The 96,070-nt window shown below is 46.8% G+C and carries 92 protein-coding genes and 3 pseudogenes; 57 read left to right on the top strand and 38 right to left on the bottom strand.

Annotation, left to right across the window (positions count from 1 at the left end):
• Positions 1-69: 69 nt before the first annotated feature.
• From ACPEPR_RS10140 to ACPEPR_RS10130, 3 genes are all read right to left on the bottom strand, one after another.
• Positions 70-1,458, bottom strand: a complete 1,389-nt coding sequence (locus ACPEPR_RS10140; RefSeq protein WP_423562384.1) for a dihydrolipoyl dehydrogenase — start codon at positions 1,456-1,458, stop codon at positions 70-72.
• 246 nt (positions 1,459-1,704) lie between these two features.
• A complete protein-coding gene (locus tag ACPEPR_RS10135) occupies positions 1,705-2,127 on the bottom strand; it encodes a beta-lactamase hydrolase domain-containing protein (RefSeq protein WP_045796347.1) in 423 nt (140 codons plus the stop codon).
• Entirely contained in the window at positions 2,120-2,455 is a 336-nt protein-coding gene (locus ACPEPR_RS10130; protein WP_005182227.1) for a TIGR01244 family sulfur transferase, read from the bottom strand. The genes ACPEPR_RS10135 and ACPEPR_RS10130 overlap by 8 nt, the downstream gene beginning before the upstream one ends.
• A 124-nt stretch (positions 2,456-2,579) precedes the next feature.
• Here ACPEPR_RS10130 and ACPEPR_RS10125 point away from each other — a divergent pair, with 124 nt between their 5' ends.
• The 3 genes from ACPEPR_RS10125 (at position 2,580) to ACPEPR_RS10115 (ending at position 4,339) form a co-directional block, all read left to right on the top strand.
• Positions 2,580-3,476 carry an alpha/beta hydrolase gene (locus tag ACPEPR_RS10125; RefSeq protein WP_005182237.1) on the top strand — a complete coding sequence of 299 codons (897 nt, stop codon included), beginning with the start codon at positions 2,580-2,582 and terminating at the stop codon, positions 3,474-3,476.
• Positions 3,477-3,908, top strand: a complete 432-nt coding sequence (gene trxC / locus ACPEPR_RS10120; protein WP_016659552.1) for a thioredoxin TrxC — start codon at positions 3,477-3,479, stop codon at positions 3,906-3,908.
• Positions 3,909-3,979: 71 nt separating this feature from the next.
• Positions 3,980-4,339: an acyl-CoA thioesterase gene (locus ACPEPR_RS10115; RefSeq protein WP_423562386.1), complete on the top strand. Its 360-nt coding sequence runs from the start codon at positions 3,980-3,982 to the stop codon at positions 4,337-4,339.
• Positions 4,340-4,413: 74 nt separating this feature from the next.
• On the opposite strand, the gene ACPEPR_RS10110 is transcribed toward ACPEPR_RS10115, so the two are convergent.
• The gene (locus tag ACPEPR_RS10110) at positions 4,414-4,920 is read right to left on the bottom strand and encodes a DUF4442 domain-containing protein (RefSeq protein ID WP_016659551.1); all 507 of its coding nucleotides are present in this window, start codon (positions 4,918-4,920) and stop codon (positions 4,414-4,416) included.
• 28 nt (positions 4,921-4,948) lie between these two features.
• Entirely contained in the window at positions 4,949-5,437 is a 489-nt protein-coding gene (locus ACPEPR_RS10105; RefSeq protein WP_005182257.1) for a YajQ family cyclic di-GMP-binding protein, read from the bottom strand.
• Positions 5,438-5,528: 91 nt separating this feature from the next.
• Here ACPEPR_RS10105 and ACPEPR_RS10100 point away from each other — a divergent pair, with 91 nt between their 5' ends.
• Entirely contained in the window at positions 5,529-5,843 is a 315-nt protein-coding gene (locus ACPEPR_RS10100) for a rhodanese-like domain-containing protein (protein ID WP_005182260.1), read from the top strand.
• Positions 5,844-6,030: 187 nt separating this feature from the next.
• Here ACPEPR_RS10100 and mnmC read toward each other — a convergent pair whose 3' ends face one another.
• Genes mnmC through ACPEPR_RS10080 form a run of 4 tightly spaced genes read right to left on the bottom strand, consistent with a single transcriptional unit; the run spans position 6,031 to position 9,372 of the window.
• Entirely contained in the window at positions 6,031-7,908 is a 1,878-nt protein-coding gene (mnmC, locus tag ACPEPR_RS10095; protein WP_423562383.1) for an FAD-dependent 5-carboxymethylaminomethyl-2-thiouridine(34) oxidoreductase MnmC, read from the bottom strand.
• 30 nt (positions 7,909-7,938) lie between these two features.
• Entirely contained in the window at positions 7,939-8,421 is a 483-nt protein-coding gene (locus tag ACPEPR_RS10090; RefSeq protein WP_005182267.1) for a hypothetical protein, read from the bottom strand.
• A 5-nt stretch (positions 8,422-8,426) separates the two neighbouring features.
• Positions 8,427-8,729 (bottom strand): YciI family protein, encoded by a 303-nt coding sequence (locus ACPEPR_RS10085; protein WP_016659549.1) that lies wholly within the window; start codon positions 8,727-8,729, stop codon positions 8,427-8,429.
• 31 nt (positions 8,730-8,760) lie between these two features.
• On the bottom strand, positions 8,761-9,372 hold the full coding sequence (locus tag ACPEPR_RS10080; protein ID WP_005182273.1) for a septation protein IspZ: 612 nt from the start codon (positions 9,370-9,372) through the stop codon (positions 8,761-8,763).
• Between the two features lie 44 nt (positions 9,373-9,416).
• Here ACPEPR_RS10080 and ACPEPR_RS10075 point away from each other — a divergent pair, with 44 nt between their 5' ends.
• Entirely contained in the window at positions 9,417-10,292 is an 876-nt protein-coding gene (locus tag ACPEPR_RS10075) for a PHP domain-containing protein (RefSeq protein WP_286423445.1), read from the top strand.
• Between the two features lie 49 nt (positions 10,293-10,341).
• Here the strand turns inward: ACPEPR_RS10075 and ACPEPR_RS10070 are convergent, their stop codons facing one another.
• Both ACPEPR_RS10070 and radC read right to left on the bottom strand, forming a co-directional pair.
• Positions 10,342-11,253, bottom strand: a complete 912-nt coding sequence (locus tag ACPEPR_RS10070) for a bestrophin family protein (RefSeq protein ID WP_005182277.1) — start codon at positions 11,251-11,253, stop codon at positions 10,342-10,344.
• A 70-nt stretch (positions 11,254-11,323) separates the two neighbouring features.
• Positions 11,324-12,019, bottom strand: coding sequence for a RadC family protein (gene radC / locus ACPEPR_RS10065; protein ID WP_423562382.1), 696 nt, complete (start codon positions 12,017-12,019; stop codon positions 11,324-11,326).
• 113 nt (positions 12,020-12,132) lie between these two features.
• On the opposite strand from radC, the gene coaBC reads away from it, so the two are divergent.
• Positions 12,133-13,407, top strand: coding sequence for a bifunctional phosphopantothenoylcysteine decarboxylase/phosphopantothenate--cysteine ligase CoaBC (coaBC, locus tag ACPEPR_RS10060; RefSeq protein WP_005182280.1), 1,275 nt, complete (start codon positions 12,133-12,135; stop codon positions 13,405-13,407).
• A 73-nt stretch (positions 13,408-13,480) separates the two neighbouring features.
• Here the strand turns inward: coaBC and secB are convergent, their stop codons facing one another.
• The 4 genes from secB to rsgA all read right to left on the bottom strand — a co-directional run bounded on the left by secB (position 13,481) and on the right by rsgA (position 15,820).
• Positions 13,481-13,939, bottom strand: a complete 459-nt coding sequence (gene secB / locus ACPEPR_RS10055; RefSeq protein WP_005182282.1) for a protein-export chaperone SecB — start codon at positions 13,937-13,939, stop codon at positions 13,481-13,483.
• Positions 13,940-13,979: 40 nt separating this feature from the next.
• Entirely contained in the window at positions 13,980-14,237 is a 258-nt protein-coding gene (gene grxC / locus ACPEPR_RS10050; protein WP_005182284.1) for a glutaredoxin 3, read from the bottom strand.
• A gap of 20 nt (positions 14,238-14,257) precedes the next feature.
• Positions 14,258-14,665, bottom strand: coding sequence for a rhodanese-like domain-containing protein (locus ACPEPR_RS10045; RefSeq protein WP_423562381.1), 408 nt, complete (start codon positions 14,663-14,665; stop codon positions 14,258-14,260).
• 96 nt (positions 14,666-14,761) lie between these two features.
• On the bottom strand, positions 14,762-15,820 hold the full coding sequence (gene rsgA, locus ACPEPR_RS10040) for a small ribosomal subunit biogenesis GTPase RsgA (protein ID WP_104472792.1): 1,059 nt from the start codon (positions 15,818-15,820) through the stop codon (positions 14,762-14,764).
• Positions 15,821-15,944: 124 nt separating this feature from the next.
• On the opposite strand from rsgA, the gene orn reads away from it, so the two are divergent.
• The 4 genes and pseudogenes from orn to ACPEPR_RS10020 all read left to right on the top strand — a co-directional run.
• Positions 15,945-16,499 (top strand): oligoribonuclease, encoded by a 555-nt coding sequence (gene orn, locus ACPEPR_RS10035; RefSeq protein ID WP_423562380.1) that lies wholly within the window; start codon positions 15,945-15,947, stop codon positions 16,497-16,499.
• Between the two features lie 255 nt (positions 16,500-16,754).
• Positions 16,755-17,489, top strand: a complete 735-nt coding sequence (locus tag ACPEPR_RS10030) for a Bax inhibitor-1/YccA family protein (RefSeq protein WP_423562379.1) — start codon at positions 16,755-16,757, stop codon at positions 17,487-17,489.
• 148 nt (positions 17,490-17,637) lie between these two features.
• On the top strand, positions 17,638-18,441 hold the full coding sequence (locus ACPEPR_RS10025; RefSeq protein WP_005182307.1) for an enoyl-ACP reductase FabI: 804 nt from the start codon (positions 17,638-17,640) through the stop codon (positions 18,439-18,441).
• Positions 18,442-18,580: 139 nt separating this feature from the next.
• Positions 18,581-19,711 (top strand): annotated as a pseudogene (locus tag ACPEPR_RS10020) (phage late control D family protein); the annotation flags it as partial.
• A gap of 52 nt (positions 19,712-19,763) precedes the next feature.
• Here the strand turns inward: ACPEPR_RS10020 and ACPEPR_RS10015 are convergent.
• A complete protein-coding gene (locus ACPEPR_RS10015) occupies positions 19,764-20,696 on the bottom strand; it encodes an IS5-like element ISAba12 family transposase (protein ID WP_104489470.1) in 933 nt (310 codons plus the stop codon).
• 55 nt (positions 20,697-20,751) lie between these two features.
• On the opposite strand from ACPEPR_RS10015, the pseudogene ACPEPR_RS10010 reads away from it, so the two are divergent.
• Positions 20,752-22,002: pseudogene (locus ACPEPR_RS10010) on the top strand (RHS repeat-associated core domain-containing protein); the annotation flags it as partial.
• A gap of 2 nt (positions 22,003-22,004) precedes the next feature.
• Positions 22,005-22,442 (top strand): hypothetical protein, encoded by a 438-nt coding sequence (locus ACPEPR_RS10005; RefSeq protein WP_000777412.1) that lies wholly within the window; start codon positions 22,005-22,007, stop codon positions 22,440-22,442.
• 197 nt (positions 22,443-22,639) lie between these two features.
• On the opposite strand, the gene ACPEPR_RS10000 is transcribed toward ACPEPR_RS10005, so the two are convergent.
• The 7 genes from ACPEPR_RS10000 to ACPEPR_RS09970 all read right to left on the bottom strand — a co-directional run bounded on the left by ACPEPR_RS10000 (position 22,640) and on the right by ACPEPR_RS09970 (position 32,507).
• Positions 22,640-24,058: an efflux transporter outer membrane subunit gene (locus tag ACPEPR_RS10000; RefSeq protein WP_423562378.1), complete on the bottom strand. Its 1,419-nt coding sequence runs from the start codon at positions 24,056-24,058 to the stop codon at positions 22,640-22,642.
• A gap of 10 nt (positions 24,059-24,068) precedes the next feature.
• Complete coding sequence (locus ACPEPR_RS09995; RefSeq protein ID WP_005182346.1) at positions 24,069-26,048, bottom strand: MacB family efflux pump subunit; 1,980 nt, start codon at positions 26,046-26,048, stop codon at positions 24,069-24,071.
• A gap of 2 nt (positions 26,049-26,050) precedes the next feature.
• Entirely contained in the window at positions 26,051-27,394 is a 1,344-nt protein-coding gene (locus ACPEPR_RS09990) for a MacA family efflux pump subunit (RefSeq protein ID WP_168407482.1), read from the bottom strand.
• Between the two features lie 118 nt (positions 27,395-27,512).
• Positions 27,513-28,502, bottom strand: coding sequence for a DNA polymerase III subunit delta (gene holA, locus ACPEPR_RS09985; protein WP_005182351.1), 990 nt, complete (start codon positions 28,500-28,502; stop codon positions 27,513-27,515).
• Positions 28,499-29,026, bottom strand: a complete 528-nt coding sequence (gene lptE / locus ACPEPR_RS09980; protein ID WP_005182353.1) for an LPS assembly lipoprotein LptE — start codon at positions 29,024-29,026, stop codon at positions 28,499-28,501. Before lptE ends, holA begins: the two co-directional genes overlap by 4 nt.
• Before the next feature lie 378 nt (positions 29,027-29,404).
• Entirely contained in the window at positions 29,405-32,026 is a 2,622-nt protein-coding gene (gene leuS / locus ACPEPR_RS09975; RefSeq protein ID WP_423562377.1) for a leucine--tRNA ligase, read from the bottom strand.
• Between the two features lie 127 nt (positions 32,027-32,153).
• Positions 32,154-32,507: a DUF4124 domain-containing protein gene (locus tag ACPEPR_RS09970; protein WP_005182363.1), complete on the bottom strand. Its 354-nt coding sequence runs from the start codon at positions 32,505-32,507 to the stop codon at positions 32,154-32,156.
• Between the two features lie 707 nt (positions 32,508-33,214).
• On the opposite strand from ACPEPR_RS09970, the gene ACPEPR_RS09965 reads away from it, so the two are divergent.
• The 19 genes from ACPEPR_RS09965 (at position 33,215) to der (ending at position 53,601) form a co-directional block, all read left to right on the top strand.
• Positions 33,215-34,942, top strand: a complete 1,728-nt coding sequence (locus ACPEPR_RS09965) for an acetolactate synthase 3 large subunit (RefSeq protein WP_035363671.1) — start codon at positions 33,215-33,217, stop codon at positions 34,940-34,942.
• Positions 34,939-35,430, top strand: a complete 492-nt coding sequence (gene ilvN / locus ACPEPR_RS09960) for an acetolactate synthase small subunit (protein WP_005182370.1) — start codon at positions 34,939-34,941, stop codon at positions 35,428-35,430. The genes ACPEPR_RS09965 and ilvN overlap by 4 nt, the downstream gene beginning before the upstream one ends.
• 104 nt (positions 35,431-35,534) lie before the next feature.
• Positions 35,535-36,551: a ketol-acid reductoisomerase gene (ilvC, locus tag ACPEPR_RS09955; protein WP_005182373.1), complete on the top strand. Its 1,017-nt coding sequence runs from the start codon at positions 35,535-35,537 to the stop codon at positions 36,549-36,551.
• 1,142 nt (positions 36,552-37,693) lie between these two features.
• Positions 37,694-38,224: a hypothetical protein gene (locus tag ACPEPR_RS09950; RefSeq protein WP_423562376.1), complete on the top strand. Its 531-nt coding sequence runs from the start codon at positions 37,694-37,696 to the stop codon at positions 38,222-38,224.
• Between the two features lie 98 nt (positions 38,225-38,322).
• Entirely contained in the window at positions 38,323-39,039 is a 717-nt protein-coding gene (locus tag ACPEPR_RS09945) for a fimbrial biogenesis chaperone (protein ID WP_168399175.1), read from the top strand.
• Positions 39,040-39,042: 3 nt separating this feature from the next.
• The gene (locus ACPEPR_RS09940; protein ID WP_423562375.1) at positions 39,043-41,352 is read left to right on the top strand and encodes a fimbria/pilus outer membrane usher protein; all 2,310 of its coding nucleotides are present in this window, start codon (positions 39,043-39,045) and stop codon (positions 41,350-41,352) included.
• A gap of 32 nt (positions 41,353-41,384) precedes the next feature.
• Positions 41,385-41,810 (top strand): hypothetical protein, encoded by a 426-nt coding sequence (locus ACPEPR_RS09935; RefSeq protein WP_104470588.1) that lies wholly within the window; start codon positions 41,385-41,387, stop codon positions 41,808-41,810.
• A 220-nt stretch (positions 41,811-42,030) separates the two neighbouring features.
• Positions 42,031-43,314, top strand: a complete 1,284-nt coding sequence (locus ACPEPR_RS09930; RefSeq protein WP_168414780.1) for a glycosyltransferase family 4 protein — start codon at positions 42,031-42,033, stop codon at positions 43,312-43,314.
• Positions 43,315-43,346: 32 nt separating this feature from the next.
• A complete protein-coding gene (locus tag ACPEPR_RS09925; protein WP_005182381.1) occupies positions 43,347-43,898 on the top strand; it encodes a phosphatase PAP2 family protein in 552 nt (183 codons plus the stop codon).
• 94 nt (positions 43,899-43,992) lie between these two features.
• Positions 43,993-44,193: a Fe-S cluster assembly protein IscX gene (gene iscX, locus ACPEPR_RS09920; RefSeq protein WP_005182385.1), complete on the top strand. Its 201-nt coding sequence runs from the start codon at positions 43,993-43,995 to the stop codon at positions 44,191-44,193.
• A 108-nt stretch (positions 44,194-44,301) separates the two neighbouring features.
• Positions 44,302-44,733 carry a nucleoside-diphosphate kinase gene (gene ndk, locus ACPEPR_RS09915; RefSeq protein ID WP_005182388.1) on the top strand — a complete coding sequence of 144 codons (432 nt, stop codon included), beginning with the start codon at positions 44,302-44,304 and terminating at the stop codon, positions 44,731-44,733.
• Positions 44,734-44,855: 122 nt separating this feature from the next.
• Positions 44,856-46,091, top strand: a complete 1,236-nt coding sequence (rlmN, locus tag ACPEPR_RS09910) for a 23S rRNA (adenine(2503)-C(2))-methyltransferase RlmN (protein WP_423562374.1) — start codon at positions 44,856-44,858, stop codon at positions 46,089-46,091.
• Between the two features lie 20 nt (positions 46,092-46,111).
• Positions 46,112-46,912 carry a type IV pilus biogenesis/stability protein PilW gene (pilW, locus tag ACPEPR_RS09905; RefSeq protein ID WP_104489142.1) on the top strand — a complete coding sequence of 267 codons (801 nt, stop codon included), beginning with the start codon at positions 46,112-46,114 and terminating at the stop codon, positions 46,910-46,912.
• Positions 46,903-47,691 carry a helix-turn-helix domain-containing protein gene (locus tag ACPEPR_RS09900; RefSeq protein WP_423562373.1) on the top strand — a complete coding sequence of 263 codons (789 nt, stop codon included), beginning with the start codon at positions 46,903-46,905 and terminating at the stop codon, positions 47,689-47,691. The genes pilW and ACPEPR_RS09900 overlap by 10 nt, the downstream gene beginning before the upstream one ends.
• A gap of 22 nt (positions 47,692-47,713) precedes the next feature.
• A complete protein-coding gene (gene ispG, locus ACPEPR_RS09895; protein ID WP_005182396.1) occupies positions 47,714-48,835 on the top strand; it encodes a flavodoxin-dependent (E)-4-hydroxy-3-methylbut-2-enyl-diphosphate synthase in 1,122 nt (373 codons plus the stop codon).
• 3 nt (positions 48,836-48,838) lie between these two features.
• Positions 48,839-50,134, top strand: a complete 1,296-nt coding sequence (hisS, locus tag ACPEPR_RS09890; RefSeq protein WP_168397902.1) for a histidine--tRNA ligase — start codon at positions 48,839-48,841, stop codon at positions 50,132-50,134.
• Between the two features lie 30 nt (positions 50,135-50,164).
• On the top strand, positions 50,165-50,869 hold the full coding sequence (locus ACPEPR_RS09885; RefSeq protein ID WP_005182401.1) for a YfgM family protein: 705 nt from the start codon (positions 50,165-50,167) through the stop codon (positions 50,867-50,869).
• On the top strand, positions 50,866-52,014 hold the full coding sequence (bamB, locus tag ACPEPR_RS09880; protein WP_005182405.1) for an outer membrane protein assembly factor BamB: 1,149 nt from the start codon (positions 50,866-50,868) through the stop codon (positions 52,012-52,014). Before ACPEPR_RS09885 ends, bamB begins: the two co-directional genes overlap by 4 nt.
• 174 nt (positions 52,015-52,188) lie before the next feature.
• Positions 52,189-53,601: a ribosome biogenesis GTPase Der gene (gene der, locus ACPEPR_RS09875; protein ID WP_005182406.1), complete on the top strand. Its 1,413-nt coding sequence runs from the start codon at positions 52,189-52,191 to the stop codon at positions 53,599-53,601.
• A gap of 65 nt (positions 53,602-53,666) precedes the next feature.
• Here der and ACPEPR_RS09870 read toward each other — a convergent pair whose 3' ends face one another.
• Positions 53,667-54,443 (bottom strand): SDR family oxidoreductase, encoded by a 777-nt coding sequence (locus tag ACPEPR_RS09870; protein WP_005182407.1) that lies wholly within the window; start codon positions 54,441-54,443, stop codon positions 53,667-53,669.
• 100 nt (positions 54,444-54,543) lie between these two features.
• On the opposite strand from ACPEPR_RS09870, the gene mazG reads away from it, so the two are divergent.
• The 9 genes from mazG to yjgA all read left to right on the top strand — a co-directional run bounded on the left by mazG (position 54,544) and on the right by yjgA (position 61,208).
• On the top strand, positions 54,544-55,305 hold the full coding sequence (gene mazG / locus ACPEPR_RS09865; RefSeq protein ID WP_168393972.1) for a nucleoside triphosphate pyrophosphohydrolase: 762 nt from the start codon (positions 54,544-54,546) through the stop codon (positions 55,303-55,305).
• Between the two features lie 10 nt (positions 55,306-55,315).
• Complete coding sequence (locus ACPEPR_RS09860) at positions 55,316-55,729, top strand: ComEA family DNA-binding protein (protein ID WP_005182409.1); 414 nt, start codon at positions 55,316-55,318, stop codon at positions 55,727-55,729.
• Between the two features lie 136 nt (positions 55,730-55,865).
• Positions 55,866-57,338 (top strand): polynucleotide adenylyltransferase PcnB, encoded by a 1,473-nt coding sequence (gene pcnB / locus ACPEPR_RS09855; protein ID WP_423562372.1) that lies wholly within the window; start codon positions 55,866-55,868, stop codon positions 57,336-57,338.
• Positions 57,335-57,823 (top strand): 2-amino-4-hydroxy-6-hydroxymethyldihydropteridine diphosphokinase, encoded by a 489-nt coding sequence (gene folK, locus ACPEPR_RS09850; protein ID WP_005182411.1) that lies wholly within the window; start codon positions 57,335-57,337, stop codon positions 57,821-57,823. Before pcnB ends, folK begins: the two co-directional genes overlap by 4 nt.
• Positions 57,824-57,868: 45 nt before the next feature.
• Entirely contained in the window at positions 57,869-58,678 is an 810-nt protein-coding gene (gene panB / locus ACPEPR_RS09845; protein WP_104484274.1) for a 3-methyl-2-oxobutanoate hydroxymethyltransferase, read from the top strand.
• A gap of 3 nt (positions 58,679-58,681) precedes the next feature.
• Positions 58,682-59,527, top strand: a complete 846-nt coding sequence (gene panC, locus ACPEPR_RS09840; protein ID WP_423562371.1) for a pantoate--beta-alanine ligase — start codon at positions 58,682-58,684, stop codon at positions 59,525-59,527.
• A gap of 27 nt (positions 59,528-59,554) precedes the next feature.
• The gene (rapZ, locus tag ACPEPR_RS09835; RefSeq protein WP_016659525.1) at positions 59,555-60,406 is read left to right on the top strand and encodes an RNase adapter RapZ; all 852 of its coding nucleotides are present in this window, start codon (positions 59,555-59,557) and stop codon (positions 60,404-60,406) included.
• Positions 60,403-60,672, top strand: coding sequence for an HPr family phosphocarrier protein (locus tag ACPEPR_RS09830; protein ID WP_034598158.1), 270 nt, complete (start codon positions 60,403-60,405; stop codon positions 60,670-60,672). Before rapZ ends, ACPEPR_RS09830 begins: the two co-directional genes overlap by 4 nt.
• Before the next feature lie 2 nt (positions 60,673-60,674).
• A complete protein-coding gene (gene yjgA, locus ACPEPR_RS09825; RefSeq protein WP_168395666.1) occupies positions 60,675-61,208 on the top strand; it encodes a ribosome biogenesis factor YjgA in 534 nt (177 codons plus the stop codon).
• 130 nt (positions 61,209-61,338) lie between these two features.
• On the opposite strand, the gene ACPEPR_RS09820 is transcribed toward yjgA, so the two are convergent.
• The gene (locus tag ACPEPR_RS09820; protein WP_423562370.1) at positions 61,339-62,982 is read right to left on the bottom strand and encodes an acyl-CoA synthetase; all 1,644 of its coding nucleotides are present in this window, start codon (positions 62,980-62,982) and stop codon (positions 61,339-61,341) included.
• 497 nt (positions 62,983-63,479) lie between these two features.
• On the opposite strand from ACPEPR_RS09820, the gene thrS reads away from it, so the two are divergent.
• The 4 genes from thrS (at position 63,480) to ACPEPR_RS09800 (ending at position 67,359) form a co-directional block, all read left to right on the top strand.
• Entirely contained in the window at positions 63,480-65,402 is a 1,923-nt protein-coding gene (gene thrS, locus ACPEPR_RS09815; protein WP_016659522.1) for a threonine--tRNA ligase, read from the top strand.
• Positions 65,403-65,407: 5 nt separating this feature from the next.
• A complete protein-coding gene (infC, locus tag ACPEPR_RS09810) occupies positions 65,408-65,959 on the top strand; it encodes a translation initiation factor IF-3 (protein ID WP_075167371.1) in 552 nt (183 codons plus the stop codon).
• 270 nt (positions 65,960-66,229) lie between these two features.
• Positions 66,230-66,847, top strand: a complete 618-nt coding sequence (locus ACPEPR_RS09805; protein WP_045795980.1) for a glutathione S-transferase N-terminal domain-containing protein — start codon at positions 66,230-66,232, stop codon at positions 66,845-66,847.
• A gap of 89 nt (positions 66,848-66,936) precedes the next feature.
• On the top strand, positions 66,937-67,359 hold the full coding sequence (locus tag ACPEPR_RS09800) for a YqaA family protein (RefSeq protein ID WP_005182435.1): 423 nt from the start codon (positions 66,937-66,939) through the stop codon (positions 67,357-67,359).
• A 1-nt stretch (position 67,360) separates the two neighbouring features.
• Here ACPEPR_RS09800 and ACPEPR_RS09795 read toward each other — a convergent pair.
• A pseudogene (locus tag ACPEPR_RS09795) lies at positions 67,361-68,088 on the bottom strand (energy transducer TonB).
• A 296-nt stretch (positions 68,089-68,384) separates the two neighbouring features.
• Between ACPEPR_RS09795 and rpmI the strand changes: the two are divergent.
• The 3 genes from rpmI (at position 68,385) to ACPEPR_RS09780 (ending at position 69,567) form a co-directional block, all read left to right on the top strand.
• Entirely contained in the window at positions 68,385-68,579 is a 195-nt protein-coding gene (gene rpmI, locus ACPEPR_RS09790) for a 50S ribosomal protein L35 (protein ID WP_001096359.1), read from the top strand.
• A 12-nt stretch (positions 68,580-68,591) separates the two neighbouring features.
• Positions 68,592-68,951 (top strand): 50S ribosomal protein L20, encoded by a 360-nt coding sequence (gene rplT / locus ACPEPR_RS09785; RefSeq protein WP_005182440.1) that lies wholly within the window; start codon positions 68,592-68,594, stop codon positions 68,949-68,951.
• A gap of 85 nt (positions 68,952-69,036) precedes the next feature.
• On the top strand, positions 69,037-69,567 hold the full coding sequence (locus ACPEPR_RS09780; protein WP_163146106.1) for an AAA family ATPase: 531 nt from the start codon (positions 69,037-69,039) through the stop codon (positions 69,565-69,567).
• On the opposite strand, the gene ACPEPR_RS09775 is transcribed toward ACPEPR_RS09780, so the two are convergent.
• Positions 69,564-70,592: a hypothetical protein gene (locus ACPEPR_RS09775; protein ID WP_423562369.1), complete on the bottom strand. Its 1,029-nt coding sequence runs from the start codon at positions 70,590-70,592 to the stop codon at positions 69,564-69,566. The genes ACPEPR_RS09780 and ACPEPR_RS09775 overlap by 4 nt on opposite strands.
• A gap of 158 nt (positions 70,593-70,750) precedes the next feature.
• Here ACPEPR_RS09775 and pheS point away from each other — a divergent pair, with 158 nt between their 5' ends.
• The 3 genes from pheS to ACPEPR_RS09760 all read left to right on the top strand — a co-directional run bounded on the left by pheS (position 70,751) and on the right by ACPEPR_RS09760 (position 74,539).
• Positions 70,751-71,731 carry a phenylalanine--tRNA ligase subunit alpha gene (gene pheS, locus ACPEPR_RS09770; protein WP_016659518.1) on the top strand — a complete coding sequence of 327 codons (981 nt, stop codon included), beginning with the start codon at positions 70,751-70,753 and terminating at the stop codon, positions 71,729-71,731.
• A 133-nt stretch (positions 71,732-71,864) separates the two neighbouring features.
• Positions 71,865-74,246, top strand: coding sequence for a phenylalanine--tRNA ligase subunit beta (pheT, locus tag ACPEPR_RS09765; protein WP_423562368.1), 2,382 nt, complete (start codon positions 71,865-71,867; stop codon positions 74,244-74,246).
• Positions 74,243-74,539, top strand: coding sequence for an integration host factor subunit alpha (locus ACPEPR_RS09760; protein ID WP_004649746.1), 297 nt, complete (start codon positions 74,243-74,245; stop codon positions 74,537-74,539). Before pheT ends, ACPEPR_RS09760 begins: the two co-directional genes overlap by 4 nt.
• A 151-nt stretch (positions 74,540-74,690) precedes the next feature.
• Here ACPEPR_RS09760 and ACPEPR_RS09755 read toward each other — a convergent pair whose 3' ends face one another.
• From ACPEPR_RS09755 to trxA, 3 genes are all read right to left on the bottom strand, one after another.
• On the bottom strand, positions 74,691-74,999 hold the full coding sequence (locus ACPEPR_RS09755; protein WP_180083990.1) for a hypothetical protein: 309 nt from the start codon (positions 74,997-74,999) through the stop codon (positions 74,691-74,693).
• Between the two features lie 412 nt (positions 75,000-75,411).
• The gene (rho, locus tag ACPEPR_RS09750; protein ID WP_005182456.1) at positions 75,412-76,680 is read right to left on the bottom strand and encodes a transcription termination factor Rho; all 1,269 of its coding nucleotides are present in this window, start codon (positions 76,678-76,680) and stop codon (positions 75,412-75,414) included.
• 327 nt (positions 76,681-77,007) lie between these two features.
• Positions 77,008-77,334 (bottom strand): thioredoxin, encoded by a 327-nt coding sequence (trxA, locus tag ACPEPR_RS09745; RefSeq protein ID WP_016659515.1) that lies wholly within the window; start codon positions 77,332-77,334, stop codon positions 77,008-77,010.
• 265 nt (positions 77,335-77,599) lie between these two features.
• On the opposite strand from trxA, the gene ppx reads away from it, so the two are divergent.
• The 5 genes from ppx to ACPEPR_RS09720 are packed head-to-tail and all read left to right on the top strand — an operon-like array spanning position 77,600 to position 82,722.
• The gene (gene ppx / locus ACPEPR_RS09740) at positions 77,600-79,120 is read left to right on the top strand and encodes an exopolyphosphatase (RefSeq protein WP_005182484.1); all 1,521 of its coding nucleotides are present in this window, start codon (positions 77,600-77,602) and stop codon (positions 79,118-79,120) included.
• Between the two features lie 33 nt (positions 79,121-79,153).
• Positions 79,154-79,978 (top strand): acetyl-CoA carboxylase carboxyltransferase subunit alpha, encoded by an 825-nt coding sequence (locus ACPEPR_RS09735; protein WP_045795976.1) that lies wholly within the window; start codon positions 79,154-79,156, stop codon positions 79,976-79,978.
• Positions 79,915-81,264: a tRNA lysidine(34) synthetase TilS gene (tilS, locus tag ACPEPR_RS09730; protein WP_423562367.1), complete on the top strand. Its 1,350-nt coding sequence runs from the start codon at positions 79,915-79,917 to the stop codon at positions 81,262-81,264. The genes ACPEPR_RS09735 and tilS overlap by 64 nt, the downstream gene beginning before the upstream one ends.
• A 30-nt stretch (positions 81,265-81,294) precedes the next feature.
• Positions 81,295-82,125 carry a pyrroline-5-carboxylate reductase gene (gene proC / locus ACPEPR_RS09725; protein WP_005182498.1) on the top strand — a complete coding sequence of 277 codons (831 nt, stop codon included), beginning with the start codon at positions 81,295-81,297 and terminating at the stop codon, positions 82,123-82,125.
• A gap of 27 nt (positions 82,126-82,152) precedes the next feature.
• On the top strand, positions 82,153-82,722 hold the full coding sequence (locus ACPEPR_RS09720) for a YggT family protein (protein WP_005182501.1): 570 nt from the start codon (positions 82,153-82,155) through the stop codon (positions 82,720-82,722).
• 139 nt (positions 82,723-82,861) lie between these two features.
• Here the strand turns inward: ACPEPR_RS09720 and polA are convergent, their stop codons facing one another.
• On the bottom strand, positions 82,862-85,624 hold the full coding sequence (gene polA / locus ACPEPR_RS09715) for a DNA polymerase I (protein ID WP_075167378.1): 2,763 nt from the start codon (positions 85,622-85,624) through the stop codon (positions 82,862-82,864).
• A gap of 162 nt (positions 85,625-85,786) precedes the next feature.
• On the opposite strand from polA, the gene ACPEPR_RS09710 reads away from it, so the two are divergent.
• Positions 85,787-88,507 (top strand): DUF2339 domain-containing protein, encoded by a 2,721-nt coding sequence (locus tag ACPEPR_RS09710; protein ID WP_423562366.1) that lies wholly within the window; start codon positions 85,787-85,789, stop codon positions 88,505-88,507.
• Positions 88,508-88,549: 42 nt separating this feature from the next.
• On the opposite strand, the gene ACPEPR_RS09705 is transcribed toward ACPEPR_RS09710, so the two are convergent.
• Together ACPEPR_RS09705 and ACPEPR_RS09700 are read right to left on the bottom strand one after the other, a co-directional pair.
• Positions 88,550-89,473: a mechanosensitive ion channel family protein gene (locus tag ACPEPR_RS09705; protein WP_016659510.1), complete on the bottom strand. Its 924-nt coding sequence runs from the start codon at positions 89,471-89,473 to the stop codon at positions 88,550-88,552.
• Positions 89,474-89,482: 9 nt separating this feature from the next.
• Positions 89,483-90,286: a hypothetical protein gene (locus ACPEPR_RS09700; protein ID WP_423562385.1), complete on the bottom strand. Its 804-nt coding sequence runs from the start codon at positions 90,284-90,286 to the stop codon at positions 89,483-89,485.
• Between the two features lie 123 nt (positions 90,287-90,409).
• Here ACPEPR_RS09700 and gspE point away from each other — a divergent pair, with 123 nt between their 5' ends.
• Positions 90,410-91,897: a type II secretion system ATPase GspE gene (gene gspE, locus ACPEPR_RS09695; RefSeq protein ID WP_075167381.1), complete on the top strand. Its 1,488-nt coding sequence runs from the start codon at positions 90,410-90,412 to the stop codon at positions 91,895-91,897.
• Positions 91,898-91,934: 37 nt separating this feature from the next.
• On the opposite strand, the gene ACPEPR_RS09690 is transcribed toward gspE, so the two are convergent.
• The 5 genes from ACPEPR_RS09690 to ACPEPR_RS09670 all read right to left on the bottom strand — a co-directional run bounded on the left by ACPEPR_RS09690 (position 91,935) and on the right by ACPEPR_RS09670 (position 95,892).
• A complete protein-coding gene (locus ACPEPR_RS09690) occupies positions 91,935-92,324 on the bottom strand; it encodes a DUF4951 domain-containing protein (RefSeq protein ID WP_104470612.1) in 390 nt (129 codons plus the stop codon).
• 92 nt (positions 92,325-92,416) lie between these two features.
• Complete coding sequence (locus ACPEPR_RS09685; RefSeq protein WP_005182522.1) at positions 92,417-93,241, bottom strand: carbon-nitrogen hydrolase family protein; 825 nt, start codon at positions 93,239-93,241, stop codon at positions 92,417-92,419.
• 24 nt (positions 93,242-93,265) lie between these two features.
• Positions 93,266-93,787 carry an anti-anti-sigma factor GigB gene (gene gigB / locus ACPEPR_RS09680; RefSeq protein WP_005182525.1) on the bottom strand — a complete coding sequence of 174 codons (522 nt, stop codon included), beginning with the start codon at positions 93,785-93,787 and terminating at the stop codon, positions 93,266-93,268.
• Positions 93,788-93,901: 114 nt separating this feature from the next.
• The gene (gene gigA / locus ACPEPR_RS09675; protein ID WP_005182527.1) at positions 93,902-94,870 is read right to left on the bottom strand and encodes an RsbU family protein phosphatase GigA; all 969 of its coding nucleotides are present in this window, start codon (positions 94,868-94,870) and stop codon (positions 93,902-93,904) included.
• Positions 94,871-94,974: 104 nt separating this feature from the next.
• Positions 94,975-95,892, bottom strand: coding sequence for an MlaA family lipoprotein (locus ACPEPR_RS09670; RefSeq protein ID WP_005182530.1), 918 nt, complete (start codon positions 95,890-95,892; stop codon positions 94,975-94,977).
• Between the last annotated feature and the right edge of the window lie 178 nt (positions 95,893-96,070).

Here is a 96,070-nt window from a genome sequence, read left to right as displayed (position 1 = left end):
GGGAAATTTGTGTGAGAAATAAAGATAAGTAGAATCAAAATGACAGTGAAATGAGAAAAATAGAGAAGATTAACCTTCCTCTTGATTTCTCAACTGTCGGCGAGCATGTTTTAAAGCCGTTCTTAAACCTTCTTCAAGCGTCGGATGATAGAAAGGCTTAGCAAGAAGTTCATCTAACGTTACCCCTTCATCAATCAGCCAAGCAAAAGTATGGGCAAAATGTTCGGCAGATTTTACAAAGAGTTCTGCGCCTAATAACTGGCGTGTACGTTTATCAATATAAATTTCGACAGCGCCTTTATTTTTAGCCAGAACCATCGCCCGACCTTGGCGCTCATAAGAAACCTTTCCAATCACAAAGTCGCTGTTCTTGTTTTTAAGCTGTTTATAGCTTTGGCCAGCAATTGCCATTTCCGGTTGACTAAACACAATACTCAGCGGTGTTAAGTCTTTTAAACTCTTCAGTTTTGGATAATTAAGGCAGTTATGCACTGCACCTCGGCCTTCATGGGCTGCTTCATGCTGAATGGGGGTAGAGGTATGTGCATCACCAACCACAAAAATTGGATAATTGCCTAGCTGTTTGGTTTGTGGATCAATCGGTAGCTCTTTAAGATTATCGAACTGAGAGTCAATCTGTTGTAGATTCAGCGAATCTAAATGACTACGACGGCCGGTGGCCACCAGTACATAATCAACCATAAGGTGCTGCGTTTGACCTTGCTCGCTAAACTCAAGCTTGACCTGATTGCCTACCTTTTCCACGTTTTGCGGTAAGACTTCAAACTTAATCTTTAATTCATTACTGAGAATATCTTGGGCGAGTTGTTGCAGATCAGGGCTGGTCAGGGCACCAACACGACGGCTTCGTGCGAATATTGTCGTATCACAGCCCAACCTTTGCATGGCTTGAGCCAGCTCCAGTGCAATGACACCACTGCCAATCACGGCTAAAGATTTAGGGATGGCGTCTAGTTCAAAGATTTGATCTGAGGTAATCAGTCGTTCACCGAGCTGCTGCTTCCATTCAGCGTCATAGGTTGGGGTAGAGCCGACAGCCAGAATAAAGGCTTTGGCCTGATATTGCTGTTGGTTCACCTGTACGGTTTGAGCATCAATAAACTCTGCCTTGCCTTGAATTTTGTGTTGTGCATCCCAGCTTTCAACTTCTTTTAAAGTGGCCTGGGTGAAATGGTCACGTAAAGCGCGGACATGCGGCATCACCTGTGTGGTATCGACCTGGGCTTTGATGTTGAGACCAACTTTATCTGCTTCTTGCAAATCGTGTAGGCGATGTGCAGCAGAAATTAGCACTTTACTGGGCATACAACCGACTCGGGCACAGGTCGTATCCCAGGAACCGTCATTAATAATAAGAATATTTTGTGTGTGCTTGATGGCTTCTTGAAAAGCAGTGATTCCTGCTGTGCCTGCACCAATAATAATAATGTCGTACATAGGAGCAATTTAAATAAAGAGAGATACTATCGAATATATAAAAAAACCCTTTATTTAGAGGGTTTTTTATCAAATAGTTACACTTCAATTCATTAACGAGCTGAGTACTTCAAATATCTATTGTACATTCACGTTTTTTAAATTTGATATTAAAGTGTGGTCCCCACACTCACCCCCACCGTTGGGCGGACATCCATGGAGCTACAACCTGCCAATACACATGCACAAATCAGCATGATCCAGATTTTATTCATGCAATAACCCCTGATTTTTTGCCTGATTAAATAAGGCTGCCGAACGTGAACCACTACGACAGACCATTAAAATCGGTTTCGGTAGTTCATTATAGTATTTCGCAAACTCTTGCACATCGGCCTGGGAAATTGCACCGCTGCTGACCGGTTGATAAATCACGCTAACCCGTGATTTCTCGGCGATGTCACGCAATTGGTTCACTTTGACTGTGTTGCCTGCTTCCTGATCGGGACGGTTCACAATCACCGATTTAAACCCATCTTGCAGCAAGGTCTTAAATTTCTCAGGTGTCATTTGCCCAGAAACACTAAGATTGGCATTTAACGCACGGCTAAAATCACTGGCAGCAACGCATAGGGAGGTCGTGGTCATTGAGAGTGCCAAAACCATCCCCATCCACAACGACTTAGTCATCTAGCAGGTCCATTTGTTTGGCCAGTTGATATAAGTTATTTGAGCGGTTGCCAGTCCGGCAGAACATCAGAACCGGTTTTGGCAATTCATTAAAGTGATTGGCAAAGGTGCGGACGTCTAATTCGGTGATTTGCCCAGCCACCACCGGTTGATAGACATAATCTAACCCTGCATTACGCGCTGCATCTTCAATTTGTGCGCTGGTCGGTTGTTCCGGGCCACCTTCCATGTCTGGACGGTTGTTAATAATTGATTTAAAGCCTTTTTCAACTACCTGGGTTACGTGTTCCGGGCCAATTTGACCTGCAAAGCCAACATGCTCACTCATAATGCCACTCCATCATCCATATCTGAATATTATGCTCTATAATACCACTAGCCAGATTTTCGCGCAGATTGTTCTGAAATATTTATAAACGATTACAACCATAAAACAACGCACTGGAGCAGCCATGCATGCCTATACTGTCGAGCCTCTCTATGTCAAAAGCGGTCAGGAGGTCATTGCTGCCGATTTTTACCTGCCAAAAACTTCCACTAAACCAGCCGTGATTTTAATGGCGCATGGTCTGGCCGGCCTGCGTCAGTTCAAGCTGGTGCAATATGCCAAACGCTTTGCCCGCGCCGGTTATGCGGTGGTGCTGTTTGATTATCGCTATTGGGGCGGCAGTACCGGGCGTCCGCGGGAGCTGGTGTCGTTGTCGCGGCAGCTGGATGACTGGCGTACCATGATTTCACATGTACAGGAACGGCAATCGGTGGATGGGCGGCGGATTATCCTGTGGGGTACAGCGCTAAGTGGCGGCTATGTTTTAACTTTGGCTTCGCAGTTAAACCATTTAAAAGCGGTGATGGTGCAGGTGCCATTTGTGGATGGTGCGGCCAGTGCCAAGCTGTATCCGATTCAGCAGCTGCCACGTGCCTTAAAAATTTCCAGTCAGGATTATATGGGCGCTAAAGTCGGCTTAATGCCAAAAACCTTGCCGGTAGTTGATCCGAAAGGGCTGTGTTTCTTACCGACGGCGGATAGTTATGAAGGTTATCTGTCGATTTTACATCCAGATTTTTACTGGAGTGGCGAGATTCCGGCACGGGCGCTGTTTCATCTGATCCGTTATCGGCCGATTCAGGATGTGCGCCAGATTAATATTCCGGTGCTGTTTATTGCCGCCAAACGCGACAGCCTGATCCCGATTGAATCGAGTCGTGAAACAGCCACCAATATTGCGCCTTATGTGCAATATCATGAATGGGATATGCAGCATTTTGATGTTTATCATGGCCAATATTTTGAAAAAGCCGTCAAGACTCAATTAGAATTTCTACATCAGCATATTGGAGTAAGCTAAATGATTGTTGTCTGTCCAGCCTGTAGTGCCAAAAACCGTGTTCCGGAGGATAAGCTAACTGCCCATCCAACATGCGGACAATGTCATCAGGCTTTAATTCCACTGGCACCGATTGACCTGAATGAGCAGAATTTTAGCCAGTTTATCCAGCACAGTGATTTGCCAATCCTGATCGACCTGTGGGCAGAGTGGTGTGGACCCTGCAAGATGATGGCGCCGCATTTTGCCCAGGTTGCGGCGCAATATCCGCAAGTAATTTTTGCCAAAATTAATACTGAAGAAAATCCGCGTTTAAGCAGTGCTTTTAATGTGCGCAGTATTCCCACGCTGGTGTTGATGAATAAGACCACCGAAATTGCTAGAATAAGCGGCGCATTAAGATCGACCGAACTGAAACAGTGGTTAGATCAGCACTTAACTTCAAACCCTTAATCACGCCCGGAGCGAATGTGTCAGATTCTCAACTAAAACCGGAAGGGACGCTCTCTCTTCAAACCATTGCTATGCCTGCCGATACCAACTGGAGTGGAGATGTGTTCGGGGGCTGGATTGTTTCGCAGATGGATTTGGCCGGGGCAATTCATGCCGAGCGTTTTACCCAAGGTCGCTGTGCCACCATTGCCATTAACCAGATGACCTTTCTGGTGCCTGTGAAAGTGGGTGATGTGATCAGCTGCTATACCAAAATCCTGAAACTGGGCAATACCTCAATTCAGATGCAGATTGAAGTCTGGGACAGCCATGACAGTTCACGTGCAGCAAAACGCGTTACCGAAGGCGTCTTTACCTTTGTCGCGGTAGATGTCAAAGGCAACAAGCGTCAGATTTCCGAGGAAGTGAAGCAGAAGTATCTGGAATCGTAAGCTGTATAATTTGTGCACTCAAAGATCAAAAATCCCAGTTCTGAAACTGGGGTTTTTTTATGGTTTAAAGCGGGTTAACGGGCTTTTTTAAGCTGATCTTTACTGACCCAGGCCCAGAGCATTTCACATTGAATTGGTGCTTCACCCGATTCATCGGTCACTTCGACCGCAACCAGCGTTTCACCTTTTTCGGTGTGTTGCATCAAGTGCTGCTGTTCTGCTGTCAGCGTTGCGACTGCGGTCATGGCGCCTTGCGTCGGGCGTTTAAAATCAACTTTAAAGCTTTTAATTAACACAATCGAGTGATCGGGCACATTCATGCCGGTCACAAAGCCGGTGGCAGTTTCTGCAATTAGCGCCATAGCACAGGCATGTACCTGGCCAATATGGTTTTGCATGGCTTTATGATTGTCAATTTTCACCACCACTTTGGCCGAACTGACTTCGAGATATTTTAATTTGGCTGTCCCCACCATAGGCACGATCCGGCCAAAGGCTTTGCTCCACAAAGTGGTGCGAATCACCTGTGGAAATTTTGCTGTCGCTTTGACTAATTTTGCTAAACGATTCGCTTGTGCCATGATCGATTCCTATGCGGGAGCAAAGAGCTTAATCTTTGAAGTTGTTAAATTGCAGTGGCAGGCCAAATTGCTGTTCTTTTAAAAACGCCATCACTTGCTGTAAGGTGTCGCGTTTTTTATCCGTCACACGGATTTTGTCGCCCTGAATAGAAGATTGCACTTTAATGCCGCTTTCTTTAATGGCTTTATTAATTTTTTTCGCGGTATCAGAGTCAAGACCATCTTTGAGCTTCACCGTCTGAATCACGTTTTTACCTGAGGCCGTGGCTTTTTGCGGGTCTAGCGCCTGCACATCAATCTTACGTTTATAAAAATGATTCTCCAGCATGGTATATACTTGCTCACATTGGAAATCACTTTCGGTTTTGATTTTGATCTCTTTGGCTTTCTCATTCAGTTCGATAGAAACATCTTGACCACGGAAATCGAAACGTGTTGCGATTTCTTTTTGAGTATTCTGAACTGCATGATTTACTTCAAAAATTTCTAATTCTGAAACAATATCGAAAGATGGCATAGTTTAGACCTTTACAAATGGAAAGAATATCTGAGATGCTAGGGATGTTTTCTTCATTTGCCAAGTGTTGTTTACATCAAAGGAGTGCACAATGATCCGTAAGCAAGAAATTACAACATTTGAGTTCCCAGAAAATGCAATCATCTGGGATGTCCGTGATGCAAGTGCTTATGCTGAAGCGCATATTCAAGGCGCAGTCAATCAGCCAATTGCCAACTTGTCAGCAGATAGCTTGACTCAGGTGTCAGCGGATCAACCGATTTACATCTTATGTGGCGGTGGCAGCAAAGCGCCGCGTGCGGCTGAATTGTTAGAAGAGCTGGACAGCTCACGTGAATATGTGGTGCTGATGGGCGGTACCCGTGCTGCACGTGATGCTGGTTTGCCTTTGGTTCAAGGGCAATAATCAAAAAGCGCCGTCAGGCGCTTTTTTATGAACACTGTTTATCATTGACTAAAAAAGATCAGAATACTCTCTCACATGATCAAGCATTTAAAATGAAGAAAATAAATGCTCTCCTCGACTTCCACACTAAGCCTGATCTTTCAAACTAAACCGGGCCATCATTCTCGATCTATACAACGTTTTTAGCTTAGGCCTTAAAATACGGTTTCTTGGCTTTGGCTTTCTTTTGAAAACGGCGGATGTTGAGTTTTTCCAGTACCTGCATCGGCACCGGGCAGGCCTCGTTTAAAATCTGCGCGGCCAGAATTTCACTACATAGCGGTGCAAACAGAAAACCTTTGGAACCGAGTCCAGTCAGGCTATAGACTTGCTGTCCGGGTTCAAGCGCCCCGAGCAGCGGGAAATAATCCTGACTTTGCGCACGGATCGACGCGCGGCCTTGCCAGTTGTGTGGATCGGGCAGGGTGTCCGCATAGTCGGGGAAGACGCTACGGATCAGCGCCAGATTATGTTCATGATCTTCTCGTAAGACTTCGGCATCATCCCGACCCGGATAAAAAGACGCGCCTAAAATCAACTGCTCTGCATCGAGCTGCATACAGTAACCGCCATAACTATAGGCGCTATCTAAACGCAGCGGCTGCTGGGTATTCTTCAGCCAGCTGACCTGACCCCGAATCGGTTTTAACAGCGGATAATGTTCAAAAAACTGGCCGGATTCACGGGCTGTGCAGACAAAGACATGATCAAACTGGCCCAGAGATTGGTTGTCACTGAACAGTTCCGGTCGATCTGTCGGGTGAATCTGAGTGATTTTGGCCTGCTGATATTGAATCCGCTCATGCGCCAGAATCTCCGCACACAGTTGATGTGGCGACACCGCGCCAGCCTGTAGCAGACGCAGGGCAGGAAATTCTGATCGCAGCTGTGCGTCTAAATCTTTTTCCAGAATACCTGGCGGATATTGATCGGCCAGTGCCAGCAGCTGTTCCGGATTTTTTAGCCCAAGCTGATTGACCTGAATCGGGCGGAAGGCCTGAAACTTTGCATAATGATTTAAGGCATGTTGCCAGGCCAGGGTCATTAAATGGGTATGGCTCTGTTCAATAGCACAGAGCTTCGGATTGAGCAGGGCCAGTGGATTGCCCGAGCCACCCGCCAGTGGCGCGCTTTGATCATACAGAGAAACTTGATGCCCACGCTGAGCAAAAGCCCAAGCCAGACTTAAACCGGCAATACCGGCACCAATAATGGCAATATGCCGTTGCTGTACAGAGGTCGAAGGAACTGAGGTTGCTGGTTCAGTTTCCCGTTCTGGGCTAAGCGGTTCTTCTGGCGCTAACCAGATGCCTTTTAGCATTTCGCGTTTATGGCCAAACCCGCGCGGCCGGGAAATATGAATCCCGTGCTGTCTTAAACCTCGCTTTAACACCCCGGCTACACTAAAGGAAGCGAAGGTAGTGCCGACATCTGACAGGCGAATAATATGATTGAGCACCTGTTCTTCCCACATATCCGGATTGCAGGAGGGCGCAAAGCCATCTAAAAACCAGGCATTGACCTGTGTGGTTTTGGCCATCATCGGAAAGACATCGTGCGCATCACCGAGCCAAAGGTCGATAGAAAAACGCTGCTCCGGAAACGACAGGCGATGACAGCCGGCCAGTGGTAATGGGTACTGGGCAATCAGCTGATCGGCCAGAGGTTTTAATTCTGGCCAGGCATTTAAGGCGCGAATTAAATCGGCTTTGGAAAGCGGAAATTTCTCCACCGAAATGGCATGTAAATGGCTGTGATTCTCAGGACGCACCTGTTGCCACAATTGCCATAAGGCCAGAATATTCAGGCCGGTGCCGAAGCCGGTTTCTCCGACACAGAAATATTCATAATCTTGCAGGTCTGCCAGACGCTCGGACAGGTCATTACCGTTTAAAAACACATGCCGGGTTTCCAGCAGGCCATTGTCCTTGGAAAAGTAGACATCCCCAAACTGTTTCGATACCGGGACATCAATGCCCTCAATATGTTGCCAATCGAGATCGGCGGTTTGAATGCGATTAGACAAAACCCAGATTACCTTTAATGAAGCAGAACATTACCACTGACGGCGACGTTTGGTATACACATAGCTGGCCACCAAAAAGCCCAGCAATACGCCGACAGCCAGCGTGGCAGCGCCGTAAAGAAACATCTGTGCGCTACGTTCACTTTGTAAGACCTGAACCTGTACACCCAGATTGTCATTTTTCAGCTGCAGTTCCTGGTTTTGCGCCAGTGCTTCCAGATTGGCTTTTTCCAGCTGTTGCAGGCGGCTTTCCTGATCTTTGACCAGCGCCTTGATTTTAGCTTCCTGTGCCGCTTTATTCTTGGCTAGCTGCTCAGCGGTCAGCGGCTGGTTGGCCGTTGCCGGCGCTGTGGTGGTGGCCACAGCCGGTATAATCGCCGGTTTGGCTGGCGTTGCGACCGCTGGCGTGACTTGAGCCGTGGTATTTACAGCAGCGGGTGCAGCCGGTTCAACGGCCCACAGTGCAGAACAGAAGAAGGATAGACCCAGTAGACTCGGGACAACAACGCGCATGCAGCTTATCCTTTAGGAAATGCTTTATTAAAAGGTTTGACTTCAATCTGGCCATAGACGCCTGCTTTCAGGAATGGCTCATCTTGTAGCCAAGCATCAAGGGCTTCACGAGACTCAAAATCGACAATAATGGTACTGCCATAAAAGCCCGCTTGCGGATTGGTCGGATCTTTCGGCATCGCACCGGCGACAATCAGACGGCCTTCATCATCCAGCTGTTGCAGACGTTCAAGATGTTGCGGACGAATGGCCAGACGTTTTTCGACGGTTCCTTCGTTATCGGTACAGGTCACCACAAATAAAGGCATAAGGTATTCTCGCTCAAGCGGACTGAAGGATTTATTCGGCAGTTTTAAAGTATTTACGCAATACAATAAACTGAATAATGATAAAGGAAAACATCACAATCATGTCACCAAAAGCAGTGAATTCTCCCCAGTATTTTCCACCCATAAAGATATAGGCAAAGAAGCCGTGCAGGAAGGACATTAGCAGAAACATCCCGACCCAGGCATAGTTCAGTTTCATCCAGCCTTTGTCGCTTAAATTGAACACTGGTCCAAACAGACGCTGGATTAACGGCTTGCGATCTTTGCTGAACCATGGTGACAGCAGGAAGGCGCCAGCAAAGACCAGATTCAGCAAGACAGCTTTTAGGCGAATATAGAAGTCATCGCTCAGCATTAGGGTAATACCACCAAAAATCACGGTCATAAACAGCACAATCCACTGCTGTTTGTCCAAACGGAATTTTTGAGAGACAAATAATGCGCCATACACCACTAACATGGAAATGATCAGACCAGTGGTGGCCACAAGAATGTTATTGTTATCCACACCACCGGCAGAGCCGATCATTTGCAGCAAAGGATGGTGGGTATCTTTTGGATCTACAGTTTTATATAAATAAAAGAAAATAATGAGTGGCACAAAGTCTAAAAGTGCTTTCATGTTAGAGTATCTAAATCTGATCAAATAAATGTCATAGTATAGAGATGCACGGCGTAGATTTACATACACATAGCAATATTTCTGATGGAACTTTAAGTCCGCAGCAATTGATTGCTGCAGCAGCTGAACTGTCGATCCATACGCTGGCATTGACTGATCATGACAGCATGGATGGAATTGCACTGGCTCAGGAAGCGGCGAAAAATCACGGGATTAAGCTCATATCTGGCGTAGAAATTTCCAGCCAGTGGTCACGTCCGGCGACCAAAAAAAGCTATGCTGTGCATATTGTGGCCTTGAATATGCAAAATCCGGCGCCGATGGCGGCACTACTGGCCCAGCAAAAAAATATTCGTGCTGCGCGCTCCAAACAGATTTGCGAGCTGCTGATTCCGCTGATTGGTGAAGATATTTATGCCGATGTGATTGCCAAGGTCGATAATGTGCCGGATCGGGTGACCCGTACCCATATTGCCAAAACCCTGGTGGAAAAAGGCTATGTCAGCCGGCCGCAGCAGGCCTTTGATAAATACATTAAAGAAGGCAAAAAAGCCTATGTGAAATTTGAAGGCTTGGGCTTGGAAGATACTATCCAGGTGATTCATGCCAGTGGCGGTTTTGCGGTGCTGGCGCATCCGACCCGTTATGACCTGTCGGCGACCAATATCCGTTACCTAATTGAAATTTTCGCCAAATTTGGTGGAGATGCCGTCGAGTTACCGCCGGCGATTGATCCAAGCTCCACCCGGCAGATGGTGGACCGGATGATTGCCGAGCATGGCTTAAAAGTCTCGGTCGGTAGCGATTTTCATGGTGAAAATATGCCATGGATGAAGCTGGGCAATATTCCCAGCCTGAAACCGGGGCAGGTCGGGATTTGGGAAAGTTTTGCCGATCCATCACCGGCGCTGACTGCGTAAACGTATTTCAGCATCAAAAAAAACCTCAGCTGGGCTGAGGTTTTTTGCTTTAGAGCAGGTTATTGTCCTGTGCCTGAATTGGTGGTGGTGTCGGTTTCCCCAAAGTCGAGAGTAATTCGATTTCAATGGTGCGCACCATCGCATCTAAAGGCAAGTCATTACTTTGCGTACCAAATGGCTCTTCAATTTCCGAGCTTAGGGCGTCCAACCCCAAGAAGGTATAAGCCAGAATCCCGACCAATAGTGGTGTCGCCAGCCCCAGCGTCGAGCCCAAGCTAAACGGCAGCATAAAGCAGAAAAAGTACACGGTACGGTTCAGCAATACCGAATAGGCAAACGGCAGCGGGGTGGTGGCAATCCGGTCACAACCGGTTTGCACCAGGCTGAGTTCCATCACATGCTGGTTCATCTGGCTGTAAATAATATCGGAAATTTCACCTTCTTTTAGGGCCTGCATCAGTTCCCATTGAATCAGGCTGAGGGTATATTGCGGCGCATTGGCCTGTTGATACAGCTGGGTTACGGCCTGCTGGCTCATACCGCTGGTTTCTACCAGTTCAGTCGGATTGGCAGTTTGATGGCGCAGACGGTCACGCAACACATTGGCAAACACAATCACATGCTGAATCACCCGTTCCCGGCGGCCTTGGGCCAGCATCCGGCAGTCGCGGTCAAAATGGCGCGCATTGGCAATTAACATGCCCCACAGTTTGCGGGCTTCCCACCAGCGGTCATAACAGGCCGAATTTTTAAAGCCAAGGAAAATCGACAGCACCACCCCAATTAAGGTAAAGCCGATCAGGGGGAAATCAGAGAAGTGAAAATACCCGACATAGGACAGGCCGCCGACAATCGCCGACAGCAACATGACCACGCCCAAAGGTGGTAACACCTTCGGTAAGATGGTACCTCGCCAGGAAAATAACAGCCTAAATACGCTCGGTTGGTCACGTACAATCATGTCTGGGAATCAGCTTAAGTTTTTCATGATCTTCTGTGCTGGCCGGGTTTTTGTCAATATGTTGCGCTGCTTAAAATGTCGACTTGATGAGTTGATGTTCAGCAAAGGAAAAACTGCCTTCGGGAGCAATAATACAATGATCAATCAGGCGGATATCGACCAGCTGGCAGGCCTGCTGGATGCGCTGGGTCAATTGCAAATCGGTCGGTGAGGGCTGTGCCTGTCCCTGAGGATGGTTATGACTGATCACCAGTGCCGTAGTGTTTTTCTGGATGGCAAAGCGTAACAGCTGGTTGATCGAAATTTCACATGAATTGAGTGCGCCAAAAAACAGTTTCTTAAAACAGATTTTGCGCAGCTGCGCATCCAGGCACAATACTGCAAATACTTCCTGAGTTTCACCGAGCAGTTCAAAGCGTAAATAGTCCAGTAGCAGCCGGGAGGAGCTGAGTTCCAGTTTGTCCTGCTGCAAATGCTGGGCGGTATAGCGCCGGCCCAATTCCTTGACCGCCATCAGCTGGCTGTATTTACTTGGACCCATGCCATGAAACTGGCTTAAATCGGGCAGGGCGGCATCGAGTACCGCATTCAGGCTGCCAAAGGCCTGTAATAAATGACGGGCCAGTTCAACGGCAGAGTACTGCTGGGAGCCGGAGCGCAGGAAAATAGCCAGCAGTTCGGCATCGGAAAGACTGTGCGCGCCGTACTGGATCAGGCGTTCACGCGGACGCTCCTGTTCCGGCCAATGTTTAATACTGAAGTTCATTGTTATTAGACTTATTGGTGATGAATTGTTATGGATTTCGCCCAGACATGTCTTGGGAATGACAATATTTAATGCTATTGTGAGCCCCACTGCAACAGAAAGGTAAGCTGTTCGTGAGTTTTGATTTAAGTGTCATTCCTAATAAAAATATTATTGTGGGTATTACTGGCGGTATTGCCGCCTACAAAAGTGCCATTCTGGTTCGCCGTTTAAAGGACGCTGGCTTTAACGTCCGGGTGGTGATGACCGAAGGGGCACAAGCCTTTATTACACCGCTGACCTTTCAGGCGTTGTCGGGCAATCCGGTGCATACCCAGTTGCTGGACCCGGAAGCCGAGGCCGGCATGGGGCATATTGAACTGGCACGCTGGGCCGATCTGGTGCTGATTGCACCGGCCAGCTGTGACACCCTGGCCAAATTTGCCGCCGGTCTGGCAGATGACTTGTTATCGACTTTATATCTGGCCACCAGTGCCCCGGTCTGGGTGGCACCGGCCATGAATCAGCAGATGTGGGCGGCCAAAGCTACGCAGCGCAATCTGGCGACGCTGGTAGACGATGGCGTGCATGTGATTATGCCGGAATCCGGCTCACAAGCCTGTGGTGATGTCGGTCTGGGCCGTATGCCTGAGCCGGAAGAGCTAGCGCGTCAGGTCACCGATTATTTCCATAAAGCGCAGCGTGCGATTGCTGAAAAATTTGGCTTACTGGCCAGCAAGCATGTGGTGATTACCGCCGGGCCAACCCGTGAAGCAATTGATCCGGTACGTTATATTTCCAATCATAGTACCGGGAAAATGGGCTTTGCCCTGGCAGCAGCCTGCTATGCAGCTGGCGCCAAAGTTACGCTGATTGCCGGGCCAGTCAGTCTGGATACACCAAACGGGGTCCGCCGTATTAATGTCTCTTCAGCCGTGCAGATGCTGGACACCAGTATGCAGTTGCTGGATGAAGGCTGTGATGTGTTTATTGCCACCGCGGCGGTTGCCGATTATCGCGTGGCTGAAGTTGCAGAACACAAAATCAAAAAATCCGGAGATGAACTGGATATCGCCTTAATCAAGAATCCGGATATTGTGGCGACTATCGCGCAGCAGGACAAACGTCCGTTTATGGTCGGCTTTGCCGCTGAAACGCGCAATGTGGAAGAATATGCGGCCGGCAAACTGGTGGCGAAAAAGCTGGATATGATTGCCTGCAATGATGTGTCCCGTGCAGATATCGGCTTTGCCTCTGATGAAAATGCCATGACGGTGTTCTTTGCTGAAGGCTATCATCTGCCAAAACGCGATCTGGAAAAAGCCTCCAAGCAGGAAATTGCCCAGCAGCTGGTCGAAGCCATTCATGATGCCTTGCACCATGATCCGGCGCAGGATGAAGCCTTCTGATCTTGTCAGAACAAATAAAAAAGCCCTGCAAGTGCAGGGCTTTTTCGTGTTGGACTTAAATGCCTGAATACAATTAAGCCTGACCTTCTGCAGCAGCGGCTTGTGCGCGTTGCATATTGGCTTCAAATTCAGCATCGAAGTTGATTGGCGTTAACAGCAATTGCGGGAAGCTGCCTTTGGTAACCATATCATTCACTGCTTCACGCAAGAATGGGAACAGGATGTTCGGGCAGTAGGCACCCAGAATATATGGCAGACGTTCTTCTTCTACGCCATCAATCAGGAAAATACCTGCTTGAGTGACATCTACAATAAATGCTGTATCACCGGCATTGTTGGCTTGAACAACAACTTTTAAAGACACTTCAAAGTGGGTTGGATCAATCTTTTCTGCAGAAGACGACAGATTGATATTCAGTTCAGGCTGCCATTCTTTGGTAAATACTTGTGCCCCTGGAACTTCAAAAGAAATATCTTTTGTATAAATACGCTCTAATGCCAATTGTGGTTGAGCTTGTTGTTGTTCACTCATTATTTATTCCTTAAAAATATGAACAGAAAATTAACTGAAATTATGACGCCAGTAAGTCATCGAGTTTGCCTTCACGCTCAAGGGCGTAAAGCTGGTCGAAACCACCAATGAACTGCTCATTAATAAAAATTTGTGGAACAGTACGATGGTTGGTGCGCTGCATCAGTTCAGTGCGGACTTCTGGTGCTTCGTTGGATAAATTGATTTCTTTATAGACAACGCCTTTACGCTCAAGAAGCTGTTTTGCACGTACGCAATATGGACATACAGTTGTTGAATAAATCGTTACTTCAGCCATTGCTAATCTCCTCAAGCGGATTATTTGCTTTTTACTAAAGGTAAGCCTTGTGCTTTCCAGTTACTGATCCCACCATCCAGACGATAGCTATCTGCGTGGCCTACCTGTTGCAGGGCAGTGCCGGCAATTTGACCTAAATTGCAGATAAACACCAATGGACGGTCAGCGGTTTTTAACTCTTCAATATGGCTTGAAATTTTGCTGTAAGGAATGTTGCGGCTGCCGCTGATATGGCCTTCACGGAAGTCTTTGGCATCACGTAAATCAATCAGCATGGCATTTTTGGCTTTCAACAGAATCCCTAAAGATTGTGGGGAAATTTTACGCCCGTTACGTTGGCCTTCCAAAATGAAGAATAAAACCACCAAAACTGCCAGTGTTCCAAACAAGAAGGGGTGATTCCCCATAAACTCGAACCAACGTTCCACAAGTCACCTAAATTACAATTTCAAAAATTGTCACAGAGTATAGCCTATAAATATGGTGATCAAAATCACCGCTTCAAGGGTCGGGCTGCAATTAAACTAATTTTTTTGCTGGGCTTCGTTGACTTCATCAATCAGACGTAAATAACTGTCGAGCCGGCGCGTTAAAATCTCACCCGCTGCCGCCGCCTGACGCAAGGCACATTGCTTTTCGTGCTTATGGGTACAGTTACGGAATTGACAGTGACCGAGCAGATTTTCAATTTCCGGAAAACCCTGCTGGATTTTTTCAGTCGTCAAATGCCACAGGCCAAATTCGCGGATGCCCGGTGAGTCAATGAGCGCCGAACCTTCACCAAACGGAATTAAGCGGGTGGAGGTGGTGGTGTGCTGACCCAGGGCCGAGTTTTCTGAAATGATATTGGTTTTCTGCGCCGCTTCCGGCACGATGGCATTAATCAGGGTACTTTTACCCACGCCAGACTGACCGACAAAGGCCACAGTTTCATTTTTTAAACGGTTGGACAGTTCGGTCAGATCTGCATCAGACTGGGTCTGCATCACTTCATAACCCAAATTGCGGTATTCTTGCAGTAAATCCAGAATCGGATCATTTTCGGTAAGTAGGTCGGATTTGTTCAGGATCAGCAGCGCCGGAATATTGGCATCGGCACAGGCCACCAGATAGCGGTCAATCAGACCCGGTGCCGGTTCTGGCAGCGGTGCAAACACAATCACAATCAGCGAGATATTGGCCGCCACCGGTTTGACTTTGTGGTAACGGTCCGGGCGCGTGAGCAAAGACTGGCGCGGATGGATGGCGCTAATAATGCCCAGACCGGTATTTGGATCGGCCTGCCATTTAACCCGGTCACCGGTAACCAGTAATTCCAGATTGGTACGGGTATGACAGCGCCAGATGCTGCCCAGTTCAATCGGTTTCCAGAACGGTTCAGGTTCACCTTCGGCCACCACGGGTTTTTCAGGATGCTGCTCCGGCACGGAGAGGGCTTGTACTTCCAGCTGGCGTCCATAATGCTGCACCACCAGACCTTCCAGATCATTGGAGCTGTCTATATCTTCCTGCCGGGTTTGCTGCTGTTTCTGAATGCGGCGTTGTTGCTGTTCAGTCAGGCGACGCTTACGAATTAAAGCCATTCATATCCTAAAAAACCATGAAATCTGGAGTGCAAAAATAGCATGAAGCACGGGCAGAATGACACCCAAGAACACAGAAATTTGCTACTATAGCCGTTTTTAAGACGAATAAGATTGCACATTTATGAGCAGCACGCCTGATACCCGCTTAATTTGGATTGACCTGGAAATGACAGGTTTAGATACCGATAATGATCAGATTATTGAAATTGCCACCATTGTGACAGACGATCATTTAAATATTCTGGCGGAAGGTCCGGTACTGGCCGTGCATCAATCAGATCGTCTTTTAAATGCCATGGATGAATGGAACACGCGTCAGCATGGTCAGTCGGGGCTAATTGAGCGTGTACGTCGCAGTAAACTGAGCGCGCAGGATGCCGAGCAGCAAACCTTGGAATTCCTGAAAAAATGGGTCAATCCAAAAACTTCGCCGATGTGCGGTAACTCGATCTGTCAGGACCGACGCTTTTTACACCGGTTAATGCCGGAGCTGGAGCAGTTCTTCCATTACCGTAATCTGGATGTATCTTCTGTTAAAGAACTGGCCAAACGCTGGCGTCCGGAAATCATGAGCGGCTTAAAGAAAAATGCCTCTCACCTGGCCATGGATGATATCCGTGACTCGATTGCCGAGCTGAAATACTATCGTGAATATTTCTTTATTATGAATAAATAAGTATCTGTTCATCATCCATCTATTTGCACTGTGGGGACGAGCGTATCCACAGCGCTTAAGAAGAGGCTTTGGGCCTCTTTTTTTATCTCTATCGTTTTTCATTTGCTGTTATTCGGATGTGATCCAGAGATATTACCCGTTATAAAGATGTAATCTTTTTGGTGATTATTTAGACAGGATGCAGCTGCGCGCTTATGATAGGAGCAATGAGTATTTCAAAACCCATTTGCCGCAATGATCGGAGTACCTTAAATCATGCAAAGTAATAACCCGATCCTGACACGCGTTGAGGTGTCGAGTGATTATGCCCAGCCGATGAGCGTGCGGGGAGCAATCCAAAAATCTGTCCTGCTGACTTTAATTGCCGCCGTGGTGGGCATCGGCCTGTTTTTCTACAGTTTCCTGACCGCCAATCTTTCTATTGCCTATGCCGGCGCAATTGTCGGTGCCATTGGCGGACTGATTCTGGCTTTGGTGGCCACCTTTAAGCCGAATACAGCGCGCACGCTGGCTATTCCCTATGCACTGTTTGAAGGGGCCTTTCTGGGCGGGATTTCAGTGATCTTCCAGTTGCAGTTTCCGGGTGTGCCATTACAGGCCTTGCTGGCTACTTTTGTGACCACACTAGTGATGTTTGTGCTGTATCGCACGCGCGTGATTCGCGCCACTGAAAAGTTTAAGGCGGTGGTGATGTCGGCCTCAATTGCGATTGCGATGGTGTTTGTGGTGCAAATCTTTCTGAGTCTGGCCTTGGAGTCGAGTATTCCTTATCTGTTTGAAAGCAACTGGCTTGGAATTGGCTTTGCAGCATTTGTGGCCGTGATTGCCTCTTTAAACTTGATTTTAGACTTTGATCTGATTGAAACCGGCGCGGCACAAGGCGCACCGAAAAGCATGGAATGGCTGAGTGCCATTGCCTTATTGGCCACCTTGGTCTGGATGTATTATTCCTTCCTGCGTTTGCTGGGCTTATTGCAAAGCAATGATTAACTTCCCTGCATTTATCGACATTAACATCGCGCAACCTTTGCGCGATTTTTATTTTCTTCGGAGGAATTGAAAAAAAGGCGCATTATGCAATTTCCGAATTGGCTCAGAATTGGCATGATACTGCAAAATCAATATGAGTGAGATTCACATGGCACAAGGACTATTAGCGGGTAAACGCTTTTTAATCGCGGGTATTGCGAGTAAATTATCCATTGCATTTGGTGTTGCTCAGGCTTTACATCGTGAAGGTGCAGAGCTGGCTTTTACCTATCCGAATGAAAAATTGAAAAAACGTGTGGATGAATTTGCAGAACAGTTTGGTTCTAAAATTGTTCTTCCTTGTGATGTTGCGGTAGATGCTGAAATTGAACAGGTCTTTGTTGATCTTGCTCAACATTGGGATGGTCTGGATGGCGTGGTGCATTCAATTGGTTTCGCACCAGCCCATACCTTAGATGGTGACTTTACTGATGTGACCGACCGTGAAGGTTTTAAAATTGCGCATGACATCAGCGCCTACAGCTTTGTTGCGATGGCGCGTGCTGCCAAACCATTATTACAGGCACGTCAAGGCTGTTTATTGACTCTGACTTATCAGGGTTCTGAGCGTGTAATGCCAAACTACAATGTAATGGGTATGGCCAAAGCTTCGCTTGAAGCAGGGGTGCGTTATTTAGCCTCTAGCCTGGGTGCTGAAGGCATTCGTGTTAATGCCATTTCTGCCGGTCCAATCCGCACACTGGCTGCGTCAGGAATTAAATCATTCCGTAAGATGTTAGATGCCAATGAAAAAATTGCTCCATTAAAACGTAATGTCACCATTGAAGAAGTGGGCAATGCCGCATTATTCCTGTGCTCACCGTGGGCCAACGGGATTACCGGTGAAATTCTATATGTAGATGCTGGCTTTAATACTGTGGGTATGAGCGCCGCCATGATGGACGCAGAATAAGTCGGAACGTTTTAACCTGCGCCGGCTTTTTATCGGATAGTTACATATTGATAAACAAGCGGCCGGGTTGAAGCGATGTTTTATGTGGTTATTTTATATAAAATAGCCACACTTTTTTTTAGCTATTTATTACAGAACAATGATGCCAAGCAATATATTTGCAGCACTAGAAAAATTAGGCCTCAGCCCACAAAAACGTGCCCTCCATATTCAATTTTCTCAGCCTGCCTTAAATGCCGATGTTTTTTTACAGCGCATCGACGGTGAACACCAGCTCAATGACGGTTTACATGCCGAACTGATCTGTCTTTCGACCAACGCCCAGATTCCGTTAAAACAGTTTATCGGCGCGCAGGTTGCCGTCGATCAGGTCACTGACCAGGGCCAGCTATTTCGCAGCAGCGGTATTATCACCGCAGCCGCGCAAGGCCAGAGTGATGGCTCTCTCACCCTCTATAAACTCACCTTGGAAGATCCCACAGCACTCTGGCATAAACGCCGTAACAGCCGTGTGTTTATGAATAAAAGCGTGCGCGAAGTCAGCGAGATTCTGTTTAAAGAATGGCAAAACAAAAGCCCACTCTTTGCCGCCAGCCTGACCCTGGACTTAACCGGACTGACCCAGGAACTGGATGTGCGTCCTTTTATCATGCAGTCCAATGAAACCGACTATGACTTTTTGACCCGGCTCTGGCGCAGTGAAGGCATTAACTGGCTGATTGATGAAGCCCAGTTACAGGTCTTACATTCCAGTAGCCCGATACAGGCCCAGAAACTACGTCTGATTGATGACAACAGCCAGTACAGTGCCTTAAACCGCCGCAGCATTCGTTTTCATCGCTCCAGTGCCACCGAACAATTAGATAGCATCACCCAGTTGATTGCCCAGCGCAGCCTGCAACCCACTGCCGTACATCTGCAACGCTGGCAGTCAGATAGCCTCAGCCAGGAAGAAGGCGCCGGTTCAGTGCAAAGCAAACACCAGCACAGCCATAATCAGGACAATGCCAGCTTGAGCCTGGAACAAGCCTGGCAGATCAGCCCGGCCTGGATGCAGGATTTAAATGGCGAAGACCAGGCCACAGCCTCTTCCAACAACCAGCTGGATAAACTGAACCAGAACCTCAGCCACTACAACGACCTGCAATCCAAATACTTCAGCGCGCATTCCACCGTCCGTGATGCTCAGGTCGGCTACTGGTTTGAACTGAATGAACACCCGGAAATTGACCAGCACAGCGCAGCCGACAAAGAATTCTTAATTACCGGCGGCTTTGTTGCACAAAGATTTGAAATGCAAAGCGCCCCTAATTGAGCCAAATTTAAGGCGTAACTTGGGTAAGTGGGCGACCTAATTCCGTAAATCTGTTAAGGACTGCTACACGTGCATGGATCTCATTCACTTGGCTATCAAAACTCCTTGCACTGAGTTTATCTCCTAATAATTTGATGCAATGCATCTTAGTTTCAACCAAACTTCGCCGATGATAGCCTGACCATTTTTTCCATAGTATCCTACCTAAACGTTTAATTGCTCGAAGTAATTCATTTCGCTCTAGCGAGCTACTCTTTGTATCTTTCCATGGTTTCGCATTTTTTCTAGGTGGAATCACCGCATGCGCTTGCCGATCTGCAATGACCTGACGGCATTGCTTGGTGTCATAAGCTCCATCGGTATAAACAGAGTTAATCTGCTCATCTTGTGGAATCTGATTAAGTAAATCACCAAGCACCTGTGAATCACTCACATTATTGGTTGTAAGCTGAACTGCTCGTATTTGTAGGGTTTTAGCATCTATACCAATATGAAGTTTACGCCATTGGCGACGATATTCAGGTCCATGTTTCTTGCGTTTCCATTCGCCCTCACCTAGAAACTTCATGCCTGTAGAGTCCATGAGTAGATGCAGCCCATCACTACTTTTTTGGTAGCTGATTACAATATCAATATGCTTTTGTCTTCTACAAAGCGTGGTGTAATCTGGAGCTATCCAATTTAATCCGCAAAGTTTAATCAGACTTTGCACAAAGCCAGTGACCATACGTAAAGACAGACGGAATAAGGATTTAATCATTAAGCAGCATTGGATGGCTGCGTCGGAGTAGGTTTGATTTCGCCCTTGTTTGCCTTTTGATGGCGCATACCATTGCGTAGCAGGATCAAACCAAATGGCAATATTTCCGCGACTCATGAGTGCTCGGTTATATGCGGGCCAATTGGTTGTGCGGTAGATTTTGTGTGCAGGCTTCTTCATTTGAAAATTATATCGCTGAAAAACCCTTTACAGATAGGTTTGTGCAACAAAGCCCCGCCGACTCTATAAAAAAACATCCAATGAATTAACATTATTTGGTTGGGATGGCGATTTAATGATATGGGAGTCTGTCAAATCTGCACAGATAAGTTATACAAAGCACTATATTTATGAACCTGATAGCTTCACTCCCTTATTACAAACAGGTTATAAGGATTTCATTCAACTCATAGAAACTCCTGATTATCAGGAATATCAAACAAAGCCTTATTCTATTTATAAAGACCCAGTATGGAATAGTAATACTCGCAAAAAGCGTACTGATGTAGAGCAAATCACATTTTATCATTGTGATCAGGTCGGAACACCACAAACCATGACCAATACCCGCGGTGAATGTGTATGGGAAATTATCCAAGACACATGGGGAACGGCATTAGAAATTAAAGCAGTAAATCAAGATAATCCATTTGAACAAAATAATTTACGTTTTCAAGGGCAATATTATGATCAGGAAACAGGATTGCACTATAACCGCTATCGTTATTATGAACCACATAGTGCGAGATATATAACTAAAGACCCAATCGATTTATATGCAGGTTTAAACCATCATGCCTACGTATTGAACCCTACTTTATGGGTGGATACACTTGGTTTATATCCGACTTATGGTGGACAATTCATAGGTTTAAGTCCGCAAGCTGCATCCAATTTAGAGTATGAAGCTTATCGCAATTATGACTGTTGGTTAAAAACAGGTGAAACGTGTAGGCTTCAAGCTGCTCCTTTGTTTGACTATGTTTATTGTTCGGGTGGCGTGGGGCCTTTGGCGTATGCAGAAATCACGAATTTGCATAATGGTAAAGTCTTTCAAGTAGGGGCTGCTTCAACACCAGATGCAAAAGGAGCGAAAGCAATCGGTCGTAACGCGATTTCGATAATTGATGGTAGTCGAAAATTAGGTGCTTCTGATCTTTCTAAGTTAAAAGGTAAATTTTCTGCAAGTTGTATGGCGGGTTATATTTTTAATAAACCAAATAAAGAGGCACAAGCAGACAGTACCGATATATTTTTGAAAGGATTAGCAGGTAGTGCTAGTGGTGGAATTTGGGGAGTGCGAGCGGGTGTTGTACTTCCACTTGATACAGGTTCAAGCGCTGTTAGTGATAAGATAAAAGCATATTTTACTTCAGATACAATGAAAGGCTTAGAGGTTGGTATTGGTACACCTGGTGCAGATTTTAATTTTGGATATGGTGTTGAAGCGCAAGGCAGAACCATTACGGGAGCGATTAAGGACTAAATATGAAATTAAGTAAATTGAGTTTAGCAGCTTTTATGCTTTTTACATTCACTGGTTGTGGTGGAGGTGGTGGAATTTATCCGCAGCCTTCAGATAAGTATCCATTTGAAGTAAAAATGAAAGCATTGTTAGGCGATAATATTGAAATTGTTAACTCAATACGTAAAGCAGAAGTTCAAATTTCTTCTTTTGATTTACCCAAAAAAAACAATCAAATAGACAAAGTAATTAGTCAGTTAAAAAAGGATGGCTGGGTACTAAAAGGACATGGTCAAGGCGTAGATACTTACTGTTTAGGCTTACATAATAAAATAAATATTGTTGTTCCTATATCAAATAATGTTTATGACTATAAAGGAAGAGAATTAAATATAACGGACTATAGTATGAATGGTGTGTCTTACATGTATGATAAATGGGGAATAGATATGTGTGAATAAATTCTTAATGAAAAAAATATTTTCCATGTTAGTTCGGCTTTGTTGCACAAAGATTTCATAACTATATGATTTTAAAGGTTTTGATTATTTTTTTGATCCAAAATTAAATTTATTTAAATCAGATGCTTACATATTTATGCAACAAAGCCTCGTGAATTTAAAAAAGCCCCTTAGGGCTTTTTAATTTTTAATCAAATTTAAGGCAACTGCTGAATCGGACTCCCACCCAACGCCTGCAATAAAGTTACATAAGCATTATATTGACTCTGACGGGTTTGCACCAAAGACAAACGGGCATTACGCGTGGTTTCCTGTGCATCTAACAGATTTTTTAACGCCACTGCGCCGTTACGATAACGGACTTCAGTCAACCGTTCAGACTTTTCCGCCAGTTCAACATTACGTGCCTGCAAGGCAAGCTGTTTATCCAGCTCATTACGTGCCGATAATGCATTTTCCACATCTGCAAAGGCGGCATATAGAGTCTGGCGATACTGCAAAATCGCTTTTTCATATTCCAGTTCGTTGACCTGTAAATCGCGTTTCATGTCATTCCATTGTAAAAATGGCAGACTTAATCCTGCACCCAAGGTCAAGGCTGGATTTTGCAATGCACTGCTTAGTGAGGTAGAGGCGACTACACCGCTAGAGAGCGCACCGGTCAAGCTGATCGATGGATAATAGCTGGCCCGATTGGCATCTTTATTGGCCAGGGCTTTACGCAGGCGTAACTCGGCAGCCTGTAAGTCCGGACGACGCGCCAATAATTCTGCAGGTAAACCGGCACTAATCTCCGGCAGCGCCGTGCGTGGTAAACGCGGCGGTTCCTGAATATTCAGCTGCTGCACCGGCATGTTTAATAAAACCGCCAAGGCTGTCCGGGTTTCTACACGCTGCTGCTCAATCTGGCTTAAGGTTGATTTCTGGTTTTGTACCGACTGTTCTGCCTGGGTTACATCCAGACCCGATACCGCGCCAGCCCGATACTGTACTTGTACCAGTTCATAGGTTTTTTGTGCGGTCGCCAGGTTTTGCTGGACCACCTGATAACGTTCATTTAAATAGCCCAGCTGCCAATACAGCTCTGCTGCTGTACCAATCAAACTCTGTGCTGTGGCCTGTAAATCCTGCTCGGTGGCTAAGGCTTCCCAGCGCGCAGCTTCGGTCTGGTTGGTCAGTTTGCCAAATAAATCCAGTTCATAACTCAAGCGTGGATAGCCCAGAGAAATTCCGGTCGAGGCATTACCATCGCCATCCAGACTAAAACGGTGCCCGGTTGAAATGCTGGCATCTCCAATCCGGATCCCTTGCTGGCTTTGAGACTGTCCCGCCTGTAGACGAGCCTGTTGCAGGTTAATCCCCGCAACTGCCAGATCGCTATTGCGCGTCAAGGTTTGTTCAACCAGGGCATTCAGCTGGGCATCCTTAAACAGCGTCCACCACTGATCGGCCTGAACCTGGGCATGCACCTGCTGGCTAACCGCTTTACTGTTCTGGAAACTGCCCGGAATAGTCACAGCGGGTGCCTGATATGGGGTTTTCACCACCGCCGCACAGCCGACCAGGCTGCTGCTCAATAGCAAGGCGGTTGCAAGCTTACTGAAATTCAATTGCATGAAAGTATCCTTATTCTCGAGACAGGGCATCGACGGGGTTTAAACGGGCAGCGTTACGGGCAGGAATAAAGCCAAACACAATCCCGATCAGGCTGGAACAGATAAAGGCCGCCACAATGGAGGTGGTCGAGTAGGCCATTTGGAAAGTCCCGCCGGCGAACTGGGTAATCAGTTGTCCAATCCCTAAAGATAAGAGCACCCCGAGAATACCACCTAAAATACAGACCAGTACGGCTTCAATCAGGAACTGCTGCAAGATGTCACTTTGTCGGGCACCCACCGCCATACGAACGCCGATTTCCTGCGTCCGCTCTGTAACCGATACCAGCATGATGTTCATCACCCCGATACCACCCACCACCAGAGAAATCACGGCAATGGCTGAAATCAGCAGGGTCATCGTCGCAGTGGTCTGCTGGATGGTTTCCCGAATACTGTCGGCATTCTGGGTAAAGACATCCTGCGCGCCATGGCGCTGGACCAGCAGGCTTAAAATCGCATTTTCTGCGGCGGCACTTGGATATTCATCTTTAATCCGGACAATGATGCTGCGCACATGCGATTGCCCCAGCATCCGGCTTAAAACGGTGGAGTAGGGCAGATAGACATTCAGGCTATCCGCATTACCGCCCATGCCTTGCTGGGCATCGACCACCCCAATGATCCGACTGGGTACGCTCCCCAGTAAAATCACCTGACCTACCGGGTTAGAGCCGTCACTAAAGAAAGTCTTTTGGGTGTTGGTATCAATCACCACGTCTTGGGCTTGGGTGCGGACACTGCTCCGGTCAAAAGGTTGACCGCTGTTAAAATCCAGACCGCGTACATAGAAGAAGTCTTCACTCACACCATTCACGGTGGTCGAGGCTTCAATTTCCTTAAAGCGTCCGGTCACGCTGGTATTCACCGACGGGCTGACGCCATCGACATAGGGCTGTTCCGCCAGTGCATCGGCATCTGCAGGAATCAGGGTCCTGACCTGAGAGGAACGTGAATTGTCCCCGAAGCCCCGGCCCTGATACACGGTGATGGTATTGGTACCCAGACTGCTGATGTTTTCCAGAATCTGTTTTTGTGAACCATTGCCGAGTGCCACCACTGAAACCACCGAGGCAATCCCGATAATAATCCCGAGCATGGTCAGAAAGGTTCGCATCCGGTGTGCATTCATGGCCAGTAAGGCCATACGGAAGGCTTCTCCCAGACGGTCCACCGCGGAGCGCCAGGACGAAATTTTCTTTTGCGTATTGCGCTGCAGTTGCTGTTTTTCTAGGGGGGCATCTTCAGTTTCTGGCGTATTCGGCTGATCGGAAATAATATTCCCGTCACTGATTTCAATAATCCGGCTGGCACTTTTGGCGACATTGTGGTCATGGGTGACCAGAATAATAGTATGACCCTGGGCATTCAGCTCGCGCAGAATCCGCATCACCTCGATGCCGCTATTTTTGTCCAGTGCACCGGTTGGTTCATCGGCCAGAATCACATCGCCGCCATTCATCAGTGCACGGGCAATCGAAACACGCTGTTGCTGACCACCAGAAAGCTGGCTTGGACGGTTCTGGGTTTTCTCGCCCAGACCCAAATCGGTCAGCAGTTTTTCTGCACGCTGATGACGTTCATCGGCATCGGCACCGGCATAAATCGCCGGGACTTCAACGTTTCCCGCTGCGGTTAAATCACCCAGCAGATGGTAGCGCTGGAAAATAAAACCAAAATATTCACGGCGTAACTGCGCCAGTTCATCGGGTTCCAGTTCACGGGTTTCACGGCCATTGACGCGGTAGCTGCCCGAGGTCGGTTTATCCAGACAGCCTAAAATATTCATCAGAGTCGATTTACCCGAACCGGACTGACCGACAATTGCGACCAGTTCACCGGGGTAAATCGCCAGATCGACACCCTTGAGAATCTGCACCGTTGATTCACCTGCCGGGAATTCACGAGTCAGATTCTTGACCTCGAGTAGAGGTTGCTGTTGTTGACTCATGCTTACATTCTCATTGGGCCGGAAGGACCACCACGGTTACTACGTTTGGCGCCATCGTTTGAAGTATCTGAACCATCGGCAATAATGACCTGATCACCTTCTTTCAAACCTTTGATGATTTCAACGCTAACCCGGTTATTTAAGCCGGTCAGGACCTGTTGCGGTTTGGCGCTGCCATCGGCCTGTAAGACATGTACCATTGCCAGTGCAGCTTTGCCTTGATCAATCAGGGCACGTTCCTGTTCGGTCAGGGTTAAGCGCGCAGGACGGTCACCGGCCGGGCGTTGACCACGAGCTTCAGATGCACCGCGTTCAGCCGGCGCCTGATCTGCACCCGGGGCACGGCTACGCTGTGGACGGTTAGAGGCCTGAATGGCTGCCGCTGGAATCATCAGGACATTTTTCGCTTCATCCAGCACAATTGACACTTGTGCGGTCATGTCAATACGCAACTTGCCATCTTCATTCGGAACATCAAACAGGGCGTTGTAATACACCGCAGAGCTTGAAGTAGAGGAACTGTTACTGGTTTCGGTGTTAATTGAATTTGGTGCCGGTTCAACCTGACGTAAAGTGGCGTAGTGTTTTTTCTCACTGTTGCCTAAGGTAGTGAAGTACACACGCTGACCTTCTTCCACTTTCATAACGTCGGCTTCAGAAATCTCCGATTTTACGGTCATGGTGTCGAGCTTGGCCAGTTTGACAATGGTCGGTGCACTCTGGTTGGCGTTTACGGTCTGGCCTTCTTCCGTAACAATCGCCACGACCGTACCATCCATGGGTGCAACAATACGGGTATAGCCTAAATCTTCACGTGTGGTGGCTAAAGTTAAGCGGGACTGTTCAATCTGGGCATTAATGGCAGCAATATCGGCCTGTGCGGTTTTGTAGCTGGCCAGTGCGGCTTCCAGTTCTGCACGTGAGGTCGCATCCTGGTCATACATGGCCTGTTGTCGGCGATATTCAGCTTCGACTTTGGCAAGATTGGCCTGACGCACCGCCAGTTGGGCCTGCTGGTTTTTAATGCTGGCTTCTGCGGTTTTTAATTCGTTTTCCTGACGTACCGAATCAATCTGGGCAATCAGCTGGCCCTGTTTGACCTGATCGCCGAGTTCGACATACATTTTTCTGACCTGTCCCGACACCTGGGCGCCGACACTGACCATTTTGGTGGCTTCAAGGACACCGGTGGCCAGTACTGAATTTTCAATATCGCCACGACTGACGGCAGCGGTAATGTACTGTGGCTGTTCCTGTTTAGGTTTTAAAAAGAACCAGGCTGCAGCAATAAGTGCCACAATGGCCAGCGCAGCAAGCGCGAGTTTGGTTGGTTTTATTTTAGGCATGATCATCGAAACAGGTAAAAAGAATTAAACGGAATTATAAAAGCGAATTAAGGATAAATCGTGAATATTTTGAAGACATTGCAAATGATAATTATTCTATGCAGGTCTGAATATCCGGTTAAACAGCAAATAAAGGCCGACCACAGAGACTGGCAATGGCTTGCTGCACCAGCTGTTCCGGGTTGTCCTGACTGACGCCTTTAATAGCCGCATCAATATTTAATAACAGCGCTGGCCAGCTTAAAAACGTCTGTGGCGATAAACGGCGTACTGCCTGCTGGTAAGTGCTGACCTTGTTTTTCCAGATCCCCAGTTGCAAGGCATTCTGTGGTTGCTCAAACAGTTGCATCAGAAGCCGCATTTCCTTGCTGATACTCCATAAGATCAGGCTCATCGGCTCGCCAGAGGCGGTCAGATACTGAAAAATCTTGATAGATTGAGCCAGATTTCCGGCTAAAAGGGCATCGCTTAAATCATAAGTGGTATAGCGTGACTGGTCTTGCAGGCAGGCATATAAATGCTCAATCTGAATCTGTTCAAGGTCCGGAAACGTATCGCGCACCCGCATCAGGCTGTTTTTGGCGGCCAGCAGGTTGTGTTCATGATGCTGTTCCAGCCATTGCCAGGCATCATTGGCCAGTTGAATCCCGAGTTTCTGCGCTTCAACCGCTAAAATCTGCTGTCGGTCACGTGGGTAATTTGCCGTTAAGGCGACGCAAACGCCATTGGCCTCCACCGTCTGGAAAAAGCTTGACTTGAGGCTGCTGGCATCCTGCTTGGGCATGACCACCAGCAGCAGGTTATTGCTGTCTTGTTGTAAATAGCTTTTCAGCAGTTTTAAGCTGCTGGCATCGGGCTTGATGTTGCCATGCACTTCAACTGCCAGTTGGGTGGAAAATAAAGACAGGCTGTTTAAGGCATTAAAGACATTTTTCCAGTCACTGACGCTGCTAATGTCATAGCGCTGACGTTCAATGTCCTGCTTCTGCCAGCTTTGGCGAAAAGCATCAATCAGGTTTTGTTCTAGTAGTGGTTCCTGACCATGCAGCACCCAGGCTCCCCGGGCATCATCAATCCGTTTCAGGGCCTGTAAGTAATCCAGTTTCATGGTGCAGCAGTTTGGCTGGTCGATGCGGCAGGTAAGCGGTTTGATGAAATCTGACGTACGATTTGCTGAGCCACGTCATCAATGATCACATCACGCAGGAATTTCTGTTCCTGATCATCGGTGTTCACTGTTGCGACATCATATTGATAGCTTCGGGTGGCGACTACGGTACGTGGTTCAGTTACCGGATTGCCTTGTGCATCTTCAATACGGAAAGTGACATTTAAACGCAGCATGGTTTCCACCAGCTTACCATTCAGTTCCAGACGACGCGGGCTATAGTCGAGTACCCGCAGCAGATAGGCATCATTGCTATTGCTGAGCTGGACACCGGCGGCACCCAAATAAATCGACAGTTTTTCCTGTAATTCTTCCGCTTGGGCAGGCAGCGCCAGACGCATTTTCGAATAGGCCACCGGGGCGACGGTTGGGTTGGTGCCTTTCAGATGAAAACCACAACCGACCAGGCTAGTAGCTAAACCGCATGTAAGTACAATAGCTGCGACACGTTTGCCCAAATGCATGTGTTGTCCTCTGTGTTGGCCTGAATCAAGCGAAAAATAAAATGAGGTTTTGATTGTATGTGCAAAGCCCGTTGACTGGCAACGGGCTTTGTGTTTTTTAAGCCTCCCTTTGGTAAAGGGAGGTTTGGAGGGATTCGTCCTTAAAGGTCCCCCTCTTGCGCCATATATGGCTCACCTTTTACAAAGGGGGACTTCCACGGTCCATATTATAAAAAATGGGTTCTCCTCCCTTTTTTAAAGGGTGAGAAGCATTGCTTCGCAAGGGAGGGATTGTTCCTTTATATTCCCTTCTCCCTTTGGGAGAAGGTTAGGATGAGGGTGCTTTTAATATTTCACCTCTCCCTAACCCTCTCCTGAGAGGAGAGGGAACTTAAGGAATTAAACCACCAAATTCACTAACTTATTCGGCACCACAATTTCTTTCTTGGTTGGGCCAGTCAAGAATTGTTGCACTTCAGGCAATGCTTTCGCTTGTGCCAAAATGTCATCTTTCGATGCATCGACAGACACTTCAAGTTTGCCACGAAGCTTACCATTCACCTGAACCACGATGGTTTGGGTATTACGTGTTAATGCAGATTCATCCACAGTCGGGAATTGAGCAGAGGTTAACTCAATGCCAAACTGAGCCAATAAAGTCTGGCTTAAGTGTGGTGCAAATGGTGCCAGCAAAGTCAGAAGTGTGGTGATGGATTCACGAGCCACAGCCACGTCATTGTCATCTTTCGCTTCAAACTTGTTGTTTGCATTTAGAAGCTCCATCATCGCTGCAATGGCAGTGTTAAATGCATGACGACGTTCGATGTCATCACCCACTTTTTGGATGGTTTCATGGGTTTTACGACGTAAGTCTTGCGCTGCTGTAGAAAGCGCAGCTTTGTCGATGTTTGATGCATTGTTGCCTTGTTCAAGGAAACCAGTTGCCAAACGCCATACACGTTTCAGGAAGCGGTTTGCACCTTCAACACCAGCATCAGACCATTCTAAAGATTGATCAGGAGGGGCTGCAAACATCATGAATACACGAGCCGTATCTGCGCCGTATTGGTCAATAATCGCTTGCGGGTCGATCCCGTTATTTTTCGATTTCGACATTTTTTCTTGGCCGCCAACAATGACGTCTTGACCATCACCTTTGTATTTCGCAGACGTGATACGACCTTTTTCGTCTTTTTCAAGTTCGATGTCGGCAGGGTTAAACCACGTTTTCTTACCTGATTCAGACTCGCGGTAATAGGTATCCGCAAGCACCATACCTTGAGTTAACAAGTTAGTGAATGGTTCGTTACCTTGTACCACGCCTTCATCACGCATCAATTTGTGGAAGAAGCGTGCATATAACAAGTGCAGAATTGCGTGTTCAACACCACCGATGTATTGGTTCACAGGCAGCCAAGTTTGACCCGCTTCAGGTTTCACCATGCCATCTGTAAAGTCTGGAGATGCATAACGTGCGTAGTACCAAGAAGACTCTACGAAGGTATCCAATGTATCGGTTTCACGACGTGCGTCGCCACCACAGCATGGGCAAGTGGTTTCATAGAATTCAGGCATTTTGTTCAATGGGTTACCTGAACCGTCTGGCACAACGTCCGTTGGAAGCACAACAGGCAGTTGTTCTTCAGGTACTGGCACTTGACCACACGTGTCACAGTTAATCATTGGAATTGGACAACCCCAGTAACGCTGACGAGAAACACCCCAGTCACGTAAACGGAATTGAACTTTGACATTGGCAAGGCCTTGTGGTTCAAGTTTTGCCAAGAATGCATCGAAAGCACCTTGGAAGTCTAAACCGTCAAATTCACCTGAATTGACCAATTTACCTTCTTTAGAGCCGTACCATTCTTGCCACTGAGTTGCATCAAAGTCTGCATCATCAGCGCCTTTGGCATCAATCACTTGCTTAATCGTTAAGCCGTATTTGTTGGCAAATTCGAAGTCACGTTCATCGTGTGAAGGCACTGCCATCACCGCACCTGAACCGTAAGACATGAGTACGTAGTTCGCGATCCAAACCGGAACTTCTTCACCTGTCACAGGGTGTTTTACAGAAAGACCTGTTGCCATGCCTTTCTTCTCAGCAGTCGCAAGATCAGCTTCTGCAACTGAACCCATACGGCATTCTTCGATAAATGCAGCAAGTTCAGGGTTGTTTTCAGCTGCTTTAAGCGCCATTGGGTGCTCTGCTGCAACTGCAACATACGTCACGCCCATTAAGGTGTCAGCACGCGTTGTGAAGACTGTTAAACCATCTGCATACACGTCAGGATTTGCTGAAGGGAAGGTAATTTCCATACCCTGTGAGCGACCAATCCAGTTACGTTGCATGGTTAATACTTGTTGTGGCCAACCGTCTTTCAGCGTGTCTAGGTCGTCCAGTAATTCTTGCGCATAGTCAGTAATGCGGAAGTAGTACATTGGAATATCACGTTTTTCAACCAATGCACCTGAACGCCAGCCACGACCATTTTCAACCTGTTCGTTGGCAAGTACGGTTTGATCCACTGGATCCCAGTTCACCGTTGAAAGTTTACGGTAGATCAGACCTTTTTTATAAAGCTGAACAAATAACCATTGTTCCCAGCGATAGTATTCTGGTGTACAGGTTGCAAATTCACGATCCCAGTCAATCGATAGACCAAGTTTTTTCAACTGATTACGCATGTAATCAATGTTTTCAAAAGTCCATTTTGCTGGTGCAACCTGGTGTGCAATCGCTGCGTTTTCAGCAGGTAGACCGAAGGCATCCCAACCCATCGGTTGCAGTACAGTTTCGCCTTTTAAGCGGTGGAAACGGCTGATCACGTCACCAATCGTATAGTTACGCACATGACCCATATGCAGTTTGCCACTTGGGTAAGGGAACATCGAGAGGATATAACGACGTGGACCTTCTACAGTGTCGGCAACTTTAAAGGCTTTACGAGTTTCCCAGTCGCTTTGGACTTGAGGTTCAATCGCACTGGCTTGATATTCAGGGTCAATATGAGTAGTCATAAACGGATTAATGAATTACGGTTAAAAGTTTGTTGCACAGCATAGCGCAAAATGCAGCGAAAAGTGAATTTTGCGCGGCGGTTTCTGCTGGAAAAATTTAACTGATCGGGCCAGAGCAAGCAGAAACTTAAAAAACTTGCGGATTGGCACGTTCCTGTTGGGCTTGCTGCAGGGCAGCATTGGCTTCACGTTGCTGTGAATCCATCTCGGGAGCGGTTGCTGGCGTGTTCGCTGTCTGTGCTGTGGTTGGACTGTGCGTATTATTCGCTGCCGCCGTTTGCGCTGAAGTCGTTGGGGCAGAGTTGCGCCAGCCGTAAGTATCGACTTTGCCGTGTTTCTTGGCATTTTTCGGTGGCGGGGTGGTGGTGTAATGGGTTGAACCATTGGCATCGACCCATTTGTAGTACTGTTTGGCCATCACATTGGCGCTGGCCAGTGCGACTACTGAACATAATCCCCAAGTTAAAATAGAGCGATTCATCTTGTTATCCTCATGCTGTATTCAGCTGATCAATCTGCGCGTTTATCTTAGCAATAATTGGCGCCAAAGTTGATTAATTTTTAGGCTGGAAGATGAAAAATAACTGCATGAATCTGCGCCTGAATATCCTCGGCTGTTGTATCTGAAATAACCATTTTACTGCTGCAGAATGATCCATTTTGATGGGTGAATTATAAATAAACGATTTTTTATTTAATAAAATTCATTCATTTTTTTTATGTATTTTATATTTAAAATTTATGTGAAATAAAGGCAAACACATGAAATATCATGTTTTATAACGGAAATTTAAATTTTTCTATGTAATGCTTGAAAACCAGATATGTTTAAAAAACAGGCACACAGCCAAGTTTAGGAAAAAAGCCAATTTTTAAACTTGACTTTAGGGGACGAAACTACAAAAATGCTGTCTTTAGTTTTATATGCCTTAGATCGATCACCCTTCGAATAAGTGTCATGTCATGCAATGGGCAACTTCTCTAGCCGAGAAGCTGAACAAAGCTGTGAAACGTGTTTATCCCAACATGTTTTTAGATCTCATATTGCTCAATCAGCAATCAGATCACAAATTTTTCCTATTGCGATGAAAACTATGAAATATGTGTGCTATAACAGTGCAACAATGAATTAATGAAACGCTGCAAATGCCTCCCATTTCGCAGTGATTAAGATTAGGGTGAATCACGTTGGAACTTTTATCTGGTGGTGAAATGCTCGTTCGTGCATTAGCGGACGAAGGCGTTGAACATGTATTTGGATACCCAGGCGGCGCCGTTTTACACATTTACGACGCGTTCTTTCAACAAGACAAAATCAATCATTACCTTGTGCGCCATGAACAGGCAGCAGGCCATATGGCTGATGCTTACTCGCGCGTAACCGGTAAGACCGGTGTGGTGCTGGTGACTTCAGGTCCAGGTGCAACCAACACCGTTACCCCAATTGCAACAGCCTATATGGACTCCATTCCAATGGTGATTCTGTCAGGTCAGGTTGCTTCTCATTTAATTGGTGAAGATGCGTTCCAGGAAACCGATATGGTGGGGATTTCCCGACCAATCGTAAAACACAGTTTCCAGGTGCGTCATGCCAGCGAAATTCCATCAATTATTAAAAAAGCATTCTATATCGCGTCATCTGGCCGTCCTGGTCCGGTTGTGGTTGATATTCCAAAAGATGCGACCAATCCGGCAGAAAAATTTGCCTACGAATATCCTGAAAAAGTGAAGATGCGTTCGTATCAACCACCACATCGTGGTCACTCAGGTCAAATCCGTAAAGCGATTGATGAACTGATTCATGCCAAACGTCCAGTGATTTATTCAGGCGGTGGTGTGGTGCAGGGCAATGCCGCAGCACAGTTAACTGAGCTGGCGCATATTCTGGGTTATCCGGTGACCAATACCTTAATGGGCTTGGGCGCATTCCCGGGTGATGATCCGCAATTCATCGGCATGCTCGGTATGCACGGTACCTATGAAGCCAACATGGCCATGCACAATGCAGACGTGATTCTGTGTGTCGGCGCGCGTTTCGATGACCGTGTCACCAACAATCCGGCAAAATTCTGTCCGAATGCTAAAGTCATTCATATTGATATTGACCCGGCAACAATTTCTAAAACCATCATGGCGCACATTCCAATTGTGGGCGCAGTTGAACCTGTACTCCAGGAGATGCTGGTACAGCTGAAACAGATGAATGTGTCGAAGCCAAATCCTGAAGCGATTGCAGCATGGTGGGAGCAGATCAATGAATGGCGTAAAGTTCATGGTTTGAAATATGAAAAGCCAACTGATGGCACCATGAAGCCACAACAGGTGGTGGAAGCTTTAGATAAAGTGACTAATGGTGAGGCCATTATTACTTCTGACGTTGGTCAGCATCAGATGTTTGGTGCGCTTTACTACAAATACAAGCGCCCACGTCAATGGATCAACTCGGGTGGCTTGGGCACCATGGGTGTAGGCTTACCTTATGCAATGGCTGCGAAACTGGCGTATCCAGACCAGCAGGTGGTGTGTATTACTGGTGAAGCATCCATCCAGATGTGTATCCAGGAGCTGTCGACCTGTAAGCAATACGGCTTGAACGTGAAAATTCTGTGCCTGAATAACCGTGCCTTGGGTATGGTAAAACAGTGGCAAGATATGAACTATGAAGGTCGTCACTCAAGCTCATATGTAGAGTCTTTACCTGACTTTGCCAAGCTGATGGAAGCGTATGGTCACGTGGGAATCCAGATTGACCATGCCGATGAGCTTGAATCGAAGCTGGCTGAAGCCATGGCCATCAATGATAAATGCGTATTTATTAACGTGATGGTTGACCGTACTGAACACGTTTATCCGATGCAGATTGCCGGTCAGTCCATGAAAGATATGTGGTTAGGAAAAGGGGAGCGTACAGAATGAGACACATTATTTCCGTTCTCGTTGAAAACGAAGCTGGTGCGCTTTCTCGTTTAGTGGGCTTGTTCTCTCAACGTGGTTATAACATTGAGACGCTGAACGTAGCACCGACTGAAGACCCGACTTTGTCACGTTTGACACTCACTACTTATGGTGATGACCACAAAATTGAGCAGATTACCAAGCAGCTGAACAAGCTGGTTGAAGTGGTCAAAGTGGTAGATTTGTCTGAAGGTGCGCATATTGAGCGTGAACTGATGCTGATTAAAGTCAAAGCACTGGGTTCAGCACGTGATGAAATCAAGCGTACTGCCGATATTTTCCGTGGTCAGGTGGTCGATGTGACACCAACGACCTATACCATTCAAATTGCCGGTACCACAGAAAAGCTCGATGGCTTTATTGATGCGTTGGCTGAGAACACCATTCTGGAAGTGGTGCGTTCAGGCGTATCGGGTATCGCACGTGGCGAAAAAGTTTTAACTATTTAATTTAACAACGAATTCACCTCTCTCGGCTGGGAGAGGCGCTAGCAAGCTGAATAAAGAAATTGCCCTAGCGGACAGGAATCAAAAGCATTTAAGCGGAGACAGCAATGCAAATTTTTTACGATAAAGACTGCGACTTATCTATCATCCAATCTAAGAAAGTAGCGATCATTGGTTACGGTTCACAAGGTCACGCGCATGCGCTTAACCTTAAAGATTCTGGCGTTGACGTAACTGTTGGTTTACGTGCTGGTTCAGCTTCTTGGAAAAAAGCTGAAAATTCAGGTCTTAAAGTTGCTGAAGTTCCTGCTGCAGTTGCACAAGCTGACGTGGTGATGATCTTGACTCCAGACGAGTTCCAAGCGCAACTTTATCGTGACGTGATTGAGCCAAACATCAAGCAAGGCGCAACTTTAGCATTTGCTCACGGTTTCTCTGTTCTTTATAACCAAGTTGTTCCACGTGCTGACTTAGACGTAATCATGGTTGCACCTAAAGCACCTGGTCACACTGTACGTTCTGAATACCAACGTGGTTCAGGTGTTCCTGATCTTATCGCGATTCACCAAGATGCTTCTGGTAATGCACGTAACCTTGCACTTTCTTACGCTTCAGGCGTAGGTGGCGGCCGTACAGGTATCATCGAAACTTCTTTCCGTGAAGAAACTGAAACTGACCTGTTCGGTGAGCAAGCGGTTCTTTGTGGTGGTGCAGTTGAACTGGTTAAAATGGGCTTCGAAACTCTGGTTGAAGCGGGTTATGCGCCTGAAATGGCTTACTTCGAATGTCTACACGAACTTAAATTGATCGTTGACTTAATGTTCGAAGGCGGTATCGCGGACATGAACTACTCTGTATCAAACAACGCTGAATACGGCGAATACGTAACAGGTACTGAAGTCATCAACGAACAGTCTCGTGAAGCAATGCGTAATGCGCTTAAACGTATTCAATCTGGTGAATACGCGAAGATGTTCATCCAGGAAGGTGCGTTGAACTACCCATCTATGACTGCTCGTCGTCGTCAAAACGCTGCTCACGGTATCGAAGTAACTGGTGCTAAATTGCGTGCGATGATGCCTTGGATTCAAGCAAACAAAATCGTTGATAAAGAAAAGAACTAAGTTCTAATTTCTGAGCCAAAAAGCCCTTGTGTTTCACAGGGGCTTTTTTATGTCATTTAAAAATAGAGCTTACTGAGTTAAGTTAACTTCCGTGCCTTAAAGAAAAGGAAGCAGTGCTTTTCTTTCCTTGCACTTCACTCAGAACAGTGTTCTGAGCTTGCTCATACCTTGGATTCAAGCAAACAAAATCGTAGACAAAGAAAAGAACTAATTTCTCGAATCATTTGATTTGAACGCGAAGACCCACTCACTAGAGTGGTTTTTTTACATTTAATATTGTGTGCCTTGCTTCATTCAAAGGAGTGCTTTTCTTCCTTGTACTTCATACAAAACACTGTTTTTTACTTCTTACGCTTCACTTAAAGTGCTGCTTTGACGTCGCTGCCAGATCATCTGCCCCAAAAATAACTACTGTACTGAGTGAGATGGCTAATCACGCTGGGTCACTAAATTGGCTGAAAAATACTTTTATTTAGAAGAATTATTTTTTACTCAGATTAAAAGTCGAGTGAAAAATGAATAAATGCAAAAAAAGTAAAAAATGAATCAGGAATAAAACAGATTGGGCTGCTTTGGTTTTTTCTGATGGGGTTTATGTATTTTATTATTTCTTCCTGACAGTTTATTGAATAAGGCTATCCCCACTACTAAGTATTTTATATTTAAAATAACAATCAAATAATCTGTTTAAATTGTCAGGCTTCTTAAGAATATATGAAATTTCAACTAATTTGTGGTGGAAAATTCCAATATTTTGAGGAAAACTAAAAAAAAATGTAATAAATGTAAAGGAATGTTTATTAAAGGTATTTAATTTTTTTTATAAAAAACATCTATTTGTTTTTATCTTAAAAAAATGGGTAGAAAAAATTCCCTAAAAATAGTGACCCAAATAGCAAGGATAGTTTGGGTCACCAAAAAAAGAGAATTAGCCCAAAAACAGTCGATTAAACAAGAAAAATAATTTTAAAAAATAAATACTTAGCCTTGTGTGAAAAATCCAGTATAGATGGTTTTTTCTGTGGAATACCTACAATAAAAGGACTTGCTCAGGATCGGGTTTTAATCAGTCTAAAGACATTCTGGTTTGGGTGAGTGATTAGAAAAACGGTTCTTATATTAAAGTTATGGAGAAACACGACATGTCTAAATTTATTAAAACTGCTGCTGCTTTGATGGTTTTCGGCGCTTTTTCAACAGTAACAATGGCGGGAGTTGGTCATACTCCTCCTAAAGACCCTAAGCCAACCCCAGTATGTAACGAAGGGCCATGTACAGGAAGTATTCCAATTCAAGTGATTGTGCCTAAGCGCTGTGAACTGAAGGTGAAAACACCAAGTATCTCATTAAAAGATGGTGCAGAAGCTTCAGGTCAATTTATGGTTGGGGCGAATGCAAACTACAACTTATTGGTCGATACTGACAACCGTGTTGGTGGAGGCAAAACAACCAAATCTGCAGCCAAATCAGGTAGCCATGCAGTGGGCTTAACAGTTGAAACCAAGCTTGCAGGTTCATCGTCTGTGATTCAGCTAAATGATCAGCAAACCAATATTGCGCCAGGTAGCAATGGCTGGAATTCTTACAATGTCTTGGTTAAAAGTGATGGCGTAGGTATTTCTAAACCAGCGGGTACTTACACCGATAAATACAACATTCGAGTGTCTTTCTAATTCGCTTGAACTCAATCTAAATCAGTTGGCTTTACCGACAGGGTGGAGTCAACTTTTTAGTCTAAAGAAATACAAAATAAGACATTGCTGGGGGAAGTATGAAACGATTATTGAAATATATGCTGGTTGCAGGTTGCTTATGTGTAGAAGCTGTTTATGCAAACTTGGTCATTTCACCTACGCAAATGTATTTGGGCGATAAAGCACGACAACGCAGTGCAACAGTGGTCATAGAAGCCACAGATCTTACTGAACCGAAAAGCTTTGAAATGTCTGCCTATAAATGGTCGCAAAATGCACAGGGTGAAGATGTGCTAGAACCAGAACAAGACATCTTAATTAATCCTAAAAACTTTGTTTTACAACCGAATGCACAACAAATTATTCGTGTAGGTTTTAGCCGACCATTGACTAAAGAAGAAATGGCGCAAGAAAGAACCTGGCGCATAATTTTTAAAGAAATCGCCCCTGTGGTGGAAGAAGATGCTTTGCAGTTTTTATTTACGATTTCAGTCCCTTTGTTTGTAGGCAAGCAAGATGCAATTAATGTAACGGCAACCCCGCGTTATCAGAATAACCGCTTATTTTTAGAGATAGAAAATCATGCTGCATCACATGTGCAAATTTCTTCGATCAGCATTCTAGACCAGAAAAAACAAGCTATCGCAACCTCCAGTGAAATGAAATATTTGTTAAACCAACAAAAACATAGCTTTGATATGGGGCAAATCAAACTCAGTGATTTGAAAAATTACATACTCAAACTTGAAACAGATAAAAGTGAGCAAGCCATTGAGTTAAAAATGAAGGGCTAAATCATGCATAGAACTCGACTGTTTTTTGCGCTGCAATGTGTCCTGTGGGGGATACCATTACAAGCCGCTGCTGCTCAGCCTGAAATGGTATTAAATAGTGTTTGGTTAAATGGCGTTGATCGTGTCGTTGAAAGTCTGGTATTGCAGCAGGATGGGCAACGCTATATGGAATGTGAGGTCTTGCAACAATTAGGTTTGCTGCAAGAGCGCTTACAACAACACAGCGCACAAACGCAGTTTTGTTCAGTAACCACTAACGATATTCTGTCTGAGCAAGATTCTGCACTGCAAGCCATTAAACTGACTGTACCAGCCAGCTATTTTATTGATGCACAATTTACCCAAACGCATGCGATTCCCTCTAAAGCGGACTTGGGTGGCTTTTTAAATTATGACGTACTGTATGCGCGTTATGATAACCATAATGAATTAAATGGCTTGGCGGAGCTTGGTATTTTTAAGGATTACTGGATTTTTAAAAATGCCATGATGTATCGCAAAGAAGCAGAACAAGACCAAGATAAGTTACTGCGTTTGAATACCAGTTTTGAAATAGAGTTTCCATCACGTTATCAGCGTTTAACCTTGGGTGATAACACCAGTGTTTATAATCCATTATTAGATACATTTAGATTTGGCGGTGTATCTTTTGGTTCAAATTTTAGTAGTTATCCAGATTTTATTTATTGGAATGTACCCACCTTAAGGGGCAGTGCGGTACTGCCATCGACAGTCGATTTATACATTAACGGCATCAATTTATATCAACAACAGATTACACCCGGACACTATAGCTTAAATACAGGCGCCAATATTCAGCAGTCGGGTGAGGCGCAGGTGGTGGTGGAAGATGTATTGGGTAACCGTACCGTGCAATCCTTTCCTGTCTATGTCACCACGCAATTACTCAAACCTGGGTTAAATGAATATAACTTTTCTGCAGGCAAGTTGCGTTATGACTATGACTACGTGTCAGATGATTATCGTGAGTTTTTTGGCAACCTTTATTTCAGACGCGGGATTACTGACAGCACGACCTTAGGCACTAATTTAAGTTACAGCAAGGATGTGCAAAATGTTGGTTTGTTATGGACACAGGCTATCAGCAAATATGCCTTGTTAGATACGCATGCAGCTTCTAGTCATAGTGACTGGGGCGATGGCTATACCTATGGTACTTCAATAAGCCGTAATGGCAGTCGGATTGCATTCGGTGCCAGTCATAAGTATTACAGCCCTGAATACCGAGGCTTGGGTTATAGCGATGCAACACAAACGGTGGAATATGACAATTTGGCCTATGTCAGTATTTTTAATGTTCCTTTAATCAACACCTTAAACGTGAACTATTTGGAACGTCGTTATCACTCCAATACTGAAAATAGTTTTGCAGATAGCCAAATGCTTACGGTCGGTTTTTCGCGTATGTTTGGGCGTCAGGCTTCAATGTCATTTTCATATTATAAAGATTTAAAAATAGAGGATAGTGACGGGGCATATTTAACCCTGAACTATCAGTTTGACCAACGCCGCAGTGCGCAACTTTCTCATAACTTTGATGAACAGACGCAGTTGCGTTATGCACAAAGCAGTCTGGCTCAAAATGGTGTGGATTACACGCTTGCTGTGCGCCACCAACAAGCAGAAGATGAGATTGGGGTAAATGCTTATACGGCGCTAAGAATGCCTATGGGTAATCTATATTTAAGCCACGATGAAAGTGAGCGTTTTAGCTATAGTCAAGCCAATTATCAGGGTGCAGTGGTTTGGTTAGATCGAAAATGGGCCATGACCAAATACGTAGACAATGCCTTTGCATTGGTAAATGTCGGTGATATTCCAAATGTAGAAGTACAACGGGCTTTAACACCAGTCGGCAAAACCAATCAAAAAGGCTATGTGTTTGTGCATGACATTGTACCTTACGTCAATTACGACGTGTCTTTTGATCAAGACCAGTTAGACATGTATGACAGCTTTGAATATTCAAGCCAAAAAGTGATTGGTATGAATCAACGTGGTTATAAAGTGAATTTTCCTGTGCAGCGTACAGGATTGATTATATTACGTTTACTTACAGCTGATCAGCAGCCGTTTGTGCAGGGAAGTGAGGTGTATTTAAGTCGTGATACCACTGAGTTTGTACCTGTGGGCAGTGATGGAAATGTACATTTATATGGTGTGAAACCCGGCGGCTATACGCTAAAAGTCAAAACCAAAGGTGGAAAGATTTGCCATAGTCAGCTTGAAGTACCTCAAGTTAAAGCTGGCACGGTTCCGCAAACAACGCAAATGGATTTGATTTGTCAGTAAGCATGTCAGCATGATGAGTGAGGGTGAGAAAAATGAAAAGATTAGAGATCGTAAAAAAAATAAGCCTGTTGTTGTGTGGCTGTTGGGTCTGTGTTCCTGCACAGGCCTGCACCATTGGTTCGGTGAGTGAGTCTTTATTGCAAATGAGCGCTCAATACCGTAGTCAGACGGCAACCAGTTTTAATGTGCGCTGTGATCGTGGTTATAGTATTCAGTTTAGTAGTCGTAATTTACGGGACAAGCACGGCAGCAGTTTTGTAAACAATGGTGCTCACCGTTTACGTACCAGTATGCGCATTATGGGTGCAAAAAATAATCTGTGGAACACGCCAATTGAAGGACAGACTTCTGCATCAGGGCATAAATACAGTGTAGCGGTAAGGTTAGATGAACAGCCGAGTTTGACAACGCCAGCAGGACGCTATACCGATGAGTTATACGTTAACTTACTGTTTTAGATGTTTTAATGTGCAGCAGGCTCACGATAATGTATTGAACAGGCAGGTATTGAATATCTGCTTTTTTTCATCTGTTCTTGGGCCGACTAACAGCAAATTATGGGGTTTCTAGCTTTTAAAATTGTATAAAAAATGACAAACATGTCACCAAAGCATCATATTATTGCAATGCTGCTGTATTAGGCTAACTAGCATAAAATAAGAATTGAGCAGAAAGGCGATGAGCAATGTATTGGCAAAGCAGAGCAGTAAATTAGAGCGTTACAGCGATGCATTTAAATTTTATTTTAAACAGGAAAAACAAAAAAACGCGATTAATGAAGTCATTGAAATTGAAGAGCTGGTGCGACCTCGTTTAAGAATTGCGTTAGTGACAGAAACCTGGCCGCCAGAAATTAATGGTGTGGCCAATTCATTATTACAACTGTGCAAAGGATTGCAAAAACTGGGACATAAAATTCTACTGATTCGTCCTGAACAAAAACAACCTTGTACCGATTTTAGTCCCAACAAAGAATGTCTGGTCAAGGCGCAGTCTATTCCGAAATATGGTCATCTGCAGTTTGGCTGGCCACAGCTGTATAAACTCTCTACCGACATGGATGAGTTTAAGCCAGATATCGTGCATGTGGTGACCGAAGGGCCGCTGGGTCTGGCTGCGTTACAGGTAGCAAAATCCAAGCAGATTCCGGTATCTAGCGGTTTCCACTCTGCTTTTCAGGACTTTAGCCGCTTTTTTGATCTGGCTTTTCTGGTCAAACCGATCCAGCGTTATCTGTGCTGGTTCCATAACAATACGCAACTGACCTGTGTACCCAGTACCGATACCGAGCAGTCTTTACGCCAGTTTGGTGTGGAAGGCCCACTGGTGGTCGTTGGTCGTGGGGTCGACGTCGACAGGTTCTCACCGCAACATCGTTCAGAAGCCTTACGTTTACGTTGGGGCGCCGATGAACAGACCCGGGTGCTGATTTATGTGGGCCGGGTGTCGCCAGAAAAAGAAGTGAATGTGGTGATTGATGCCTATCGGGCCATGCAGTCCATTGCCAAATATCCAACCAAGCTGGTGGTAGTAGGCGATGGTCCGGACCTGAAACGTCTGGAAGGGCTGAACACCGATGGCGAAGTCATTTTTATGGGCAGCTTAAGCGGACAAAAACTGGCTGAAGCTTATGCCAGTGCAGATGTGTTTGTCTTTGCCAGTCAGGTAGAAACCTTTGGTAATGTGGTGCTTGAAGCCATGGCCAGCGGCTTGCCAGTCGTGGCGTATGACTATGCTTGTGCCAATTTGCATGTCAAGCAAGATGAAACCGGCTGGCTTAGTCCACTGGGCGATGTCGCCGGAATTATGCGTTCGATTTATCAGTTACCGAGCGCAAAAGTATTAAGACAGATGGGTAAAAAAGCCCGTGAATCTACCCAGCATATCGGCTGGCAATATCCGATCCAACAATTTGAACAGGCACTTTATCGGGTGGTGCAGGAGTCGCATATGACGACCTAGATTTTAAGCTCAAGCTTAAAGGAGAGCATAGAATGAAACTTAAAAATGCAAAAATAAGAATACTTGATCTCGACTTGAAAGGCTGTTTGTATCTCAATCATTTTTCCCACTCCGAGCGGGTGGCTTATTTCTTTAAAGTGGTGAGCCGCTTAGGCGACGGTTTATTCTGGTATGTCATGCTGGCCACGGTCTGGTTATGGCAGGGCCTGCTGTATGGATTGCAGATTATCTACTTGCTGTTAGGTGGATCAGTCGGTACAGGCATCTATAAACTGCTTAAAAGCAAAACCGTGCGTCCGCGTCCTTATCAGGTGCATCAGGTGATCCGCCTGGGCGAGCGTCCGCTTGATCACTTTAGTTTTCCTTCCGGTCACACTTTGCATGCAGTCATGATTACCACGGTACTGGGCTATATTCAGCCGCTACTGCTGGTGTTGATGTTACCTTTTACCATTCTGGTGGCGCTATCACGTATGGTGCTGGGGCTGCATTATCCAAGTGATGTGGCGGTCGGTGCACTGATTGGCGGTCTGGTGGCCAGCGGCATTATTTCGGCTGCGCCGTATCTGGAAATTGCGCTATAGCCCATTCACTGGCGGCACAGCCTTTCAAGGCTGGTACAGCATTTGCAAAATTTGCTAAAGTAGTGCATCACACTAAACTGCCTTAGGAATAGACATGGGTTTACGTTGGACAGATAGCATCGATATCGCCATTGAACTGTATGAAGCACATCCAGATGTCGATCCGCAATGGATCCGTTTTACTGACCTGCATGCCTGGGTTTGTGCACTTCCAGATTTTGAAGATGATCCGACCAAGTCAACCGAAGGTCTGTTAGAAGCCATTCAAATGGCATGGATTGACGAAGCACGTTAACAGCGACCTCAAAAAACCGATTTTTTTACAGATTAAACGCAGAAAAAAGCCCATTTTTCGGTATAATGCGGCAAAATTTCTGTCAACTTTGACTTTAAGGAGCCAATCATGGCTATCGAACGTACATTATCTATCGTTAAACCAGACGCAGTTGCTAAAAACGTAATCGGCGAAATCTTCGCACGTTTTGAAAAAGCGGGTCTTAAAATCGTTGCAACTAAAATGAAACACTTGACTCAAGCTGAAGCTGAAGGCTTCTACGCTGAGCACAAAGAACGTGGTTTCTTCGCTGACTTAGTTGCGTTCATGACTTCTGGTCCAGTTGTTGTTTCAGTTCTTGAAGGTGAAAACGCAGTTCTTGCTCACCGTGAAATCCTGGGCGCAACTAACCCTAAAGAAGCGGCTCCTGGCACTATCCGTGCAGACTTCGCTGTAAGCATCGACGAAAACGCTGCTCACGGTTCTGACTCTGTAGCATCTGCTGACCGTGAAGTTAACTACTTCTTCGCTCAAACTGAGATTGCTCCACGTACTCGTTAATACGCAGTATTCAAACCAGATAAGTGTTATTATACTTATCTGGTTTTTTTATTCTCTGAATAATCCCTCGCTCAGATCTTGAGCATCTCCTTTCATCCTCAGACATGATTTAGGTAATACACATGAGTAATGAAGTGGTCGCTTCATCTGCAACATCTGATGAGCAGCAACAATCTTTGTCCACTCCAGCGCAATCAACTTCTGTGCAGAAAGTGAATTTACTGGGCATGTCGCGTGCTGAGCTGGAAAAATTCTTCGAAGATTTAGGTGAGAAGAAATTTCGTGCCGGCCAGGTGATGAAATGGATTCACCAGTATTTTGTAACCGATTTTGCCGAAATGACCAATATTTCAGGCAAGTTGCGCGCAAAACTGGAACAGATATGTGAAATTAAAGCGCCCGATGTGGTGCATAAAAACTATTCTAAAGATGGTACGCGTAAATGGGTGTTCCGTGTCGGTGATGATGCCGGTTCCTTGGTTGAAACCGTGCTGATTCCTGCGGAAGATAAAACCGGTTCGCGTAAGACTTTATGTATTTCCTCACAGGTCGGCTGTGCGCTGGACTGTTCATTCTGTTCAACCGGTAAACAGGGCTTTCAGCGCGACCTGACCCAAGCTGAAATTATTGGTCAGCTGTGGATGGCCAACTATTCCTATATGGAAGATGTGCCGGTTGCAGAGCGTGAGCGTTCGGTGACGAACGTGGTGATGATGGGCATGGGCGAGCCGCTGCTGAACTATGATGCAGTTTTAAACTCGATGCGTATTATGCTGGATGACTTCGCCTATGGCATGTCAAAACGCCGTGTAACGCTGTCGACCTCGGGTGTAGTGCCAAAAATTGACCAGCTGGCTGAAGATATTGATGTCGCGCTGGCGATTTCTTTACACGCCACCAACGATGAACTGCGCAATGAGCTGGTGCCAATCAACAAGAAATATCCACTGGAACAGCTGATTGCAGCCTGCCAGCGTTATATCAAAAAAGATGGCAACGAAAGTGCGCGTAAGCACGTGACCATTGAATATGTCATGCTCGATGGCGTGAATGACAGCATTGAACATGCCAAAGAGATGATCAAGCTGCTCAAAGACCTGCCAAGCAAAATCAATTTAATTCCGTTTAACCCGTTCCCGCATGCGCCATATGGCCGTTCAAGCCGGAACCGGATTATTTCTTTCCAAAAAACTTTGTCTGATGCCGGATTTGTGTGTACGATTCGTCAGACACGTGGTGATGATATTGATGCCGCGTGTGGCCAGCTGGTGGGACAGGTGGCAGACCGTACCCGTCGTGCGGAACAGTGGAAAAAGAAAGTTGCAGAGCGAAATGAAATTATGCGCTCTCAAGGATAATTAAATTTAGGGGGTGTCAGTTGAGAAAGCCAAGCTTGAAATTTATTTGCACTTCTATTTTGGGGCTGACCTTAGTTGTTTCTGGTGGATGTCAGACTACCGGTGCCAAAGGTGATCCAGAAAAAGCAGTAAAGGTAAGAACTCAACTGGCAGCTGAATACATTAAAGTCAATAACTTTGATGCAGCGAAACGTGCACTTGATCAGGCACTTGAGATTAATTCTCGCGATGCAACAGCCAATATGATGATGGGCGTGCTGTTACAGCAAGAAGGAAGCAAGTTTAATGTAGAGCGAGCAGAGCGCTATTTTAAACAGGCACTTTCTATTGAGCCAAAAAATGCGCAGGCACGTAACAACTATGGTACGTATTTGTATCAGGTGGGGCGTTATAATGATGCGATTGAACATCTCCAAATAGCAGGAACAACTTTGGGATATGATCAACGTTTTCGTGCATTGGAAAATTTAGGTCGAGCTTATGTGCAACTGGGTAAATTAAAAGAGGCGGAACAAGCTTTTATTCAGGCACTACAGATTAATCGTGATGCCTATATTGCTATGCTTGAATTGGCTGAGTTGAAGTATTTCAATCAGCAACAAGCAATGGCGACAGAACTTTATGAAGATTTTGTACGCGGTGTCGGGCAAAATAATCAAGATGCTCGTGCTTTATGGATCGGGATTCGTATTGCTCGAGCAAACCAAGACAATTTGGGGACACAGGTGTTGGTCAATCAACTGCGTGCCTTGTATCCAGAGAGTCAGGAATACCAACGTTATCTGCAATTGAAATACAGTACTGAGGCCGTATGGAAGTAAATCCTAATTCACCGCAATCAAATACAAATGTAGCGCCCAATGCATTAGGAAATATCCAACGCCCAGGTGAGTATCTGCGTCAAATCCGTCAAAATCAGAAGCTTGAGCTTGAAGATGTGGCGCAAGAATTGAATATTCCGGTCAAAACCCTGACGGCGCTGGAGCAGGATGAATACAAGTTACTGCCTGAAGCGACCTTTATCAAGGGTTATTACCGCACCTACGCCAAATATTTAAAAGTCGATGCCACCAGTATCATCCAGCGTTTTGATGAAATCTATGCCAATGATACCGGCATGCTGCCGAATCATGCCCTGAATAATTCCCCAATTAAAATTATGGGCAAACTGCCTGGCTCGAATCGTGACCGTAACCGCAAATGGTTAAAACGTATTGCGCTGGCGGTAGTGGCACTGGCCTTAATCTGGATTATCATCGCGGCCGTGCAAAACTGGTCATCTTCGCAGTCGAGCGACACCGAGCAGAATATTGTGCCAATGTCTGATGTCGAAATTATTAATTTAGACAACAGCAGTGCCGTGACCGGCGATCAGCTGTCTTTAAGCTTTAACCGTCCGACGTCGGTTCATATTGTGGATTCGACCGGGAAGGTGCTGGCCACTGGCCGTCAGGCGTCCAGCTTGAATTTAACTGGTGAGGCACCATTTCAGATTCGTTTAGATGATGCAACCGCAGTGTCATTAAGTCTAAACAATGAAAATATTTCATTGTCTCCATATACCGTCAATGGCAAAGCGGAATTCCGTTTGTCGCGTTAATGGCACAGAGTAGAGCGAAATCATGATTGAGAATCCAATTCGACGCCGTCCAACCCGTAAAATTCGTGTCGGTTCAGTCTATGTGGGCGGTGATGCGCCAATCAGCATTCAGAGTATGACCAATACCGAAACCTGTGATGTCGCCGCAACGGTTGCGCAAATTCAGCGCTGTGTTGATGCTGGTGCAGACATCATGCGGGTATCGGTGCCCAGCATGGAAGCCGCACAGGCTTTTGGTGAAATCCGTAAGCAGGTCTCTGTTCCTTTGGTTGCAGATATTCACTTCGACTATAAAATTGCTTTGGCTGTGGCCGATTTCGGCGCTGACTGTCTGCGGATTAACCCGGGTAATATTGGTTCGGAAGCGAAAATCCGTGAAGTGGTGGCTGCGGCCAAACATCATGATATTTCCATGCGGATTGGGGTCAATGCCGGTTCACTGGAAAAAGATATTCAAAAGAAATATGGCGAGCCGACCGGTGCGGCTCTGCTTGAATCGGCCATGCGCCATATTGATATTTTAGACCGTCTGGATTTCCAGGAATTTAAGGTATCAGTCAAAGCATCGAATGTATTTTTAACCATGGATGCCTATCGTTTGCTGTCGCAGCAAATTGATAATCCGCTGCATTTAGGTGTGACTGAAGCGGGAATCTATCGGACCGGTTCGGTGAAATCAGCGATTGCCTTAGGTGGCCTGCTGATGGAAGGCATTGGCGACACCATGCGTATTTCCCTGGCAGCAGAGCCGGAAGAAGAAGTCAAAATTGGCTTTGATATTTTAAAATCGCTCGGCCTGCGTTCTAACGGCATTAACTTCATTGCCTGCCCAAGCTGTTCACGTCAGGAATTTAACGTGATTAAAGCCATGCAGATGTTGGAAGAGCGTCTGGAAGATGTCCGCACTCCAATGGATGTGTCGGTGATTGGCTGTAAAGTTAACGGTCCGGGCGAAGCCAAAGAAGCTGATATTGGCGTGGTAGGTGCAAGTCCGCGTTCACTGGTGTATCGTAATGGTGAAAAGAGCCATTTAATTGATACCAATCAATTGGTTGATGAAATCGAAACAATGGTTCGTCAACGTGTTAAAGAGCTTGAAGAAGCTAAGTCAAAAGAGATTATTCGCACAGGTTTTTCTGAGTAGATCATGAGTTCAATCGTCGCAATCAAAGGTTTTAATGACATTCTCCCAACCCAGACCCCGGCTTGGAGACGTCTGGAACAGCATCTGTCCAGTCTTATGGATGCTTATGGTTATCAGCAAATCCGTTTGCCGATGGTTGAGCAGACCCATCTGTTCAAGCGTTCCATTGGCGATGCAACCGATATCGTTGAAAAAGAAATGTACACCTTCCTGGACAAAGGCAATCCGCCAGAGTCATTGACTTTACGTCCGGAAGGCACGGCAGGCTGTGTGCGTGCCATGCTTGAGCATAACCTGCTGCGTGGTGCAACGCCTCGTGTGTGGTATATCGGCCCGATGTTCCGTTATGAAAAACCGCAAAAAGGCCGTTATCGCCAGTTCCACCAGTTTGGTGTGGAAACTTTTGGTGTGGCTACACCAGATATGGATGCCGAGCTGATTTTAATGACCGCGCGTTTATGGAAACGTATGGGCGTTGCAGATAAAGTTCAACTTGAACTGAATACTTTAGGTGAGTCAGACGAACGTGCAGCATATCGCGCCGCCTTGGTTGAATTCCTGGAAACGCACAAAGCCGATCTCGATGAAGATTCTCAGCGCCGTTTAAGCACCAACCCGCTGCGTATTCTGGATTCTAAAGATGCCAAAACTCAAAGCATCCTGGAAAATGCACCAAAACTTCACGACTTTATGGGTGAAGACACCATGGCGCATTTTGCCCTGTTGCAGCAGTATCTGACTGATGCCGGTGTCAGCTTCGTGATTAATCAAAAATTGGTCCGTGGTCTGGATTATTACAACAAAACCGTATTTGAATGGACCACCACCCATTTGGGTTCACAAGGGACAGTGTGTGCCGGTGGCCGTTATGATGGTCTGGTGGGGCAGTTAAAAGGCAAGCCAGAACAGTCGGTTCCGGCAGTTGGTTTTGCCATGGGTATGGAGCGTTTATTGCTTCTACTGGAACAGGTCGAAGACAACAGCCCAAGCCGCGACTGTGAAATGTTCCTGGTGGCCGATCCGGCATCACAAGGTAAAGCACTGGTGCTGGCCGAGCAGATTCGTGACCAACTTGAAGCCAGTGGTAGCGCCATTCGTTTGAAAGTCGGCTCGCAAGGCTCGATGAAAAGCCAGATGAAAAAAGCCGACCAGTCGGGTGCACTGTATGCTCTAATTCTGGGTGAGCGTGAGTGGGAAAACCAGCGCTTTACCGTTAAAGAACTGGCCACTGCCGAGCAGTTGGATGTAGCTGTGGCAGAGATTGTGCCATTTATGATTGAAAAATTTTCTTCAAAATAAGCCAAAGAACATAAGGAAAAGGGTAATTCAATGAGCGCATTAAGTGATGATGAACAACTTGATCATTTAAAATCATTCGCTAAGAAATATGGTTCTGCAATTATTAGCGGGATTTTGATTGCGCTGATTGCCTTTTTCGGATGGCAATACTGGCAGAAGAAAAACCTGGCTGAAGATCAGACCAACACCGCAAAAGTCCAGCAACTGATGGACGAGGCGCGTGCGGCTGAAGGCGATGACAAAGCTTTCCAGAACCTGTCGACCACGGCCGATAAGATTGTGAAAGAAGCCCCAGATTCAGTCCAGGCCATTCAGACCCAGTTCTTAATGGCGAAACTGGCCTATGATCAGGGCGATTATGCCGGTGCAGAAAAAGCCTTAAAGAAAGTTGAAAATTCTAAAGTCGATGATGCCGGCTTAATGCAGGTATTAAAACTGCGTTTGGCCTATGCGCAATTGGCACAAAAGAAATATGATGAGGCACTGAAAACCTTGTCTGCCGTCAACGATCCTGCCTTTAAAGCAACAGCTGAAGAAGCGCGTGGTGATGTGTACGTGGCGAAAAATGATATTGAAAATGCCAAAAAAGCGTATCAGAACGCATGGAATGCGTTACTTGAACGTCAACAGGAACGTCAAATTTTACAAATTAAACTCGAAAGTGTCGGCGTTTTAGTTGATGATCCTGAAATTGAACGTCCTGTAATCGACACACAAGTGGATGAAACTGAATGAATAGAAAATATAAGATCCCGTTTGCACTAACTGTTTTAAGCCTTGCATTGGTTGGCTGTTCAAGCAACAGCATTAAAGTTGAAAAAGTAAAACCGAATCCTTTGCCAAAACTGCAACAGGCCAAAACCCTGGTGCCTGTATTTTCTCAAAACACCTCATCGACTGCTGAAGAAGATCCGCTGCGTTTACAGCTAGATGTCGATAATGGCGTGGTATTTAGTATTGATCCTAAAGGTGAAGTAGCGGCCTATCGTGGCAAGCAGCGTTTGTGGCAAACCGAAGTCAGCAAACAGGGGCTCAGCTCAGGTGTAGAAGCGGCAGAAGGTCTGGTGATTGTTGGGAATCAGAAAGGCCAACTGTTTGCACTGGATCAGGCCACAGGTGAGAAAAAGTGGACCGCACAATTGACTGGGGCTATTCTGGCACCTTCGCTGGTGCATGCCAACCGTGTGGTGACTATCAGCAATGATGGTATTGTCTATGCGCATAACCTGGCGACTGGCCAGCAAATGTGGACTTACAATTTGCCGAATGTCCAGTTTAGCCTACGTGGTAGCGCTGCACCGGTAGCGGTTGATCCGCGTACCGTGCTGGTAGCAACCGCCAATGCTTATATTTATGCAATTGATGTGGTGACCGGTACGCCACGTATGCAGCGCCGTGTGGCCATCAGTGAAGGTCGCTCCGATATTCAGCGTTTAAATGATATTGATGGCGATCCGGTAGTAGCTGGCCAGTTCCTGGTCACTACCAGCTTCCAGGGCCAGGTGACCGTCACTGATCTGGCTTCACAGCAAGTGGTTTGGAGCGAAGACCTGAGCAGCACCAAACGTCCGGAAGTGGTCGGCAATGGGGTTTTTGTCGCCAGTGCCGATGGCCGTTTAGTGGCTTATGAAATTACCAGTGGCCAGAAGCTGTGGGAAAATGACCAGTTGCTTAACCGTCGTTTAAGTAACCCGGTAATGCTGGGTCAGGACCTGGTGGTGGGAGATATGGATGGTGTCTTGCATCTGTTTAACCCGAGCAACGGTCAGCTGATTGGTCGCGCCAAAACCAGCGGTGAAGTGCGTTCTTTACGTGTCATCGACAACCAGTTATATGTTGGTACGCAAAAGGGTGCATTCAGCATTTGGCAGAACCGTTAACTTTTTGTTGCCTTATGTTAAACTAGGCGACAATTTCCGTATTTTTTAACGCGGGGTGATTGAATGTTCAATGCCCCGTGTTTTTATTCAGGTCTTTGACTGAAATTTTTTCTTCCCATTTGTTTCTGATGTTCAGACCCGTGTAGTGGACTGATCTCAAATAAAGGTTAATCTATGAAACCCGTAATTGCGCTCATTGGTCGTCCGAACGTCGGAAAATCAACGTTGTTTAACCAGATCACCAAGAGTCGTGATGCTCTGGTCGCAGACTTTGCCGGCCTGACGCGTGACCGTAAATATGGTGATGCGACCTATCAGAATAAATCCTTCATCGTGGTCGATACCGGCGGTATTGGCGAATCTGAAGGTGGTATCGATTCTTACATGGCCGAGCAGTCGAAAACCGCCATCCATGAAGCCGATATGATCATCTTCGTGGTCGATGCGCGTGCCGGTCTGCTGGCTTCGGATGAGCAGATTGCCCGTGAACTGCGTACGCTGGGTAAAAAAGTCTTTCTGGTGGCCAATAAGGTCGATGGCGTACATGCAGAAGCCGCGCTGGTTGAATTCTTTAAACTGGGGATGGGCGAGCCAATGCAAGTGGCCGCCAGCCATGGTCGCGGTGTTCAGCAGATGCTGGAAGAAGTACTGCAAGATGTGCCGGAAGATGAAAACCCGGAAGAGCGTGATGAAGACACGGGTCTGCGTCTAGCGATTATTGGTCGTCCAAACGTGGGTAAATCGACGCTGGTGAACCGTTTGCTGGGTGAAGAGCGCGTGGTTGCTTTTGACCAGCCGGGCACAACACGTGACTCGATCTATATTCCGTTTGAGCGTGAAGGGCGTAAATACACCCTGATTGATACTGCCGGTGTACGCCGTAAAGGCAAGGTTGATGAAATGATCGAGAAATTCTCGATTGTAAAAACCTTGCAGGCGATGAAAGATGCCAACGTGGTGGTTGTGGTGGTCGATGCGCGTGAAGGGATTGTCGAGCAGGACCTGCACCTGATTGGTTATGCGCTGGAAGCTGGCCGTGCCATGGTGATTGCGATCAATAAATGGGACAACATGTCTGAATATGATCGCAAGCAGTGTAAGCTGGATGTCGAGCGCCGCTTTGACTTTATTCCTTGGGCGCGTATTCACCTGATTTCAGCGCTGCATGGCACTGGGGTGGGTGATCTTTATCCATCGATTCATCGTGCTTATGAGTCTTCGCGCTTAAAAGTATCACCAGCCAAACTGACTCAGATTCTGAATGATGCAACTGAAGCGCACCATCCGCCAAAAGTGCAGGGTCGTGCCATTAAAATGCGTTATGCACACATGGGAGGCCAGAACCCGCCAACGATTGTAATTCACGGTAACAAGGTGGATAAAACCCCGGCCGATTATCGTCGTTACCTGGAAAACGTGTTCCGTAAGGTCTATAAGCTAGAAGGAACTCCGGTGAAGATTGAATTTAAAACCTCTGAGAACCCGTTTGAAGGACGTAAATCACAGGTGGATGAACGTACTGCTGCGCGTCGTCGTCGTTATGTACAGAAGTTTAAGAAAGCCGAGAAGAAATTTAAACGCGGTTAAGCGGTTTGTCGCTTGATACAAAAAAAGCCCGAATCAGATTCGGGCTTTTTTATGGCCATTAGTTTCTAGTCTGGACGCCGTGCCAGCAACATATTGCTATAACGATTCACCCACTGCGGGCTTAGGCGTGACAGGGTAAACAGGAATTTGCTTTTTAATCCGACCGGCTGATGGGTGGCGGTAAATAGCGAGCTTTTTCGCGTAACACAACTGAAAATTTCATCGGCCACATCTTCCGCGCTTAAATGTACCCCCATATTTTGGATGGTGCCGGCATCCATATCTTTGACCATGGCGGTTTGTACAAACAGAGGCATCACATCCAGCACCCGGATACCGTATTTTTGCCATTCAACATCCAGCCCTTCGCTTATACCGCGTACCGCAAATTTGCTGGCCGAATACGATACCAGATCGGCCTGTCCATAAATGGCCGAAGCTGACGACAGGTTCACCACCCGGGCAAAAGTCGCCTGTTTTAAATAAGGCAGTGCGGCATGACAGCCATTTAGTACCCCATTGACATTAACTTGCATGGTGCGCTGATGCGCCTGAATCTCGGTGTCTTCAAAAGCACCCGAATATAAAATGCCGGCATTGTTGACTAAAATATTCAGCTCGCCAGCCCAGTCTACAAAACGCGCCAAAGCCGTTTGCCACTGCGCATAATCCGCGACATCCAGCCCGCCGGCTTGCGCATTGGGACCTAGCTGCTGCGCCAGTTGCTCGGCCTGTGCAACATTTAAATCATAAATTCCGACTTTATAACCCGCCTGATAAAATAAGCGGGCCACTGCTGCACCAATGCCTTGTGCTGCACCACTAATGAAGATACTGTGCATGTGGCTAACTCCTTGTGTTTTTGTTTTTCAAAGTGTGGTTCTGTTGAGAGCATAGCAAATATTTTTATGTAGATGATGGTTAAAGAAGGTAGAAATCGGCATGGATCAGTTATTGGCAGTGATGAAACAGCTTCGTGAGCAATGCCCATGGGACCAGAAGCAGACCCCGGAATCGCTGACCAGGTATGCAATTGAAGAAGCCTATGAAGTCGAAGCGGCCGTGCGCAGTGGTCATGCTCAGGACGTCAAAGAAGAACTGGGTGATCTATTGCTGCAAGTGGTATTCCAGTCGCAAATGTATAGCGAGCAGGGTGCTTTTGACTTTCAGGATGTGGTGCAGGCCATTACCGATAAAATGATTCGCCGTCATCCGCATGTATTTCAGTCCGAGCAGTTTGCGGCCTTAAGCCCGGAAGATGTCAGTGCATTGTGGCAGCAGATTAAACAGCAGGAAAAAGCCGGCAAACCTGCATCGCGCTTATCTGAGGTCAAACATGGCCCGGCCATTCAGCAGGCACAGCAGTTACAGCACAATGTCGCGCAGATTGGCTTTGATTTTCCCGATGTCACTGGTGCGATGCAAAAAGTCGATGAAGAACTGCAAGAGTTGAAACAGGCGGTGGATCGGCAAAATTCCGACGAAATTCTGGATGAGCTGGGTGACTGTTTATTCTCTTTAATTAATGTTGGCCGTAAACTGAATCTGTCCAGCGAAATGGCTTTGCTGAGTACCGTACATAAATTTAGAACCCGCTTTGCTTTCATTGAACAGCAGTTACAACAGCAGCATAAAAATATAGAACAGGTGTCGTTGGCTGAAATGGATCAGCTGTGGGAGCAGGCAAAACAACAATTAAAATGACAGAGTGACCATGACAAGAAGAATAAGATTTCAACACGCTCAAGCTCTAATTCAACTGGCGTTAATGTTCTGCGTGTTTTGTAGCTTTTTCGCGCTGCAAAATGCGCAGGCAGAAAATTATGATGCGCGTTATCTGCAATGGAAGGCTGAACAAGAGGCGATTGATGCCCGCTTAAGCCCGTCGGCTTCTACGAAGACTTCCCAACCCCGTTCAGCTAGCGCAGGCAGTAGTGAAAAAATTAATCTGAATATGGCAACAGCCGCGCAATTACAGCAATTATCTGGCGTGGGACAAAAGAAGGCGGAAGCTATTATTGAGTACCGCAATCGGCATGGAAAATTCAAACGGATTGAAGATTTACAGTTAGTCAAAGGGATTGGACCGGCATTATTGGCCAAAAACCGGCACCGGCTGGGTATTTAATCGGGTCTGATCATCGGCCAACACCGCATCAGCCGGGCCCGAGTATTGAGATAATCAAATTGCCCTTTGATTGTGTTAGAGATATGATTAGCGTCATCTAATCTATTTTACGTTCAGACGTAGGAGACAGCGTCTTTTGCAAACTTTGCGCGCGTCAAAATGTGGTTTATCAACCACGCAATTACCTGCTTACATTCTAGATGTTATTGATGCTTTAACCAAAGCTGGCTATGAAGCTTATATCGTTGGTGGTGGTGTTCGTGACCTGATGTTGGGCCTGAATCCGAAGGATTTTGATGCCGTGACCAATGCCACGCCATCTCAGGTCAAAGAGGTGTTCGGACGCCGCTGTCGCATTATCGGACGCCGATTTGAGCTGGCTCATGTCTATTCTGGACGTGAACTGGTGGAAGTTGCTACCTTCCGTGCACCGCCGAAAAGAGCGGTGACCTCTGCTGCAGGCATGATTTTAAGAGACAATAACTGGGGCACGATTGAGCAGGATTTTTCCCGTCGTGATTTCAGTATCAATGCTTTGTATTATCAGCCACGCAAAGGAATTGTGCTGGATTTCTGTCATGCAGTTGATGATATTAAATCCAAAACCTTGCGTCTGCTCGGTGATCCGACCGTCCGTTTTGAAGAAGATCCGGTGCGGATGCTGCGGACCTTACGTTTTGCGGCCAAGCTGAATTTCAATATTGATCCGGCCATTCTGGAGATTTTTACTCCGGAAATGACCCAGTTGCTGCGCGATGTTTCTCCGCACCGTCTGTATGATGAATCGCAAAAACTGTTCACCATGGGGCATTTAAATCGCGTCTTGCCGATGCTGATTGACTTCGGTATCTGGCGTCAGCTTTTTGCCGACATCAAGCCGGACATCACTCCCTTTATTGAACTGGCTGCAAAAAATACCGATCAGCGCATTGCGATTGGCAAAACCATCAACCCGGCATTTTTCTATGCGGTGCTGCTGTGGAAGCCATTTTTAGAGCGCTGTGATTTTTATCTGTCCAAAGGGGTAATTCCGGCAGAAGCACGTGCACAGGCTGGGCTGGATGTGTTGAAACGTCAGGCCACCCGCACGGTGATTCCGCGTTTTGCCGAAACCTTTATTCGTGAAGTCTGGGAAATGCAAACCCGTTTGCTGAATCCAAAACCTCAGCAAATTGCTGCCCTGTCCAACCATGCACGTTTCCGTGCCGGTTTCGACTTTTTGCTGCTGCGTGAAAGATCTGGCGATGCCCAGACTCAAGAGATGGGTACGTGGTGGGATCAGTACCAGACCATGAGCACCGATGAAAAAGAACGTGCCATTGGCCAGTACAACCGTCAGCGGGCCAAGAGCCGTCGCAAAGCTGCACAGGAAGAACATCTGGAGCAGCAGCTGAATGCCGCGCAGACCGCCGAAATTGAACCGCTGGTGAATGAGCCGGAGCCACGCAGCCGCCGTGCCCGTAAAGCCAAACAGCAGGAAGACGCCCGTGCCCAGGTTGCATCAACATCATCAAGCAATGGCTCGGGGATTGGTGCAGACCATCCAATTCTGAAGCGCAAGCGGGTACAACGTGATTTAAGTCAGGTTATTTTCGGGCCAACACAATGAGTAGGGTGACTTATATTGGCCTGGGTAGTAACCTGGGCGATTCACGCCAGATTCTGACCGAAGCTGTGCACAAGCTGGCGACGTTGGGTCAGGTCAAAACCTCTAAACTGTATCAAAGTCCGCCAATGGGGCCACAAGACCAGCCGAATTATTTAAATGCGGTGGTACAGCTGCGTACAGATTTACCGGCGCTGGAATTGCTGGATCAGCTGCAGCGTTTTGAGCAGGAAGCCGGACGGGTGCGTTTACGCCATTGGGGTGAACGCACGCTCGATCTGGATTTACTCCTCTATGGACAGGAGCAGATTCAGCATGAACGTCTGACTGTGCCGCATGTCGGCGTTTTAGAACGCGATTTCGTGGTCATTCCATTACTGGATTTAGACCCCGAACTGCGTGTGCATACGCAATTATTAAAAGACTTGCCGTTCATTCAACAGCCCGCACTGGATGTGCTGGACCATGAACACTGGGCAAATATTTAAAGTGATTTTTAGCATGTTCTATGCTTTTCCTAGAGGAACATCTCCATGATTAGTCTCAGTGACTTAAGACAATTTAAAGCCGATGGTCGCAAATTCTCCTGCCTGACTTGTTATGATGCGAGTATGGCCAAGGCAATGGAAATTGCTGAAATTGATAGTATTTTAATTGGCGACTCGCTGGGGATGTCGATTCAGGGCCGTGACTCTACCTTGCCGGTGACCGTTGAAGATATGGCCTATCATACGGCAGCAGTGCGTCGTGGCAATCAGCATGCCTTTATCATGACCGATCTGCCATTTATGAGTTATGCCACCTTGAATGATGCACTGCAAAGCTCGAAAACCGTGATGCAGGCCGGTGCGCAAATGGTCAAAATGGAAGGTGGTGCCTGGCTGGCTGAAACCGTAGAAGTGCTGACCCGTAACGGAATTCCAGTGTGTGTGCATTTGGGCCTGACGCCGCAATCGGTACATGTCTTTGGCGGTTATAAACTCCAGGCGCGTACCCGTGAAGCGGCGGACAAGTTGATTGCCGACTGTCAGGCGGTAGTTGATGCCGGTGCTGCGCTGTTATTGCTGGAATGTGTACCGGCGCAGCTTGGTCAGGAAATTAGCGCCCTGTTCCCGCATATTCCGGTAATTGGGATTGGTGCCGGTGCAGACACCGATGGTCAGGTGCTGGTGGTGCAAGATATGCTGGGTCTGACGTTTGGCCGCGTTGCCAAATTTGTACGGAACTTTATGAAAGAGCAGTCTGGTGAAACAGCCATTGTAGATGCCTTCAAAGCCTATCATGCTGCGGTACAAGACGGTTCTTTCCCGGCACGTGAACAAACTTTCCAAGTTGAGTTGTAAAACATGAAAACAGAAACCACGATTCAGGGATTGGCAGCCTCATTAAATCCTGCACGTGCAGCGCGTAAAATTATTGGTTTTGTCCCGACCATGGGCAATTTGCATGAAGGCCATCTGAGCTTGGTGCGTGAAGCGCGTCAATTATGTGATGTGGTGGTGGTCAGCATCTTCGTGAACCCGATTCAGTTTGGTCCAAATGAAGACTTTGACAACTATCCACGGACCTTGGAACAAGACAGTCAATTGCTGGCAGAAGCCGGTTGTGACATCGTATTTGCACCTTCTGTCGAGCAAATGTATGGCAAAAACCCGCGTTTAACCAACATCAGTGTGTCTGAAATTACCGAAGACCTGTGTGGTTTGCAGCGTCCGGGACATTTTGATGGTGTCGCGGTGGTGGTGACCAAGCTGTTTAATATTGTGCAGCCGAACTATGCCTTCTTTGGCCAAAAAGATTATCAACAGCTGGCGGTGATCCGTCAGTTTGTACGTGACCTGAATATTCCGCTGGAAGTGATTGGCGTGCCAATTGTCCGGGCAGAGGATGGTCTGGCGCTCAGTTCACGTAACGGTTATTTAAGTGAACAGGAGCGTAAAACGGCACCAGTAATTTATCAAAGCCTGAAAAATGCTGAACAGGCACTGCAACAGGGTGAAAAGCTGTCAGAAGTGTTAGCGAATATTAAGGCAGTATTGACGCAGGCCGGCTTTGTTGTGGACTATGTAGAGGCACGTACACTTGAACTGCAAAAAATTGATGAATTTAATCAAGAGATTGTTTTGTTCGTGGCGGCAAAATTGGGAAGCACCCGCTTAATTGATAATATGCAGATCAAACCGACTGCATAGCTCAGCAATGGAAAGGACAGCCTTGTCATGAAGCGTATTTTGATTGTGACCGGACAATCAGGTTCAGGAAAATCCTCGGCTTTGCAGGTTCTCGAAGACCTCGGATATTACTGTATTGATAACCTTCCTCTGGCATTGCTGCCCGAAATTGTGGCCAAGCTTGATCTGGAAAATAATCTGGAACAGCTGGCGCTAGGGGTCGATGTACGCAGTACCCGCGCCAATTTGCAGGAATTTGACCAGGTGTTTGAACAGCTGCAAGGTCATGGCTCGGTCGATATTATTTATCTGACTGCCCAAGATCAGGAGCTGATCACCCGCTTTAGTGCTTCGCGCCGTCCGCATCCTCTGGCCAGCCGGTTTAAAAGTCTGCATCAATGCATTCAGGAAGAAAAAGTCCTGCTTATGCCGATTCAGCTGCGCTCCACGGTGCACATTGATACCACCGACAAGAGTGTGCATGACTTAAAGCATACCTTGCTGTCGAAGCTGGGTCAGACCGATAAACTGATTGTGATTTTGCAATCTTTTGGCTACAAGTATGGTATTCCGCTGGATGCCGACTATGTCTTTGATATCCGGCATTTGCCGAACCCACATTGGGATCTGTCTTTGCGCAAATATTCCGGGCTGGATGAGCCGGTGCAACAGTTTCTGGAACAGCATGAACAGACCAATGAAATGTTCCAGGATATTTATCAGTTTTTAAATAAATGGCTACCTGCATTTGCAGAAGGGCATCGTCATTATATGACCATCTCTATTGGCTGTACCGGTGGGCAGCACCGATCTGTTTATATGGTGGATAGACTAAAAAAGGCACTTGAGGCACAATGGTCTATTCAAGTCTTACACCGGGAAATGAAGCACTGGTCATGATTGACACAACTGTTGACGTAATTAATAAACTAGGTTTACATGCGCGTGCATCAGGCAAACTGATTGAAGTCACCACGAAATTCCGTTCGTCCATTCAAATTGGCAAAGGTGACAAGTTGGTCGATGCAAAAAATATCATGTCCCTGCTCATGCTCGGCGCAGGTAAGGGCACAACTTTACGTTTAGTGATTGAAGGTGCAGATGAAGAACAAGCTTTATCTGAAATTCAGGCACTTTTTGCAGCAAAATTTTACGAGGCAGATTAATCGTGGCACGTCGACCGCACCGTTTTACCGAAGATGATTTCGAATCTTTAGAAGGACGTGCAAGTAAAACTGAACAGAAAAAAGCCGTACAGCGTATGGCTGCTTTGGGCGAGCAGTTGGCTCAACTGAACCCGAAGCAAATTCAAAAGCTTCCTGTAGATGAGCGTTTAATTGATGCACTCATTGAAGTGCAGAATATCAGTTCGCATGAGGCGCGTCGCCGTCAGTTCCAGCGGATTGGGAAACTGCTGCGCAATGAAGATGAATCGGTGATTCTGTCTTATTTAACCCCGCAGCAGGGTGCCAAAAAAACTGCACAGCTGCAACGCTGGGTCGAGCGGATTATTAAAGATGGTGATCCGGTAATTAATGATTTCTGCAAAACTTATAATGCGGCAGAACGACATACCCTGCGTCAGCATGTGTTGCGCATTCACCGTGATTTGAAAGTGGAAATGCCCGCAGCAGAGCTGGAAGCATCCAAGTTAAAATTGTTTAACTATGTGCAGCAAGTGGCGCTGTTATCTGACAATTAAGCTAATCAGACTTCATCTGGTCCGAAGCCATTAAAAACGACTCAATGGAGTCGTTTTTTTATTGCGGTTCATTTTTGGGTGACTGATTTGAAAACGGGCACTATGACCCGCATCAACATCTCGGCTGGCTTTAACCAAACTCGCCGACAGCGCGTTCTTTGGCCCATTCACGTAATACAAACTTCTGTAATTTGCCGGTCGAGGTTTTAGGAATCTCGGTAATCACCACTTCTTTTGGCACTTTAAAGCGCGCCAGATGCTGCTGGCAGAAGGCAATGATTTCATCTTCGGTCACGGTTTTACCTTCTTTAATTTCAATAAAGGCGCACGGGACTTCCTGCCAGCGCGGATCCGGTTTGGCCACCACTGCCGCGGTGAGGACCGCAGGGTGCTGGTACAGCACCTCTTCAACCTCCAGCGAGGAAATATTTTCACCGCCGGAAATAATCACATCCTTGGAGCGGTCGGTAATTTTGGCATAGCCATCCGGCTGGCAAACGGCCAGGTCGCCGGTATGGAACCAGCCACCGGCAAAGGCTTCGGCCGTCGCTTCCGGATTTTTTAAATAGCCTTTCATCACGATATTGCCACGGAACATAATTTCGCCCATGGTTTCGCCATCGTTCGGTACCGGTTGCATGGTCTCCGGGTCGAGGACTTTCATGCCATCTTGCAGCGGATACGGCACGCCTTGGCGTGAATGCAATTGAGCCTGTTCCTGAATAGTCAGCTCAGACCAGCCAGCTTGTGATGCACATAGCGCCGATGGGCCATAGGTTTCAGTTAAGCCATAAACATGGGTCACGTTAATGCACAGATTACGCATCCCTTCAATAATCGCCGCAGGTGGTGCAGCACCGGCCACCATCACTTCTACGCGATGCTCAATTTTGATCTGTTGCTGTTCCGGAGCATTAATCAGCATCGACAGTACAATCGGTGCGCCGCAGAAGTAATCAACTTTATGTTCAGCAATCAGTTTAAAAATCAGCTCAGGATCGACTTTACGTAGGCAGATATTGGTACCGCCATTGGCTGCCATGGTCCAAGCAAAACACCAGCCGTTGCAGTGGAACAGTGGCAAGGTCCATAAATAGGTGGCACGTGGGGTCATACCGCAGGCAATAATATTACTGGCGGCATTGATATAAGCCCCACGATGATGATAGACCACGCCTTTCGGGTTGCCGGTGGTGCCAGAGGTATAGTTCAGGCTAATCGCATCCCATTCATCTTGTGGAAGTGACCATTCAAAATTGGCATCGCCTTCAGCCAGCCAGTCTTCATATTCAATCTGGCCAATCGGGGCAGTAAAGCACTGCTCGTACAGCTCATCTTCAACATCAATCACAAAAATTTCTTGTGGCACCAGCGCCAACGCTTCTTTGGCCACGGCAGAAAATTCCGGATCAACCAGTAACACTTTGGATTCGGCATGTTCCAGCATAAAGGCCAGACTTTTGGCATCGAGCCGGGTGTTGAGGGTATTGAGGACGGCGCCTGCCATTGGTACGGCAAAATGTGCTTCCAGCATGGCTGGTACGTTCGGGAGTAAGGTGGACACGGTATCATTCTTGCCGACCCCCAGCTGTTGTAGCTGATGGGCAAACTGGCGGCAACGTTGATATTTTTCTCGCCAGGTAATGCGGCGTTTACCGTGAATAATGGCGTCCTGATGCGGGTAGATATAAGCAGCGCGTTCAAGGTATCTCAGTGGAGACAAGGCCACGAAATTGGCAGGGGTACGCGGCAATTGATCATATGCGCTAACCATTATTATTACTCCCTAATCATATTTATTGTTTCTCTGGTTTAAAGATATTCATTTCAGTGCAGGCTTGCAGTTATTCTTTAGTCGAGTGAGCGGTATTGCTGCTGAATAGGCACGCTATCACCTGAAATATAAACCTTTTTTGATCCGGTAAAATTGTATGGAGATATTTCTTTTTTATCTGGGTGCAGCTGATGATGGCAGTTGCAGATAGATTGGCCAGATCAGCATATAAAAAGCCACATCATCCATTTGAGTGGTAAATCCGGAAATAAAATTGGCCCATGCAGCACATTTTTTTAAATCGGAAAAAATTAAGCATAAACACGAGGCTTAATTTGAATTTTCTCGGAGAAAAGGTTTAATCACCGCGCCAAGACGTGTAAAATTCTAGTCGATTTTTTATTTACCACCGTTTTTTATCTTTTGAGGTTCTCCTCGATCATAATCTCGCGGTGACATGCTCCATGGTACGGGGCATCACTCCTTAAGGATTTTCTATGCCAATTATCACTTTGCCGAATGGTGATCAAAAACAATTTGATCAAGCCGTATCTGTGATGGAAGTTGCACAAAGCATCGGCCCGGGTCTTGCCAAAAATACTGTGGCAGGTCGTGTGAACGATCGTTTAGTCGATGCCTGCGATTTAATTACCGAAGACGCCACCTTACAAATCATCACACCGAAAGACGAAGAAGGGGTCGAAATTATTCGTCATTCTTGTGCGCACCTGGTGGGCCATGCGGTAAAACAATTGTTCCCTGAAGCAAAAATGGTGATTGGTCCGGTCATTGAAGAAGGTTTCTACTATGACATCTGGATGCCACGTCCATTTACTTTAGATGACATGGCGGCCATCGAAGAGCGTATGAAAAAGCTCATCGACCAGGACTACGATGTTGTGAAAAAAATGACCCCGCGTGATGAAGTTATTGCTGAATTCACTGCGCGTGGCGAAGAATACAAACTGCGCCTGATTGCAGACATGCCTGAAGAAACTCAAATGGGTCTGTACTACCATCAGGACTATCTGGATATGTGCCGTGGTCCGCACGTACCAAATACCAAATTCTTAAAATCGTTCAAGCTGACCAAAATCTCGGGTGCTTACTGGCGCGGTGATGCCAAGAACGAGCAGCTGCAACGGATTTACGGTACCGCTTGGGCTGACAAAAAACAGCTGGCTGCCTACATCAAACGTATTGAAGAAGCAGAAAAGCGTGACCACCGTAAAATTGGTAAAGCCTTAGACCTGTTCCATATGCAGGAAGAAGCGCCGGGTATGGTGTTCTGGCATCCAAATGGCTGGACCATTTACCAGGTGCTGGAACAGTACATGCGTAAAGTGCAGCAGGACAACGGTTATCAGGAAATCCGTACTCCGCAGGTGGTCGATTTCACCTTATGGGAAAAATCGGGTCATGCCGCGAACTATGCGGAAAACATGTTTACCACGCATTCTGAAAACCGTAACTACGCAGTGAAGCCAATGAACTGCCCATGTCACGTGCAGGTGTTTAACCAGGGCCTAAAGTCGTATCGTGATTTACCAATCCGTCTGGCAGAATTTGGTTCATGTCACCGTAACGAGCCATCGGGTTCATTGCACGGTATTATGCGGGTACGTGGTTTCACTCAAGATGATGCGCATATTTTCTGTACCAAAGAGCAGATTGGCCAAGAGGTTGCTGACTTTATTCAATTAACCTTAGACGTCTACAAAGACTTTGGTTTTGAAGATGTGCAAATGAAGTTATCGACTCGTCCTGAAAAACGTGTCGGTGATGATGCACTGTGGGATCTGGCGGAAAAATCACTGGCCGATGCTTTGGATGCAGCGGGTCTGGCCTGGGAATTACAGCCGGGTGAAGGTGCATTCTATGGTCCGAAAATTGAATTCTCATTGAAAGACTGCTTAGGCCGTGTATGGCAGTGCGGTACCATTCAGTGTGACTTTAACTTGCCAGAACGTTTAGATGCTTCTTATGTGACGGAAGATAACGACCGTGATCAGCCGGTAATGTTACACCGTGCGATTCTTGGAAGTTTTGAGCGTTTTATTGGTATACTTATTGAGCATTATGCAGGCTTTATGCCACCTTGGTTATCGCCAACACAAGCCTGTGTAATGAATATTACCGACGCGCAAGCTGAAGCCTGTGGGTCAGTCGTCGAGAAACTGAAAGAAAACGGTATTCGTGCGATTTCTGACTTGAGAAATGAGAAAATCGGCTTTAAGATTCGTGAACGTACTTTAGAGCGTATTCCTTACTTGCTGGTTCTTGGCGACCGTGAAGTAGAGGAAGGTACAGTGAACGTGCGTACCCGCTCAGGAAAAAATTTGGGTACTATGTCAATTGATGCTTTCGTTGACCTAGTAAAAGCAGCCGTTGCCGAACGCGGCCGGTACATTGTGGAGTAAGAAAGATTAAACAGCCTGACCGTAACCAACAACAAGGTGCTAAGAGTAACCGCCCTGCAATTAATGACGAGATCCGTGCAAAAGAAGTACGCCTCGTTGCAGCGGATGGTGAACAAAAAGGAATTGTTTCTTTAGCGGAAGCATTGCGTGCTGCAGAGGATGCAGATCTTGACCTCGTTGAGATTGTGGCAAATGCAGAGCCGCCTGTTTGTAAAATCATGGATTACAACAAGCACTTGTTTGACCTGAAGCAAAAGCAAAAAGATGCCAAGAAAAAGCAGCATCAAGTGCAGGTAAAAGAAATTAAATTGCGCCCAGCAACCGATGTAGGTGACTACAACGTAAAACTGCGTGCCATTTTAAAGTTCTTGGAAGAAGGCAACAAAGTCAAAATCACACTGCGTTTCCGTGGTCGTGAAATGGCGCACCAACAATTGGGTCTGGCACAATTACAGAAAATTGAAGCGGATGTAGCTGAAATTGGTGTAGTTGAACAGGCGCCAAAAATGGAAGGTCGTCAAATGGGTATGCTGCTTGGACCGAAAAAGAAAAAGTAAGCATCTCCGAATCAAAAAAGCACTGCCCAGCAGTGCTTTTTTTGTGACTACAGTTTATGAGGTCACTAATATTTTGACATAATGATCGTTCGGTATGTTGAGCAGCTCAGCATACTTTGCATGATAAAAGCTCGGTGACTTTCGAACAGCTGCGGGTCATCTCTGGTGTTTAATTTTTATGTGACAACAGTTGCCCTGCTCAGGCTTATCTCGTATCTTTAACGGCAGAGCAATAACACATGACAACGACAAGAGCGCAAGGATATACACATGATTGATCTTTATTATTGGGGCACGCCCAATGGTCATAAAATTACGATTGCCTTAGAAGAAATGGCGCTGCCATACCAGATTTTCCCGATTAACATCCTTGAAAACGACCAGTTCCAGCCAGATTTTCTGCGCATTTCTCCCAACAATAAAATTCCAGCTATCGTCGATCAGGATGGACCGAATGGCCAGCCGATTTCGATTTTTGAATCGGGGGCGATCTTGCAATATCTGGGCCGTAAAACCGGTATGTTCTATCCGGTAGATGAGCTCGAGCGGGTAGAGGTGGAGCAGTGGCTGATGTGGCAAATGGGTGGCTTAGGCCCGATGCTGGGGCAGAACCATCACTTTAGCCGCTTTGCACCCGAGCGTATAGCCTATGCCACCGAGCGTTATGTCAATGAAAGCAAACGTCTGTATGGCGTGTTAAACAAGCAGCTGATCGGGCAGAAATATGTAGCCGGTGAATATTCAATTGCCGATATGGCGATTTTACCGTGGTTGTTACGCCATGAATGGCAGCAGATTCCGCTAGAAGATTATCCGCATGTGCAGGATTATATTGAGCGTTTAACCGCCCGTCCGGCAGTACAACGGGCCCTGGCGATTCAGGTTTAAATAATCATCATAAAATCACCTAAAGCATCTTCGGGTGCTTTTTTTGTGATTTCAGTTAAGATGGGCAGAACCTGTTAACTGCATCTGTTATGGCTTATCTGCTGTTATTTCTGTCGGCCTTTGGGGCGGCTACCTTATTGCCGTTGCAATCTGAAGCGGTATTACTGGGCCTGCTCATTCAAGAGCAACATTCGGTGATGGCTTTAATAGCCATCGCCAGTCTGGGCAATATTCTGGGCAGCTGTGTGAACTGGTGGTTAGGACTCAAGATCGAGCAGTATAAAGACAAGCGCTGGTTTCCGGTGTCTGAACCCAAGCTGCAGCAGGCACAGCAGATTTATCGGAAATATGGCTTCTGGTCCTTACTGCTGAGCTGGGTGCCGGTGATTGGTGATCCAATCACCCTAATTGCCGGTTTAATGAAAGAAAACTTCGCCCGATTTCTGCTGATGGTGAGTGTAGCCAAAATCGGGCGTTATCTGTTTATTTATCTGGCTTATGCCATGTTCTAGTTTAGCCCTCACATTCTGCTGGCTGAAAACGGACTTCATCTTTCAGGCTGGATTTTTATAGATCCAGAATTTGCGTGGTACATCGACCTGTGCACCTTGCAGCGCCTGAATCAGTTTCTGGTCCAGCGCATAACGGCCGGAACCTTGCTGAATTTTAACCTTGTGGATGTTGCCGTATTTATCGGCTTTCATTTTGAACTGAATCCGGCGGGCATGACCATTTAACTCATCTTCGGTGACGTTCAGTTGAGGCTGGCTGCGATATTGAAACGCGCTTTTTGCGCCGGCTTGCTGCGCTTGCCAGACAGTCGAGTCAAAGCTGTAGTGGCAGTCCTGAGCAGTATCTTTTAAATCCAGATGAAAGACCTGATAACCAATCACTGGAACCGGGGTATCATCGACCAGATGTGGTTTGATTTTGGCTTGTTTCACTGCCTGGCTAATCAGCTGATCTAAAGATTTTAGTCCAGTGCTTTCCTGTACCGTGACCTTGTTGATTTGCCCCGATTCATCGGCATGAATCCGTAAAATGGCCGCGCGGTTTTGCTGCTTTAAATCGGCATTGCTATAACGCAGCTGCGGAAACTCGGTCCATTGAATACGCGTGGTCAGATGGGAGGCCAACGCCGAGGTTTTTTGTACTTGCAGTTGTTTGGCAGGGGCAGCAATGGCAAGCGTGGCACTAAGCGGCAGCGCCAGACACAGACTCAGGCAAATGGTTTTTTTCATGAGGATTAGCTTGTTGTTGGGCAAAAGAAGGAACGCTGCGCAGTATTTCCTGAATCGGGCTTCAGTACAAGTCTTCCGCTATAAAAATAAGAGGTTCCATCTGCATGTTTTGGCTGCTCAATAACAAGGAGAAAGGCTGTTAATTGCAAAAAGCTTCATCTGCCGATAGAAGGCGAGCGACTTTTGCAATATCTGCTTTTGTTTTAGACAAAGATGCTTTAGAATACGTGCTCCCTTACCTGCAGGTCGTTTGTAATGGTGCAAATGAGCCGAACAGGTACTTAAAAGAGGTTGTTATGGCTAAGTTAAAAACTCGCCGTGGTGCAGCTAAACGTTTCAAAGCGACTGCTAACGGTTTCAAGCGTAAACAAGCGTTCAAACGCCACATTTTGACCAAAAAATCTGCTAAACGTATCCGTCAATTGCGCGGCTGTGTAATGGTTCACGTGAGTGACGTTGCTTCAGTTCGTCGTATGTGCCCATACATCTAAGGAGATTTATAAATGGCTCGTGTAAAACGTGGTGTACAGGCTCATCGCCGTCATAAAAAAATTCTTGCTCGTGCTAAAGGTTACTATGGTGCTCGTTCACGCGTATATCGCGTAGCGTTCCAAGCGGTAATCAAAGCAGGTCAATACGCTTACCGTGACCGTCGTCAGAAGAAACGTCAATTCCGTGCTCTATGGATTGCGCGTATCAATGCTGGTGCTCGTCAAAACGGCTTGTCTTACAGCCGTATGATTGCTGGTTTGAAGAAAGCTCAAGTGATCATCGACCGTCGCGTACTTGCTGACATCGCTATGCATGACGCAGTTGCATTTGCTGCTTTAGCTGAAAAAGCGAAAGGTGCATTGGCTGCCTAAGTCCTCGTGACTTAAAAGAAGACCGCTTTATGCGGTCTTTTTATTGCGCAGAATCAGGGTCTGAATGATAGAGTAGGGAAATTGTATGCAGCGAATTAATGTGGTTGGTACTTCGGCTACAGGCAAGTCGACCTTTGCCCGGGCGCTGGCAGAAAAGCTGGGACTGGCCTATATCGAGCTGGATAATCTGTTCTGGTTAGATGACTGGCAGCAAAGTGCTGATACAGATTTTTTTGCCAAAATTCAGGCAGCCATTGAGCAGGCACCCAATGGCTATGTGATTGATGGCAACTATACTCGCACCATTCCCATTAAATGGGCGCAGGCCGATACCATCATCTGGCTGGATTTACCGTTTCATAGCAATTTACTGCGTTCTGTACAACGCGCCGTGCAGCGCGCGGTTTCACAGCAAACCCTCTGGCCTAATTCCAATAATCGGGAAACGATCAGACAGCTGTTTAGCCGCGATTCGATTGTCTGGTGGATGATTAAAACCCATCAGAAAAATCGCCGGCATTATCTGCAGCTGATGCAATCTCCCGAATATGCCCATCTGCACTGGATTCGGCTGACCTCGGTCGCTGAGGTTGAACGGTTTCTGAATCGCGTTTAAAGTCCGAAATAATAGGCTAATAAACAAATTACCACAGTAATAAGAATCAGCTTGATCACTCCAGTCGCACCAACTTTATGATGAGACGGGACTTTGGCTGAATGTGCTGCTTGCGCATGGGTAGCCTTGTTGTCAGATGCGAACGGTTCCAGCGGATTCGGCTGTGCGACAGGCGTCAGCTGGGCGCTTTGGTAATGGTTGGCCACCTTGACAATAAATTTGGCGCTTAAATCATCCAGCTTCTGGGCAAAATGGCGCAGGTCAAGCTGCTCTTCCGGACTCAGCACTTCATTATCTGCATTATAGGGATGCTGGATTTTCTGTTGAATATCATCTTTTAGCGCTTCTAAACGGTACAGCATGCGATGTGCATAATCGGCCTGATAGTGAGTCGGTAATAAAGACAGCTGATGCGGATCAGGTGTATCTGCCGTAAGCGGAACACCATAATAGGGTAAATTCTGCTGTTCAGGTGGCTGAAAGTCGGCCGCCAGTGTATGGGAAAACAGCTCCTGCTCGGTAAACAGATGAATTTCATCCCAGTGAGCGGGTTCTAGATCGGCCTCTACCTTTTTGGCCAGCTTACTATTGAGTTCATAACGCCAGAACGTTTCCTGGCGCAGTTCAATCCGCTGTGCCGGTGGAAATTCATAATCATTGTCGGCGTTATACCATTCCGGCAATTCCTTGCCACAAATCCAGGCAAATTTTTTATGTGCTTCATGGCTGACAATAAAATGCGGGTAGGGTAGTAACTCGACATTGGCATTGGGATTTTTTTCATCGACCAGCAGACTGGCATTGTGCAGACTCAGTCGGGTTGTACCCTGGCGTTTTAAGCCTTCCAGCCAGATTTCAAAATGCTGGGCCAGCAGATGCTGGGAATTTAAATCACGAAACCAGAACAGGTGCTGATTAAAAATGGGATGCGCACGCCAGCGACTGAAACTCAAATCTTGGCTCAGATATTCATTGCCATAGGTGACCAGGGTCAGTTGCTGTTTCCAAATTTGATCGAGCGCCATAGTGTTTGATCTCATTGATATTTTGATTATCTTATACTTTTTCCAAATTGCGATGCCAATCTAATTTTCCTGCAATGCAACTTCATTCTACTGTCCAAAAACTGTTAGAATGTGGGGTTTTTTAATTATATTCAAAATTTGTTGCTTTGAGAGTTACTATGTCACTGGAAGCCCTGACCACTGAAGCGCTCGCTGCCATTGCAGCAGCAGACGACCTTGCTACACTCGATCAAGTACGGGTGCAATTTACGGGGAAGAAAAGCCAGCTCGCGGAACAATCTAAGTCACTTGGTAAAATGGATCCTGAACAGCGTAAAGCGTTTGGTGCGCAAATCCATGCGGTGCGTGAAGCCATTAATACTGCATTAACCGAGCGTCAGGCAGCATTACAGCAAGCGGCATTAGAACAAAAACTTGCCAGCGAAACGGTGGATATTACCTTACCCGGCCGTGGTCAGACCATTGGCTCCATTCACCCGGTAACTCAGGTGCAAGAGCGTATTTGCCAGTTCTTTACCAAAGCCGGCTTTACTGTGGCTACTGGCCCAGAAGTTGAAGATGATTATCACAACTTTGAAGCGCTGAATATTCCAGGCCATCACCCGGCCCGAGCCATGCACGACACGTTCTATTTTGATGCGACTCATTTACTGCGTACCCATACCTCTGGTGTACAGATTCGGACCATGGAAACCCAGCAGCCGCCAATTCGTATTGTCTGCCCGGGCCGTGTTTATCGCTGTGACTCCGACCAGACGCATTCACCAATGTTCCACCAAATTGAAGGTTTGTACGTGGCGGAAAACACCAGCTTTGCTGAACTGAAAGGTTTACTGGTGAACTTGCTGAACGAATTCTTTGAAAAAGATTTGAAAGTCCGTTTCCGTCCGTCGTATTTCCCGTTCACCGAGCCAAGTGCTGAAGTGGATATTATGGATGAGCGCGGTAAATGGTTAGAAGTGCTGGGCTGCGGTATGGTGCATCCAAATGTATTACGCGCGGCAGGTATTGATCCGGATAAATATAAAGGCTTTGCTTTTGGTCTGGGCGTAGAGCGTTTTGCAATGTTGCGTTATGGCATTAACGACCTACGTATGTTCTACCAGAATGATGTGCGTTTCTTACGCCAGTTTGCTTAAAACAAATTTATACCTCTCCCTAACCTCTCCTAAAAGGAGAGGGGTTGTCCATCGGTGACATAGGGTTCTCCCCCTTTTTTTAAGGGGGAGTTAGAGGGGGATTTTAGAGATTTGAATTACAGGTTTTATATTAATGAAAATTAGCGAAAATTGGCTACGCACGTGGGTCAACCCAGCCATCGATAGCGAAAAACTTTCTGACCAGTTAACCATGCTGGGTTTGGAAGTTGATGATTTATCTCCAGCTGCAAAACCATTTACTGGTGTAGTGGTTGGTGAAGTGCTGACGGTTGAACAACATCCAGATGCAGACCGTTTACGTGTAACGACGGTGAACATTGGTTCCGGTGAGCCTTTACAAATCGTCTGCGGCGCGCCAAACGTACGAGCTGGGATGAAAGCACCTGTGGCAACTATTGGTGCAGTATTACCAGGCGATTTTAAAATCAAGAAAGGCAAACTGCGTGGTGTGGAATCACAAGGCATGCTCTGCGGTGCATCTGAAATTGACTTAGAAGATAAAATCGACGGTCTATTAGAACTTCCTGTGGATGCACCGGTCGGTGTCAACATCCGTGAATATCTGGACCTAGATGACAACGTGATTGACATCAGCATCACGCCAAACCGTGGTGATTGTTTCAGTATTCGTGGGATCGCACGTGAAATTGGGGTGATTAACCAACTGCCTGTGACTGCGCCTGAAATTAAAGAAATGGCTGCAAGCATTGCTGATGAAAAGAAAGTGGTTGTATCGACTGAAGGCTGTCCACGTTATTTAGGTCGTGTGATCAAGAACGTGAATACCAAAGCCGCGACGCCTGAATGGATGGAGCGCGCATTGGCACGTTCGGGTATCCGTCAGCACAGCATTCTGGTTGATATTACCAACTATGTCTTGATGGAACTGGGTCAACCACTCCATGCCTTTGATGCTGCAAAAGTGCAAGGTGCTGTACAGGTGCGTCAGGCGACTGGGGGCGAAAAACTTGTTCTATTGAATGAACAAGAAGTAGAACTGCAAGACGATGTCATGGTGATTGCCGATGATGAAAAAGCTCTGGCGATTGCCGGTATCATGGGTGGTCTGTCTTCATCGGTTACCGATGAAACCACTGAAATCTTCCTGGAATCTGCTTTCTTTGCACCGCTGCATATTGCCGGTCGTGCGCGCCGTTTTGGCCTGCATACCGATGCCTCTCAGCGTTATGAGCGTGGTGTGGATTTTGAACTGCCATTGATCGCCATGCACCGTGCCTCTCAGTTAATTTCTGAGCTTGCAGGCGGTGAGTTTGGCCCAATTACGGTGGCGGAAAATGCAGCAGTATTGCCAACACGTGACGCGATTGAACTGAAACAGGCACAGGTCGATCAGCTGCTGGGTTATAGCGTAGATTCAGACTTTATTACCGATGCTTTAACACGCTTGGGTTGTGAAGTGACGGTAAAAGCGCAAGGTCAATGGTCTGTGGTACCGCCATCGCATCGTTATGACATGGCCATTTACCAGGACCTGATTGAAGAAGTCGCGCGTATTCACGGTTATGACAATATTCAAATCAGCCTGCCGGTGATTGACACTAAACTGGCAAAGTATCAGGATCAGTTTGAAGTGGCACAGCTGCGTCAAACCCTGGTGACTTTGGGCTATCAGGAAGCAATCAGCTTTAGCTTTGCTGACCTGAAACTGGAAAAACAGCTAAATGCAGCGGTCAACCCACTGGCATTGGCGAACCCGATTTCAAGCGATCTGGCGGTGATGCGTTCAACCTTGCTGTCGAGCCTGATTCCTTGCGTACAGTACAATATTAACCGTCAGCAAAGCCGTGTGCGTTTCTTTGAACTGGGTTTACGTTTTGATTATCAGAACGCAGCCTCAATTCATGACCTGAAACAGATTCCAACCCTGGCAATGATTGCTGTGGGCGCTAAAACAGCAGAATCATGGCATGGCAAGCCACAAGCCATGGACTTCTTTGACCTGAAAGGTGAAGTTGAAGAGTTGCTGGCAGCAGGTCGTGTACAGGTCGAATATGTACGCTCAGAGCGTAGCTGGTTGCATCCAGGCCAATCTGCAGAGATTCTGGTCAATGGTCAGTCAATTGGTTATTTGGGCCGTTTGCATCCATCTCTGGAAAATGAACTGGATTTGGGCACCACTTGGGTGGCGGAACTGGATCAGCAGGCTGTTTTGCAAACTTATGTATCTAATTTTACAGAATTATCACGTTTTCCGTCGGTAAGACGTGATATTGCGCTTTTAATTAGTGATAAGATTAATGTTAGCGAAATTCAGCAACTTATCGAACAAACGGGCGGCGAGCTTCTGCATTCAACCTGGTTATTCGATGTGTACACTGGTCAAGGTGTTGAAGCGGGTAAACGCTCATTGGCATTTGCACTGTTATGGCAACATCCGACACGTACGCTTGAAGATGCTGAAATTAAATCAGGTATGGACAATATCCTACAAGTGTTAGAAAACACTTATCAAGCGACATTGAGGGCTTCATGACAGCATTAACAAAAGCAGAAATGGCTGATCATTTAAGTGAGCTCACGAGTTTAAACCGTCGTGAAGCGAAACAAATGGTCGAGTTATTCTTCGATGAGATTAGCCAGGCGCTAATCTCTGGGGAGCAGGTGAAACTTTCAGGTTTTGGTAACTTCGAGTTGCGTGATAAACGTCAACGTCCAGGCCGAAATCCGAAGACGGGTGAAGAAATTCCGATTTCTGCACGCCGGGTGGTAACCTTCCGTGCCGGACAGAAGTTCCGCCAACGTGTTGGAAATGAGCAGATCGATTGATCTGCTTTTTTATGCCGCTAAAAAAGTAAGGGCTGAGGTTCTAACGGCAGGTATTACCGTGTTCCTTGTATGTGATGATGAGATGTTGTAAGAAATATTCAGACAATAAAAAAGAGAGCCAAAAGGCTCTCTTTTTGTCAATAATCTAAGATTATTGAGCTTCAGAAGCAGCAGCGTCAACAGCAGCATCAGCAGCATCAGTAGCAGCATCAGCAGCGTCAGTAGCAGCAGCAGCAGCAGTGTCAGCAGCATCAGCAGCAGCGTCTACAGCAGCATCAACGCCAGAAGCAGCTTCAACAGCAGCAGCGTCAGCAGCAGCTTCAGCTTCAGAAGCAGCTACAACAGCTTCAGATGCAGCTTGGTTAGCGTCAGCAGCAGCTTCTTCAGTTTTTTTAGCACAACCAACGAAAGCTAAAGTAGTAGCAACTGCAGCAGCAATAGCGATTTTTTTGAATAACATGGCATCACTCTCTAAAAAATTGAGATTAAAAAAAACCGACGTTAGCCTGTTATATGCTTTTATTATTCCTAATTTTGTTAGGCACTAACAACGCAGGAGCAGTCTAACTGGTCTGCGAATATGCTATCACTGAGTTTTTTTAATTACTACTAGCTTGCTCTAAAAAATGCCGAAAAAAGCCCTAAAATGCGTTGTTTTTTAACAGAAAATAACAATCAAGAGTTCAGTTTATATTGGCGAAAGGCGATTTAAATCATTAAAAACTATAGGTTTTTTTTGAAATACTTATTTATAATCATTTACTTAAAAATAAGTTTACACAGAAAACGTCCAATTGTATCTTTATGTAAAGATGGTCAACCGAAATAAAAAAGCCATCGTTATACGATGGCCTTTTTAAAAAGTTTTGATCTTAGTTGCTGGCTTTACGCTTCATATGATCAAAGAACTCGTCATTGGTTTTGGTTTCTTTCATACGATCCAGCAGGAATTCCATGGCTGCCAGTTCATCTTGGGTATGCAGCAGCTTACGCAGAATCCAGACCTTACGCAGGTTGTCTTCAGACATCAGGCGCTCTTCACGACGGGTACCTGATTTCTTGATGTTCATGGCAGGGAACACGCGTTTTTCGGCAATACGACGATCAAGCGTAATTTCCTGGTTACCGGTACCTTTGAATTCTTCGTAAATCACTTCATCCATCTTGCTGCCGGTTTCAATTAACGCGGTTGAGATGATGGTCAGTGAGCCGCCTTCTTCAATATTACGTGCGGCACCAAAGAAACGCTTTGGACGTTCCAGTGCGTGAGCATCGACACCACCAGTCAGGACTTTACCTGAAGATGGCACCACGGTGTTATAGGCACGCGCTAAACGGGTAATCGAGTCAAGCAGAATCACCACATCTTTTTTGTGTTCTACCAGACGCTTGGCTTTTTCAATTACCATTTCAGCCACTTGTACGTGACGGGCTGGAGATTCATCAAAGGTTGAGGCAACCACTTCACCACGCACGGTACGTTCCATTTCGGTCACTTCTTCCGGACGTTCGTCAATCAGCAGAACAATCAGGAATACTTCCGGGTTATTACGTACAATCGACTGGGCGATGTTTTGTAATAACATGGTTTTACCAGCTTTTGGCGGCGCTACAATAATTGAACGCTGGCCTTTACCAATTGGCGCAACCAAGTCAACCACACGCGCGGTTAAATCTTCAGTGGTACCGTTACCAAGTTCCATGACCAGTTGTTCGGTTGGGAACAGCGGGGTCAGGTTTTCAAACAGGATTTTATTGCGCGAGTTTTCTGGCGTGTCGTAGTTAATCTGGTTAACTTTTAACAGGGCAAAATAACGTTCGCCTTCTTTTGGTGGGCGAATGGTGCCGGTAATGGTGTCACCGGTACGCAGGTTAAAACGACGAATTTGCGAAGGGCTGACATAGATATCGTCAGGACCGGCTAAATAAGAGCCTGCTGCAGAGCGTAAGAAGCCAAAACCATCTGACAGAATTTCGAGCACGCCATCACCAAAAATCTCTTCGCCATTCATTGCATGACGTTTTAAGATGGCAAAAATAATGTCTTGCTTACGGTTACGAGCCATTCCTTCAAGGCCCATAAACTCGGCAATCTTGATGAGTTCGCCAATCGGTTTTTTCTTGAGTTCGGTTAAATTCATAGGTGATCAGATAGAATCAAAAATTCTGGGGTACAGGTTGGAAGGGAAGCAACATTTGACCGCATGCAGGCAATAAAACGAACGCAATTGTATTTGCACAATAACAATTCAGAGGACTGATTAATTGTTTCAGAGAAAAATGTGAAAAAACAATTTCTGTTGCCGAGCGGCATTTTTGTGTTGTGTCTTTTAAGAAACGGGCGGGACGGGAAGTCCTTTATTTCTTGAGCAAGCAATATAAGAGAGAAACGCCGATTTGTCAATTTATAGACGAAAAAAATACGCTATGAAACATAGCGTATTTTAATTTTTCTAAACAGACAGGATTTAGATGTTTTCATCAATAAATGCAGTCAGTTTCGATTTTGGTGCAGCACCAATCTGCTGGGCAACCACTTCACCATTTTTGAACATCAACAGTGCAGGGATGTTACGGATGTTGTAGTTCACGGCAGTTTGTTCGCAAGCGGTCACGTCAACTTTCACAATTTTAACTTTGCCTTCATATTCAGTCGCCAAAACTTCAAGTACTGGAGCAATTGCCTTACAAGGCGCACACCAGCCCGCCCAGAAGTCAACCAATACAGGTGTTTCAGATTGAAGAACGTCTGCTTCGAAGTTTGCATCCGTTGTGTTTACGATGTTGCCAGACATGGAATGTGCTCCAAATGAATTTTTGTATAGATAGCTATATTTATTAGTATTACATAGCCATCTAGAACAATGTAGAGGAATATGTAAATTTTCGATCTTTCCTGTGAATTTGTCTAATTGATGCTCACGATGCTGATGATCGTGTCACACAATTGTCACATCTGCCGAAAATTTAAATACTCATCGAAATGTGCGCACAAATGGCTTTTAAATTGCATGTATGTGAATTACTCTAGGCACAATTCTGTATAGGTTTGTTTGAAGAATGTCTGATTTTTTAATTGATGAAGAGTTACTTGCAGCCATCGATATGGGGTCGAACAGCTTCCACCTGGCCATTGCCCGTGTGGATCATGGTGAAGTAAAAAAAGTGGCATCAATGTCAGAAAAAGTACAGCTTGCCGCTGGTTTAGATGAGAATAAAAATTTAACCGAAGCCGCACAGCAGCGCGGTTTAGCCTGTCTGGCACGCTTTGTCGGACGTTTAAGCGCTGTACAGCCGAACCGTTTACGTATTGTTGCCACCAACGCCTTGCGTCAGGCCAAAAACGGACATGAATTTATTCAAAAAGCCGCAGAAATCTTGCCAAAACCCATTGAAATTATTGCCGGTCGTGAAGAAGCCCGCTTAATTTATCTGGGTGTGTCGCACACCATGGAAAACAGTGGTCGCCGCCTGGTGATTGATATTGGCGGTGGTTCAACCGAGCTGATTATTGGTGAAGAATTCGAACCTATTCATACCGAATCTTTACAGATGGGCTGTGTGGCCTATACCAAAGCCTTTTTCGCCGAAGGTGAAATTAACCATAAAAGTTTTGACAAAGCCGTGTTTGCCGCACGCAAAGAATTATCCACCATTGCCAATACCTATAAAAATGCCGGCTGGGATACCGTAGTAGGCTCAAGTGGCACCATTAAAGCCTGCCGCCAGATTACCGTGAATATGGGCTGGAGCAATGCGCAGGAAAATCTGACCCGTGAGGGCCTGGAAAAACTCAAAGATAAACTGCTTAAATACAAGCATGTCTCTGAAATGGACTTTGACGGTTTAAAAGAAGATCGACGAGCAGTTTTGCCAGCCGGGATTGCGATTTTATATGCAGTTTTTGATATTTTAGATATTGATAAACTGGTTTATTCCGATGGTGCCTTACGTGAAGGCGTAATGTATGACCTGCTGGGCCGTTTCCAGCATGAAGATATCCGAGATCGCAGTGTGCAGGCGCTGATGGGCCGTTATAACGCCGATCCGAAACAGGCAGAACGTGTGGTCAAAACCGCGCAGCACCTGTTTGAAGGCGTAGCCGCGGAGCTGAAATTGACCAGTGATGACAGTGATTTACTGCGCCGCGCGGCCTATTTACATGAAATTGGTCTGGCGATCAGTCATGGTGGCTATCATCGTCATGGTGCTTATTTATTACAACATTCGGATATTCCGGGCTTTTCACAAATTGATCAAAACCATCTGTCGCATCTGGTTGCGCATCATCGCCGCAAGCTGCGTCAGGACGATAAAATTGATGTCAACAAGGTCGGTGGCCATAAATTAATGCATTTATGTCTGCTGCTACGCCTAGCAGTTTTAGTCAATCACAGTCGTAGCGATCAGATGCTTCCTGCCATTGAATTGAGTGTTCAGAATGCGCAACAATGGCAGCTCAGCGTTTCGGGTGATGCTAAACAATGGCCATTGCTTGTCGCTGAATTGCACGATGAACAAGTGCAGTTCAAGAATTGGGACATTGAATTAAAAATTCATTCGGAACAATTTGTCGATTAACGTTTTGGTTAATTTAGGGATAACAGTCGACTTATGAAAAATAAAGCTGCTCAATCAAAAGCATGGACAACGGTCCAAATTGCACGTCATCCAGAGCGTCCGCAATTCCTGGACTATGTGGGCGAAATTTTCACTGAATTTGATGCGCTGCACGGCGACCGTTTATTTGGTGATGATGGTGCAATGGTGGGTGGCTTGGCACGCTTCGATGGTCAGCCGGTCATGGTCGTGGGTCAGCATCGTGGTCGCAGTACCCGCGAGAAATTGCAGCACAATTTCGGCATGAGTAACCCGGAAGGTTACCGTAAAGCACAGCGTTTGCTGGATATGGCAGAACGTTTCAAGCTGCCGGTCTTTACCTTTATTGACACCATGGGTGCTTATCCGGGTGTGGGTGCAGAAGAACGTGGTCAGGCGGAAGCCATTGCCACCAGTCTTGCCCAATTATCGAACCTGAAAGTGCCGGTCGTGGCAACAGTTCTGGGTGAGGGTGGTTCAGGCGGTGCCTTGGGTATTGGTGTGGCGGACCGTGTGGTGATGTTATCTCACAGTATTTATTCAGTAATTTCTCCAGAAGGCTGTGCATCTATTTTGTGGAAAACTGCTGAAAAAGCAGAACAAGCAAGTGAAGCATTGGCACTGACTGCTGAAAAATTACAGCAGATGGGCATTGTTGAATATGTGGTTGATGAAGGTGAGGGAGCTCACTTGCAACCAGAAAAAGTCATGCAAGATTTAAAAGCCGTGTTAAAACAGGCTCTAGAAGAATTGCAACCGATGGATGCACAAGAACGATGCGAAGCACGTTACCAGCGTTTGATGAAGTTTGGCAGCGACAATTTAGGACTGGCGTCTTAACCCAGATTCAGTCTTTTCCAGAAGATACGCATTTTCTCATCGGATGTAGTGGCGGCATGGATTCCATGCTGCTGCTGCATCTGATGGCGTTTTTATGCCCGGAAAAAGTCCGGGCCATTTATATTGATCATCAATTGCAGCCTTCTAGTCAGGCCTGGGGCAAATTTGTCCAGCAGTATTGTCGGACCTTCAATATTCCTTGCATCATTCAAGCGGTACAGGTCGCCGAAGGCAATCTGGAACAGCAGGCACGCGCCGCACGTTATCAGGCATTTCAGCAGCATATTCAAACCAATGAGATATTGGTACTGGCCCATCATCAGCAGGATCAGGCAGAAACAGTGTTATTGCGCCTGTTTTCTGGTGCCGGTATTCCTGGCTTGTCGGCCATGAAAACTTTCGATTCACGTCCTGAGCTGTCAATCTGGCGGCCGTTATTGGCTTTATCGCGTGAGCAGATTCAGAGCTGGTGCCAGCAGCTTTCGATTCCACATATTCAAGATCCGACCAATCAGGATATTCACTACGACCGGGCCTGGTGTCGGGAACAGTTGTGGCCGCTGTTAAATGCACGGTTCCCCAAAATGCAGCAAAGCATTTGCCGCAGCAGCCAGCTGATGCAGGATGCTGAACAGATTTTGGCCGAAGTATTGCTGCAGGATTTGGCCAGCTGTGGCGATGCCGAGCATCTGGATTTACACCGTATTCAGCAATTGTCCGAGGCGCGGCAACGCCAGTTACTGTCGTTCTGGATGAAAGGGGACAGCCAGTACCGGCCAAGTTTTGACATGGTGCAGCGTATTCAGCAAGAAGTGATTCAGGCCCGGGCCGATGCGCAAGCGGCTTTGCATTGCAACGGCTTTTATTATGTCCGCTATCAAAATGTCATTTACCGTCTGCCTCAGCTGGAATATTTGGCCAGTCAACAGGCCATCCCTGCGCGGGAACAGGTGTGCTGGCAGTTGGGGCAAACCCTAGATTTACCTGCCGGACAGTTTCAGTTGAATGCACCGCATCAGGTTGGTTTGTCTTTTGCATTACTCCAACAAGAATTGACTTTAAGTACGCGAGTGGGCGGAGAAAAAATCCATCTTCATGGACGGGTCGGGGCCTGGCCATTAAAAAAGGCGATACAGCAGGCACAAATTTTTCCCTGGAAGCGTCATACAATTCAAATATTAAGCAGAGATAATGTTATGCTAGGGGTTTTCACGCCAAAAGGGTTTTGGGTGGCAGATTCTGCCTATTGCGAACCGGATGGCTGGCAACCGACTTTAATCTCTTAACTATAAAGAACTCAACCAAGAGTGTGAATCATGAGTGCAGTGTTAAATTGTAATATTAGTTTTATTGGTGGCGGAAATATGGCACAGGCCTTAATTGGTGGCCTGATTGCACGTGGCATGCCTTCAACGCGTATTACAGTTGCTGATCCGGTCGAAAAAATCCGTTTATTGCTGGAAGAAAAAGATGTACATGTGACCGAAGACAACCAGGCTGCCATTCGTGATGCCGATATTGTGGTGTTCGCGGTCAAACCGCAGGTGCTGGCCAGCGTGCTGCAACCGCTAAAAGGGCAGTTTGAAGGCAAACTGGTGATTTCGATTGTTGCTGGTGCAGAAATTGCTACCATTTCGGCATTGCTCGATACCGACCGTGTGGTACGGGTGATGCCAAATACCCCGGCGCTGGTACAAACTGGTGCGCATGGTTTATATGCGCATGATGCGGTCGATAGCAAAGACCGTGAATTGGCAAGTCAGGTTTTGGCTGCCACGGGTTTAACAATTTGGGTAAACTCTGAAGCGCAAATTGATGCAGTCACGGCAGTATCCGGTTCTGGCCCGGCTTACTTTTTCTATATGATGGAAAGTATGATTCGTGCTGGCAAAAACTTGGGCCTAGATGAAAAAGTGGCAACGGCTTTAACCTTGCAAACTGCGTTGGGCGCGGCACAAATGGCAATTACCAGTTCCAATACCCCGGCAGAGCTGCGTAAAAACGTGACCTCTCCAAACGGGACCACGCAGGCAGCGTTGGAAGTGTTTGACCGTGCACAAGTGTCGCAGAATATTCAGGCAGCGTTGGCGGCTGCCAAAACACGCAGTCAGGAACTGGCTGCCGAGCTGAGTGACAGCATTAAATAAAGTATTTAATTTTAGGAACGTTCAAGTATGGGTGCAAATTCTGCGCTAATTTTTGGCATCATCATTAACGTAGCGATTTTGCTCGTCTTCTTCCGTTTTCTCATGCAGCTGGCTGCGGTGAGTCCTTATAATCCGGTGGTGTTGTCTACGATCAAGGCCACGAAAATTGTAGATGTATTTAGCCGTATTTTCCCGACCGTGGCAAAAGGCCGGGTGAATCTGGCGGCATTGGCGCTGCTGGTGGTGCTTTATCTGCTGAAAAATTACGGCATGATGTATTTAAACGGGGCGATGCCTAATGGCCCGGTACATCTGCTGATTCTCACCTTTGTGACCATGATTCAGGACCTGCTACGTTTCTGTCGTTACCTGATTTTTGCCACCATTATTTTAAGTTGGGTAGTGATGTTTACCCAGTCACGCGGGCCTTATATTGAAGTGATTCAGGAGCTGGCAGAACCTTTACTGGCGCCGTTTCGCCGGATCATGCCGAATATGGGCATGATTGACCTGTCTCCAATTCTGGCATTTCTGGCGTTATATATTGCTGAAATTCTGATGAACCAGGTGGCGATTGTTTTGCTGACCGGCTTCTAATAAATTCAGCTCAAGAAAAAAAGGACTCAATTGAGTCCTTTTTTATGGCTCAAGTTTTGAGGTGAAGACCTTGATATTTCGCCCAAGAGGCAAATGACCTTCAGCCCAGCCTTCCTCCGAGGAGGAAGGTGGAAAGACTTTAGTGTGCTTCATCCCAGTTCTGGCCTTTACCCACTTCGACCACCAGCGGAACAGACAGTTCAATCACTGACTGCATCACTTCGGCCAGTTTGGGTGCCAGTTCATCGGCGACATCGGCATCCACTTCAAACACCAGTTCATCGTGTACCTGCAGTAGCATTTTGGCCTGATCGCGTGGCAACATTTTGTCTACCTCCACCATGGCCATTTTAATAATATCTGCCGCCGAGCCTTGTAGCGGCGCATTAATTGCGGCACGTTCTGCTGCTTTACGCACCATCATGTTACGGGCATCAATATCCGGGGTATATAAACGGCGGCCGGTCAGGGTTTCGACAAAGCCTTGTTCCAGAGCCACCTGACGGGTGCGCTGCATATATTCATAAATGCCCGGATAACGCTGGAAGTATTGCTTGATATAGTTCTGCGATTCTTCCCGGGTAAAGCCCAATTGACGGATCAGACCAAATTCGGACATACCATATAACAGGCCGAAGTTAACCGCTTTGGCCTGGCGGCGCTGATCTGGCGTGACATCTTCCAGGGCAATATTCAACACTTCGGCAGCGGTACGGCGGTGTACATCCTGACCATGATTGAAGGCATCAACCAGCGCGTCATCTTGCGAGAAATGTGCCATTAAACGCAGTTCAATTTGCGAATAGTCGGCAGCCAGTAATACGCGGCCTTCTGGTGCAATAAAGGCTTTACGAATCTGGCGGCCAATATCCATACGTACCGGAATATTTTGCAGGTTCGGATCGGTCGAAGACAGACGGCCCGTCGCGGTCAGTGCCTGATGGTAACTGGTATGCACGCGATGGCTGCTGCTATTGGCCTGCTTTTGTAAGCCATCCGTATAGGTACTTTTCAGTTTAGACAGACCACGATATTCCACAATCAGGCTGGCAATCGGGTGTTCGATTTTTTCTAGAATGCTTTCACTGGTGCTGTATTGGCCGGTGGCGGTTTTCTTGCCACCTTTGATGCCCAGCTTTTCAAACAGGATTTCGCCAACCTGTTTGGGCGAGCTGACATTAAACGGCTGGCCGGCCAGTTCAATAATCTGCTGTTCCAGTTGCAGCATGGTGTTGGAAAATTCTACCCCCAGCTGATCTAGGAAATTCAGATCCAGCTTGATGCCGTTTTCTTCCATCTGGGTTAGCACGCGTGCTACCGGCATTTCAATATGATGCAGTAGATTGCTTAGTTCCGGATGACGCTGTAACTTTTCATTCAGCACTTCATACAGGCGATACGTCACATGTGCATCTTCGGCGGCATAATGCGCGGCTGTTTCAATCTCGATCTGGTTAAAGGTTTTCTGTTTGGCGCCTTTACCGGCAATCTGTTCATAGGTGGTGGTCAGGTGACTTAAATACAGACGCGCCACATCATCCATCCCATGACGGGTGGCGACAGAATTTAAGACATACGAGGCCAGCATGGTGTCAAAGTACCAGCCCTGTAAGTGAATACCGTGGTTTTCCAGCACATGTGCATCATATTTTAAATGATGGCCAATTTTTTCAACCGCTGGATTTTCCAGAATCGGTTTGATCTGCGCCAGCACCGCTTCACGGTTTAACTGTTCCGGTGCGCCGGCATAGTCATGCGCCAAAGGCACATAGAAGGCTTCCGTAGCATCAAAAGCCACCGAGAAGCCGACAATCTGGGCAATCCGATAATCTAGGCTGGTGGTTTCGGTATCAAAGGCAAAACGTGTGGCGGTGCTTAAACGCTGGAATAGCGCATCCCAGTCTGCCGGGCTTAACACCGTATGATAGGTGGCTTCACCTAGCTGGTCTTCACTGCTGCTGAGCTGGGCCTGATCTTCAGTAGCGACTTCTGCGGCCGCTGGGGTTTGAGTAATGGCCTGGCTGACCTGTTTATAGCTGTTGCTGTTCGGGTTGTTCGGATGATCGAGCGACTGTAGCTGGTTCCGGAACTCCAGTTCGGTATACAGGCGGCGCAATTCTTCGGTATTTGGATCGCACAGTTTCAGGTCTGCAAAGGTCAGGCCCATGTCCAGATCACAGACAATACTGGCCAGTTGATGATCAATGGCAATACCATCGACATTGTCTTTAATATTCTGGCCAACGCGACCTTTAATTTTGTCGACATTTTCTAGAATTCCGCCTAAAGAGCCGTATTCAGTCAGCAGTTTGGCGGCAGTTTTAGCACCCACGCCCGGAACACCCATAATCCCGTCCGAGGCATCGCCCATCAGGGTCAGATAATCAACAATCTGATTCGGCCAGACGCCAAATTTCTCAAAGACACCCTGCACATCCATTGGTTTCTCTTTGAAGCTGTCTTCCAGCGTAACTTTGTCGGTCACCAGCTGAGCCATGTCTTTGTCGCCGGTGGAAATTAACACCTGATGACCTTCGGCTTCGGCGCGTTTGGCCAGCGTGCCAATAATATCGTCGGCTTCGGCACCCGGCAGCATATAAAGAGGAATCCCCAGTGCGCGAATTAAGGCGTGTAAATAAGGAATCTGCTGTGACAGTTCATCTGGCATACTTGGACGGTCACCTTTATAAATGGGTGACAGTTCGTGACGGAACGTTGGTTCCGGGGTATCAAAAATCACCGCCATATGGGTAGGCTGGGTACGGCGCATCAGTTTCTGGATTGCGGAAATTGCCCCACGGATGGCGTTGGTATGTATACCGGTTGACGTGGTTAAAGGGGGTAAGGCGTGAAACGCACGAAATAAAAAATAAGACCCATCGACCAAGACAAATGGTGGCATTGAAAGTTTCCTAATCCAAAAAACCTGTTTATTGTACGTGATTTTACACACGCACGCTGAGTGATGATTGTATATGCAGGTTACCGAATATCTGATGAATATAAAATAAGCACTGTGCAAGTTGTTGTATGATCAGCACAATTAATAAAGGAATAAAACAAGATGCTGAGAGGGCAGAGCGAAATCCGCATGATCTGGTTGATGAGCCTGATGATTGTCGCCATCAGCGCGTGGTTTTTATCATTTCCACTGCTGACCTATGTCTGTGGTTTTGCGCTGCTGATGAGTGTCATGCACTATGTCGATGCTATTCAGCAACCGGCCCAGGCGCTAGGCGAACAAAGGTTAATTGCATTTCGTGCCACCTCTAAAGTGCCGCTGTATCTCTCCTCGATTATTGCCGTGGTCGGTGGGCTGCTGGATTGGGGCTGGATGATTGCTGCTGGCGCTGCGGCCTGGATTTTCTTTTTTCTGCGCTGGCTGCGGCGTCTGGAACAGTATTTGGGCCAGATTCAACAGGCCCAGCATTTTTTGCCGCAGCCGGCTTCTTCGGTACAGCCGGACATACCGCCTTTACCGTTTAGTGCAACAGCTGAAGCTACGCCAGTGCCTGCTCCCAATTTAGTCCAGCAAATCAAACACTGGATTTTTGACGGTAATCCGGTGCTGAAAACCGCGATTTCTATTTTGGTGATCGGCATTATTCTGCTGCTGCGTTTTGCCACGGAACATTGGCAGCTGAGCCTGGCCACCAAACTGGCCATGGTCGCGCTGAGCAGTGCTGCCGTGACCGGACTGGGTTATCGCCTGCAACAGCGCAATCGCAGTTTTGCCCTGGGGCTGGAAGGGCTCGGGCTGGCGGCCTTGTGTCTGACCTTATTCTTTGCCTATTACAATGCGGTGATTCCAAACTTGCTGATTGCCAGTGGCTGTTTTCTGCTACTAATGGCCCTGACGTTATGGCTGAGTTTAAGACAGCAGTCGGTTGAACTGGCGTTAATGGCCATGGGGATGGCCTATCTGGCGCCGTTTACCTTGCCGGTGCGTGATGCAACTGCACCGGAATTTATTGGCTATTATCTAGTGATTAATATTGCGGTGGCCGTGCTCAGCAGCCTGCGACCGTGGAAGTTTTTGAATCAGATTGCCTTTTTAATGACGGTGCTGGTCGGTGGCAGCTATGCCTTTGTGCATGGCAGCGATGCTGACCGCGACCTGATGACCGTGCTGATTCTGGCACATGCCGCTATCTTTATCTGGCTGGGTTTCCGTTTTAGCCAGTTATTGGCACAGCAGGATTTAGACAAGTTTAAGCTTAAACCGGCGCTGGATATTGGGCTGATTTTTGCTGCACCGTTGCTGGCCTATAGCAGTTTATATGTGCTGCATTTCCAGGACACAGCCTGGCAGGCGGGCCTCAGTCTGCTGTTTGCACTGCTGTTCGCCGTGTTGTACCGATTATCCAGAAACCATCAAACGGTACAGCTAATTGCGCACAGCTATTTAAGCCTGACCTTAATTTTTCTGGCCCTAATTCCGCCGATTTTATTGCCGGCTGAAAAAAGTGTCATGGGCTGGGCCATTGAAGGCCTGCTGATTTTCCTGTTGGGGCTGGTGCGGCAGTCCAAAATCAGTCTGTATCTAGCCATGGGCCTGCTGGTCGTGGCGGGGCTGTCGAGCCTGTATTATCTGGTGGAGCTGATTGTATTTCCACGCGCCATGTTCTGGGTATTGTGCCTGAGCTATGTGGGCGTGGTATTGCTGTCCAATAGCCGGCTGCAATTTCAGCAACAACTTAGTAGCAGTATGATTGGCTTTCAATGTCTGCTGATGTTGCTGGCGACCACCATGCTGCTGGTGCTGCTCCAAGATGAATGGTCCGGCGAGCTCAGTGCGGTGCTGAGCCTGTTCAGCCTGAGTCTGGCCTATTGGGTTGTGAATGAAATCCTGTTACGCCGACAGGCCGGGGTGGCCTGGTTATTCAGCAAATGGTCGGGCCTGGTTCCCTTGCTGCTGTTTGCGGCAGGAATTGTCATGCTGCGGATGCAGCAGGGTAGTATTGTCTGGGCATCTTTCAATGAGCGGCTGTTGTTTGCCGGAGCTGGCATCATCCTCAGTCTGCTCTGGTTAAGGCCGCTTTTAGGTGTACGAACCGAAAAAGAATGGGTCAGTGCCGGTACTTTACTCAGTCTGCTACTGACCAGTCTGACTTTATTACCGCAGCAACCGTATATCAGTATGGTGATTTTACCGCTGCTGTTTTGCGGCTGGTGTTACTGGCAGGCACAGCCCGACTGGCAGATGTTCTGGCAGGCCCGAAGCAGTTTGCTGTTGATGCTGGCCTGGATGATCTGTTCGCAGCTGTTAAGCCAGCAGGCGTTTCATGGCTATCTGCTGCCCATCTTAAATCCTTTTGATCTGGTCAGCATCGCCATGCTGGTCGGCTTTTTATGGATGCTGTCGTTACAGGTTAAGGCCGGGCTGGACCGCAGTATGGTCGCAGTGTTGATGGTGCTGAGTTTATTGTGGCTGAGTAGCTATATTGTGCTGCGTGGCTTGCATGTCTATGTGGGTACACCGCTGAATGAACTGGCGCTGTGGCGTAATGGCACGGTACAACTGAGTTTGACTTTACTTTGGGTCAGCCTAGCATTTGTTACCATGAGCTGGGCCAGTCGCAAACAGCTGCGTTCGGTCTGGGTCCTGGGCGGCAGTATTCTGGTGGTTGTCAGCTTAAAGCTGGTGCTGTTTGATCTGTCGCATATTGGCACTTTAACCCGGGTGATTTCCTTTTTAGCCGCCGGTGCGGTGATGCTGATCATTGCCTATATTGCGCCAATGCCCGATCCAGAACAGCCAGTTGAACGGTCACCCTCTGAATAGAAAAAAGCCTTCTCTTGGTGGAGAAGGCTAATATTAAAAAATCTATTTTAAATCCGGTTCACGTTTCAGGGCTTTTTCATTGGCATATTGATCAATCTCTGCATTTTCCAGCGGTCGAGACAGCGGATGATCGACAAAGCCCATTTTCGGTACCGGAATTTCAATCTGGTTATCGACAAAGCCATTACGAATCCGTTCCTGCATTTCATCACGTACTCGCAGGAAGTTTTCCTGCTGGCACCAGATCGCAAACAGCAGTTCAATTGAGGATTCACGGAAGGCAGTTACTGTCACCGCAGGTTTCGGATCGGCCAGCACCAGCGGATATTTATTGGCCACATCCAGCAGCACTTCACGTACCTTGATAATATCTTCATGGAAATTAATAGCCAGAGTAATTGGAATCCGCCGGATCGGGAATTTGGACAGGTTGTGTACCGGCGCCCGAATCAGCTGTTCGTTCGGTAAACGCACATACACGTTGTCCTGGGTGAGCAGTTTCACCGAGAGCAGGTCAATCGAAATCACTTCACCTTCTACGGTATGACCACGAATGAGGGTAATCTGGATGGTGTCACCCACTTCAAAGGAACCTTCACCAATCAGGAACAGACCGCTGATCAGGTTGGAAGCCGAGGTTTGTGAGGCGAAACCCAATGCCACGGTTAAGATACCGGCTGCACCCAGGAAGACACTAAGTTTAAAGCCGGCTTCTTTCAGGCTGGCCATCACAAAAATCAGGAAAATAAAGTAGAAAATCCCGCGACGCCAGACCAGACTCTGATGCGCATTAAAGCGTTTCCCAATGGTGCGGATAAAGGCATTAGAGACAAAACGCGCCACCAGGAAGCCTAAGAAGCACAGCACCAGCGCCACCAGAATTTCAGTCAGGCGCTCGGTATTAATGTTGGTAAAAATCCCTTTCAGGCTATTGGTAATTTCTTTAGGGATATTGGAATCGGCCATGTCTACTCCCTAGAAGAACGAATCAAACATATTAAATAAGGCCCCTGCGGTTTCACGTGGCGGATGCACATAAATCACTTCACCGGCATGCGGTGGGGTACGGTTTTCAATTCGTACCCGTGGTGGCCGGTCAGAGCCTTCGTGCAAGACTTTAATTTGGGAGGTCCATAAACGTCCGGTACTTTCACTAAAAAATAGCGGCAGTGCCGGCACCGGTACATTCATCCGGTCAAAGCGCAATTGCTGGTTGCTGATATTATGAAACTCGATAGGCGTAATGGCACGAAAAGCGCGCGGGCGTAGCTGGTGCAGCTCGGTCCGGCCATCCACCGCGGTGACATAACAGATTTCGCCATAACGGTGATTCGGTCCAAACCAGGTATCTTTGGGCAAAATCACCGGCAAATCAAAAATCGGCTCGCGCTGACCATCGACAAAACCGGCAATCCATAACGGGGTACTAATGTACAGCGTGCCACGCTGGCCAGCCGGAATATAAATCGGATCGACCGGTTTAATCACCACTGAACGGTCTGCCAGACGTGGCATCAGCTGGAGTTTGTTGGTGGTCGATTTGAACATGTAGCGTTCAATTTTCACCGGCTGTGGAAAGGAAAAATTCGGGTCATTGATGCGATGCCATTGCTGTTCATAGTCATACTGCACCTGCGGACGGTGATATTCCAGACGCCACTCCTGCATGCCGCGTGTTAAACGAAACAGCAGGGAGCCAAATTGCCAGGCTTTGGGCTGATGCAGTTCAAACTCGTGTTCGCCCCACCATTTTAAATCGGGCAATTCATCATGATTCAGTAATTCATTCGGATGCGGCAAGGGCGTCTTCCTTTCAATTTAAAACCCTAAAAACAGACTTCACGCTGTCATAAGCTTAGAGTACACTCAAATGAGATTTTTTCATCATTATTATAATCGCTGATGCAAGTACTTAAACAATTACAAATTCCCTATAGTTTTGCAAAACGCCATGGCGTGCTAATTCGCTATGAGGGGGATCATGCTTTTATCGTGCGCCGTGAAAATACGCCGCTGCTGGCTATTCAGGAGGCGCGCCGTTTTCTCGGGCATCCGGCCCAGTTCCAGTTATGTACCGATCAGGAATTTCATCAGCTGTTAAGCAGCAGTTTTGCCGGCGATACCGGGGAATCACAACAGGTTGCAGCAGGCCTGGAAGATCATCCGGATTTACTCAGTCTGGCCGACTCGGTACCTGAAGCCGAAGATTTAATGGATCAGGAAGATGATGCGCCCATTGTCCGGCTAATTAATGCACTGCTGTCCGAAGCCATTCGGGTCGGTGCGTCGGATATTCATATTGAATCATTTGAAAAACGCTTATCGGTGCGTTTGCGGGTAGATGGACAGTTGCGTGAAATTGTACAGCCGCGCCGTGAGCTGGCGCCGCTACTGGTATCGCGGATTAAAGTCATGGCCAAACTGGATATTGCTGAAAAGCGCATTCCGCAAGATGGCCGTATTTCACTGCGCCTGGCGGGCCGTGAAGTCGATGTACGGGTCTCAACCTTGCCATCTTCGCATGGTGAACGGGTGGTAATGCGTCTGCTGGATAAACAGGCCGGACGGCTGAACATGACCCATTTGGGCCTAATGCAAAATGATTATGACCGGCTAAAACAGCTGGTGCATCGTCCGCATGGCATTATCTTGGTGACTGGTCCAACCGGTTCGGGGAAAACCACCACCTTGTATGCAGCACTGTCGGACCTGAATGATGGCTCGAAAAATATTCTGACCGCTGAAGATCCGATTGAATATCAGCTGGAAGGGATTGGGCAGACTCAGGTCAACACCAAGGTCGATATGACTTTCGCGCGTGCTTTAAAAGCCATGCTGCGTCAGGACCCGGATGTGGTGATGGTCGGGGAAATCCGTGATCTGGAAACTGCAGAAATTGCGGTACAGGCTTCGCTGACTGGTCATCTGGTATTATCAACCTTACACACCAATACTGCGATTGGTGCCGTAACCCGTTTAAAAGATATGGGCATTGAACCTTTCCTGCTGTCCAGTTCCCTGATTGGTGTGATTGCGCAGCGTCTGGTCCGAACCTTGTGCTCGCACTGTGCCACCTGGCATGATGCCGATGACTTTGAAAAAGAACTGTTTAAACCTGTTAGCAGTGAAACCATGTTGCGCCTGCCGAAACCGAAAGGCTGTGAGCAGTGTGCGCATACCGGATTTACTGGCAGGACCGCCATTTATGAAATTGTACCGGTAGATGATCACATGCGCCGCCTGATTCATGGCAATGCTGCAGAGTATGAACTGGAAAACTATGCGCGCCAGCAATCTGGTTCGATTCGTGAAGATGGTTTGCGTAAAGTACTGGCCGGTAAAACCACAGTCGAAGAAGTGTTACGTGTCACCAATGAAGCGGCAGACTAGCAGAGCTGTAGAGCCTGTTTAAAAAAATCGTCAGTCCCTACCACAGGCTGACGATTTTTTGCATTAAGAGGGCGCGTAAGGGTGCCGTCGGATTGCCGGGATTGCGCTGGCTTTCATGAGTATAAAATGCCTGCCAGGCCTGCACCATCTCCAGGGTTAAACCTTGAATTTGCATCTGATGCACATCGGCAGCTGTGATGGAATCTAAACGCGCTTGCGCACCTTCCGGGCCGCTGCCCCAGCCAATCAGTCCCTGTCCAAAGGCCGGAAGATTCATCTGATTCGGTGTGGCTGGAACCGGCAGACGTGCCATCTCCGGATTGACCTGAGAATAAACCACAGGACGCATTTTTTCAGAAATACTCAGCTCGGCCAAGGCCAGTGTCGAGCACAGCAGCCCCAGACTGGTGATCACGATTTTAAACATCAGGATAATTTGTTGTTGAAAATAAGAATCATTATTATATGCAAGTTGAAAGCTTACGTCGATAACAATATCAGCGAGATCAAGGGAAAGACTTAATAATTGACTAACACGCGATGCTGCATTAAAGGCATTGACTCGCGTACCTGTTGCTGTTCTTTCAGGTCAAATTCGACTGTAATCAGTTGCGCGCCTTCGTCCTGCACCATGGCCAGTAATTGTCCACGGGAATTGGTCGCCCCAGAATGACCCCAGGTTTGACGTTTTTCGCCGTGCCAGCCTTGCTGGGCAGCACCTAAAACCTGACACTGACTGTCCATGGCACGTGCTTGTAGCAGCAGCTGCCAGTGCATCTGGCCAGTGGTGTAGGTAAAAGCAGAAGGTGCTGTCAGAAGATTGGCGCCTTGTGCACGCAGTTTTAGCGCCAGTTCCGGGAAACGTAGGTCATAGCAGACCATCAGGCCAATATTGCCAAATGGGGTTTTGGCCACCACAACGTCTTGGCCCGGTTCAAAGAATTTGGATTCCTGATAACCCCCGACGGCATCACCCACCTGTACATCAAACAGGTGAATCTTGTCATAACGGGCTTCGGTTTTTTCCGGACTGATACACAGGCTGACAGTACGTACCCGGCCATCTTCAATGACTGAACCATCCGGGCGGAATGGACACGGCAGGGTACCCGCCACCAGCCAGATTTGATGCTGATGGGCCAGTTGTTCCAGACGTTGTTGAATAGATTCAAACTGGGCTGCAGTTTCGCGCTGCTTGCCGGCAGCAAAACAGATAAAATTTTCAGGAAGAACCAGCAGTTCACTGCCGGCGGCTTTACTCTGCTGAATCAGCTGCTCGACTGTGTTGAAATTGGCTTCAATATCATTTTGCGAGTTCATCTGTGCAACAGAAACGAAAGTCATGCAGGCATTCTCCCAAACTGAAAATTATACGTTTTGCTGATTAGACACCTGTTCCAAGTTGTCCTGTTCTTTTTGTAGCTGTTTGACCAGGGGTTCAAACATATTCTGGTTGCTGTCGTTGAGTTTCATCAGGGTTTTGTGGGCATCCAGTACGGTCGACAGCATATTGCTATGCGTCACATGCTCTTCAATCAGGGCACGGGTGCAGACACTCGGATCGCCACAGTAATTCAGAATCACAAACACCTGCCCCAAGCCCATGCTATTGGCCAGTGTGGTGATGTCCGGATTGGTCGACAGCATAACCGCCTGAATCTGATGTACCTGTTTGAGTTTTAGCCCGAGTTTTGCTAAAACACCCAAAACAGTACTGTCAATAAATGTGGTTTGAGTTAAATCGACAATGGCGCCGACCACATTGGTTTGCTGTTCAATTTTACTGAGTAGTTTGTCTAAACTGATACAAGATTGGGCACGCACTTCGCCGATCAGCTTGAAAATATGCGTTCCATCCAAACTTGCGTATTCAACATGACCTGTTGACATATAAATGCCATTTGCAGAGAAGGATAGATAAAATTATCCCATAGGGACACCACAGACTCAAGTGTCTGCTATGGACATAAGTCTAAGGATGGTTTTAAGTGGTTGATTAAGTGATTAATTCAGTCGGCACAAACTGAGGATGGCAATATCGTCGGCCACGTGTTCTGGCGCTTTAAAGGACTGATTCTGCAAGTGATAGACCAGTTGTTCAAACTGTTCATTGAGTCCACCAACATAGGGTTCCAGCGCACCATCTGAACAGATAATAAAGCGCGCCTGACGTGACAGCACGCATTCATATTCTTCTACTTCCAGGTCTTCGGTCAGGCCCAACGGGAAGCTGCTGGTGTTTAAGATTTTCGGTGGCTGATTTGGCTCAAAGATAATCGCAGGCGGATAATGTCCGGCACTGGACCAGCGCAGCTGATGGGTTTCCAGGTTTAAAATCCCGCTAATCATGGTGATATGCTTTTCAATATTTTCCTGTACCAGCATCCCGTTCAGTTTTTTCAGTAACTCGCGCGGGGTTTTGGAGCGGCCATGAAAAGCCGCCATCCATGAGGTTAATAAACTGCTGGTTACCCCATGTCCGGACACATCGGCCAGATAAAAAATCAGCTCTTTATCGCTAATTTTCCAGTAATCGAACCAGTCGCCAGATAAATAGGCGGAAGGTTGAAACAGGGTTTCAATTTTATAATTGACCAGTTCAATCGGATTCGGCAGCAAACGTTTTTGTAATTCCGCAGCCGAGGGTAAATCACGACTGTCCTGGTTGCGTTTATATTGTGCATCAATTTTAAGCAGGGCCTGCTGCGGTTCTGCTGGCAGTTTGCTCCAGATCCAGCCGGCCAGAGCGCCTTGTTCCCAGGCTTGCGATAGGGCCAGCCCTTCATCTTCAAAGCCCAAAACAATGGTCGGTAAATTCCAGCGATGGGTTAAATAATCCTGCACATCGGCAATGGCAATGATGGTCTGATCATATAGGTCGATGTCATCTATGCGAATCATTTGCACACTGGGCAGTGTGTCAATCACCTGATCTAGATAGGGAATATCACGTGTGGGCTGAATGAAATACATAAATGTAGAATATAATCCTATGCGCTTTAGGGGATAGATGTACTATAACAATCAATGAATTACTAGGGGAAGTTGAACTTCCCGCCAGAAAGAAGTATTACAAATTATTCAGTGAGCGGTGCAACTGAATCAAAGTTTTCTTCATCTTCGATGTAGTCGTCTTCGACATCTTCAATAAATGAAATGCTCTCGGCCTCTAAGCCTTTTTTCTCGGCAATTTCAAAGTTTTTACGCTGCAGGTAAATATCACGAATAGCGGCATAGCGATCTCCTTGTAACACCTGTTCTACATCCAGAATCTGGGAACGGGCATCAATGCCGCGTAAAGCCTGCTCGGTCCAGTACAGTCCATCATGATCTTCTAGAATGTATTTTTGTGGACGGGCCTGACTGTCAACCAGACGGCCAAAACCATCACGGAAGGTACTTGGGCCAATAATCGGCAAAACCAGATACGGGCCAGACGGCACCCCGAAATAGCCTAAAGTGGTGCCAAAATCTTCATCTTCGGTTTCCATTCCCAAACGACGGGCCGGATCAGCCAGACCTAAAGTGGTGATGGTATTTACAGTAAAACGGCCCAGCGTTTTTGCTGCTCTGAGCGGACGGCCCTGAATCAGCTGGTTTACTGCATTCCATGGTTCACCCAGGTTTTTACGGAAGTTACGATAAGAACCACGCACATCGCCAGGAACTTTTTCTGTATATTGCACAGCCAGCGGACGGGCGATATTGCGGTCTAACACATCATTTAAGGCATAGACCTGACGGTTTAAAGGTTGTAGTGGATCTTTAACACTTTCCGGTTGTGCGGCATTGGCATTCACTTTCAAATCTTGTGCTTTAATATTTTTCAGCTCTTTTAAGGATTCAAAGCGTGAAGGGGCTTTGCTGGTTGCTGCAGATGAGTCTGCTTCTGCTGTGGTGCGGGTAGAACTGTCTACTGCAGATTCATTGGCAAAAGCAGGGGAGGCCATCCCTAAAGTCAGCAGGCTAATCCATACATATTGTTGTTGACGCATAAAAGATCCTAGTGCTTTGAATACTGAAAGCAAAAAAGAGAAAGCAGGGTCATTCGACCCAGCGCACATTTTAAGAGAGTATTTAAACACTTTTGGCCGAAATTTATAGCTAAAAAAGGTAAAATGAATAAAAAATAATCGGATGATTAAATTTTTTTATCAAAGGGCTTGCAAGCGT

Origin of the sequence: Acinetobacter sp. AND/436 (assembly GCF_049546925.1) — a bacterium.
Classification (GTDB): Bacteria; Pseudomonadota; Gammaproteobacteria; order Pseudomonadales; family Moraxellaceae; genus Acinetobacter; species Acinetobacter indicus.
Note: the sequence above shows the minus strand (reverse complement) of the source record. Positions and strands in the feature narration are given on the sequence as shown.

What these genes read in the sequence shown, in the direction of transcription:
- ACPEPR_RS10140 (WP_423562384.1), bottom strand. Translation starts at nt 1,458, where the DNA reads ATGTACGACATTATTATTATTGGTGCAGGCACAGCAGGAATCACTGCT.
- ACPEPR_RS10135 (WP_045796347.1), bottom strand. Translation starts at nt 2,127, where the DNA reads ATGACTAAGTCGTTGTGGATGGGGATGGTTTTGGCACTCTCAATGACC.
- ACPEPR_RS10130 (WP_005182227.1), bottom strand. Translation starts at nt 2,455, where the DNA reads ATGAGTGAGCATGTTGGCTTTGCAGGTCAAATTGGCCCGGAACACGTA.
- ACPEPR_RS10125 (WP_005182237.1), top strand. Translation starts at nt 2,580, where the DNA reads ATGCATGCCTATACTGTCGAGCCTCTCTATGTCAAAAGCGGTCAGGAG.
- trxC (WP_016659552.1), top strand. Translation starts at nt 3,477, where the DNA reads ATGATTGTTGTCTGTCCAGCCTGTAGTGCCAAAAACCGTGTTCCGGAG.
- ACPEPR_RS10115 (WP_423562386.1), top strand. Translation starts at nt 3,980, where the DNA reads ATGCCTGCCGATACCAACTGGAGTGGAGATGTGTTCGGGGGCTGGATT.
- ACPEPR_RS10110 (WP_016659551.1), bottom strand. Translation starts at nt 4,920, where the DNA reads ATGGCACAAGCGAATCGTTTAGCAAAATTAGTCAAAGCGACAGCAAAA.
- ACPEPR_RS10105 (WP_005182257.1), bottom strand. Translation starts at nt 5,437, where the DNA reads ATGCCATCTTTCGATATTGTTTCAGAATTAGAAATTTTTGAAGTAAAT.
- ACPEPR_RS10100 (WP_005182260.1), top strand. Translation starts at nt 5,529, where the DNA reads ATGATCCGTAAGCAAGAAATTACAACATTTGAGTTCCCAGAAAATGCA.
- ACPEPR_RS10090 (WP_005182267.1), bottom strand. Translation starts at nt 8,421, where the DNA reads ATGCGCGTTGTTGTCCCGAGTCTACTGGGTCTATCCTTCTTCTGTTCT.
- ACPEPR_RS10085 (WP_016659549.1), bottom strand. Translation starts at nt 8,729, where the DNA reads ATGCCTTTATTTGTGGTGACCTGTACCGATAACGAAGGAACCGTCGAA.
- ACPEPR_RS10080 (WP_005182273.1), bottom strand. Translation starts at nt 9,372, where the DNA reads ATGAAAGCACTTTTAGACTTTGTGCCACTCATTATTTTCTTTTATTTA.
- ACPEPR_RS10075 (WP_286423445.1), top strand. Translation starts at nt 9,417, where the DNA reads ATGCACGGCGTAGATTTACATACACATAGCAATATTTCTGATGGAACT.
- ACPEPR_RS10070 (WP_005182277.1), bottom strand. Translation starts at nt 11,253, where the DNA reads ATGATTGTACGTGACCAACCGAGCGTATTTAGGCTGTTATTTTCCTGG.
- radC (WP_423562382.1), bottom strand. Translation starts at nt 12,019, where the DNA reads ATGAACTTCAGTATTAAACATTGGCCGGAACAGGAGCGTCCGCGTGAA.
- secB (WP_005182282.1), bottom strand. Translation starts at nt 13,939, where the DNA reads ATGAGTGAACAACAACAAGCTCAACCACAATTGGCATTAGAGCGTATT.
- grxC (WP_005182284.1), bottom strand. Translation starts at nt 14,237, where the DNA reads ATGGCTGAAGTAACGATTTATTCAACAACTGTATGTCCATATTGCGTA.
- rsgA (WP_104472792.1), bottom strand. Translation starts at nt 15,820, where the DNA reads ATGGCTTTAATTCGTAAGCGTCGCCTGACTGAACAGCAACAACGCCGC.
- orn (WP_423562380.1), top strand. Translation starts at nt 15,945, where the DNA reads ATGAGCAGCACGCCTGATACCCGCTTAATTTGGATTGACCTGGAAATG.
- ACPEPR_RS10030 (WP_423562379.1), top strand. Translation starts at nt 16,755, where the DNA reads ATGCAAAGTAATAACCCGATCCTGACACGCGTTGAGGTGTCGAGTGAT.
- ACPEPR_RS10025 (WP_005182307.1), top strand. Translation starts at nt 17,638, where the DNA reads ATGGCACAAGGACTATTAGCGGGTAAACGCTTTTTAATCGCGGGTATT.
- ACPEPR_RS10015 (WP_104489470.1), bottom strand. Translation starts at nt 20,696, where the DNA reads ATGAAGAAGCCTGCACACAAAATCTACCGCACAACCAATTGGCCCGCA.
- ACPEPR_RS10005 (WP_000777412.1), top strand. Translation starts at nt 22,005, where the DNA reads ATGAAATTAAGTAAATTGAGTTTAGCAGCTTTTATGCTTTTTACATTC.
- ACPEPR_RS10000 (WP_423562378.1), bottom strand. Translation starts at nt 24,058, where the DNA reads ATGCAATTGAATTTCAGTAAGCTTGCAACCGCCTTGCTATTGAGCAGC.
- ACPEPR_RS09995 (WP_005182346.1), bottom strand. Translation starts at nt 26,048, where the DNA reads ATGAGTCAACAACAGCAACCTCTACTCGAGGTCAAGAATCTGACTCGT.
- ACPEPR_RS09990 (WP_168407482.1), bottom strand. Translation starts at nt 27,394, where the DNA reads ATGCCTAAAATAAAACCAACCAAACTCGCGCTTGCTGCGCTGGCCATT.
- holA (WP_005182351.1), bottom strand. Translation starts at nt 28,502, where the DNA reads ATGAAACTGGATTACTTACAGGCCCTGAAACGGATTGATGATGCCCGG.
- lptE (WP_005182353.1), bottom strand. Translation starts at nt 29,026, where the DNA reads ATGCATTTGGGCAAACGTGTCGCAGCTATTGTACTTACATGCGGTTTA.
- leuS (WP_423562377.1), bottom strand. Translation starts at nt 32,026, where the DNA reads ATGACTACTCATATTGACCCTGAATATCAAGCCAGTGCGATTGAACCT.
- ACPEPR_RS09970 (WP_005182363.1), bottom strand. Translation starts at nt 32,507, where the DNA reads ATGAATCGCTCTATTTTAACTTGGGGATTATGTTCAGTAGTCGCACTG.
- ilvN (WP_005182370.1), top strand. Translation starts at nt 34,939, where the DNA reads ATGAGACACATTATTTCCGTTCTCGTTGAAAACGAAGCTGGTGCGCTT.
- ilvC (WP_005182373.1), top strand. Translation starts at nt 35,535, where the DNA reads ATGCAAATTTTTTACGATAAAGACTGCGACTTATCTATCATCCAATCT.
- ACPEPR_RS09950 (WP_423562376.1), top strand. Translation starts at nt 37,694, where the DNA reads ATGTCTAAATTTATTAAAACTGCTGCTGCTTTGATGGTTTTCGGCGCT.
- ACPEPR_RS09945 (WP_168399175.1), top strand. Translation starts at nt 38,323, where the DNA reads ATGAAACGATTATTGAAATATATGCTGGTTGCAGGTTGCTTATGTGTA.
- ACPEPR_RS09940 (WP_423562375.1), top strand. Translation starts at nt 39,043, where the DNA reads ATGCATAGAACTCGACTGTTTTTTGCGCTGCAATGTGTCCTGTGGGGG.
- ACPEPR_RS09935 (WP_104470588.1), top strand. Translation starts at nt 41,385, where the DNA reads ATGAAAAGATTAGAGATCGTAAAAAAAATAAGCCTGTTGTTGTGTGGC.
- ACPEPR_RS09930 (WP_168414780.1), top strand. Translation starts at nt 42,031, where the DNA reads ATGAGCAATGTATTGGCAAAGCAGAGCAGTAAATTAGAGCGTTACAGC.
- ACPEPR_RS09925 (WP_005182381.1), top strand. Translation starts at nt 43,347, where the DNA reads ATGAAACTTAAAAATGCAAAAATAAGAATACTTGATCTCGACTTGAAA.
- iscX (WP_005182385.1), top strand. Translation starts at nt 43,993, where the DNA reads ATGGGTTTACGTTGGACAGATAGCATCGATATCGCCATTGAACTGTAT.
- ndk (WP_005182388.1), top strand. Translation starts at nt 44,302, where the DNA reads ATGGCTATCGAACGTACATTATCTATCGTTAAACCAGACGCAGTTGCT.
- rlmN (WP_423562374.1), top strand. Translation starts at nt 44,856, where the DNA reads ATGAGTAATGAAGTGGTCGCTTCATCTGCAACATCTGATGAGCAGCAA.
- ACPEPR_RS09900 (WP_423562373.1), top strand. Translation starts at nt 46,903, where the DNA reads ATGGAAGTAAATCCTAATTCACCGCAATCAAATACAAATGTAGCGCCC.
- ispG (WP_005182396.1), top strand. Translation starts at nt 47,714, where the DNA reads ATGATTGAGAATCCAATTCGACGCCGTCCAACCCGTAAAATTCGTGTC.
- hisS (WP_168397902.1), top strand. Translation starts at nt 48,839, where the DNA reads ATGAGTTCAATCGTCGCAATCAAAGGTTTTAATGACATTCTCCCAACC.
- ACPEPR_RS09885 (WP_005182401.1), top strand. Translation starts at nt 50,165, where the DNA reads ATGAGCGCATTAAGTGATGATGAACAACTTGATCATTTAAAATCATTC.
- bamB (WP_005182405.1), top strand. Translation starts at nt 50,866, where the DNA reads ATGAATAGAAAATATAAGATCCCGTTTGCACTAACTGTTTTAAGCCTT.
- der (WP_005182406.1), top strand. Translation starts at nt 52,189, where the DNA reads ATGAAACCCGTAATTGCGCTCATTGGTCGTCCGAACGTCGGAAAATCA.
- ACPEPR_RS09870 (WP_005182407.1), bottom strand. Translation starts at nt 54,443, where the DNA reads ATGCACAGTATCTTCATTAGTGGTGCAGCACAAGGCATTGGTGCAGCA.
- mazG (WP_168393972.1), top strand. Translation starts at nt 54,544, where the DNA reads ATGGATCAGTTATTGGCAGTGATGAAACAGCTTCGTGAGCAATGCCCA.
- ACPEPR_RS09860 (WP_005182409.1), top strand. Translation starts at nt 55,316, where the DNA reads ATGACAAGAAGAATAAGATTTCAACACGCTCAAGCTCTAATTCAACTG.
- folK (WP_005182411.1), top strand. Translation starts at nt 57,335, where the DNA reads ATGAGTAGGGTGACTTATATTGGCCTGGGTAGTAACCTGGGCGATTCA.
- panB (WP_104484274.1), top strand. Translation starts at nt 57,869, where the DNA reads ATGATTAGTCTCAGTGACTTAAGACAATTTAAAGCCGATGGTCGCAAA.
- panC (WP_423562371.1), top strand. Translation starts at nt 58,682, where the DNA reads ATGAAAACAGAAACCACGATTCAGGGATTGGCAGCCTCATTAAATCCT.
- rapZ (WP_016659525.1), top strand. Translation starts at nt 59,555, where the DNA reads ATGAAGCGTATTTTGATTGTGACCGGACAATCAGGTTCAGGAAAATCC.
- ACPEPR_RS09830 (WP_034598158.1), top strand. Translation starts at nt 60,403, where the DNA reads ATGATTGACACAACTGTTGACGTAATTAATAAACTAGGTTTACATGCG.
- ACPEPR_RS09820 (WP_423562370.1), bottom strand. Translation starts at nt 62,982, where the DNA reads ATGGTTAGCGCATATGATCAATTGCCGCGTACCCCTGCCAATTTCGTG.
- thrS (WP_016659522.1), top strand. Translation starts at nt 63,480, where the DNA reads ATGCCAATTATCACTTTGCCGAATGGTGATCAAAAACAATTTGATCAA.
- ACPEPR_RS09805 (WP_045795980.1), top strand. Translation starts at nt 66,230, where the DNA reads ATGATTGATCTTTATTATTGGGGCACGCCCAATGGTCATAAAATTACG.
- ACPEPR_RS09800 (WP_005182435.1), top strand. Translation starts at nt 66,937, where the DNA reads ATGGCTTATCTGCTGTTATTTCTGTCGGCCTTTGGGGCGGCTACCTTA.
- rpmI (WP_001096359.1), top strand. Translation starts at nt 68,385, where the DNA reads ATGGCTAAGTTAAAAACTCGCCGTGGTGCAGCTAAACGTTTCAAAGCG.
- rplT (WP_005182440.1), top strand. Translation starts at nt 68,592, where the DNA reads ATGGCTCGTGTAAAACGTGGTGTACAGGCTCATCGCCGTCATAAAAAA.
- ACPEPR_RS09780 (WP_163146106.1), top strand. Translation starts at nt 69,037, where the DNA reads ATGCAGCGAATTAATGTGGTTGGTACTTCGGCTACAGGCAAGTCGACC.
- ACPEPR_RS09775 (WP_423562369.1), bottom strand. Translation starts at nt 70,592, where the DNA reads ATGGCGCTCGATCAAATTTGGAAACAGCAACTGACCCTGGTCACCTAT.
- pheS (WP_016659518.1), top strand. Translation starts at nt 70,751, where the DNA reads ATGTCACTGGAAGCCCTGACCACTGAAGCGCTCGCTGCCATTGCAGCA.
- pheT (WP_423562368.1), top strand. Translation starts at nt 71,865, where the DNA reads ATGAAAATTAGCGAAAATTGGCTACGCACGTGGGTCAACCCAGCCATC.
- ACPEPR_RS09760 (WP_004649746.1), top strand. Translation starts at nt 74,243, where the DNA reads ATGACAGCATTAACAAAAGCAGAAATGGCTGATCATTTAAGTGAGCTC.
- ACPEPR_RS09755 (WP_180083990.1), bottom strand. Translation starts at nt 74,999, where the DNA reads ATGTTATTCAAAAAAATCGCTATTGCTGCTGCAGTTGCTACTACTTTA.
- rho (WP_005182456.1), bottom strand. Translation starts at nt 76,680, where the DNA reads ATGAATTTAACCGAACTCAAGAAAAAACCGATTGGCGAACTCATCAAG.
- trxA (WP_016659515.1), bottom strand. Translation starts at nt 77,334, where the DNA reads ATGTCTGGCAACATCGTAAACACAACGGATGCAAACTTCGAAGCAGAC.
- ppx (WP_005182484.1), top strand. Translation starts at nt 77,600, where the DNA reads ATGTCTGATTTTTTAATTGATGAAGAGTTACTTGCAGCCATCGATATG.
- ACPEPR_RS09735 (WP_045795976.1), top strand. Translation starts at nt 79,154, where the DNA reads ATGAAAAATAAAGCTGCTCAATCAAAAGCATGGACAACGGTCCAAATT.
- tilS (WP_423562367.1), top strand. Translation starts at nt 79,915, where the DNA reads ATGCGAAGCACGTTACCAGCGTTTGATGAAGTTTGGCAGCGACAATTT.
- proC (WP_005182498.1), top strand. Translation starts at nt 81,295, where the DNA reads ATGAGTGCAGTGTTAAATTGTAATATTAGTTTTATTGGTGGCGGAAAT.
- ACPEPR_RS09720 (WP_005182501.1), top strand. Translation starts at nt 82,153, where the DNA reads ATGGGTGCAAATTCTGCGCTAATTTTTGGCATCATCATTAACGTAGCG.
- polA (WP_075167378.1), bottom strand. Translation starts at nt 85,624, where the DNA reads ATGCCACCATTTGTCTTGGTCGATGGGTCTTATTTTTTATTTCGTGCG.
- ACPEPR_RS09710 (WP_423562366.1), top strand. Translation starts at nt 85,787, where the DNA reads ATGCTGAGAGGGCAGAGCGAAATCCGCATGATCTGGTTGATGAGCCTG.
- ACPEPR_RS09705 (WP_016659510.1), bottom strand. Translation starts at nt 89,473, where the DNA reads ATGGCCGATTCCAATATCCCTAAAGAAATTACCAATAGCCTGAAAGGG.
- gspE (WP_075167381.1), top strand. Translation starts at nt 90,410, where the DNA reads ATGCAAGTACTTAAACAATTACAAATTCCCTATAGTTTTGCAAAACGC.
- ACPEPR_RS09690 (WP_104470612.1), bottom strand. Translation starts at nt 92,324, where the DNA reads ATGTTTAAAATCGTGATCACCAGTCTGGGGCTGCTGTGCTCGACACTG.
- ACPEPR_RS09685 (WP_005182522.1), bottom strand. Translation starts at nt 93,241, where the DNA reads ATGACTTTCGTTTCTGTTGCACAGATGAACTCGCAAAATGATATTGAA.
- gigB (WP_005182525.1), bottom strand. Translation starts at nt 93,787, where the DNA reads ATGTCAACAGGTCATGTTGAATACGCAAGTTTGGATGGAACGCATATT.
- gigA (WP_005182527.1), bottom strand. Translation starts at nt 94,870, where the DNA reads ATGTATTTCATTCAGCCCACACGTGATATTCCCTATCTAGATCAGGTG.
- ACPEPR_RS09670 (WP_005182530.1), bottom strand. Translation starts at nt 95,892, where the DNA reads ATGCGTCAACAACAATATGTATGGATTAGCCTGCTGACTTTAGGGATG.